Source organism: Microtetraspora malaysiensis (assembly GCF_001528665.1).
Classification (GTDB): Bacteria; Actinomycetota; Actinomycetes; order Streptosporangiales; family Streptosporangiaceae; genus Microtetraspora_A; species Microtetraspora_A malaysiensis.
Map to the genome: position 1 here is coordinate 261,557 of NZ_BBYJ01000017.1, position 111,133 is coordinate 372,689.

107 protein-coding genes, 1 tRNA gene and 2 pseudogenes (2 of these 110 cut by a window edge) are annotated in these 111,133 nt (G+C 70.5%); 64 read left to right on the forward strand and 46 right to left on the reverse strand.

Annotated features, from left to right (window positions below; genetic code table 11):
* The 9 genes from AWQ71_RS22825 to AWQ71_RS22865 form a co-directional block, all read left to right on the forward strand.
* A protein-coding gene (locus AWQ71_RS22825) for a sensor histidine kinase (protein ID WP_067136419.1) crosses the window boundary here: on the forward strand, positions 1-1,115 show its 3' portion. Its footprint begins 16 nt before the window's first position; only the last 1,115 of its 1,131 coding nucleotides appear in the window; its start codon lies off the left edge, out of view; it ends in the stop codon at positions 1,113-1,115.
* Positions 1,103-1,756, forward strand: a complete 654-nt coding sequence (locus tag AWQ71_RS22830; protein WP_067136421.1) for a response regulator — start codon at positions 1,103-1,105, stop codon at positions 1,754-1,756. Before AWQ71_RS22825 ends, AWQ71_RS22830 begins: the two co-directional genes overlap by 13 nt.
* A 179-nt stretch (positions 1,757-1,935) precedes the next feature.
* Positions 1,936-2,487: an RNA polymerase sigma factor gene (locus AWQ71_RS22835; protein ID WP_067136423.1), complete on the forward strand. Its 552-nt coding sequence runs from the start codon at positions 1,936-1,938 to the stop codon at positions 2,485-2,487.
* Complete coding sequence (locus AWQ71_RS22840) at positions 2,484-3,323, forward strand: hypothetical protein (protein WP_067136425.1); 840 nt, start codon at positions 2,484-2,486, stop codon at positions 3,321-3,323. The genes AWQ71_RS22835 and AWQ71_RS22840 overlap by 4 nt, the downstream gene beginning before the upstream one ends.
* Before the next feature lie 220 nt (positions 3,324-3,543).
* Positions 3,544-4,455: an ABC transporter ATP-binding protein gene (locus AWQ71_RS22845; protein WP_067136427.1), complete on the forward strand. Its 912-nt coding sequence runs from the start codon at positions 3,544-3,546 to the stop codon at positions 4,453-4,455.
* 12 nt (positions 4,456-4,467) lie between these two features.
* A complete protein-coding gene (locus AWQ71_RS22850) occupies positions 4,468-5,163 on the forward strand; it encodes an ABC transporter permease (RefSeq protein ID WP_067136429.1) in 696 nt (231 codons plus the stop codon).
* A gap of 7 nt (positions 5,164-5,170) precedes the next feature.
* Positions 5,171-6,334: a sensor histidine kinase gene (locus AWQ71_RS22855; protein WP_067136431.1), complete on the forward strand. Its 1,164-nt coding sequence runs from the start codon at positions 5,171-5,173 to the stop codon at positions 6,332-6,334.
* Positions 6,327-6,968 (forward strand): response regulator, encoded by a 642-nt coding sequence (locus tag AWQ71_RS22860; RefSeq protein WP_067136433.1) that lies wholly within the window; start codon positions 6,327-6,329, stop codon positions 6,966-6,968. Before AWQ71_RS22855 ends, AWQ71_RS22860 begins: the two co-directional genes overlap by 8 nt.
* A 288-nt stretch (positions 6,969-7,256) precedes the next feature.
* Positions 7,257-8,960: a tetratricopeptide repeat protein gene (locus AWQ71_RS22865; RefSeq protein WP_067136435.1), complete on the forward strand. Its 1,704-nt coding sequence runs from the start codon at positions 7,257-7,259 to the stop codon at positions 8,958-8,960.
* A 67-nt stretch (positions 8,961-9,027) separates the two neighbouring features.
* Here the strand turns inward: AWQ71_RS22865 and AWQ71_RS22870 are convergent, their stop codons facing one another.
* The 3 genes from AWQ71_RS22870 to AWQ71_RS22880 form a co-directional block, all read right to left on the reverse strand.
* Positions 9,028-10,086, reverse strand: coding sequence for a WxL protein peptidoglycan domain-containing protein (locus tag AWQ71_RS22870; RefSeq protein WP_067136437.1), 1,059 nt, complete (start codon positions 10,084-10,086; stop codon positions 9,028-9,030).
* 163 nt (positions 10,087-10,249) lie between these two features.
* The gene (locus AWQ71_RS22875; RefSeq protein WP_084259172.1) at positions 10,250-11,779 is read right to left on the reverse strand and encodes a purple acid phosphatase family protein; all 1,530 of its coding nucleotides are present in this window, start codon (positions 11,777-11,779) and stop codon (positions 10,250-10,252) included.
* A 116-nt stretch (positions 11,780-11,895) separates the two neighbouring features.
* Positions 11,896-13,107 (reverse strand): HupE/UreJ family protein, encoded by a 1,212-nt coding sequence (locus tag AWQ71_RS22880; protein WP_067136439.1) that lies wholly within the window; start codon positions 13,105-13,107, stop codon positions 11,896-11,898.
* Between the two features lie 174 nt (positions 13,108-13,281).
* Between AWQ71_RS22880 and AWQ71_RS22885 the strand changes: the two genes are divergently transcribed.
* Positions 13,282-13,953 (forward strand): type 1 periplasmic-binding domain-containing protein, encoded by a 672-nt coding sequence (locus AWQ71_RS22885; RefSeq protein ID WP_067136441.1) that lies wholly within the window; start codon positions 13,282-13,284, stop codon positions 13,951-13,953.
* 341 nt (positions 13,954-14,294) lie between these two features.
* Here the strand turns inward: AWQ71_RS22885 and AWQ71_RS40445 are convergent, their stop codons facing one another.
* From AWQ71_RS40445 to AWQ71_RS22895, 3 genes are all read right to left on the reverse strand, one after another.
* Entirely contained in the window at positions 14,295-15,941 is a 1,647-nt protein-coding gene (locus tag AWQ71_RS40445) for a serine/threonine protein kinase (protein ID WP_084259173.1), read from the reverse strand.
* Between the two features lie 234 nt (positions 15,942-16,175).
* Positions 16,176-16,820: a TetR/AcrR family transcriptional regulator gene (locus tag AWQ71_RS22890; RefSeq protein ID WP_067136447.1), complete on the reverse strand. Its 645-nt coding sequence runs from the start codon at positions 16,818-16,820 to the stop codon at positions 16,176-16,178.
* Positions 16,821-16,933: 113 nt separating this feature from the next.
* On the reverse strand, positions 16,934-18,256 hold the full coding sequence (locus AWQ71_RS22895) for a serine hydrolase domain-containing protein (protein WP_067136449.1): 1,323 nt from the start codon (positions 18,254-18,256) through the stop codon (positions 16,934-16,936).
* An 89-nt stretch (positions 18,257-18,345) separates the two neighbouring features.
* Here AWQ71_RS22895 and AWQ71_RS22900 point away from each other — a divergent pair.
* Positions 18,346-19,026, forward strand: a pseudogene (locus tag AWQ71_RS22900) (NAD(P)H-binding protein); the annotation flags it as partial.
* A gap of 83 nt (positions 19,027-19,109) precedes the next feature.
* Here AWQ71_RS22900 and AWQ71_RS22905 read toward each other — a convergent pair.
* A complete protein-coding gene (locus AWQ71_RS22905; protein WP_157570500.1) occupies positions 19,110-19,700 on the reverse strand; it encodes a hypothetical protein in 591 nt (196 codons plus the stop codon).
* Between the two features lie 217 nt (positions 19,701-19,917).
* Positions 19,918-20,250 carry an ArsR/SmtB family transcription factor gene (locus tag AWQ71_RS22910; RefSeq protein WP_067136453.1) on the reverse strand — a complete coding sequence of 111 codons (333 nt, stop codon included), beginning with the start codon at positions 20,248-20,250 and terminating at the stop codon, positions 19,918-19,920.
* Between the two features lie 115 nt (positions 20,251-20,365).
* Between AWQ71_RS22910 and AWQ71_RS22915 the strand changes: the two genes are divergently transcribed.
* Complete coding sequence (locus AWQ71_RS22915; protein WP_067136454.1) at positions 20,366-21,190, forward strand: arginase family protein; 825 nt, start codon at positions 20,366-20,368, stop codon at positions 21,188-21,190.
* Between the two features lie 21 nt (positions 21,191-21,211).
* On the opposite strand, the gene AWQ71_RS22920 is transcribed toward AWQ71_RS22915, so the two are convergent.
* Positions 21,212-22,495, reverse strand: a complete 1,284-nt coding sequence (locus AWQ71_RS22920; protein ID WP_067136455.1) for an acyltransferase family protein — start codon at positions 22,493-22,495, stop codon at positions 21,212-21,214.
* Positions 22,496-22,780: 285 nt separating this feature from the next.
* Here AWQ71_RS22920 and AWQ71_RS22925 point away from each other — a divergent pair, with 285 nt between their 5' ends.
* A complete protein-coding gene (locus AWQ71_RS22925; protein WP_067136456.1) occupies positions 22,781-24,637 on the forward strand; it encodes an asparagine synthase-related protein in 1,857 nt (618 codons plus the stop codon).
* 25 nt (positions 24,638-24,662) lie between these two features.
* Here the strand turns inward: AWQ71_RS22925 and AWQ71_RS22930 are convergent, their stop codons facing one another.
* Entirely contained in the window at positions 24,663-25,613 is a 951-nt protein-coding gene (locus AWQ71_RS22930) for an alpha/beta fold hydrolase (protein ID WP_067136458.1), read from the reverse strand.
* Positions 25,614-25,701: 88 nt separating this feature from the next.
* Here AWQ71_RS22930 and AWQ71_RS22935 point away from each other — a divergent pair, with 88 nt between their 5' ends.
* Entirely contained in the window at positions 25,702-26,307 is a 606-nt protein-coding gene (locus AWQ71_RS22935; protein ID WP_067136462.1) for a TetR/AcrR family transcriptional regulator, read from the forward strand.
* Positions 26,308-26,331: 24 nt separating this feature from the next.
* Here the strand turns inward: AWQ71_RS22935 and AWQ71_RS22940 are convergent, their stop codons facing one another.
* Positions 26,332-27,258 carry a GNAT family N-acetyltransferase gene (locus tag AWQ71_RS22940; RefSeq protein ID WP_067136465.1) on the reverse strand — a complete coding sequence of 309 codons (927 nt, stop codon included), beginning with the start codon at positions 27,256-27,258 and terminating at the stop codon, positions 26,332-26,334.
* 192 nt (positions 27,259-27,450) lie between these two features.
* Between AWQ71_RS22940 and AWQ71_RS22945 the strand changes: the two genes are divergently transcribed.
* The 4 genes from AWQ71_RS22945 (at position 27,451) to AWQ71_RS22960 (ending at position 31,383) form a co-directional block, all read left to right on the forward strand.
* The gene (locus tag AWQ71_RS22945) at positions 27,451-28,083 is read left to right on the forward strand and encodes a hypothetical protein (RefSeq protein ID WP_067136467.1); all 633 of its coding nucleotides are present in this window, start codon (positions 27,451-27,453) and stop codon (positions 28,081-28,083) included.
* Positions 28,084-28,198: 115 nt separating this feature from the next.
* The gene (locus tag AWQ71_RS22950) at positions 28,199-29,941 is read left to right on the forward strand and encodes a pyruvate dehydrogenase (protein ID WP_067136469.1); all 1,743 of its coding nucleotides are present in this window, start codon (positions 28,199-28,201) and stop codon (positions 29,939-29,941) included.
* 73 nt (positions 29,942-30,014) lie between these two features.
* Complete coding sequence (locus AWQ71_RS22955; protein ID WP_067136471.1) at positions 30,015-30,629, forward strand: ArsR/SmtB family transcription factor; 615 nt, start codon at positions 30,015-30,017, stop codon at positions 30,627-30,629.
* A 1-nt stretch (position 30,630) separates the two neighbouring features.
* The gene (locus AWQ71_RS22960; RefSeq protein ID WP_067136473.1) at positions 30,631-31,383 is read left to right on the forward strand and encodes an SRPBCC family protein; all 753 of its coding nucleotides are present in this window, start codon (positions 30,631-30,633) and stop codon (positions 31,381-31,383) included.
* Positions 31,384-31,389: 6 nt separating this feature from the next.
* On the opposite strand, the gene AWQ71_RS42745 is transcribed toward AWQ71_RS22960, so the two are convergent.
* Positions 31,390-31,719: a DUF427 domain-containing protein gene (locus tag AWQ71_RS42745; RefSeq protein WP_067136476.1), complete on the reverse strand. Its 330-nt coding sequence runs from the start codon at positions 31,717-31,719 to the stop codon at positions 31,390-31,392.
* A gap of 71 nt (positions 31,720-31,790) precedes the next feature.
* Positions 31,791-33,380, reverse strand: a complete 1,590-nt coding sequence (murJ, locus tag AWQ71_RS22970; protein ID WP_084259177.1) for a murein biosynthesis integral membrane protein MurJ — start codon at positions 33,378-33,380, stop codon at positions 31,791-31,793.
* Between the two features lie 138 nt (positions 33,381-33,518).
* On the opposite strand from murJ, the gene AWQ71_RS22975 reads away from it, so the two are divergent.
* Positions 33,519-33,971: a GNAT family N-acetyltransferase gene (locus AWQ71_RS22975; RefSeq protein WP_067136478.1), complete on the forward strand. Its 453-nt coding sequence runs from the start codon at positions 33,519-33,521 to the stop codon at positions 33,969-33,971.
* 143 nt (positions 33,972-34,114) lie between these two features.
* On the opposite strand, the gene AWQ71_RS22980 is transcribed toward AWQ71_RS22975, so the two are convergent.
* From AWQ71_RS22980 to AWQ71_RS22995, 4 genes are all read right to left on the reverse strand, one after another.
* Positions 34,115-35,068 carry a CU044_5270 family protein gene (locus tag AWQ71_RS22980; protein ID WP_067136480.1) on the reverse strand — a complete coding sequence of 318 codons (954 nt, stop codon included), beginning with the start codon at positions 35,066-35,068 and terminating at the stop codon, positions 34,115-34,117.
* The gene (locus AWQ71_RS22985) at positions 35,065-35,643 is read right to left on the reverse strand and encodes an RNA polymerase sigma factor (protein WP_067136482.1); all 579 of its coding nucleotides are present in this window, start codon (positions 35,641-35,643) and stop codon (positions 35,065-35,067) included. Before AWQ71_RS22985 ends, AWQ71_RS22980 begins: the two co-directional genes overlap by 4 nt.
* A 282-nt stretch (positions 35,644-35,925) precedes the next feature.
* Positions 35,926-36,768 (reverse strand): hypothetical protein, encoded by an 843-nt coding sequence (locus tag AWQ71_RS22990; protein ID WP_067136484.1) that lies wholly within the window; start codon positions 36,766-36,768, stop codon positions 35,926-35,928.
* Positions 36,765-37,622 (reverse strand): bestrophin-like domain, encoded by an 858-nt coding sequence (locus AWQ71_RS22995; RefSeq protein ID WP_067136486.1) that lies wholly within the window; start codon positions 37,620-37,622, stop codon positions 36,765-36,767. The genes AWQ71_RS22990 and AWQ71_RS22995 overlap by 4 nt, the downstream gene beginning before the upstream one ends.
* A 341-nt stretch (positions 37,623-37,963) precedes the next feature.
* Here AWQ71_RS22995 and AWQ71_RS23000 point away from each other — a divergent pair, with 341 nt between their 5' ends.
* Together AWQ71_RS23000 and aspS are read left to right on the forward strand one after the other, a co-directional pair.
* The gene (locus AWQ71_RS23000; protein ID WP_245658417.1) at positions 37,964-39,949 is read left to right on the forward strand and encodes an ABC1 kinase family protein; all 1,986 of its coding nucleotides are present in this window, start codon (positions 37,964-37,966) and stop codon (positions 39,947-39,949) included.
* 363 nt (positions 39,950-40,312) lie between these two features.
* Positions 40,313-41,647: an aspartate--tRNA(Asn) ligase gene (gene aspS, locus AWQ71_RS23005; protein WP_281196220.1), complete on the forward strand. Its 1,335-nt coding sequence runs from the start codon at positions 40,313-40,315 to the stop codon at positions 41,645-41,647.
* Between the two features lie 115 nt (positions 41,648-41,762).
* Here aspS and AWQ71_RS23010 read toward each other — a convergent pair whose 3' ends face one another.
* Positions 41,763-43,160 (reverse strand): LCP family protein, encoded by a 1,398-nt coding sequence (locus tag AWQ71_RS23010; protein ID WP_245658419.1) that lies wholly within the window; start codon positions 43,158-43,160, stop codon positions 41,763-41,765.
* A 402-nt stretch (positions 43,161-43,562) separates the two neighbouring features.
* On the opposite strand from AWQ71_RS23010, the gene AWQ71_RS23015 reads away from it, so the two are divergent.
* The 3 genes from AWQ71_RS23015 (at position 43,563) to AWQ71_RS23025 (ending at position 44,689) form a co-directional block, all read left to right on the forward strand.
* Complete coding sequence (locus AWQ71_RS23015; protein ID WP_067136490.1) at positions 43,563-43,880, forward strand: sec-independent translocase; 318 nt, start codon at positions 43,563-43,565, stop codon at positions 43,878-43,880.
* Positions 43,881-43,927: 47 nt separating this feature from the next.
* A complete protein-coding gene (gene tatA, locus AWQ71_RS23020) occupies positions 43,928-44,218 on the forward strand; it encodes a Sec-independent protein translocase subunit TatA (protein ID WP_067136491.1) in 291 nt (96 codons plus the stop codon).
* A 123-nt stretch (positions 44,219-44,341) separates the two neighbouring features.
* Positions 44,342-44,689, forward strand: coding sequence for an ArsR/SmtB family transcription factor (locus AWQ71_RS23025; protein ID WP_067136493.1), 348 nt, complete (start codon positions 44,342-44,344; stop codon positions 44,687-44,689).
* A 35-nt stretch (positions 44,690-44,724) separates the two neighbouring features.
* On the opposite strand, the gene AWQ71_RS23030 is transcribed toward AWQ71_RS23025, so the two are convergent.
* Together AWQ71_RS23030 and AWQ71_RS23035 are read right to left on the reverse strand one after the other, a co-directional pair.
* Positions 44,725-46,095, reverse strand: coding sequence for an LCP family protein (locus AWQ71_RS23030; RefSeq protein WP_218001915.1), 1,371 nt, complete (start codon positions 46,093-46,095; stop codon positions 44,725-44,727).
* Between the two features lie 431 nt (positions 46,096-46,526).
* Positions 46,527-46,889 (reverse strand): DUF4267 domain-containing protein, encoded by a 363-nt coding sequence (locus tag AWQ71_RS23035; RefSeq protein WP_067136495.1) that lies wholly within the window; start codon positions 46,887-46,889, stop codon positions 46,527-46,529.
* A gap of 88 nt (positions 46,890-46,977) precedes the next feature.
* Between AWQ71_RS23035 and AWQ71_RS23040 the strand changes: the two genes are divergently transcribed.
* Positions 46,978-47,562 carry a TetR/AcrR family transcriptional regulator gene (locus tag AWQ71_RS23040; RefSeq protein WP_067136497.1) on the forward strand — a complete coding sequence of 195 codons (585 nt, stop codon included), beginning with the start codon at positions 46,978-46,980 and terminating at the stop codon, positions 47,560-47,562.
* 18 nt (positions 47,563-47,580) lie between these two features.
* Here the strand turns inward: AWQ71_RS23040 and AWQ71_RS23045 are convergent, their stop codons facing one another.
* Positions 47,581-47,907 (reverse strand): rhodanese-like domain-containing protein, encoded by a 327-nt coding sequence (locus AWQ71_RS23045; RefSeq protein WP_067136499.1) that lies wholly within the window; start codon positions 47,905-47,907, stop codon positions 47,581-47,583.
* A gap of 35 nt (positions 47,908-47,942) precedes the next feature.
* Between AWQ71_RS23045 and AWQ71_RS23050 the strand changes: the two genes are divergently transcribed.
* Positions 47,943-48,560: a TetR/AcrR family transcriptional regulator gene (locus tag AWQ71_RS23050; protein ID WP_174550750.1), complete on the forward strand. Its 618-nt coding sequence runs from the start codon at positions 47,943-47,945 to the stop codon at positions 48,558-48,560.
* A 69-nt stretch (positions 48,561-48,629) separates the two neighbouring features.
* On the opposite strand, the gene AWQ71_RS23055 is transcribed toward AWQ71_RS23050, so the two are convergent.
* A complete protein-coding gene (locus AWQ71_RS23055; RefSeq protein ID WP_067136501.1) occupies positions 48,630-49,349 on the reverse strand; it encodes a MerR family transcriptional regulator in 720 nt (239 codons plus the stop codon).
* Positions 49,350-49,391: 42 nt separating this feature from the next.
* The gene (locus AWQ71_RS23060; RefSeq protein WP_218001916.1) at positions 49,392-50,807 is read right to left on the reverse strand and encodes a serine hydrolase domain-containing protein; all 1,416 of its coding nucleotides are present in this window, start codon (positions 50,805-50,807) and stop codon (positions 49,392-49,394) included.
* Positions 50,808-51,312: 505 nt separating this feature from the next.
* Here AWQ71_RS23060 and AWQ71_RS23065 point away from each other — a divergent pair.
* Both AWQ71_RS23065 and AWQ71_RS23070 read left to right on the forward strand, forming a co-directional pair.
* Complete coding sequence (locus AWQ71_RS23065; RefSeq protein ID WP_067136505.1) at positions 51,313-52,038, forward strand: hypothetical protein; 726 nt, start codon at positions 51,313-51,315, stop codon at positions 52,036-52,038.
* Positions 52,035-53,222: a S8 family serine peptidase gene (locus AWQ71_RS23070; RefSeq protein ID WP_067136507.1), complete on the forward strand. Its 1,188-nt coding sequence runs from the start codon at positions 52,035-52,037 to the stop codon at positions 53,220-53,222. The genes AWQ71_RS23065 and AWQ71_RS23070 overlap by 4 nt, the downstream gene beginning before the upstream one ends.
* Positions 53,223-53,232: 10 nt before the next feature.
* Here the strand turns inward: AWQ71_RS23070 and AWQ71_RS23075 are convergent, their stop codons facing one another.
* Positions 53,233-53,898 carry a helix-turn-helix domain-containing protein gene (locus AWQ71_RS23075; protein ID WP_157570502.1) on the reverse strand — a complete coding sequence of 222 codons (666 nt, stop codon included), beginning with the start codon at positions 53,896-53,898 and terminating at the stop codon, positions 53,233-53,235.
* An 85-nt stretch (positions 53,899-53,983) separates the two neighbouring features.
* Between AWQ71_RS23075 and AWQ71_RS23080 the strand changes: the two genes are divergently transcribed.
* The gene (locus tag AWQ71_RS23080; RefSeq protein WP_067136515.1) at positions 53,984-54,877 is read left to right on the forward strand and encodes an oxidoreductase; all 894 of its coding nucleotides are present in this window, start codon (positions 53,984-53,986) and stop codon (positions 54,875-54,877) included.
* A 109-nt stretch (positions 54,878-54,986) separates the two neighbouring features.
* Here AWQ71_RS23080 and AWQ71_RS23085 read toward each other — a convergent pair whose 3' ends face one another.
* From AWQ71_RS23085 to AWQ71_RS23100, 4 genes and pseudogenes are all read right to left on the reverse strand, one after another.
* Positions 54,987-55,514, reverse strand: a complete 528-nt coding sequence (locus AWQ71_RS23085; RefSeq protein WP_067136517.1) for a carboxymuconolactone decarboxylase family protein — start codon at positions 55,512-55,514, stop codon at positions 54,987-54,989.
* Positions 55,515-55,712: 198 nt separating this feature from the next.
* Positions 55,713-56,456, reverse strand: coding sequence for a DUF8832 domain-containing protein (locus AWQ71_RS23090; RefSeq protein WP_245658420.1), 744 nt, complete (start codon positions 56,454-56,456; stop codon positions 55,713-55,715).
* Positions 56,457-56,572: 116 nt separating this feature from the next.
* Positions 56,573-56,854, reverse strand: coding sequence for a metal-sensitive transcriptional regulator (locus AWQ71_RS23095; protein WP_067136840.1), 282 nt, complete (start codon positions 56,852-56,854; stop codon positions 56,573-56,575).
* 306 nt (positions 56,855-57,160) lie between these two features.
* Positions 57,161-57,664 (reverse strand): annotated as a pseudogene (locus AWQ71_RS23100) (GbsR/MarR family transcriptional regulator); the annotation flags it as partial.
* 224 nt (positions 57,665-57,888) lie between these two features.
* Between AWQ71_RS23100 and AWQ71_RS23105 the strand changes: the two are divergent.
* The 6 genes from AWQ71_RS23105 (at position 57,889) to AWQ71_RS23125 (ending at position 63,519) form a co-directional block, all read left to right on the forward strand.
* The gene (locus tag AWQ71_RS23105; RefSeq protein ID WP_067136519.1) at positions 57,889-58,551 is read left to right on the forward strand and encodes a DUF4097 family beta strand repeat-containing protein; all 663 of its coding nucleotides are present in this window, start codon (positions 57,889-57,891) and stop codon (positions 58,549-58,551) included.
* 148 nt (positions 58,552-58,699) lie between these two features.
* Positions 58,700-59,035: a serine hydrolase gene (locus AWQ71_RS23110; RefSeq protein WP_245658435.1), complete on the forward strand. Its 336-nt coding sequence runs from the start codon at positions 58,700-58,702 to the stop codon at positions 59,033-59,035.
* 936 nt (positions 59,036-59,971) lie between these two features.
* Positions 59,972-60,193, forward strand: coding sequence for a hypothetical protein (locus tag AWQ71_RS41850; protein WP_157570503.1), 222 nt, complete (start codon positions 59,972-59,974; stop codon positions 60,191-60,193).
* A gap of 515 nt (positions 60,194-60,708) precedes the next feature.
* The gene (locus tag AWQ71_RS23115; protein WP_067136523.1) at positions 60,709-61,581 is read left to right on the forward strand and encodes a DUF8832 domain-containing protein; all 873 of its coding nucleotides are present in this window, start codon (positions 60,709-60,711) and stop codon (positions 61,579-61,581) included.
* Between the two features lie 48 nt (positions 61,582-61,629).
* Positions 61,630-62,160 (forward strand): carboxymuconolactone decarboxylase family protein, encoded by a 531-nt coding sequence (locus tag AWQ71_RS23120; protein WP_067136525.1) that lies wholly within the window; start codon positions 61,630-61,632, stop codon positions 62,158-62,160.
* A gap of 84 nt (positions 62,161-62,244) precedes the next feature.
* Positions 62,245-63,519: an MFS transporter gene (locus AWQ71_RS23125; protein WP_067136527.1), complete on the forward strand. Its 1,275-nt coding sequence runs from the start codon at positions 62,245-62,247 to the stop codon at positions 63,517-63,519.
* A gap of 235 nt (positions 63,520-63,754) precedes the next feature.
* Here AWQ71_RS23125 and AWQ71_RS23130 read toward each other — a convergent pair.
* Together AWQ71_RS23130 and AWQ71_RS23135 are read right to left on the reverse strand one after the other, a co-directional pair.
* A tRNA-Pro gene (locus AWQ71_RS23130) sits at positions 63,755-63,828 on the reverse strand.
* Between the two features lie 82 nt (positions 63,829-63,910).
* The gene (locus AWQ71_RS23135) at positions 63,911-64,813 is read right to left on the reverse strand and encodes a metallophosphoesterase (RefSeq protein WP_067136529.1); all 903 of its coding nucleotides are present in this window, start codon (positions 64,811-64,813) and stop codon (positions 63,911-63,913) included.
* Positions 64,814-64,894: 81 nt separating this feature from the next.
* Here AWQ71_RS23135 and AWQ71_RS23140 point away from each other — a divergent pair, with 81 nt between their 5' ends.
* A complete protein-coding gene (locus AWQ71_RS23140) occupies positions 64,895-65,350 on the forward strand; it encodes a GatB/YqeY domain-containing protein (protein ID WP_067136841.1) in 456 nt (151 codons plus the stop codon).
* A 181-nt stretch (positions 65,351-65,531) separates the two neighbouring features.
* On the opposite strand, the gene AWQ71_RS23145 is transcribed toward AWQ71_RS23140, so the two are convergent.
* Entirely contained in the window at positions 65,532-67,784 is a 2,253-nt protein-coding gene (locus tag AWQ71_RS23145) for a transglycosylase domain-containing protein (RefSeq protein ID WP_067136531.1), read from the reverse strand.
* 258 nt (positions 67,785-68,042) lie between these two features.
* On the opposite strand from AWQ71_RS23145, the gene AWQ71_RS23150 reads away from it, so the two are divergent.
* Entirely contained in the window at positions 68,043-68,339 is a 297-nt protein-coding gene (locus AWQ71_RS23150; RefSeq protein ID WP_061253934.1) for a WhiB family transcriptional regulator, read from the forward strand.
* Between the two features lie 32 nt (positions 68,340-68,371).
* Here the strand turns inward: AWQ71_RS23150 and AWQ71_RS23155 are convergent, their stop codons facing one another.
* Positions 68,372-69,574, reverse strand: a complete 1,203-nt coding sequence (locus AWQ71_RS23155; RefSeq protein WP_067136533.1) for an ArsA family ATPase — start codon at positions 69,572-69,574, stop codon at positions 68,372-68,374.
* A gap of 73 nt (positions 69,575-69,647) precedes the next feature.
* Positions 69,648-70,652: an ATPase BagA gene (gene bagA, locus AWQ71_RS23160; protein WP_067136535.1), complete on the reverse strand. Its 1,005-nt coding sequence runs from the start codon at positions 70,650-70,652 to the stop codon at positions 69,648-69,650.
* Between the two features lie 233 nt (positions 70,653-70,885).
* Between bagA and AWQ71_RS23165 the strand changes: the two genes are divergently transcribed.
* The 5 genes from AWQ71_RS23165 (at position 70,886) to AWQ71_RS23180 (ending at position 74,349) form a co-directional block, all read left to right on the forward strand.
* The gene (locus AWQ71_RS23165) at positions 70,886-71,818 is read left to right on the forward strand and encodes a slipin family protein (RefSeq protein WP_245658421.1); all 933 of its coding nucleotides are present in this window, start codon (positions 70,886-70,888) and stop codon (positions 71,816-71,818) included.
* 56 nt (positions 71,819-71,874) lie between these two features.
* Positions 71,875-72,027: a Sp36 family protein gene (gene sp36 / locus AWQ71_RS41855; RefSeq protein ID WP_157529890.1), complete on the forward strand. Its 153-nt coding sequence runs from the start codon at positions 71,875-71,877 to the stop codon at positions 72,025-72,027.
* Positions 72,027-72,488, forward strand: coding sequence for a RidA family protein (locus AWQ71_RS23170; protein ID WP_067136539.1), 462 nt, complete (start codon positions 72,027-72,029; stop codon positions 72,486-72,488). The genes sp36 and AWQ71_RS23170 overlap by 1 nt, the downstream gene beginning before the upstream one ends.
* Positions 72,489-72,676: 188 nt before the next feature.
* Complete coding sequence (locus tag AWQ71_RS23175) at positions 72,677-73,525, forward strand: NUDIX hydrolase (protein WP_067136541.1); 849 nt, start codon at positions 72,677-72,679, stop codon at positions 73,523-73,525.
* Entirely contained in the window at positions 73,522-74,349 is an 828-nt protein-coding gene (locus AWQ71_RS23180; protein ID WP_067136543.1) for an MBL fold metallo-hydrolase, read from the forward strand. Before AWQ71_RS23175 ends, AWQ71_RS23180 begins: the two co-directional genes overlap by 4 nt.
* Here AWQ71_RS23180 and AWQ71_RS23185 read toward each other — a convergent pair.
* Entirely contained in the window at positions 74,346-75,026 is a 681-nt protein-coding gene (locus AWQ71_RS23185; RefSeq protein ID WP_067136545.1) for a Crp/Fnr family transcriptional regulator, read from the reverse strand. The two genes, AWQ71_RS23180 and AWQ71_RS23185, sit on opposite strands and share 4 nt — an antisense overlap.
* A gap of 82 nt (positions 75,027-75,108) precedes the next feature.
* On the opposite strand from AWQ71_RS23185, the gene nth reads away from it, so the two are divergent.
* Positions 75,109-75,828 carry an endonuclease III gene (nth, locus tag AWQ71_RS23190; RefSeq protein ID WP_067136547.1) on the forward strand — a complete coding sequence of 240 codons (720 nt, stop codon included), beginning with the start codon at positions 75,109-75,111 and terminating at the stop codon, positions 75,826-75,828.
* Positions 75,829-75,919: 91 nt separating this feature from the next.
* On the forward strand, positions 75,920-76,612 hold the full coding sequence (locus tag AWQ71_RS23195) for an NUDIX hydrolase (protein ID WP_067136550.1): 693 nt from the start codon (positions 75,920-75,922) through the stop codon (positions 76,610-76,612).
* A gap of 30 nt (positions 76,613-76,642) precedes the next feature.
* On the opposite strand, the gene AWQ71_RS23200 is transcribed toward AWQ71_RS23195, so the two are convergent.
* Positions 76,643-77,194 (reverse strand): HEAT repeat domain-containing protein, encoded by a 552-nt coding sequence (locus tag AWQ71_RS23200; RefSeq protein ID WP_067136552.1) that lies wholly within the window; start codon positions 77,192-77,194, stop codon positions 76,643-76,645.
* A gap of 72 nt (positions 77,195-77,266) precedes the next feature.
* Here AWQ71_RS23200 and AWQ71_RS23205 point away from each other — a divergent pair, with 72 nt between their 5' ends.
* Complete coding sequence (locus tag AWQ71_RS23205; protein WP_067136554.1) at positions 77,267-78,451, forward strand: MarP family serine protease; 1,185 nt, start codon at positions 77,267-77,269, stop codon at positions 78,449-78,451.
* Here AWQ71_RS23205 and AWQ71_RS40450 read toward each other — a convergent pair.
* From AWQ71_RS40450 to acs, 5 genes are all read right to left on the reverse strand, one after another.
* Complete coding sequence (locus AWQ71_RS40450) at positions 78,448-79,032, reverse strand: DUF309 domain-containing protein (protein WP_084259181.1); 585 nt, start codon at positions 79,030-79,032, stop codon at positions 78,448-78,450. The genes AWQ71_RS23205 and AWQ71_RS40450 overlap by 4 nt on opposite strands.
* 46 nt (positions 79,033-79,078) lie before the next feature.
* A complete protein-coding gene (locus AWQ71_RS23215) occupies positions 79,079-79,999 on the reverse strand; it encodes an alpha/beta fold hydrolase (protein ID WP_067136556.1) in 921 nt (306 codons plus the stop codon).
* Positions 79,989-80,504, reverse strand: coding sequence for a phage holin family protein (locus tag AWQ71_RS23220; protein ID WP_067136558.1), 516 nt, complete (start codon positions 80,502-80,504; stop codon positions 79,989-79,991). Before AWQ71_RS23220 ends, AWQ71_RS23215 begins: the two co-directional genes overlap by 11 nt.
* Before the next feature lie 25 nt (positions 80,505-80,529).
* Positions 80,530-81,690: a Na+/H+ antiporter NhaA gene (gene nhaA / locus AWQ71_RS23225; protein WP_245658422.1), complete on the reverse strand. Its 1,161-nt coding sequence runs from the start codon at positions 81,688-81,690 to the stop codon at positions 80,530-80,532.
* A 192-nt stretch (positions 81,691-81,882) separates the two neighbouring features.
* A complete protein-coding gene (gene acs / locus AWQ71_RS23230; protein WP_067136562.1) occupies positions 81,883-83,859 on the reverse strand; it encodes an acetate--CoA ligase in 1,977 nt (658 codons plus the stop codon).
* Between the two features lie 244 nt (positions 83,860-84,103).
* On the opposite strand from acs, the gene AWQ71_RS23235 reads away from it, so the two are divergent.
* From AWQ71_RS23235 to AWQ71_RS23265, 8 genes are all read left to right on the forward strand, one after another.
* A complete protein-coding gene (locus tag AWQ71_RS23235) occupies positions 84,104-84,880 on the forward strand; it encodes a Fic family protein (RefSeq protein WP_067136564.1) in 777 nt (258 codons plus the stop codon).
* An 876-nt stretch (positions 84,881-85,756) separates the two neighbouring features.
* Positions 85,757-86,797, forward strand: a complete 1,041-nt coding sequence (gene ssd, locus AWQ71_RS23240; protein WP_067136566.1) for a septum site-determining protein Ssd — start codon at positions 85,757-85,759, stop codon at positions 86,795-86,797.
* A gap of 98 nt (positions 86,798-86,895) precedes the next feature.
* Positions 86,896-88,047, forward strand: a complete 1,152-nt coding sequence (locus tag AWQ71_RS23245) for a TadA family conjugal transfer-associated ATPase (protein ID WP_067136843.1) — start codon at positions 86,896-86,898, stop codon at positions 88,045-88,047.
* Positions 88,035-88,742 carry a type II secretion system F family protein gene (locus tag AWQ71_RS23250; protein ID WP_067136568.1) on the forward strand — a complete coding sequence of 236 codons (708 nt, stop codon included), beginning with the start codon at positions 88,035-88,037 and terminating at the stop codon, positions 88,740-88,742. Before AWQ71_RS23245 ends, AWQ71_RS23250 begins: the two co-directional genes overlap by 13 nt.
* A gap of 106 nt (positions 88,743-88,848) precedes the next feature.
* Entirely contained in the window at positions 88,849-89,655 is an 807-nt protein-coding gene (locus AWQ71_RS23255) for a type II secretion system F family protein (protein WP_084259182.1), read from the forward strand.
* A gap of 616 nt (positions 89,656-90,271) precedes the next feature.
* Positions 90,272-90,772, forward strand: coding sequence for a DUF4244 domain-containing protein (locus AWQ71_RS44670; protein ID WP_369407213.1), 501 nt, complete (start codon positions 90,272-90,274; stop codon positions 90,770-90,772).
* A gap of 117 nt (positions 90,773-90,889) precedes the next feature.
* Entirely contained in the window at positions 90,890-91,270 is a 381-nt protein-coding gene (locus AWQ71_RS23260; protein ID WP_067136570.1) for a TadE family type IV pilus minor pilin, read from the forward strand.
* A gap of 185 nt (positions 91,271-91,455) precedes the next feature.
* Positions 91,456-91,842 carry an Rv3654c family TadE-like protein gene (locus tag AWQ71_RS23265; protein ID WP_157570504.1) on the forward strand — a complete coding sequence of 129 codons (387 nt, stop codon included), beginning with the start codon at positions 91,456-91,458 and terminating at the stop codon, positions 91,840-91,842.
* 156 nt (positions 91,843-91,998) lie between these two features.
* Here AWQ71_RS23265 and AWQ71_RS23270 read toward each other — a convergent pair whose 3' ends face one another.
* Positions 91,999-94,311 (reverse strand): DEAD/DEAH box helicase, encoded by a 2,313-nt coding sequence (locus AWQ71_RS23270; protein WP_084259183.1) that lies wholly within the window; start codon positions 94,309-94,311, stop codon positions 91,999-92,001.
* A gap of 175 nt (positions 94,312-94,486) precedes the next feature.
* Here AWQ71_RS23270 and AWQ71_RS23275 point away from each other — a divergent pair, with 175 nt between their 5' ends.
* From AWQ71_RS23275 to AWQ71_RS23295, 5 genes are all read left to right on the forward strand, one after another.
* Positions 94,487-94,837: an STAS domain-containing protein gene (locus AWQ71_RS23275; RefSeq protein WP_061253913.1), complete on the forward strand. Its 351-nt coding sequence runs from the start codon at positions 94,487-94,489 to the stop codon at positions 94,835-94,837.
* A gap of 16 nt (positions 94,838-94,853) precedes the next feature.
* On the forward strand, positions 94,854-95,282 hold the full coding sequence (locus tag AWQ71_RS23280) for an ATP-binding protein (protein ID WP_067136572.1): 429 nt from the start codon (positions 94,854-94,856) through the stop codon (positions 95,280-95,282).
* A 427-nt stretch (positions 95,283-95,709) separates the two neighbouring features.
* Entirely contained in the window at positions 95,710-98,058 is a 2,349-nt protein-coding gene (locus AWQ71_RS23285; RefSeq protein WP_067136574.1) for a sodium-translocating pyrophosphatase, read from the forward strand.
* Positions 98,059-98,246: 188 nt separating this feature from the next.
* Complete coding sequence (locus tag AWQ71_RS23290; protein WP_245658423.1) at positions 98,247-98,702, forward strand: SixA phosphatase family protein; 456 nt, start codon at positions 98,247-98,249, stop codon at positions 98,700-98,702.
* On the forward strand, positions 98,680-100,887 hold the full coding sequence (locus AWQ71_RS23295; RefSeq protein ID WP_067136578.1) for an FUSC family protein: 2,208 nt from the start codon (positions 98,680-98,682) through the stop codon (positions 100,885-100,887). The genes AWQ71_RS23290 and AWQ71_RS23295 overlap by 23 nt, the downstream gene beginning before the upstream one ends.
* Here AWQ71_RS23295 and serB read toward each other — a convergent pair.
* Positions 100,871-102,094: a phosphoserine phosphatase SerB gene (gene serB / locus AWQ71_RS23300; protein ID WP_067136580.1), complete on the reverse strand. Its 1,224-nt coding sequence runs from the start codon at positions 102,092-102,094 to the stop codon at positions 100,871-100,873. The genes AWQ71_RS23295 and serB overlap by 17 nt on opposite strands.
* 144 nt (positions 102,095-102,238) lie before the next feature.
* Between serB and AWQ71_RS23305 the strand changes: the two genes are divergently transcribed.
* On the forward strand, positions 102,239-102,970 hold the full coding sequence (locus AWQ71_RS23305; protein ID WP_067136582.1) for a GNAT family N-acetyltransferase: 732 nt from the start codon (positions 102,239-102,241) through the stop codon (positions 102,968-102,970).
* Positions 102,967-104,046 (forward strand): lysophospholipid acyltransferase family protein, encoded by a 1,080-nt coding sequence (locus AWQ71_RS23310; RefSeq protein WP_157570505.1) that lies wholly within the window; start codon positions 102,967-102,969, stop codon positions 104,044-104,046. The genes AWQ71_RS23305 and AWQ71_RS23310 overlap by 4 nt, the downstream gene beginning before the upstream one ends.
* Positions 104,047-104,306: 260 nt before the next feature.
* On the opposite strand, the gene AWQ71_RS23315 is transcribed toward AWQ71_RS23310, so the two are convergent.
* The 3 genes from AWQ71_RS23315 to AWQ71_RS23325 form a co-directional block, all read right to left on the reverse strand.
* The gene (locus AWQ71_RS23315; protein ID WP_067136586.1) at positions 104,307-104,870 is read right to left on the reverse strand and encodes a DUF11 domain-containing protein; all 564 of its coding nucleotides are present in this window, start codon (positions 104,868-104,870) and stop codon (positions 104,307-104,309) included.
* A gap of 169 nt (positions 104,871-105,039) precedes the next feature.
* Positions 105,040-106,044, reverse strand: a complete 1,005-nt coding sequence (locus tag AWQ71_RS23320; protein WP_067136588.1) for an S-adenosylmethionine:tRNA ribosyltransferase-isomerase — start codon at positions 106,042-106,044, stop codon at positions 105,040-105,042.
* Positions 106,041-106,715: an SDR family NAD(P)-dependent oxidoreductase gene (locus tag AWQ71_RS23325; RefSeq protein ID WP_067136596.1), complete on the reverse strand. Its 675-nt coding sequence runs from the start codon at positions 106,713-106,715 to the stop codon at positions 106,041-106,043. The genes AWQ71_RS23320 and AWQ71_RS23325 overlap by 4 nt, the downstream gene beginning before the upstream one ends.
* Positions 106,716-106,883: 168 nt before the next feature.
* On the opposite strand from AWQ71_RS23325, the gene AWQ71_RS23330 reads away from it, so the two are divergent.
* Positions 106,884-108,056 carry a GAF domain-containing sensor histidine kinase gene (locus AWQ71_RS23330; protein ID WP_084259184.1) on the forward strand — a complete coding sequence of 391 codons (1,173 nt, stop codon included), beginning with the start codon at positions 106,884-106,886 and terminating at the stop codon, positions 108,054-108,056.
* The gene (locus AWQ71_RS23335; RefSeq protein WP_067136598.1) at positions 108,053-108,682 is read left to right on the forward strand and encodes a response regulator; all 630 of its coding nucleotides are present in this window, start codon (positions 108,053-108,055) and stop codon (positions 108,680-108,682) included. The genes AWQ71_RS23330 and AWQ71_RS23335 overlap by 4 nt, the downstream gene beginning before the upstream one ends.
* Before the next feature lie 4 nt (positions 108,683-108,686).
* Here the strand turns inward: AWQ71_RS23335 and AWQ71_RS23340 are convergent, their stop codons facing one another.
* Positions 108,687-109,409, reverse strand: coding sequence for an Rv1486c family protein (locus AWQ71_RS23340; protein WP_067136600.1), 723 nt, complete (start codon positions 109,407-109,409; stop codon positions 108,687-108,689).
* Positions 109,410-109,478: 69 nt separating this feature from the next.
* On the opposite strand from AWQ71_RS23340, the gene AWQ71_RS23345 reads away from it, so the two are divergent.
* Positions 109,479-110,267 (forward strand): ABC transporter ATP-binding protein, encoded by a 789-nt coding sequence (locus AWQ71_RS23345; protein WP_067136602.1) that lies wholly within the window; start codon positions 109,479-109,481, stop codon positions 110,265-110,267.
* A gap of 238 nt (positions 110,268-110,505) precedes the next feature.
* Positions 110,506-111,133, forward strand: the 5' portion of a protein-coding gene (locus tag AWQ71_RS23350) for a sulfite exporter TauE/SafE family protein (protein WP_067136604.1). The gene runs 119 nt beyond the window's last position; only the first 628 of its 747 coding nucleotides appear in the window; it begins with the start codon at positions 110,506-110,508; its stop codon lies beyond the right edge, outside the window.

Genomic DNA, 111,133 nt, shown 5'->3' on the forward strand with positions numbered 1-111,133 from the left:
CCCCGTACGTGGTCGCGGTCGTCGGCGTGCTCCTCGGGATGGGCGCGCTGACCGCGGTGTCGCTGTGGGCCCAGGCCGGCCACCCCACCTGGGGGCTGGACGTCGCGGTCGCGGTGGCGAGCCTGGCCGCCGCGGTCGCCCAGCTGTGGTGGCCGACCTCCGGGGCCCTGGTCGCCACCCTCCTGGCCACGCTCTCCCCGGTGGCCACGCCGGCGGCATCGATGGGGGCGCTGCAGGTGGCCCAGCGCAGGCGCTTCCCGGTCGCGGCGGCGATGGCCGCCGCAGGCATGGCGGCACACGTGGTCCAGGGGCTGTGGCGACCTAACTCCGGCATCTCCCTCGGCTGGTGGCTGCTGCTGATCTGCGCCGCCTACGGCGCGCTCATCGGCTGGGGCGCGCTGGCCCGCTCCCGCCGCGCCCTGCTCATCTCTCTGCACGAACGCGCCCGCCGCGCCGAGGCCGAGCAGGGCAGGCAGGTCGCCGAGGCCCGCATGGCCGAACGCCGCCGACTCGCCAGTGAGATGCACGACGTGTTGGCCCACCGCCTGTCTCTGGTGGCCACGCACGCCGGGGCGCTGGAATACCGCCCCGACTCCTCTCCCGACAAGATCGCCCGCGCCGCCGGAGTGGTCCGCGCCGGTGTGCACCAGGCGCTGGAGGAGCTGCGCGAGGTGATCAACCTGCTGCACGAGCAGGACGACCAACCGGACGGGCTCGAACCCCGGCCGGGCCTGGCCGACCTGCCCGGCCTGATCGCCGACGCGCGGCAGGCGGGCCAGTCGGTAGGGCTGCGCGAGGAGGTCACCGAAGTCGACGCCCTGCCGGCGGCCGTGTCCTGGACCGCGTACCGCGTCGTACAGGAGGGGCTGACCAACGCCCGCAAGCACGCCCCGGGCCGGCAGGTCGAGGTGCTGCTGCGCGGCGCTCCCGGCATGTCCTTGCTGATCGACGTCCGCAACCCGCTGCCCCCGTCCGGTACGGCCCCCCTCGTGCCGGGCAGCGGGCTGGGCCTGGTCGGGCTCACCGAGCGGGTACGGCTGGCCGGCGGGCAACTGGATCATCACAGCACCGAAGGAGAGTTCCGGCTTCAGGCCCGGATACCATGGCCGGCGTGATCCGCGTGCTGCTGGTCGACGACGACGCCTTGGTGCGTGCCGGGCTGTCAATGATGCTTGACGGCGCCGCCGGCATCACCGTCGTCGCCGAGGCGGCCGACGGCCAGGAGGCCATCACCGCCACCGACGCCCACGCCCCCGACGTCGTCCTGATGGACCTGCGCATGCCCCGCGTGGACGGCATCACCGCCACCCGCCGGCTACGTGCCCGCGCCCGGCCGCCGGAGGTGATCGTGCTGACCACGTTCGACACCGACGAGAACGTCCTGCACGCGCTCCGCGCCGGTGCCGCCGGGTTCCTGCTCAAGGACACCTCGCCGCCCCAGATCGTGGAGGCGATCACCCGGGTGGCCGTGGGAGACCCGATCCTGTCCCCACGCATCACCCGGCGGTTGATGGACCGCACCGTCGCCCAGGCCGGGGCCTACGAGCGGGCCCGCGCCGCGCTGGCCGGCCTCACCCCGCGCGAGCACGAGGTGGCCCTGGCGATCGCCCGGGGCAGGACGAACGCCGACATCGCCACCGACCTTGCCATAGGCATCACGACGGTGAAGGCCCACGTCTCCAGCATCCTGATCAAGCTCGGCCTGGACAACCGCACCCAGATCGCGCTCCTCGCTCACGACGCAGGCCTCACCTGACCGGCGCCTGCCTGCGCTGGAATTGAACGACGGGATCCCCGTCGTTTTCGTGGGCGTCCCGCCTCCAGCCAAGGGCTGGATACGACGTCACTCGGTGCCACAGCTGATCGGCCCTGTCACGCCTGGAAACGTCCGGACACCTTCCTTCATGTGACATTCCGCATAGAAGGGACGACCACGTGGGCCCGCCAGACCCCAGGCGACGCTTCGAGGAGCTCTATACCGAGCAATACGCGGCTGTTTCCAGTTACGTCCGCCGGCGTGCCGACCATCCTGACGACATCGCCGACGTCATCGCCGAGACGTTCACGACCGCGTGGCGGCGGCTCGCCGACATACCCTCCGGCGACCGGGCCAGGCTCTGGCTGTACGGCGTGGCGAGGCGCACGCTGGCCAACCACCGTCGCGGCGAGTCCCGCAGGGCGGCCCTGACCGAACGCCTCCGTGAGGAACTCGCTGACTGGACCGACCCGCTGACGAGCCACGTGCCCGAGACGACGCGTGCGGCTTTCCTGCGGCTGTCCGCCGACGACAGGGAACTTCTGTCGCTCGTCGGCTGGGAGGGTCTCAGCAATGCCGAGATAGCGAAGGTCCTGGGGTGCTCGCGCATCGCCGTACGCCAGCGCCTGCACCGCGCTCGCAAGCGTCTGGCCGTCGAACTGGCCGTCGGCGACAGCGAACTCAACCGGTACGGCGCCCGCGCCGTCCATCTTGCCAAGGAGACCTTGTGAACACGCATGTCGACGACGTGGTCAGGTGTCTCGCCCCCGGCGCCGGCCCCGGCCTGACCGCGGGCGCCCGGGAGACGATGTACAAGATCATGGATGAGGAGCCGGCCCCCGCCGCCGTCCGCAGGAGACGGCGCCCGCTGCTCGCGTTGCCGATCGCCGCAGGAGTCCTCGCGGCGGCCCTGGCCGCCCCCGCCGTCTTCAGCCCCGCCCCCGCCTCGGCGCTGAGTATCAAGGCAGAAGGCGGCTACTACCTCATCGAAATCATGGACATGTTCGCCAAGCCGGAGGTGTACGAGAAGCAGCTGCGCGACGCCGGTCTCGACATCAAACTGCGGCTTCAGCCTGCCACGCCGAGCCTGGTCGCTTCCTCGCCGATCCTGGCCACCAGGACCGGGAATCCGGCCAAGCTGGGTGGGATCGAGGTCATCGACCGCCCCGGGGAGTGCGGCAAACCGTTCGGCTGCCCCCTCGGCATAAAGGTCCGCAGGGACTTCACCGGGTCGGCCGAGGTAGTCCTCGGCCGCGAGGCCCGTCCCGGCGAGGAGTACGCGGCGTTCACCGGCTTCGACTCGCCAGGCGAGCCCATGCACTGCGTGCCGTTCTACAACAAGTCCGTCAGCGAGGTGCGCGCCCTGCTGAAGGAACGCGGCCTGGACATTCAGGAGTTCGCGATAGACAGAGAACCGGAGACCAAGGCTTCGGTACCCGACTCGATGCACGTCACCGGTGGATTCCTGCGGATGGTCGGCAAGGTGGCGCTCACGGTCAGCGACGCGGAGCTGCCCGCCAAGACGGTGCGGACGCTGAACGAGAAGAACGGCTGCGCGGGCGGCTGAGCGGGCTTGGCAAGGCGTGGGCGGGCCTGTCGCGGGACCGGACGAGTGAGTCCGAGCTGATCAGTGGTTGTACGGCGAAGCGCCGGTCGAGGCCGTGGAAACACGGCACAGCCCCTCGGCGGCATCAACCGATCGGTTGATTTTCAGGTCAGCAGCATTCGTGGACGAGTATGGCCGGCAGATCGATTCGCCCCGGGCGCAGGCGAAAGATGCTTGAGCCATGGCAGTCATCGAAGTCACAGACCTCCGCAAAAGGTACGCGGACCTGACAGTTCTGGACGGGGTGTCGTTCTCCGTGGAGGAGGGCGAGATCTTCGGCATCCTCGGGCCGAACGGCACCGGCAAGACCACCACCGTGGAGTGCGTGGAGGGGCTGCGCCGGCCCGATGGCGGGTCGATCAAGGTGCTCGGGCTCGACCCGGTCAAGGACGGGCGCAAGTTGCGCGAGCAGATCGGGGTGCAGCTCCAGCACACGCAGTTGCCGGAGAACATCAAGGTGTGGGAGGCGCTCGACCTGTATGCCTCCTTTTATGCCAACCCGCGGAACTGGCGTGAGCTGCTGGAGGAGTGGGGGCTGGCGGACAAGCGCAATGCCCGTTTCGGGAAGTTGTCCGGCGGCCAGAAGCAGCGGCTGTTCATCGCGCTGGCGCTGGTGGGCAATCCGCGGGTGGCGTTCCTCGATGAGTTGACGGCGGGGCTCGACCCGCAGGCCCGCCGTACCACCTGGGAGCTGATCAAGCAGGTCCGGGCGAGCGGTGTGACGGTGGTGCTGGTCAGCCACTTCATGGACGAGGTGGAGGAGCTCTGCGACCGCGTCGCCGTCTTCGACCGCGGCACGATCGTCGCGATCGACACCCCGGCCGGACTGGTCGACGGGATCGACGCCGAGCACCAGATGCGGTTCACGCTGATGGCGGGGGACATGGTCGAGCTGGGTGGGCTGCCCGGGGTGACCGGCGTGACCAGGACGGGAAACCGGGTGGTCGTCACGGGCAGGGGTGATTTCGCCACGGCGGTCACCGCCGAGCTCGCCCGCCACCACGTCCTGGTCAGCGATCTGCGCATCGACAAGCGCACCCTCGACGACGCCTTCGTCGCCCTGACCGGCCGTTCGTTCGACTCGACCCACTAACGGAGAAGAACCATGACCAAGCTCGCCGTCGTCGAACTGAAGCTGCTGACCCGGGAACCCGGGGCGATCTTCTCGCTGCTGATCCCGCTGTTCATCCTGGTGGTCTTCGGCAGCTCGATCGAGCCGGGCGACACCGTGCTCCTGCCGATGGCGCTGGCGATCGCCGTGGGGCTCGTGGGCCTGTACATGCTGCCCACCACCATGGCCACCTATCGCGAGAGAGGCATTCTGCGCAGGCTCTCGACCACGCCGGTACGCCCGGGGAACCTGCTGGTGGTGCAGCTGATCCTGCAGCTCGTCCTCGCGCTGACCGCGTGCGGACTGCTGCTGGCCGTCGGGGGCACCGTCCTCGGCGCTCACCTGCCCACCGGGGTGCTGCCCGGGGTGCTGACCTTCCTGCTCGGCACGGCGGCGATGTTCGCGGTCGGCCTGCTCATCGCGGCCCTCGCTCCGAACGGCCGGGCCGCCAACGGCATCGGCGTCCTGCTGTACTTCCCGATGGCCTACCTCGCCGGACTTATGCAGCCGACGGATCAGATGCCCGATATCTTGGCCCGCATTGGGGAGTACACCCCTCTGGGCGCTTTCCGGCAGAGCCTGCGGGACGTCTGGGCGGGTGGCGCTCCCAGCCCTCTGCTGCTCGGTGTGATGGCCGCATACGCCGTGGTGATCAGCATCGCCGCGGCCAGGTTCTTCCGCTGGGAGTGAGTGAGGTATGACCGGGCGGCTCGACCGATGGGAGCAGCTGCTGGAGCGCCAGATGGCGGCGGCGCCGTACGTCTTGCTGATGATCTCCACGGTGCTCTCCCTGCTCACCGACGGCAGGTCGTGGGTCATGCTCGGCCTGGCCGCGCTCGCCGCCGCCTGGATCTGGCTGGTGCCACGAGGCGCGGTCTACGTGGCCGGGCTGGTGGTGCTGATCGGAGCTCTTTGCACGCAGGGGATGTGGTTCGCGGGCTTCTTCGGCTTCACCGGACACCTCCACTCCTGGCAGTACCTGAAGGGGAAGTGGCGGTTCGCCGCAGTGACCGCCACGGCGGCGATCAGCGTCGCGACCTACAACGGCGGGTTGCCCGATCCCACCCCGTCCGGAATCCTCACCTATCTGTTCTTCACCGGCGCCATCGTGGCCGGGGTCAGCCTGTTCAGCTTCGTCGGTGAGATCACGGCCGAGCGGAGCACCGAACGCAAGCAGATGGTGACGCAGCTCGAGGCGACCATGAGCGAGAACGCGGGACTGCACGCCCAGCTGCTGGTCCAGGCCCGCGAGGCGGGCGTTCTCGACGAACGGCAGCGCATGGCGGCGGAGATCCACGACACCCTCGCCCAGGGGCTGACCGGCATCATCACCCAGCTCCAGGCGGCGCAGCGGACCGAGGACTGGCGGCGTCATGTGGACAACGCGGTACGGCTGGCGCGGGAAAGCCTGGCCGAGGCCCGGCGCTCCGTACACGCGGTGGGGCCCGGACAGTTGGAGGCGGCGCCGCTGCACGAGGCACTGAGGGACGTCGTCACCCAGTGGGGTGAGCTCAACGGGGTACGTGCGGATTTCACCGTCACTGGTACGGTCCGTCCCATGCATCCGGAGGTCGAGGAGACGCTGCTCCGCACCGCGCAGGAGGCCCTGGCCAACGCGGCCAAGCACGCCGGTGCGTCCCGCGTCGGGCTGACCCTGTCGTACATGGAGGACGTGGTCACCCTGGACGTGCGCGACGACGGCGCCGGGTTCGACCCCGAGCGCGTCCGCGACAGCGGCGGCTTCGGCCTGACCTCGATGCGCAAGCGGGTGAGCCGCCTGGCGGGCACGCTGGAGATCGAGTCGGAACCCGGTGCCGGCACCGCGATCTCCGCGAGCGTTCCGGCGGTGGCACGTGGCTGAGACCCCGATCCGGCTGCTGATCGTCGACGACCATCCCATCGTCCGGGACGGCATCCGCGGCATGTTCGTCGGCGACCCGGACTTCGAGGTGCTCGGCGAGGCCGGAGACGGCGCCCAGGCCGTCGAACTCGCGCGGGCGCTGAACCCCGACGTGATCCTCATGGATCTCCGAATGCCCAGGATGGACGGTGTCTCGGCCATCAAAGAACTCGTCAGGCTGGGCATCGCGGCCCGCGTCCTCATCCTCACCACTTATGACACCGACAGGGACGTCCTGCCCGCCATCGAGGCCGGGGCCACCGGCTACCTCCTCAAGGACACCGGCCGCGACGAGCTCATCCGTGCCGTCCGTACGGCGGCGCGGGGTGAAGCCGTGCTGTCCCCGTCGGTCGCCACCCGCCTGCTCGGCCAGGTCCGCGCGCCCGCCGACCCGCTGAGCGCCCGGGAACTGGAGATCCTCCACCTCATCGCCGAGGGCGCCACCAACCGCGAAGCCGCCGCGCGCCTGTTCATCAGTGAAGCCACCGTGAAGAGCCACGTGCTGCACATCTACGCCAAGCTCGGTGTCAACGACCGGGCGGCCGCTGTCGCCGCCGCCTTCCGGCGCGGCCTGCTCACTCTCGACAACGGCTGACCAGGACAGTCGCAGGCGACAAAGGTCCTGAGCGTCTTGCGTTCTGCCCGCGCCGAGTACGGCCTAATTTGATCCCTAGATGTCTACATATTTCCGTTGTGCCGAATTATGCTCGGGCCAGTCCTGAAGTGGATCACACGGAGGTGCTTATGAGGAAGATGACCGTCCGTCGTAAGGGCGCGCTGCGCCTGCTGTCCGGTGCCCGCCGCCTCTGGATCGAGTGGTGCTGGTAGTTGCCGGCACGGCGGGCGCTCCCGGGCGCCCGCCCCTGCGGCGATCGGCCCAGCCGTGATCGATGTGCCCGAGGGCTACGACTGCCATCGCGACCACGGGCCGTACGCCGGGGTCGCGGCCTTTCTCGGCCGGATCGCCGCCGACCGTCCCCGTCTGGCGTCCGGTCACACGGTCGAGCTGTACGCCATCGCCCCCTGGCTCGACCCCGTGGCACGACCGGCGGCCGAGGAGGAGCCGATCCGGTTCCATCCCGCCCGGCGTACCGCCTGTCTGGCGTACGGCGCCGCCGAGTTCACAGCGGCCTGGGCGGGCACGCTCCGGCACCCGGTCACGGTGCGGTTCGACCACGTGGCCGACGCCGACGAGACCACCCGCGAACTGCTGGACGCGCTGACCCGCCGGATCGGATCGTCCCCGTTGCGCCTGGACCTGCGCGACGGCGGCGCCCGCGAGCCGGTGGCGGCCGACCCGACGCCGGAGGCGACACGCGCGGCCCTGGGCGACAGCCTGGCCCGCGGCTTCTACCACCACGCGGCCCGCGTCGCCTCGCGCGGGCGCGCCGCGGTGACGCCGGAGGGCGACCTGAGGCACTGGTGGGCGTTCACCACCGGCCTGGCCACCGCCTTGGCGGCGCTGGACCGCGCCGCCGAAGCTCTCGACCTCTACCGCGAGGCGCGCGCCGCCACCGACGACCCGAAGATCACCATGTCGGCCGCGTACGCCACCGCCATGCTGTACGCCAGGCACCTGCCGGCGGCCGAGCAGGACCCGGCGCGGGCGCGGCACTGGCTGGAACAGGCGCTTCATCTCGCCGCCGGACTGGACGACCCGCGGCAGCGGGTGCTGTCCACCGTCTTCTACGAGCAGGGCATCGCGCTGCTGGACAGCAGAGCGGGTGAGCCCGCCCGCGCGCTGCGGCTGATCGACGACGGGCTGGCCCGGCTGACGAAGGCGCTCGCCCCCGGCGAGCGTCCGCAGGACCTGGCTCGGTTACGCCACAACCGGGCGCAGGTGCATCTGGCCCTGGGCGATCCGGAACAGGCCCTGGCCGAGCTCGACACGGTGATCGCACACGACCCCGCCAACTGTGAGTACTACGTGGACCGGGCCGCTCTGCACCGGGCGGCGGGCCGGCCCCAGGCCGCGATCAAGGACTATGGCACCGCGATCCGCCTCGGACCGCACCTGCCCGAGGCGTACTACAACCGGGCCGTGCTCCAGCAGGAGCGGGGCCGGCCGGAGTCGGCGCGTGACGACCTGGAACGCGTACTCGCCATCGACCCCGGGCACCTCGACGCCCGGATCGCCCTGGTCAACCTGCACGTGGAGCGCGGCGCGTTCGACGCGGCCGAGGAAGGCGCGCGAGCCGGGCTGGCACTGGCTCCGCAGGAGCCCGCGCTGCTGTGCACCCTCGGGCTGATCCGCTCGGAGCGCGGCGGCCTCGCCGAAGCCGACGAGCTGCTCACCCGGGCCCTGGCCGGGGATCCGGAGTTGGTCGAGGCATGGACGAACCGGGCCGCCGTCCGGTTCGAACACGGTGACGTGGCCGCCGCCGTGGCCGACCTGGACCGCGCGGTGGCGCTGTCGGCCGCGCCCGTGCCCCGTTACAACCGGGGCACGGCACTGATGCGGTTGGCGCGATGGGACGAGGCCGCCCGCGATTTCGCCGACGCGCTCGCCCAGCCCGGCCTGGACCGGGCGCTGCGCCGTGACCTGCGCGCGGCACTGGCCCGCTGTCGTCGTGCCATGGCCGGCTGACTTCCCGCCGGTACGCCGTGCCGGGGCCGGGCGAGACGTCCGTACGACCTCGCCGGTCGCTCAACGGCTAGCGGTCTGAGGTCTCCCGCTCGCGAAGCGGCTGCTCGACGGCCTCCTGGGCGCGGAGCTTGGTCCGACGGCGTCGGGAGGCCAGAGCCGCGACGACGAGCCCGCAAAGGACGATGAGGGCAAGCAGCACCGCCCAGGGGATGGTCCAGGCGTGCGCGGTGCTCTCCACGTCGGCGAGCGGGGCGACCGAGCCCGCCGCGTCGGTGAGCAGCGGCATGAGGGTGACCGTCCCCGTCAGTCTCAGCGCGGGAACCACTCCGTGTACCGGTACGGAGACCTTCCAGGTGTCGCCCGGGAGCAACTCGGGCGAATCGTCGATGTGCCCCGCGTCCCCGGCCAAGCGCCCGAAGAGGCCGGACATGGACACCGTCTGCCGAGCGGTGAGGATGGCGTTGCCCGTGTTGTGGATCGTGTACGTGACGGTGGCGTCGCCCTTTCCCAGGGGGTTGGGCGTGCCCGAGTAGCGTACGCGCAGGTCCTCCACCGAGAGGCTCGGCTTGAGCTCTCCCCCCACGCGCAGGCGGATCCGGATGCCGAGACGCCGGTCCCCGTCGCTCCCGCCCGCATCGCCGTCCTGCGTCAGCGAGGTGACGATGCCACCCATGTATTCGCCGGGCGCGGCGCTGTCCGGAAGGGCGACGGTGAACGGCACCTCGACAGACTTGCCGGGCGGGACCGTCACGTCGGACCGGTCCGTGTGGACCCACGCACCCACCCCGGTCGGCTTCGCGTCCCTGGAGGCCAGATCGATCCGGCCCTGCTCGGTGGTGAACCCGTCAGCGGCGTACACGGCCAGGTGGAGCGGTGTCGTGCCGTGGTTGACGACCACGAGGCCGTCGTCCAACCGCCCGCCGGGGTCGAGGGTGTAGCGGTAGTTCGCCCGGCCGGACCCGAAGTCGTTGGAGGCCGTCCCGACCGCCCAGGAGACCTCGCCGTCCGCCGCCGCGGCAGGTGCCGTTCCCACACCGAGGACGCCGAGCACGGCGAGCAGCACCACGACGGTGGCCCGGGCGAGTGATCCGGCTGCTGTGGTCGTACGCGGGCTGGGCAGGTGCATCTGATGGTCCTCAGGCAGTTCTGGGAGCGGCGGGACGGACGGCATGCGATGGGTGGAGGACCGGTGGTGGGGCGGGCGCCCGAGGGTGCCCACCCCACGAGGTAGAGCGGGCCGGGTCAGCTCAGCGCGGTGAGCGTGCGGACCCGGCGCCACTCTCGGTCGGCTACTGAAGCCAGCCGGAGTCGGCCGCGGCCGACTTGTTCCCGTTGGCCTTGCCCTCGTTCGTGTGGATCACGACCTTGTCGACGCTGGAGCCGACCCCCGGAGCGGCGTCGGCGCCGTTGTTCGGGCCGCACCACTTCACCTGGCCGAGCTCCACCGCGGCGTTGGGGGCGGCGCAGGTGCTGCTGCGGACGTTCTCGACGACGAGCTTGTTGCCGCGCACCTGGACCCGCACGTAGGTGCGGACGTGCTCCTGGTTCTCGACCGAGTTGGCCCAGTGGCTCTTGGGGTTCAACGGGTCGGGACCGTAGTTCGGGTCCTTGCTCGGGTCCGGAGCGGTGATGTCGTAGTACTTCGAACCCGACGCGGAGTTCGCCGTCACGTAGATGACGCCGCCCGGGCCCTGGTGCACCTCGGCGGCGCCGGGCTGCTCGTCCTTGTTCGCCTTCTGGCCGTTCTTGATCACGTAGCTGCGGGAGTAGCTGTGGTCGTGACCCTGCAGGACCAGGTCGACGCCGAGGTTCGAGAACGCGGTCGGGAAGTCCTGACGGCGCTGCTTGTTGTCGGAGTCGTTGGCGTGGCTGGCCGGCGAGTAGATCGCGTGGTGGTAGATGAGCACCGTGTGCTTGGCGCCGGCGCCCTGCTCCTTGACGACCTTGGAGATGTAGCCGATGTGCGCGGCGTCGGCGTCGTTGGCGTAGGCGTTGCTGTTGATGTCGATGAACAGGACGTTCTTGTACTTGAACCAGTAGTTACCGCCCGACCGGGTCGTCGCGCTGCCGTTGTAGTACGGCGCGGAACGGTCGGTGTTCGGCGTCCAGAAGTGCTGCTCGTATGCCTTGCCGCCGACGTCGTGGTTACCGATGGTGGCGGCCCACGGGTACTGGCGCAGCTTGGCGGGGGCGAGGAATGCGTCCCACTGCGACTCGGTGTTGGCGGTCTCGACCTGGTCGCCGCCCGAGACCAGCAGCTCGGCCTTCGGGTTGGCGGCGAGGGCGACATCCAGGGTGTCGAGCCACCCGGCGCCGTCCTTCGCCGTGTTGCCGGACGAGCCGATCTGCGGGTCGCCGAAGAACAGGAAGTCGAGGTTGTTGCCGTTGAAGTCCTGGGTCGTGAAGGAGTGCGTCGGGGACCACTGGCCCTCGGCGCCGACACGGTAGGAGTACGAGGTGTTCTGCTTCAGGCCGTCGATCGTGGCGTGGGCGTTGTAGCCGCCGTTGACGCTGTTGGCGGCGACCGTGGCCGGGAAGCTGACGGCGCTGGCGGGGAACTCGCCCTTGACGAGCTTGGACGTCGGCACGACCTGGACCACCTGCGCGGTGCCGGTCGAGGAGTACCAGGACACGACGCGCTGCGTTTCGTTGGTGCCCACGCCGAGGACGATGCCGGTGAGCGTCGTGCTGTCGGCCTGGGCCGCGGACGCCAGGCCGCCGCCGAACACCGCGGTGACACCGATGGCCGCCGCGGTGGCGCCCATGGCCACCCGGCGCAGAACAGAGCCCGAGCCTCGCGGCCCGTTGTCGAGCTTCATGTGTTTCCATCCGTTTGGGGGAGTTAGGGAGATTTGCACGCTTTCGAAAAGCCGTGTCGTGGAGGTGAACGTGGGGTGGGCAGGCTGTTGCGCTTGCCGGAAGTTGTGACGTGATCTCAGATTTCGAGAACGCGTTGCACGAACCACACCAGGCCCATCACGGACACACCCGTCGCGATGGCGCCCGTCGCCCACAGCCCCGCGGCCGGTCGGCGGTGGCGCAGCAGGGCGAGCAGCGGGAAGACGACGATGATGATCGCCAGCTGGACGACCTCGATGCCCACGTTGAAGACGAGCAGCGACCACAGAAGCGTCCACGACCAGGCCTGGTCGATCCCCAGGGCCGCGGCGAAGCCGAGACCGTGCACGAGGCCGAAGCAGAAGACCACCGCGAGCCGGGACCAGCCCGCGCGGTCCAGGGCGAGGTGGCCGTGCCCGACCGTCTCGAGATCTGTGGCGTGCGACCGGCGTCGCCAGATCCGCCACAGATGCCAGCCCGCCACGACCGAGATCGAGAGGGCGATCACCGGCTCGACGACCGACCCGGGCACCTCCACGAGGCCGAGAGCGGCGAGGACGAAGGTCACCGAGTGGGCCAGTGTGAAGGTCGTCGCCGCCAGCACGATCTCGCGCAGGCGGCGTGATCCCGCGATGAGCGCCAGCAGGAACAGGATGTGGTCGATTCCGTCGAGCAGGTGCTCGGCTCCGAGCCGGAAGAACTGCCAGAACCGTTCGATCCAGGACTGCTGCGTGGAGAACGACCGATGCTGAGCGTCGAGGGCGGTGCTTCCGGACTGCAGGTCGAGGTCGTAGGTGACGATCGTCTTGCTGTCACGTACATAGCCCTCGGAACCCGGGAACAGTCCGCTGCGTACTTCGTGCGCTTCGGCGGACTCCGGGCACCGGTAGTCGAGGGCCAGCAGCGCGTACGGGACGCCCTCGCGTCGCCCGATCGTGAAGTCGCCGTCCCGGGCCGGGGCGCACGCGCCACCTCCGGCCGTGACGCCGAAGCGCTTGGTCACGTACGCGACGACCGAGTCGGCGTGGGTGTTGAGCGCGGCGGCCTGCTCCGCGGCGTCACCGGACTCGAACGCCGCGGTGCCAGCTCGGAAGAGCTGATCATTCTTCTCGTTGTCGGCGGCGGAGACGATGAGCAGGTCGTACTCCAGCTGGAGCTCGGTGCGGACGTGCCCGGCCTCGGTCGAGGTGAGGTCGGCGTACACGGTCGAGGTGAACCCGTGGGCGAGAGCGGGCGCGGCACTGAGCAGGACGGCCACGGCTACGGCGGCGATGATGGCACCGGCACGACGCCGTGCGGCGGGGGACATATGACTCCTTTTCTGGTTTGGTGTACGAAATCTGCTCGACTCAGATGAACGAGTGGCCTCTCGCACGCGAACTCGCGACGAACCAAACCCGGCGGAGGCAGCCTCAGCTCCGAAGGCCGCAAACAATGCGGTAGGAAGTATGCGCACTTCCCGCCATACCGGAGGACGATCCCTATGCGCCCTCGACTTCTGCCTGCCGGCACACTGGCCGCGGCAGTCGCGACCGCCCTACTGATCAGCGGATGCGGCTCCGGCGACGACTGGTCCCGGCCGCACGCGAAGCCCAGCGCCGTCGGCACCCCCGGCCCGGGGTTCTTCCCGGCCGCGTCGCCCGCCCCGGAAGCGACGATCACGCCACGACCCGGCTCGTGGAACGGGGTCCGCCCGTCGGAGGGCTACCGGGTGGTGCTGCTCACCGCGGGGGACGACCCCCAGACCAAAACACTGGTGAACGCCGTGACGGAGTGGGCCGAGGAGGAGAACGTCAGCCTCAAGACCCTCACGGCCACGGAGCCGGACCAGTTCATCCCGCGCATCAGCAGCGCGATCAAGATGAAACCCGACCTCATCATCAGCGCCGGCAACGACCTCATCGACCCCCTGGCCATGGTCAGTCCCAACCACCTCGACCAGCAGTTCCTCGTGGTCGGCGCCGAGCTGGCCGAGCCCACGGGGAACGTCACCGCCGCCGACTGGACCGGTGCGTCGTTCCGCGGCGAGGGGCTCGGCATGTCGTCGACGTACGATCCCGCCACCTTCACTCCCGAGCGTGCCGGGCGCGCCGTCCGGGCCGGCGCCGCGGCGGTGCTCAACGGCCTGACCGGCCTGGTGATCTGGATCGACTAGTGCCCCTCCCGCCAATTTTTGCCCCGTCGCGTCGCCCAGGGCGGCACCTCGCTGCGTTGACGCCCCACCCACGAAAAGTCCTCGCAGGCTCGGACTTTCCGCGGGGCCCGGGATTGTCGGCCGTAGGCTCCGCTACGGCCTCCTCCTCCGCCTTGCGATGCACCACCCTGGATCACCGCTCCGTCCGGGCAAACCTTGCCGGTCACGGCACTAGACCGGGCCGCCGCCGTCCGCCGCCTTGTGATCCGGGAACGGTTCGACCCTGGTCGTGGACGGCCGCGGCCACCGGGGCGCTCGGCGACATCCGTCGCCGCCTGAGCCCAGCGCCCCTCGCCTGGTGGTCAGGACGACATGCAGGTGTCCCCTTGCGCACGGACGTTCGGGTGGCCGGGGTAAGCCCACTGGCATACGTTCGTCATGGTGACCGGAGCTCCAGCAGAGCCATAAGTTCCACCAGACCCATAGGTTCCACCGGGGCCGTAAGTTGCACCAGAGCCATAAGTTCCACCAGGAACATAAGTTCCGCCAGAGCCATAGCACCAGTAGTTGCCCGTGCTGCCCACGGCGCCGATATATCCCTGACTCTGGCAGTAGGCGCTCACGTCGCTTTGCGACACGGTCCCGAGCACCCTCGGACCTGAAGGAGTCGGCTCTCGTCCGTTTGACGATGGCTGCTCCTGTCCGCTTGACGGCGATCGCCTTCCCGCGTCCGGTCGTGGCCGGTCCGCTGATGGTTGTGGCCGCTCCTTTGCCGGTGAGGACGGCTTCTGGGTTGGCTTCTGGGATGCCGAAGGCTTTGAGTCCGGCGCATCGTCTGAGCGTCGCGGGTTCTGCCGCTCCGCCTTGTCGACCTTCGGAACTTTCTGGCGCCGTGCAGACGGCGACTCGGTCTGGCCCGCCGTGGCGCCGGCCGGGCTGGGCGATGCCGGGGTACCGCCACCGGAGGGCGATGTGGAATGCAGCGCCTGTGATGCGGCGAAGTCCTCTGCTCCTTGACCGGGGGTGGCGACGAAGTAGGTGATGCCCAGGGCCGCGAGCAGCGGCAGGACCGCGGCACCGATCAGGACAAGGTGCCGGCGCTTGCCGTTCTCGGCCGGTGCTCTGTCGCTCCCATCTTGTCGGCGGGCGCCGTTGGCGGGCTCGCTGACCACAGAGTTTCCGGTTCGCCAGGCCGAACTGGGCAGGCCGCGTAAGCCATCCACGACCTCCGCCGCGGTCGGCCGCCGGGCCGGGTCCTTGGCCAGGCACGCGCGGACGATGGCGCCGAGCCGGCCGTCCAGTCCGTCCAGATTCGGCTGGTCGTGGAGGATCGACCGTATGATCGCGGGGATCGAGTCACCGCTGAAGGCCCTCTTCCCGGTGGCGGCGAAGACTATCGTCGCTCCCCAGGCGAACAGGTCGACCGCAGGTGCGATCTTGCCGCCCGAGAGTTGCTCGGGCGCCATGTAGCCAGGGCTGCCCACGACCTGGCTGGTGGTGACCGATCGGCTGATGTCCAGTGCCCGGGCGATCCCGAAGTCGATCACCACTGGGCCGTCCGGGCCGAGCAGGACGTTACCCGGCTTGAAATCCCGATGGACCACATCCGCCTGGTGGATCGCGGCCAGCGCCGTCGCCGTGTTGAGCGCCAGCCGTTCCAGCGCCGCCTCGCTACGTGGGCCCGTATTGAGCACCGACTCCTGCAGTGACGGCCCGTCCACGAATTCGCTGACGATGTAGGGCCGCTCGTTCACGAAACCGCTGTCGAGCACCTTTGCCGTGCAGAACAGGGCCACCCGCTTGGCGATTTCGACCTCGCTCAGAAAACGGGCCCTGGCCATCTTGTCGATGGCCAGGTGCGGGTGGAGCAGCTTTACCGCCACTCGCTGCCCCGGAACCGCGCTACCCACATAAACTGTGCCCTGACCGCCGACCCCGAGTCGGCCTTCAAGGCGGTACGGCCCCACCGCTTCCAAATCCGATGGCAGCAGAGCCATCCACTCGGGCACATGTCCTCCAGCGTCGAATGGGGGGATCTTGTCCACGGCCGCCCTCTGAACAGTGGCTATGCATGGTTCGGATCCAGAGAGGGCGCCGATTGAACAGGACGCCGCGCGAGCAAATAGACAATATCGTCTCTTTATGATTCGTGGCAGGGGAAATGCGTTGATTTCATCGCTTGGGTGGGTCCGAAATCGCGGATTCGCCGGACTTGCCCGGTAAGGCAGTCTTTGTCCCTCGGGTCAGGCGTGGCCCGTGCCGACACCGAAGGCGCCGCAGTCCCAGAGGGTGCGGACATGCGCGATCAGTTGAGGAGTCACGGCGCGCAGACCTTCACGGTCGTTCTCCGCGACCGGGACTGTGACCAGAGCGCTGGTGGCGGCGACGAGCATGCGGCAGGTCAGCAGGCCCTGATCGTCGATGACCCCCAGAGCATCGGCGTAGAAGGAGGTCATGAACTCGTTGAGCTCGCGCCGGTGGGCGACGGCTTCAGGGCCTGCGGCGTAGACCTCGACCAGGTAGATGCGGGTGTAAGGCCACTCCGCTTCGAGCGCTTCGAGGTAGACGGTGATGGCGCGCTCGTAGCCTTCCATCGGGTCGCCGCCCTTGTCGAAGGTCCCGATCGCGCCCATGACCTGTGCGAAGATCAGTTCACACGCATGGTCGAACGCGGCCATGAAGCAGTCGAGTTTGGAACCGAACAGCCGATAGAAGCTCAGGCGGGACACCCGGGCATGCTTGAGAACATCCTCAACGGATGTGGCGGCATACCCTTTCCGCGCCATGACCTCGGCCATCGCCCGGCAGAGGCGCTCGCGCTGCAGCCGATCCACCTCTTCCGGCGGCAACGCGTTCCGCCCTCGGGGCAACCGGTGCGAGCTCGACATCACATCCGCTCACTTTAAAGCAGCCGGACACCTTCCCCTGGAGTCCGGCCGCATCTGGGGAACACACCGAGTGCGCAGAAAGGGACGATATTTCTGCGGAGCGCGCCGGCGATTCAGCGGATCCGTCTGGCCGCCCTACCGCTCAGGTGCAGGAACGCGACCTCGCCCGCGTCGTCTCGAAGGAAGCGGCCGACGGCACGCCGCGGGTCGGGGGCGAGCGCGACGTCGTCACCGCCCTCGACCAGCGCGAGCGGTATGTCAGGCATGCCCTCCACGCCCGCGGCCACCAGTTCGGGGCGGAGCACGAACCGCGCGGTCAGCTGCTCGTCGACCTCGAAGGTCCACTGCCCCGCGTCGTAGCTGCCCGCGTACTCCGGCTCGGGTTCGCGCAGCGTCAGCCGTACGGCCCGCGGTGTGGCGCCGAGGAGGTGCTCCAGGCACCAGTCGGTCACCAGGTTGCCCAGCGCCTTGCCGGGGGCGGAATTGGTGAGCGTGGTGACGGCGAAGCCGTGCTCGGGCGCCAGGACGAACGAGGACAACTGGAGGTTGCCGATGTTGCCGCCGTGCGTGACCAGCCGCACGCCGGCCTGCTCGTCCAGCAGCCACGGCAGCCCGATGCCGGTCCACGGCACGCCGACCGGGACGTGCTCCCTCTGCATCAGCTCCCTGGTGGCGGCCCCGACCGGCTCGTCACCGCTCGCGCCCAGGTGGAAGGCGGCGTAGCGGAGCTGGTCGCGCACCGACGACACCAGCCCGCCCTCGGGCATGCTGTCGCGGAACAGTCCCCACATGTGCGCGACCTGCGGGCCGTCCTCTCGTACGGTGTGCCCGACGGCGTGCGGTCGCGTCGCCACCTCCCAGGGGAAGAAGAAGCTGGAGCTCATGCCCAGAGGTTCGAGCACGATCCGGCGGACCGCGTGCTCGTACGGCTCGCCGCACACGACCTCGATGACCCTGCCGAGCAGCCGGAACGCGGCGTTGTTGTACGAGGCGAGCGCGCCGGGCGGGAAGAGCTGGGGGAGCTGGTCGTAGGCGTCGATCGCAGCGGCCAGCGCGCCGGTGTCCCAGCTCTCGCCGTCGTCGATGTCGCCGAGGAATCCGCCGGTGTGGGTGAGCAGGTGCCGGATGGTCAGCTCGTCCGCGGCCCGCTCGTCGGAGAGCCGGAAGCCGGGCAGGTACTGCCGTACCCGCCCGTTCAGGTCGAGCCGGCCGCGTTCGACGAGGTGCATGGCCGCTGTCGCCGTGACCGTCTTGGTGGTCGACCCGATCTGGAACAGCGTGTCGCCCGTCACGGGGGCCGGCGCGTCGACGCTGGTGACGCCGGTGGTGAGGACGTGCTCCGCGCCGTCGAAGAGCACGCCGACGGCGGCGCCGGGGACCTGAAGGGATTTCGCCTCGCGGTCCAGCAGGCTCTGCAGGTGGGTGAGGTCAGCCATCCGTTCATCCTGCTGATGTTGAGAGCGCTGGACTTCGTCGGTCCGCACCATTTCCGCCGCGCTCTTCGTCCAGGAGTCCGGACGCCGTCGTCCGTGACCCCGCGCGGGCTCCGGAGGGCGTCCCGGTACGGCGGGGCGACTACGACGACTGGGCGAGCCTGCGGGCGGCGTTCGACGGAGCCGACCGGCTCCTGCTCAGCTCCTCGCCGGAACTCGACCCGGCCCGGAGGATCGCGTACCACTTGGCCGCTGTGGACGCCGCCGTCGAGGTGGGCGTCGGGGCCGTCGCCTACACCGGCTTCCTGGGCGCCGGCGCAGTCGCCACGGGCGTCACCGAGGCGCATCACGCCACAGAGAAGGCCGAACGCGACAGCGGCCTGCCGTACACGCTGCTACGGCACCCCTACTACGGTGACGCGTTCGTCCCGGAGCCGTCGGGCGGAGAGCTGACCGGCAGCACGGGGGGCCGGGGGCTGAACACCGCGTTTCGATCCGACCTGGCCGAGGCGGCGGCGAACGTGCTGACCACCGACGGCCACCACGGCCGGGCCTACGACTTCACCGGTCCCCTGTGGAGCTACCCCGAGCTGGCGGACGCGCTGGGCATGACGTACCGGGAGGTGCCCGACTCCGGGCCGGGACCAATGGCCTGGCTCAACGCCCAGGTGCGGGCGGGTGCGCTCGAATACCAGAGCGATGACCTCGAACGGGTGCTCGGCCGGCCCGCCGAGTCGATGATCGCCCGGCTGCGGAGCGCGCCGCGGGCCTGATCGCATGACGTATGAGGTCTTCGGCGCCGTCTCATGCTCCGCGTTCTCACACATAACCAGGGCCGGTTCTGAAGACGGGCGGTCTATCCGCACACCCCGGGGAGGTCGCACACCTTCTTCGCCATCTTCTTCGCGTCGCCGGCGAGCGCCTTCCTCAGTGCGCGATCGCCGAGGAGGCGGCCATGGCGATCGCCGCGGTCCGCGAAGTCGGAGTAGAAGAAGACGGCGCTTCCCCGCCGCGCCACCGCCCACATCGTGGGGGGCATGGATTTATCGATCTTCCCCTTCGCGTAGGCGTGGCCGGTGACGGACACGGCCTCGTCCCCGACCGACAACGGCGTGGCGGTGTACCGGTCCGAGCCACGCGAGCAGCGCTTCAGCTCGGCGCGTAGCTTGGCGAGGACCGCCTTGGCGGACGTGGCGTTCCGGTAGAGGACAAGCTGTTCGCCACTGACGGAGGGAGCGCTGGTCAGGTGTGTGATGGTACGCATCGCGACCCGGCCGTCGCGGGGCTTCCCCTTCGTGGGGCAGGGGTTGAGATCGAGCTGGAGGGACGGCTTGTCGCTGATCTTCCACCATTCCTCGTCATCCAACGGTGGTGGGATGACCTTCCTTGCCTTCGCCTCGGTCAGCAGGAACCCCTTGGGGATCTCGGCGGCGCTCGCGTGGGCCACGCCGGTTCCGCCCAGTACCGATCCGAACACCAATGCCGTCGCTATAACGTGTTTGATCACAACTGTGAGATGCGTGATCTTCCCGACAAGTTTGCTAGGACTGTGATCTTTTCCGCATTCCGAACAGGAAGCGGGTCTTCGCGTCGCCGGCGAGCGCCTTCCTCACGCCTGCCGCTGCCTCGGCATGAGAAGATTACGACACATCGTGATATGTCAATCAGATGGTGGCGTCGATCGCTCGCGCCAGCTGCGCCAGTCGCTCCTCGTCGCGCCGATAGTGAGTCCACTTGCCCACCCGGGTGGGCCGCACGAGTCCCGCCCGTTCGAGCGTGCTCATGTAGCTGGAGACGGTCGACTGCGCGAGGCCCGACCTCGCCTGGATATGCGTGACGCACACACCGACCGACTGACGGTCCGCGATCGGCGCGTGCTCGTCGAAGTGCGTGTCGGGATCCTTCAGCCACTGCATGATCTGCAAACGGGCAGGGTTGCCGAGGGCCTTGAACACCTCGATCAGATCACCCGGATCGAATCCCGCCGTCGCGGCCATACGCCACCCTTCCCGTCGGACATTCCGACACACCACGATATCTCGATATCGAATCCGCAGTGCTCTGACTGACGGTCACCCCCGTCGTGTGAACAGGCTCTGAAATGATCAGATCATGCTTCCGACCACGGTCATCCAGGTACCGCAGTGGCAGGGATCGGGCGTCACCGATGCTCGGCGCCTCGCACGCGGCTCCGCACTGCTCGCCTCTCTGGTGCAGGCCACCCGTATCGTCCAGGTATCCGTCCCTGACGCCGAGGGCGTCGAACGGGACGGCGTGCGTGCTCTGGACGTGCTGACCACCGTCGCCGCCCGGACCCGCGCCGCCCTTGAGAAAGCGGGTGCGGCCCCGGTGGTGACGGTCGGCGGCGACTGCGGAGTCGAGCTGGAGCCCGTGTCGGCCGCCCTGGGCCGGTACGGGGATGCGCTCGCCGTCGTCTGGTTCGACGCCCACGGCGACCTCAACACCCCCGCTTCCTCACCCTCGCACGCCTTCCACGGCATGGTCCTGCGCACCCTGCTGGGCGAGGGGCACCCCGATCTGGTTCCCGCACGAGCGCTCCGGCCCGAACAGGTGATTCTCGCGGGCGCCCGCGCGCTGGATCCGGCAGAGCTGGCTTATGTCGCCGACGCGAAGATCGCCTGGCATGCCGTCGCCGACCTGGCGTCCTCGCCCGACGCCCTGGTTGCGGCCGTGGCCGCGACCGGAGCAACGGCCGTCTACATCCACATCGATCTCGATGTCCTCGACCCGGGACGGTTCGGCTCGCTGAGCTGTCCCGAGGCCGGCGGCCTCACCATCGAGGCGTTGCGTGAGGCCGTGCGGGCGCTCACTGCCCGCTTCGTACCGGCGGGCCTGGGCATCACCGAGTACGCCCCGCACCGCGAGGAGGACCAGGCCGTCCTCGCCTCACTCGTACCGGCGCTTTTACACAGCTGATCATCCGGCCCGGCATGCTCTTCACCGCCCGTTCTGGAACCAGGCATCGCTGCGAAGGCCGAACAGGAAGCGGGCCGGGCGGGTGCGGCGCACCACCAGTTCGTACGCGGCGACCGTCAGGGCGAGCGAGGCCGCCACGATCGCGACGTACTTGACCGGCATCGCGGCGTCCCACCGGACCACGCCGTACGCGACGGCGACGAGGATCGGCTGGTGGAGGATGTACAGCGGCAGCACGGCGGCGGCCAGGTAGCCGTACAGCCGCCTGCCGCGGCCGGCCCGCGGCGGCGCCGGTTGCGGCCCTCCGGAGCCGCCCCCCGGTGCGGCCGAAGGAAGTGGGGACTCGGGGTTCCGCGCGGTGCGGCGGCGGTCGAGCAGGCCCAGGATCGCGACCAGGCAGCACCAGCCGGCCGCGCCGTACAGCGCGCGGACCGCGATCGCGAGCGCGGTCATGTCGGTGAAGGGATTCGCGCCGGGAGCGTCGCCGGCGATCAGGAAGCCCGGCATTCCGATCGCCAGCAGAACGAGCGCGGAGCCGAGCGCGGGACGGGCGTCCCGGCGCATCGCGACGCGGAACCGGTCGTCGGAGGCGAGCACGAACCCGTACAGGAAGAACAGCAGGTACGCCCAGCGGCTCCACCCGGCGAACGGCTCCTCCATGCCCGCCAGGGCGGTGATCAGCGCGATCGGGAGCGCCGGAAGCGCGAGGATCGCCCCGCGCGTCCGCACGGCGGCGGCCAGCCGTTCGCGGATCCGGCGGCCGGGCTCGCGCGGCAGCCAGCGGGCCAGCGGGGCGAGCAGGAGCGCGTACGCGAGCAGCATCACCACGAACCACAGATGGCCGGACTCGAAGTGCTCGCCCTGCACGATGAAGGGGAACTCCGACAGGTCCAGCCGTACGTCGAAGAAGCGTGGCAGGAAGCGCGGGTACGACTCCCGATAGGCGGGATCGGCCCGCAGCCGCAGCCACTGCGGCACCGGGAGGAGGGCGACGGTCGCGAAGACCAGGGGCACGCCGAGCCGCAGCAGCCGTTCCACCACGAACCCGGCGGGCCCGCGACGCCGGAGGGAGTGCCACGAACCGAGACCGGCGATGAGGAAGAGCATCGGCATCGCCCACACCACGGCCAGGCCCGCCACGACCGTGGTCGCCTCGGTGGTCTCGGCGTTCTTGACGTAGTAGGCGTTGCGTGTGTCGAACACCAGCGCCGCGTGGAAGAACACCAGCCCGACCACCACGAGTGCGCGGATGGTGTCCAGCTCCGGCCGCCGCGTCTGCGGCGGATCGGGGTGCGCCGTCGTCATCCTGCCTCCGCCGGGTCCGTGACAGCCGGGTAGCCGCCGTGCGTGACAGGGTCAGTTTGCTGCCATTTGCGGCACGCCGCCAGAACTCGGCGAGCGTGCCGGGACGCGGGTGCGGATCGGTTGTGACGCGTTCTCACCAACCTTTTCCTGACCGCCGGCGTCTCTTACGGGTATGCGATTCGCGATCTATCGGAACACAGTCATGGCCGGGCCCGGTCGTTCCCGGACACCGGTTCCCCTTCATCTCGACGGCGGTACGGGCCGCCGGGCGGCGGGGGTGGCACGTTGCGCGTTCATCTAGGCGTCGCGGCCAGGCGCGCCGGTGTCCCACTACCGCCCGCGGCCCTCACCGCGGCCCGCGAGGCCATAACGCGGGCCTTCCCGGTACCCGCCGAGACCGTCGTCGCGGGCGAATGGCAGTCCGCGCGCGGTGACATCTCGCTGCTCTCCTGGTCCAACGAACCAGAGGACCACGGTCTGCCGGTGATGCTGCGGCGTGACGGCCGGGTGGCGGGCGTCACGGGACATCTCGCCAGGCCACCGGACGCCGGCACGCTGCTCGCGGCCGCACGGCTGGGTGAGACGGCCGGCCGCACCGGCGGCTGCTTCTCGGTCCTGCGGGCCGGCGACGACGATCTGGCCGCGGCGACGGGCAGCACGGGAGCCTGCCCGATCTTCTACGCGGAAACTCCGGAGGTTCACGTCGTCGGCACCCGCGCCCTGCTGGTCCACCTGGTCGCGCAGGCCGCCCGGACCGGCTCGGCACGGCCCGAGGTCGTCTGGAACCTGCCGGCGCTTGAGTCGATGGTGCGGACGGGGTACTTCCTCTCCGACGAGACCCCGTTCGAGGGTGTGACGGCGCTGCCGCCCGGCGGCGAGATCAGGATCGCCGGGGGGCGCCGCATCGTCACCGTCGTCCCGCTGCCGGTGGCGCGTCCCATGCCGACGTCCCGGCGCGACATCCGCGCCCAGGTCGGCGAGCTGGCCGACGCGCTGCTCTCGTCGGTCGAGCCGCTGCTCGGCACGGCCGAGCCGGTACGGCTCTCGCTCACCGGAGGCCGGGACAGCCGGCTGCTCGCCGCCTTGCTGCACGGCGCCGGCATCCCCTTCGTCGCCACGACGAGCGGGAACGACGGCGACCCGGACGTGGAGCTCGCGCGGCGCGTCGCCGCGGCGCTGGGCGTCGAGCATCGCGTCCACCGGCCGAAACGGTCCCCGGACGGCGGGAGCGTCGTCGTCCCGCATCCGCTGGTTCGCGCGCACAACGTCCGGTACGCCTGCGAGGGCATGCTGTCGGCGTACGAGAACGTGCCGGGACCGGCGCGCTTCGATCCGGCGCCGCGCATGTCGGGGCACGGCGGGGAGATCCTGCGCGCCGGGTTCCTGCACAACCAGGAGGACCCCGGCCACAAGGCGGTCAGGCGCCGGATGGAGGGCTTCTACGCGAAGAACGCGGACCTGCTGACCGAGCGGGCCAGGGAGCACACCCGGGCGCTGGCCGCCCCGTGGCTGACCCGGTGCCACGAGAATCCGGCCGAGGCGCTCGACCACTTCTACGTCACGTATCGCGTGGGGCGGTGGCACGCCGCCTCGCGCGCCTCGCTGCTGCGCACGAGCCGGCCGATCCCGCCGTTCCTGGACAACCGTGTCGTCCGCACCGCGCTCAGCATGGACCCGCTGTGGCGGCGTTCCGAGGATGTCGTCCACCGGGTGATCGACCACTTCGCGCCGGAGCTGCGCGGCATCCCGATCGAGGGCAGGCCGTGGCGTTTCGAGGTGGAGCGTTCCGACCACGGCTTCGTGAACCGGATCCTGCGCCGGCGCGCACGGACCCGGCCTCCCGTCGCCGGCACGGCCGGGGGAGCGGGCGGCGGGAAGCCGTGGAACTGGCGGTTGACGCCCTCCGAGGAGCTGGCCGGCCTGCTGCGCGAGGGCGTCGCCGCCACGGGTGAGGCGCGGGTACGCGAGAGGCTGGCGAGTCTCGTCGAGGACGACGAGCTCGGCCGGATTCTCGCGATCCTCCCGCGGCGGCGGATGGACGTGGTCTGGAACCTGTACACGGTCGCGACCATGATGGCCGACGCGTTCTCGGACCCCTCGCCTCCCCGGCTCGCGCCGCTGCGGATCCCCCGTCCGGGCTGAGTACGGCTTTCGCCGGCCACGGCGGTCAGGCGTGGCCGGCGTCGTCCGCGTCAAGCTGGTCGATGAAGGCGAGGACCCGGGTGCCGACCCGCTCCGGGAACTCGCCGTTGAGGGCGTGGGAGGCGTCGGGCCACAGCTCGACGACCCCTTGGGCGAGCAGCCGGCGGGCGCGGTCTGCGGCCCGGTCCGGGTTGTGGATGATGCTGCGTCCGGCGATCACGGCGAGGGTCGGCACGTCGACCGCGGCGACCTGCTCGTCCGAGAAATACGTCGGCGGGGGCAGGAAGGAGGTGAACTCGCGCATCCCCGCGGAGATCAGGTCGGCGACCGGCTCGTCGCCGGAGAGGTCGGCTCCGCCGGAGATCCAGCTCAGCAGCCGCAGCCGCCACGACTCGGGGAGCGGTCCGATCGATCCCAGGGAGACGGCGACCGCCTTCCAGGTGATCCGGCCGAACAGGTTGGCGGGGTCGAGCAGGCTCAGGGAGGCGACCTTCTCCGGAGCGTGCCTGGCGAGCTGAAAGGCGGTCCACCCGCCGATCGACACCCCGAGCAGGTGCGTCCGGTCGAGGCCGAGCCCGGTCAGGAGTTCCGCGAACCACACGCCCTGGTCGGCCGAGCTCGCGAACGGCTTGCTCTGCACCGAGAGGCCGGGCTCGCCGAGCAGGTCGGCCGTGTAGACGGCGCGGCGCGAAGCGGTGAGACCGGCGAGGTTCGGCGCCCACATCGGGGTGGACGCGGTGCGTCCCGGCAGCAGGAGGAGCGGCCTTCCGGCGTCGGCGTCGTCGGCGCCGAAGCGGTAGACGCGCACGGTCCCGAAGCCGGTCGGCACGTCCTGGACCTGGTCGGGCGCCGGAAGGTCGGCCATGGCCCGGTCGTAGTTTCGCCGGTAGCGCGTGTAGGCCGGCGCGTCCGTGAAGTGTCCGAGGCGCCGTCGGTTGAACTCGGCTCCGATGTTGGGCCGCACGAGGTCGTTCACGTACGGGTCCTCCGTTCACCGTTGGCAGTACGATCGTATTGTATCAATATCACGATACGGTCGTATTGCGAAATAGGGAGGGTGGGCTGTGCCCAAGCAGGTCGATCACGCGGCTCGGCGGGAGGAGATCGCCCAGGCGGCGCTGCGGCTGTGCGCGCGAGACGGCCTGGCCGGAGTGACCATCGGGCAGGTCGCGCAGGAAGCCGGCATCTCCAAGGGGCTCGTGCAGCACTACTTCGCCGGGAAGGCCGATCTGCTGCGCGCCAGCGCCCACGTCCTGCGAGGAGAGATCGAGCGCCGCATGCGCGAGGCCGTCCGGGACGCCCGCGGCCCGGCGGACACGCTGCGGCGCGTGCTGATCGCGGTCGTAGAGCTGGGTGTGACCGCTCCGATCCCGCTGCTCGCCGGGCACGCGTTCCTGGCCAGGGCCGTCGCCGATCCGGAGATCCGCGACCTCTATCGCACCGGCGGCGACGCCGTCCATCGCGAGATCGTCGCGCTGCTGGCGGCCTCCGGTCCGGCCCCGGACGTCGACCCCGGCGCAGAGGCGCACGCGCTGCTCGGTCTCGCGCGCGGCCTCTCCGACGGGGTGCTGCTCGGAGACCTCGGCGTGGGTGACGCGGCCGCGATCGTCGACCACCACCTCCGCCGGATCCTGCCGGGGGCCGCGATCGGCTCTGATTCGTCCTCCTGACCGCGGCCTTTCAGGTGACGATCGTCAGGCGTCGTGCGGGCGGGCGCGGCGGAAGCCGTACGTCTCGTGTCGTCGGACGAACCCGAGCGAGGCGTACAGCCCGGCCGCGGCGGTGTTCTCGGCGTTGTGGTTGACGGTGACCGTGGTCATGCCGTCCGCCGCCATGTGTCGCATCGCGGACAGCATGGCGGCGCGGGCGAGGCCGCGGCGCTGGAAGTCGCGATGGGTGCCGACCGGCTCGAAGTGCCCGATCCCGTTCCGCTCGTCCGTCCAGTAGACCGTGAACGCGGCGATCCGCCCCTCGGGCGACTCGACGACGATCTCGCGGGCGGGGTCGTAGCCGGGCTTCGCCATGACCGCCGAGCGGTACAGGTCTCCCGTCCAGCTCTCCTCGAACGAGTTGTTGCGGGCCTCGGCGAGTCCGGCGGCGTCGTCCGGGCGGGCGCCGCGCACGACGAATCCCGCAGGGAGTCGGGGCTCGGCGATCGGGCCGTCCAGATCGCGCTCGTTGACGTGGTCCCAGACGCGGAAGCGGGTGAACCCGAGCCCGGTGAGGAGGTCGGCTCGCACGGTGTCGCAGTCGAAGAGGTCGGTCAGCACGAAGGGCTCGTCCTCGTCCATGAGGCGGCCCGTCGTCTCGTACGCGGTGTGGAGCATGTGTGACTCCGCCGCGGTCCCGCGCAGCGACGGCGCGGTGAACACGTCGAAGGCCGCCCCGAAGCGCAGGTTGATCGCGAGCCCGGCGACACCCCCGGCGTCCTCCCAGACGTGGACCAGCTCGCCGACCGGGCGTCGTCCGCGGAGGTTCTCGTAGATGCGGTGCGGCAGTTCGCCGATGTGGTCGTATCCGCAGCGGCCCGCCTCGGCGATCCAGCCGGCGAAGGTCCGCTGGAGAAGTGGCAGGTCCGCGTCGGCGTAGGGGCGCACGGTGAGGTCGCTGGCGATGGTCACCCGGCCATCATTCCGGGGCGGAACATCCCGCTGCATCCCGTTTTCCGGCGACCTGGCCCGGAGGGGATCGGGGCCATGCGGCACCCCTCAGATCAAATGGAGCGGGAGACTCGCTTGACATCATCGTTCTCTAAAGAGAGCATTGCTCTCGAAATAGAGCGACGCGCTAGCGATTCTCGATGGGAGCCGTCCATGTCCACCCTCAACTCATCCCGTGCTCGGCTGGGTGCCGGTTCTCTCGCTGTGGCCGGGGTGCTGTTCCTCCTCTATCCGGTGGTCCGGCCGTACTCGGACGAGACCACCCTGGCCGGGGCGCGGGCGATGGCCTCGTCGGCCTGGGTCGCGGCGCACCTGTTCGCGGCGGTCGGGTTCGTCCTGCTCACGCTGGGCCTGCTGGCGCTGCACCTCGTGCTCGACCGGCGCCCGTCGCTCACCGCCGTGGTGGTCACGTGGATCGGCGCGGGGCTGACGCTCCCGTACTACGGGGCCGAGGTGTTCGGCCTGAACGTCATCGCCGCCCGCGCCCTCAAGGAGCAGGACGCGTCCCTGCTCTCGCTCGCCGACGACTTCCGGTTCGGCCCCGCGGCGGTCACGATGTTCGGGGCCGGGCTCCTGCTGCTCGGCGTCGGCGTGGTCCTCGCGGCCGTCGCCGTGTGGCGTTCGGGCGTGCTCTCGCGGTGGAGCGCCGTTCCGCTGGCCGTCGGGTTCGCCCTCTTCCTCCCGCAGTTCTTCGGCCCGCCCGCGCTCCGGATGGCGCACGGCGCGCTGATCACCGTCGGCGCCCTGTGGGTGGCCGTGGAGCTGTGGCGGTCCCGCCGCGCCTGACCGCCGCGCCTGAGCGGGCGCCCGCCCCATCCGGAGGCGTCGCGGAGTGACTGCACGGTGCGACGCGGGGCAGGTAGGCGGTCAGGGACAGCGGACCGGTGAGGGGAGACCGTCCATGGCCAGGCAGACCATCGCCGAGCAGTTCGTCGACATCCTCGGCCAGGCGGGCGTACGGCGGATCTACGGTGTCGTCGGAGACAGCCTCAACCCGGTCATCGACGCCATCCGCCGGGCTCCCGGCATGGACTGGGTGCAGGTGCGGCACGAGGAGACGGCCGCCTTCGCGGCGGGCGCCGAGGCCCAGCTCACCGGAAACCTGGCGGCGTGCGCGGGCAGTTGCGGCCCGGGAAACCTGCACCTGATCAACGGTCTGTACGACGCGCACCGGAGCATGGCGCCGGTGGTGGCGCTCGCGGCGCAGATCCCGAGCAGCGAGATCGGCACGGCCTACTTCCAGGAGACGCATCCCGACCGGCTCTTCGCCGAGTGCAGCCACTACTCGGAGCTGATCTCGCACCCCTCGCAGATGCCCCGGGTGCTGCAGACGGCGATCCAGCACGCGGTGGGCCGTTCCGGTGTCTCCGTGGTCAGCCTGCCCGGTGACATCGCGGCCCTTGAGGCGCCGCAGCGGGCGGCCGAGCTGGCGCTGGTCACCCGCCGTCCCACCATCCGCCCGGCGGACGAGGAGATCGACGCGCTGGCCCGGATGGTCGACGACGCCCCGCGCGTGACGCTCTTCTGCGGTAGCGGCACGGCGGGTGCCCACGACGAGGTGATGGCCTTCGCGGAACGGGTGAAGGCGCCGGTCGGCCACGCCCTCCGCGGCAAGGAGTGGATCCAGTACGACAATCCGTACGACGTGGGCATGTCGGGGCTGCTCGGCTACGGAGCGGCGTACGACGCCATGCACGAGGCGGACCTGCTGATCCTGCTCGGCACGGATTTTCCGTACAACGCCTTTCTGCCGGATGACGTGCGCATCGTCCAGGTAGACGTGCGGCCGGAGCATCTGGGCCGCCGGTCCAAGCTGGACCTGGCGGTGTGGGGTGACGCTCGCGAGACGCTGCGGGCGCTGCTCCCGCGCGTGGCCGAGAAGGCCGACCGCAGGTTCCTGGACCGCATGCTGAAGAAGCACGCGGACGCGCTCACCGGCGTCGTGGACGCCTACACCCGCAACGTGGAGGGGCACGTGCCGATCCACCCGGAGTACGTGGCGTCCGTTCTCGACGAGGAGGCCGACGACGACGCCGTCTTCACCGTGGACACCGGCATGTGCAACGTCTGGGCGGCCCGCTACCTCACGCCGAACGGCCGCCGCCGGGTGATCGGCTCCTTCAGCCACGGCTCGATGGCCAACGCCTTGCCGCAGGCGTTCGGCGCCCAGTTCATCGACCGGGACCGCCAGGTCGTCTCGCTCTCCGGCGACGGCGGGTTCTCCATGCTGATGGGCGACTTCCTGTCGCTGGTCCAGTACGGTCTGCCGGTCAAGGTGGTGCTCTTCGACAACTCCGCGCTCAGCATGGTGGATCTGGAGATGATGGTCGCGGGCCTGCGGCCGTACGGCACGACGTATCCGCACACCGACTACGCCGCCATCGCGCGGGCGGCCGGGGCATACGGCGTGCGGGTCGAGGACCCGAAGCAGGTCAGGGACGCGCTGCGCGAGGCGTTCCGCCACGACGGGCCGGTCCTCGTGGACGTCGTCACCGATCCGAACGCCCTCTCCCTGCCGCCGCGCGTCACGGGGGAGCAGCTCGCGGGCTTCGCGCTGTCGGCCGGGAAGATGGTGCTGAACGGCGGTGTCGGGCGGATGGTCCAGATGGCCCGCGCCAACCTCCGCAACATCCCTCGTCCCTGACGCCCTGTGCCTGCCGCCTCCGACAACTCCCATCGCCTTGACAAGAAAAATTGTCGGTGACATCGTGGGGCGCATGTTGGAAGTCGCGGTGATCGAAGATCCGTCGGCGGCCGAGGTCTCACTGGATCCGGTGCGTGCCCGGCTGCTGGCCGAGCTGGCCGAGCCGGGGTCGGCCACGATGCTGGCCGCCCGGGTGGGCCTGCCCCGGCAGAAGGTGAACTACCACCTCAAGACGCTGGAGAAGCACGGGCTGGTCGAGCTCGTGGAGGAGCGCAGGAAGGGCAACGTCACCGAGCGGGTGCTGCGAGCCACGGCGGCGTCGTACGTGATCTCGCCGATCGCGCTCGCCAGCGTGCAGCCGGACCCCGCCCGCTCGCCCGACCGGCTGTCGGCGCGCTGGCTGCTCGCCCTGGCCTCCCGGCTGGTGGGCGATGTCGGCGCCCTCATCACCGGCGCGACCCGGGCCCGCAAGCGAATCGCGACGTTCGCGCTGGACGGCGAGGTACGGTTCGCCTCGGCGGCGGACCGCGCGGCGTTCGCGGAGGAGCTGGCGAACGCCGTCACCGCGCTGGTGTCGAAATATCACGATGAGACGGTCGAGGGCGGCCGCGACCACCGGGTGGTCGTCGCCGTGCATCCGAGCGTGAAGGCCGTGACCGAGCCCATGACGCAGACGAAGGAGTCCTGATATGCCGCACGAGTTCGAGGTGCGCGAGGAGATCGCCCTGGACGCCACTCCCGAGCAGGTGTGGGAGGCGATCGCCACCGGACCGGGAGTGGACTCCTGGTTCATGGGACGGAACACGATCGAGCCCCGGGAAGGAGGCCGGACGCGCCAGGAGATCATGGGCTTCCCGTCCGAGGCCACCGTCACCGCCTGGGAGCCCGGGAAGAAGTACGCCATCCGGACCGACGACAACCCCGACGGCACGTTCATGGCCATGGAGTACCTGATCGAGGGCCGCGGCGGAGGCAGCGCCGTGCTCCGGTTCGTGCACAGCGGCTTCCTCGGCGACGACTGGGAAGCGGAGTACGACGCCCTCAAGGTGGGCGACGGCATGTACCTCCGCAAGCTCGCCGCCTACCTCAGGCACTTCCCCGGCCGGACCTCCGCGTACAACGTCTTCGCCGTCGGACCCCAGGTGGCGGACAAGGACCGGGTCTGGTCGGCGTTCGCGGGCGTGCTCGGCCTGACCGGCACGGAGGTCGCCGAGGGCGCTCCGGGACGGCTCACCGTCGAAGGCCTCGCCCCGGTCGACGGGGTCGTCGAGTTCGCCCGGCGGCCCGGCTACCTGGGCCTCCGTACGGACGAGGGCCTCTACATGCTGATCCACGGCTACCAGGACGCGGTCGTCGTCGAGCACCACGACTTCTCCGGAAGCGCGGACGGGGCGCGCCTCGACGAGGTCTGGCAGTCCTGGCTCAACCGGTCCTTCGCCTGACCGGGGTCAGCCGGACACCACCGCGACGTCATAGAAGCAGAAGTGGTCCTTGATCTGGGCGACGTCCGGCTTCGGGTCCGGATACGCCCAGACCAGGTCCTCCGCGTCCGGGCGTGACCAATAGGACGCCGTGCCCTTGAACGGGCAGTAGGTGTGGTTCTCCGACGGCGTCAGGAGGTCGATGCGCACGTCCTCCGGCGGCAGGTAGTAGCGGACGGGCAGCCCCGTCTCGCGGAGCAGGAGCGGGCGGCGGCTCTCGGCGAGGAGTACGCCGTCCCGCTCGACGCGTACGTGCTGGGTGCCCTGCTCGATCGTGATGCGGTGTCCCTCCGACACGGTGCCTCCTCGCTCGTTCCACAGCTGCTCTCTTCGCTGACAGCACCGCGATGCGCGGAAATAGTCCCCGATCAGGCGGGGCGGAGCGCGGAGAGGAGGATGCGGAGCTCGCCGACTCGGAGCAACCGCGCCGCGATGGGATAGAGCACGGTGGCGGCGGCACCGGCGGTGAGCAGGGCGACGAGAGATCCGCTCCATCCCGTCCCGATGGCGGGGGCGAGGGCGCGGGTGACCGCGATCGCGGCGAAGCCGGCGCCCACCGCGGCGATCGACGTGCGCGTGTGGGTGGAGAGCAGCCGGTGCCCGTCGACGCGTCCGAGCCGCGCCCGCAGGATGACCGCCGCGGTGAGGAGGCCGACGGTGCTGGCCAGCGCGTACCCGGCGGCGAGACCGACGAGCATGGCGGGTCCGGGGACGAGGGCCGAGGCGGCCCAGGCGGAGGCGGCCGTGACGGCGGACACGAGGACGCCGATCAGCGCCGGCGTGCGGGTGTCCTCCAGGGCGTAGAAGCCGCGGATCAGGATCTGGTAACCGCAGAAGGGTACGAGCGCGAGCCCGTACGCGGACAGGACGGAGCCGGTCAGCGCGACCGCCGACGGCGTCGCGCTCCCGTGCCCGAACAGCACGGTGGCGATGTGCGGGCCGAGGGCGATCAGGAGCGCGGCCACCGGCAGCAGCGCGACGCCGGACAGGCGCAGGCTCTGGGAGAGTTCGGCGGTGACCTGTTCGAGGTCGCGCCGCGCGGCGGCCTGACTCATCCTGGGCAACACTCCGGTGATGAGCGACACCGTGATGATCGCGTACGGCAGCTGGAACAGCGTGTACGCGTTGGCGTAGACGCCGGTGGCCCCGGCGCCGACGGTCGTGGCGAGCCGGCCGACGAACAGCAGGGCCGCCTGGCTCGCGACGACGGCGACGACCGTCCACCCGGCCATGCCCACGATGTGCCGGAGCCCGACACCGCGGACATCCATCCGCAGCCGGGGCCGGAAGCCCGCCCGCCGTCCGGCGTGGACAAGCAGCAGCATCTGCGCGGCGACGCCCGCGGTCGTGCCGACGGACAGCAGCAACGTCTGCGCCGGGGTCAGCTCCTCGATGCGGTGGCCGCCCCCGAGGGCCAGGTACGCGACGGCGGCGGCGATGACCATGACGTTGTTGGCCACCGGGGCCCACATGGGGGCGGCCATGCGTCCCCGGGTGTTGAGGACGGCGGCAAGGGCCGCGCCCGCGCCGTAGAAGAGCACCTGCGGCAGGAAGAAGCGGGTGAAGGTGATCGTGAGCTGCCGCTGCTCCGGGGTGTAGCCGGGCGCGCACAGGTCGACGATCTGCGGGGCGAACACCATCGTGACCGCGACGGTGACACCCAGGGCGTAGACGATCAGCGAGAGCAGCCGCTGGGCGAACGCCTCGTCGCTGTGCCGTACGAGGAGGGGAACCAGAACGCCGGCGAGGGCGCCGCCCAGCACCAGGTCGTAGATGGAGTTGGGCAGGGTGTTGGCCGTGGTGTACGCGTCGAGCAGCCGCGATCCGAGCCCGAGCGCCGTGACCAGGGCGAGTGTGCGGCCGAACCCGGTCACCCGGGAGACCAGCGTGGCCAGGGCCATCGCCCGTCCCGCCTTGGCGAGCCGCGGCTGCGGGTGCCCGTCCTGTGGTTCGTCCATCGGCTGTCCCTCCTGCGGCCGGCCGGTGCGGCCGGGGTCGGCCAAGAGCAGTAGAGCACGCGGTACCGGAGTGCGCTGAGCGTTTCGCGGTGATTGGTGCAACCTGTCCGCCTCCGGGCGGGGTGGCATGATCGACGGATGCGTAAGGTTCAAGCCGCGGACGTGGCGGCTGTAAGACGGTTGGTCCTCGACGCCTACCAGCCGTGGGCGGAGGTCATCGGCAGGCCGCCGATGCCGATGGAGGCGGACTACGAGGCCCTCGTCGCCGAAGGGCGGGTGCACGTGCGGGACGCGCCCGACGGGATCGAGGGGCTCATCGTGCTGATCCCGGAGGACGGCGTGCTGCTCGTCGACAACGTCGCCGTCCGGCCCGACCGGCAGGGCAGGGGAGTCGGCCGGAGCCTGCTGGCCTTCGCCGAGGAGGAGGCGCGGCGGCTCGGGCTTCCCGCGCTGCGCCTCATCACGAACGTCAAGATGACGCCGAACATCGCCCTGTACGCGTCACTCGGCTACGCGGAGACCGGCCGCGACGAGCTGGACGGCCGCTTCGTCGTGCGGATGCGCAAGGAACTCCCCGGCTGGGGCGCGTAGCGGATTGTGAGCAATCTGCGGGATTCGCCTGGATGGCGAGGTCGGATCCGTTAGGCCGCCCTGCGTGATGCGAGTCCCCGGCTGCTGGATCACGGCAGGCAGGCGGGCCGGTGCGGTCCGCCTGTCGTCCGGTGAGCGCAGGCTCAGAAGCAGCTTGTCCGCTTCAGGGACGTGGACCAGGCCGGGAGTACGTCGGTGATCCGCAGACGGGTGATGGACCAGAGTTCGCGCCCGTGCCCCGGCACGAGTTCCTGGCCGCCCAGCAGGACGTAGGAGGTCTTGTCGAAGATGAGGGATTCGCGGGAGATAGAACCCCCGGGGCCGAGGTTGTCCACCCGGGTCACTGCGATGCCCGATTTGCCGGTGGCGTCCTTGAGCTCTTCCGTCTCGATGCCCGGCAGGGTTGCGGCGATCTTGAAGATGGCCGCCTGCAACTTGGGCGGGACCGGGGTGCCGAGGGTGCTGACGACGCCATTCCAGGTCTGGGTCGCGGCGTCCTTGTTGGCGACGCTCTCGTTACCGCGTTCGGCCAGCTTGCGCCGGAGCTGCTCCTGGTCGGCCGGCCACCCACGGAAGTCGGCGTAGGTCACGTAGGCGCGGCCGGGGCACCGGGTCAGGAGTTCCTTGTACTCGTTGCCCCGGGGGATGGACTTCGCCGGCTTGTGCCAGAGGACTCCTGGGCGGGAGCCGTCGACGGACTCCCAGACCTCGCCATTTATGTGACGCGGACCGACGTTGCGAACCCCCTTCTCGGCGCGCGACTCCGCGATCCACTCATAGTGGAAGTACTGGTCGTCGCGGGGTTCCGGCCACGGGGTGGCGGTCGCGGCCTCGGCCGCCAGCCTCAGGACCTCGGCGGCGCTCGCGGGCGCGGAGGGGTTGAACGTCTGAACGGTGATCACTCCTACGGTCATCGCCGCGACCAGGCTGCCTGCGAGCATCAGACGCCGCAGGCCGATCGCCCGGGCCCGGGGCCGCCGCTTCGTGCGGGCTTCGGCCAGGAGTGCGGTACGGGCGGGGGCGAGGCGGTCCGCCGTGGGGTGCGGATTGTCGGCGAACAGGTCGCGGAGTTCGGTCAGGTCGGTCAGTTCGTTCATGAGGCCTGCTCCATCGTGGGGTCGGTGCTGCCGAGGGCGTTGCGGACGATGGCCCGCGCGCGGTTGAGGCGGGAACGGACTGTTCCGATCGGGATGGACAGGGCGTCGGCGACCTCCTCGTAGGTGAGGTCGGCCCAGGCCACGAGTAAGAGGACGTCGCGGTCGCGGGCCTTCAGTGAGGCGAGCGCCTGGGCGAGAGGGCGGCGTACGGCATGCGCGCTCGCCCGCTCAAGAGCTTGTTCCGCGGCGTCGTCGGCGTCGGGAAGCACGCCCATTTTCGAGTACGCCTTATAGCGGTGTAGCTCGGCGCGCTGATGCCGGCGGATGAAGTTGGTCGTGATGCCGTACAACCAGGGGAGGGCCTCCGGGCGGGCGGTGTCGTAGTCGCGGCGCTGCCTGAACGCGGCGAGGAATGTCTCGGAGACGACGTCGTCGACCGTGTCGTCGCCGAGCCGGCGGGCCACATAACGGTGGATGTGTCCTGCGTGCCTGTCGAACAGCAAGGCGAAATCCTCGGGATCTCGCCACGACCGTTCGATCAGGGCGGCGTCAGACAGGGTCGTGCTGAGGGGCATGTGGCCGGGCCTTCCAAAGGAAGTAGTGTCGCCCGTCTTTCACACGAGTCAGGAAACGAGTTCACGGAACACGGAACGCTGCCGACCGCCCGGCAGGCTCGGGTGAAGGCGTCCTGGCCCCGGCAAGGTCGTCGGTGGACCAGCCACGAAAGACCTGCACCGGGCCCGTCCGGGGCGTCGCGAGCCTGCTCAACGCGCTCACCCGGTTGGCCTTCGCCTACCTGCTCCCCATCGACGCCGCTCCGGTGGACATGCAGGCGTGTGGGCCGGTCGGGGTGCCGCTTACCGGGCTCCGGCGAACGCCAGCCCCGCGGCGGAGGCGATCACCGTGGCGAGCACGACCATGACGAGGATCGTGCCGAGCGGGTTCCGGCGCCGGCTGGGATGCCCGGCGGCTTGGCGGGCCCGCTTCCGCTGGACGGTCACCACCGGCGAGGGCGACGGGCGGTGCTTCACCACGGGGCGCGCGGGCGGCCTCGGCTGCTCCGGACGCGGAGTGGCCCGTACGGGAGGCGGGGGAGGCGGAGCCGGTGTCTCCGTCGGCGGGGGCGGTACGACCGGCGGCGTCGGAGGAAGCGGGGGCGGTACGACCGGCGGCGTCGGAGGAAGCGGTGGCGGCGTTTCCTGCGGTGGCTCAGGCGGCGTCGGTTCCGGTTCCGGTTCCGGTGGCGGTGCCGGTGTCGGGGGCTGGGGCGCGGAGCACTGGGAGCCGCAGCCGCAGGGATAGGTCCCTATCCCGACCCCCAGCCCCAGCTCGATCACGGTGTGCAGCTCGACGCAGATCCCCAGCTCCACCCCGAGCGCCGGTCCGTCCGCGCCGGGGTCGGCCGCTCCCAGGTGTGCTCCGGCGCGGGCGGAGAGCCCGACGTCGGCCGCGCCCACGTCGGCCCTGGCCTGCGCGGAGGCCTCGACTCCCGTGTCGGCATCGGTGGAGAGCCCGACGTCGGCCCCGCCAACGTCCGCGTGCAGGCGGGCGGCGGCCGCGGACGCGGGGTCGGCGAGGACGGACGATCCGACGAACGCGGAGCCCGCGAGCACGGAGGCCGCCACCGCCGATGCCGCCAGGGCGTGCGTCGCCGCTCCGGTCGCGTTGCGGATGCCCGCCCGGCCGTGCCGCCCCCTCATCGGCCCTGAGGGGTCAGCGCGGCCCGGGGCGTCTGCGGGATCTCGGTTGTCGGACGCTTCCCCGACTTTTCCGACTTCTGCGGAGTCTCCGGGATCTGGGGGATCCGCTGGATCTCCTGGGCCGCCGCGCGCAGCGCTTCCGGCTTGACCGCGAGACCGCCGCTGAAGACGTGCGAGATGTCCCAGGCCTGGTACGTGCCGAGCCCGAGCAGGGCCGCCATCGTCACCAGCGGGACGAGCGCCATGCCGCGCGGACGCGCCCCCGCCATGAAGGGGAAGAGGATGACGACGATCCCGGTCACGATCGACAGGGCCAGAACCCCCGCGGGCGGCGTGGCCTTGGCGTCCGCCGCCCGCTGCTGGCGGGTGGCCGACAGGTCGGCGAGCCCGTCGAGCACCGCGTTCTTGGCGTCATGGGCGTCGTCCCCGGTGACCTTGAGGCCCGTGACGTGGGCGCGCAGCCCGTTGAGCAGCGCCCCGCCCTCCGGGCTGAGCTCCCCCTGGGCCATGATCGGCCACTCCTCGTCCACCACGAACCCGACGTAGTCGCGCAGCCGTGACTGGATCTCGGCCGCGGCCGGAGCGGGCAGGGCCGTCGAGGCCCAGTATGTCTGCACCACCGCCTCGCCCTCGGCGTAGGTGTTCTGGCGGGCGGCGTCGGCCGTCGTCCACGGGACGATGATCGCGATGGCGAAGACCAGCAGGAAGAGGGCGGACAGCATCGCGCCCGCGTGGCCGGCGGAGGGGCCGCCGGGATCCCGGTCGTCGGCGCCCCGGTCGAGCTTCCGGAAGAGGAAGGCGGCCAGCGCCACGACGCCGACCGCCGCCGCCACGGCGAGTACGCAGACCATCATGACGCTCTCCCATTGCCGAGGGATGACAGAGAGGTCCCGCCGCTTTGCCGATCGCGGGCCGTGTCATGACTATCACAATGGGTAAGGTTCCGGGCGCTGCTGGATGCAAGGCGGCGAGAAGGGATTCCAGGAAATATCGGGGCCCGCTCCCCGCCCAATGGATCGCCGTAGGGAGGGGCAGGGTCTCACCCGCGCGGCGGATGTCGGAGCCGCCATCATGGGGCCTCCGCGTCGCCGTTCCGGTCCCTCAGGCGGACGACAAAGATGACAAGGGCGACAAGGGCGGCAAGGACGGCAAGGACGACAAGGACGACGGCGCGAGCGTGGGAGGATCGCGAGCCGTGCCCCCTCACACTGACGCGGCGATGAGCCCTCCCCTCGCTCTGAGCCTCTCGTTCGCCACCGTTGTGATGCTGGTCCTGCTGGCCGTGGCGGCCAGACGGCTCCTGGGTGTCACGTTCGGTGCCTTCCGCACGGCCGTCGCCGCGGTTCTGGCGTTCGTCCTGACCGGCCCGATGCTGTCTCCGGTCATGGCGCAGTTCCAGAGCACCGGGACGGGGAGCGATTCGGGGTTCGGCGCGCTGTGGGTGCTCGTACTCGTGGTCATGTGCATCGTGCTGTTGCCCATGGTCATCCTGGTGGTCGCCGAGGCGCTCGTGCCGTCGGGCTCCGTCCCCGGGCCGATCGAGGTCGCCCGTTCGCTGCGCGGCCGGATCTCCAGGGCGCGCCGCTACTCGCAGATCACCCGCATCGCGTTCCGGCACGGCCTGGGGCCGTACCTGCGCGGGCGGGGCGACCGGCTCGACGACCGGGGCGGCAGGGTACGGCTCGCCCGGGCGCTGCGCGGCGCCCTCGACGACGGCGGCGTCACCTTCGTGAAGCTCGGCCAGGTGCTCTCCACCCGCCGCGACCTGCTCCCCGCCGAGTTCGTCGAGGAGCTGGGCACGCTGCAGGACCGCGCCGCCCCCGCGCCGTGGGAGCAGGTCGAGCAGGTCCTCGTGGCCGAGCTCGGCGGGCCCGTCGACGAGGTCTTCGCCGAGTTCGACCGCAGTCCGCTGGCGTCCGCGTCCATCGCGCAGGCCTACGCCGCCCGGCTGCGTACGGGCGAGAGCGTGGTGGTCAAGGTTCAGCGCCCGGCCATCCGGGCGGTCGTCGCCCGTGACCTCGACATCGTGGCCCGGCTGGCCCGCACCCTGGAGGCCAGGACGCGCTGGGGCCGCGCGCTCGGACTGCGCGTCCTGGCCGACGGGTTCGCGGCCGCCATCCGGGAGGAGCTCGACTTCAGGGTCGAGGCGGGGAACATGGCCGCCGTCGCGGCCTCCGGCGGCGGCACCGTCACCTACCCGTCCCCGTACGCGGAGCTGTGCACGGAGCGCGTCCTCGTCATGGAGCGCCTCGTGGGCGAGCCGCTGTCCGGCGCCATCGAGCGCGGCCATGAGCAGGGTCACGAGCTGGCCCGCACGCTGCTCGGCTGCCTGCTGCGGCAGGTCCTGGTCGAGGGCGTCTTCCACGCCGACCCGCATCCCGGCAACATCATGCTGCTCCGCGACGGCACGCTCGGCCTGCTCGACTTCGGCTCCGTCGGCCGCCTGGACGCGTCCGTACGGGCCGCGCTGCAGCGGTTCCTGGTCGCGATGAACCGCCAGGACCCGCTCGGCGTCACCGACGCGCTGCTGGAGGTCGTCCCCAGGCCGGAGGAGATCGACGAGGCGGCTCTGGAGCGGGCGATGGGCCAGTTCATGGCCAGGCATCTCGCGCCGGGCGGGGCGAGCGTGGTGATGTTCACCAACCTGTTCAAGATCGTCACGGAGTACGGCCTGGCCGTGCCGCCCGAGGTCGCGGCCGTCTTCCGGGCGCTGGCCACACTCGAAGGCACCCTCGTCGCCCTCGCACCCGGGTTCGACCTCATCGAGGAGGCCCGCGCCTTCGCCGGGCGGCACCTGGCGGAGCAGCTCAACGCGACGTCACTGAAGGACGAGGTGACCCACGAGCTCGCCACCCTGCTGCCGATGCTGCGGCGGCTGCCCCGGCGGGTCGAGCGGATCGCGAGCGCCGCGGAGCACGGGCGTTTCAGCATGAACGTGCGGCTGCTCGCCGACGAGCGGGACCGCCGGTTCATCACCGGGTTGCTGCACCAGGTCGTGCTCACGGTGCTGGGGGCCACGGCGGGCATCATGGGCGTCGTCCTGCTCGGGACGGACGGAGGTCCTCAGGTGCTACCGAGGGTGATCAGCCTGTACGAGCTCATCGGGTTCAACCTGCTCGTCATCAGCGCGATCCTGGCGCTTCGGGTCCTCGTCGGCGTGTTCCGCCGGGACGGGCTCTGACCGTCCCGGCTCGGCTCCGCGCCGCCGCGTGAAGATTATCTACGGCGGAAGATCGGACGAATCACGCTTGCACGTGGGAGAACGCGCACGTAATCTTCCGGCAACGCGTTGACGGAGACGAGTAGTCACCGAACCGGACAGGTAGGAGAGAGCCGCCGGAAGCTGCGAAGGCGGACCTGTCCCCGGGAACGAAGACCCTCCTGAGCGCGGGGAGGAACGGCGCCCACGCCCAATGCCCCGCCGGCCGGCCCCCGTCATCGGGCCGTCGAGGCCGCCGTGTCACGGCGGTGAAAGTGCGGTGGCACCGCGAGTTCCCTTCTCGCCCGCACTCCCAAGGGATCACCACTCACTGATCAGAGGTTTGTGTTGATCTCCACGTCCGCAACAGTTCCCGCCTCCTGCCGTGTCCTGGCGGCGGAGCTTCCTCATCACGTCGGCCGGCGGGTGACCGTCCAGGGATGGCTCCACCGCAGGCGGGTCCTGAAATCCGTGGCCTTCCTCATCCTGCGCGACCGCTCCGGCCTGGCCCAGGTCGTGGTGGCCGAGCCCGACGCCCTGAGCGCCGTCGGCGACCACCCCGAGGAGACCGTCCTGCAGGTCACCGGGACGGTGACCGCCAACGCCCAGGCGCCCGGCGGAGCCGAGGTGACCTCGCCTGAGGTGGTCGCTCTGTCGGGCCCCGCGGTGGCCCCGCCGTTCGACCTCTATCGCCCCACGGTGCCGGCGACGTTGCCGACCGTCCTCGACCACGCGCCGGTCGCCCTGCGGCATCCACGGCTGCGGGCGCCCCACGCCATCTCCGCGGCGTCGGTGGCGGGGTTCCGTACGGCGCTGGACGCGCTCGGCTTCACCGAGATCCACACGCCGAAGGTGGTGGCCTCGGCGACCGAGTCGGGGGCCAACGTCTTCGCCATCGACTGGTTCGGCACCCGCGCCTATCTGGCCCAGTCGCCGCAGTTCTTCAAGCAGGCCATGGTCGGCGTCTTCGAGCGTGTCTACGAGATCGGCCCCGTCTTCCGGGCCGAGCCGCACGACACCGCGCGGCACCTGGCCCAGTACACCTCGCTGGACGCCGAGCTCGGCTTCATCACCGACCATCGCGAGGTGATGGCGGTGCTGCGCGAGGTTCTCGCCGGGATGACAGCCGCCGTCGCGGACCGGGCGGGCGAGGCGTGCGCCCTGTTGGACGTCACGATGCCCGAGGTCCCGCGCCAGATCCCGGAGATCCACTTCGCCGAGGCCCAGGAACTTCTCGCCGAGCACACCGGCGAGGACCCCCGGGGCGAGCCGGACCTGGCCCCGGCCCACGAACGCTGGCTGTCAGAGTGGGCGCTGCGTGAGCACGGCAGCGAGTTCCTGTTCGTCACCGGCTACCCGATGGTCAAGCGGCCCTTCTACACCCACCCCGAGCCCGGCAGGCCGGAGCATTCCAACAGCTTCGACCTGCTCTTCCGCGGTCTGGAGCTGGTGACCGGCGGCCAGCGCCTGCACCGCTACCAGGACTACCTCGCGGCCCTGGCGGCGCGCGGAGAGTCGCCCGAGCCGTACGCCGGATACCTGGCCGCCTTCCGGCACGGCATGCCGCCGCACGGCGGCTTCGCCATCGGCCTGGAACGGTGGACCACCCGGCTGACCGAGGCCGACAACATCCGCCGCGCCACCCTGTTCCCGCGTGACCTTCACCGGCTGACCCCGTGACGAGGGCGTGCGGCCCGTCCCTCGGGACGGGCCGCACCTGTCGCAGGTGACGACGCATGAGCCGAGGCGGTGCGATCGAGGCGGACGTTCAGGCCACGGGCGGGCGCTTCACCATTCACGCCGCGCAGGAGTCCTGAGTGGCGTCGAAGCCGGTCAGCTCCTCCGAGTCGCTGACCCGCATGGGTTTCAACCCCTGCCAGTCGTCACCGATGGTCAGGATCAGCCGGGACGTCGTCCCGGCTGAAACCAGCTGGGGCTTGCCCTTCTTCAGATCCCTGGCCAGGGTCGGGACGCGGGACTCGCCGTTGGGCGAGTACAGGATCGTCGTTTTCGGGTACGGACCGCTCCCCGGGCGGATCTTGGATATGTGGTAGCCCCGCTGTTCCAGTGCGGCGGCCACCTGGGTGGCGAGCGAGGCCTTACCGGCGCTGTGGCGGATTTCGATCTGCACCCGAGAACGCGCCGTCTTGATCTGGCCGCTGCGCAGTTTCGAGTTCTTCGTGCTCTTGTCCTGCGCGACCAGCTGGAAGAGCGTGCGCGCCTGCGGCTGAACCCATTCCACCCGCCCCGGCTGCTTGACCGAATACCGCCATGGGACGGTGATGAAGCGGATCTCGCCCGCGCTCAGTCCCTGTGCGCTGTCGGCCAGGTTCTTCATCACGCCCGGAGTCAGGTCGGGGTCGGTGGTGACGGACTTGGTGGCGGCGTCCAGGAAGTCGTACAGCTTGGTCGGACTGGTCAGCGTCTCGCCGCTCATCACCTTTTTGATCATGGAGGCGACGAACATCTGCTGCCGCTGGATCCGGCCGATGTCCGAGCCGTCGCCGAGGCTGTACCGGGCGCGTACGTAACCGAGCGCCTGCTCGCCCTTCAGCGTCTGGCGGCCGGCCGGCAGGTGGAGGAGGGCCTTCTTGTCGTCGATCGGCTGGGGCACGCAGATCTCGACCCCGCCGATGGCGTTGACCATGCCCTTGAACCCGATGAAGTCGACTTTCACGAAGTGGTCGATATGAATGCCGGTCAGCGTCTCGATGGTCTTCCAGGTGCAGGCTATCCCGCCGAAGTTGAACGACTCGTTGATCATGCCGGTGTGCGGGGCCTGGCCGGTGAGGTTCTTCGACGGGTCCGCGCGGCAGGCGGGAAGCCGGACCAACGAGTCGCGGGGGAAGCTGATGATCAGGGCGTTGTCCCGGTTGGGTGACACGTGGGCGAGCATGATCGTGTCCGTACGCTCGCCTTCAATGCGGCGGCCGTACTTGGCGTTCTTGCCGTCACGCTGATCGGAGCCGACGATCAGCACGTTCATCGCCTTGGTGGGGGCCTTGGGCGGGCGAGTCTCGCCGAGGTCCTGCGGGGCCACCTCGATGTGCCGGACGTTTCGGGAGAGCTTGGCGTAGGCGGTCGCGACGACGCCCACCGCCACGAGCGGCAGGGCCAGACCGAGCACGATCAGCCAGCGGAGCCGACGCCGCCATCGGCTGCGCGGCGGCGGTTCGGTATCCGCGCTGTTCACACGTCGCTCCGAGGGACGGGGGCCACGACATCGACCGTGACCGGAACTTGCCATTTGTTAGGGGAAAGGCCTGCTGTGCGAGTCCGCGTTCTATGTCCGGGATTGCCGCACTGCTCAGGCCATGGGCAATCTTGGCGTCACTTGCGCAATTCTGCAAGTGATGGGGTGTTGGTGACCCCTCGGCTCATCAGGCCGGCGCGGCGCCTTCTTCGGTTGACCGGCCCCCTGGCTCCCTGGATCGGGCCGGCGATCGGCGGCGGGGTGGACACCGGCGTGGTGGGGATACGTGTGCCGCGATAGCCTGTGTCTCACTTGCTCGATTGCGCAAATGATCGACGGAGGGTGACATTTGCATCCTTGCGTAACTATCCTGTCGATGGCGGCTCTCGGTCAGGAGCTCTGATGTTCGGGCTGGACATAACGAAGGTCGTGGCTCTCGCGGTCGTGGCTCTGCTCGTCTTCGGCCCGGAGCGGCTGCCCAAGGTCGCGGCGGAGGCGGGGCGGGCGCTTCGTCAGCTCCGGCAGTTGGTGGAGAACGCCCGTGCGGGACTCGGCCCCGAGTTCGCCCACCTCGACGTCACGGAACTGCACCCGAAGACCCTGGCGCGTAAATACCTGTTGGAGGAAGCGGGCGAGAGCCCGATGCCGGCGCCGACCGCGGTGGAGAACCGTGAGCTGGCGTGGGGGGAGATCCCTCCCTATGACCCCGAGTGCACCTGAGGTGCTGATCGCCATCCCGGCGATGGCATGAAGAGAAGGAGAAGGTGATGGGCGGACTGAGCCCCATGCACTGGATGATCGTGGCCATCGCCGCGGTGCTGTTGTTCGGCGCGAAGAAGCTGCCCGACACCGCTCGCTCTGTCGGGAAGTCGCTGCGCATCTTCAAGAACGAAGTGACCCGGTCCGACCAGGAGGAGCCGCAGGCTCCGCCCGCGTTGCCGTCCGTCGAGGAGCAGGCCCGCCAGCTCGAACAGCAGGCCGCCGCACTGCGTGCTCAGGCGGCAGCCGACGCGAAAGACAAGCCGGTCGACGCGAAAGACAAGCCGGCCGCTTCCTGACCCTCGAGCGTGTGCCTCGATCGGCGTGGCCGGGTCTCGCGCCGGCGCGCCGGGCGCTGATCGTGCCGGGCGAAGCGGGGAGACGAGGTCGGGTCACGCCATTACTCGGGGAGGAAGAGCTCGATGACAGCGGCTGGGATCGACGATCCGCCGGCCGCGGTGCTGGCCGAGGCCGCGGCCGCGTTCGGGTTGCTGTCCTCGCCTCCGCGCCTGCACATCGTCTGGGTGCTGGCCCAGGGGGAGTGTGATGTCACCTCGCTGGCAGAACGCGTCGGCAGCGCGCTGCCTGCCGTGAGTCAGCACCTGGCGAAGCTCAAACTCGCGGGCCTGGTCCGCTCACGCAGGGAGGGCCGCCGCGTCGTCTACCTGATCGACGACCTGGACGTCGTCGTGATGGTGCGGGAGCTGATCGGTTGCCTGACCCCGCGGGTGACCGAGCCGGGAGAGCGCCTCCGAGGCATGGGAGCCTGAGGCGCCGGACGGCGGCGGATTCGGTGCGGGCACGGTCATCCGTACGACAGGTCCGCACACGGGTCGTCGTCCGCTGAGCGGGCCTTGGAACTGAACGCGGTCGGGGTCGGCGTGGGCTGCGCGTAATCGGAACCCAGGATCACCGTGATGCCCGGCGTGGAACCCGACTCGAGTTTGGCGCCCGGGACGGCCCGGGCGACGACCTTGGCCTGATCCTGAGCGTCCGGGCCGTACGTGACGACAGAGGATGTGTAGTTCTGAGAGGCGGCGGTGCCGACCGATGTGACGGTGAAGCCGGCCGACTTCAGCTTGGCGGCGGCCCGGGCGCCCAGGCCGTTGACGGTGGTGCCGTTGTAGAGGGCCAGGCGGATGCCCGCACCTGACACCGGGCGGGTCGGCTTGGGCGAGGAAGTGGCCGTACTGCTCGCCTTGCCGCTGGCGTCGGCGCCGTCCAGAGTACGGTCGGCCCTGAGCGCGGCCCACAACTGGTCGGCGTCGGGCTGGACGATGGCGACGCGAGCGCCCTGATAGCGCCACGGCACGGTGATGAACTTGGTGTTGTGCAGGTCGATGTCCTTCAGCCCGAGAGCGAAGGACAGCAGTTTGTCGGCCGAGCCCAGTCCGGGGTCGACCGTGATGGCGGAGGCGGCGGCCTCGGCCAACGGCAGCAGCGTTGTGGGGTTGAGGCCTTGAGCCTTGACCTTCTTCACCAGGCTGGAGATGAAGGCCTGCTGGCGCTTGATGCGCCCGATGTCTGATCCGTCGCCGATGCCGTGCCGGATGCGGACGTAGTCCAGGGCCTTCTTCCCGGAGACGGTCTGCTGGCCCTTGGGGAACAGCAGCGCGCCCTTCGATCCGCGGTTGGGGTTGAGGTCACCCTGGTAGACGTCGTTGGGCAGGCAGACTCGGACGCCGCCGACCGCTGCGGTGATCTTGGAGAACCCGGCGAAGTCGACCACGATCGTGTGGTCGACGCGCAGGCCGGTCATTTTCTCCACGGTGTTCTGACTGCAGGCGGGGTTCCCCTTCGCCGTGAGGCCGACGGTGAACGCGGCGTTGAACATCACACCGCTCTGCGGTGCCGTCCATGTGCCGTTGGGCAGCCGGCAGCGCGGGATGTCGACCAGCGTGTCACGCGGTATCGACACGGCCACGGCGTGCTTGCCGTCACGGTAGACGTGCACGAGCAGGGCGGTGTCGGAGCGGCCGACGTCCCCGGTGCCTCCACCCAACTTGCTGTTGCCGCCCGAGCGTGAGTCCGAGCCGAGAATGAGGATGTTCTGCCCGCCGACGTTCGCCGCGGGCCGCTCGCTGTTGATGCCGTCGGCGGCGAAGGTGTTGATGTCGGCGTTCAGCCGCGCATACAGCGATCCTCCCGCGGCCGCGATCACCACAGCGAGAGTCACCGCCACAGGTACGATGACCGGCGCTCGCTTCGACCGGCGTCGACGCCTGGTCGTGCCGCGAGGGCGATCCCTCAGCGGTGTGCTTGCTGTAGGCATGCCCGCTCCCGCACCATCGTTGTATGGTTGCGCAATATAGCAATCATTGAGACGTCGAGGCGTCGGGGCTGGTTCATGCGAACAGGGAGTCAGTTCAGGCTTGCCGCCCTTTTGCTGTGGGCGCTGGTTTGGTCACTCAACGTGTACGAGTGGATCGTGCGTGTTTGAATCGGCGTACGCCTGCCCGCCGGGAAGCGATCCGTCCCTTGACTCTTCGTGAATCGGAGTGGCGGGAGGTGGCCCACGGCCTCTTCTGTGCCGTGGCGCCGGCGGGCGAGAGCGTCTCCGCCGTCGAGGGCGTCGACCGGTTCCGTCGTGCGCCTCGTGGCTCCTTTTCAGGCGGCGAACAGCAGGGCGGCGCTGATCAGGACGATGACGGCGGTGGCGAAATGGATGCCGAAGGCGACGGCCTTGGAGCCTCCGCTGCGCAGCACGATCAGGGTGTCGCCGAGCGGGTTCAGCGCGACGACGAGCATGAACCAGGCTGCCGCGTATGTCCCCGCGAAGGCGAGCAGGGCCAGGCCGAGGACGCCGTAGCTGAAGTCGCGCACGCCCTTGATGGTCAGGTAGGCGTTCGGCTTGGCCGGCACGCCGTACCCGGTGGCCGCGGCCTCGGGCTGCAACAGGAACCGGGCGCCGATGAACATGACCAGCAGGTTGAGCAGGATGGCCAGGCCGTACGCGATGGGGGTGAGCATGAGTTCCTCCGGAAACTAGCGTTGCTAGGTGCAAGATCGACGCTAGCATAGCGAGGGCAAGCAACGCTAGCGATGCTAGGATCGGAGTATGTCGATACAGACCCGACGAGAGCGGGAGCGAGCGGAGCGGGAGCGGCTGATCGTCAGAGCGGCCCGAGAGTTGGCTGAGGCCGAAGGCTGGGAGGCGGTGACGATCCGGCGGCTGGCCGAGCGCGTCGAATACAGCCAGCCGGTGCTCTACAGCCACTTCGCGGGTAAGGACGCGATCATGGCGGCGGTCGCGGTCGAGGGGTGCGCCGATCTGGCCGTCGAGATGCGGACCGCCCGCACGTCGGCGAGCGGCCCGGAGCAGGCGCTCGCCGACGTCGCCGCGGCCTATGCCGCGTTCGCCGAGCGGCGGCCGGCGATCTATGACGTGATCTTCAATCAGGCGGTGGACCTGCCGTTCGCCACGCCCGAGGCGCCGGAAGCCCTGCATGCCGCCTTCGACGAGCTGCGCCAGGTCGTCCGGCCCATCGCCGGAGACGACGAGGTGGATCTGCTCGCCGAGGTGTTGTGGAGCGGGCTGCACGGGATCATGACGCTGACACGCGGCGGAAGGCTCCCACGCGAGTACCACGAACGCCGGCTGGCCCTGCTGCTCCGCCGGTTCGCGGGTTGGACGCGACCCTAGGCCGAGTTGGGCACGACCCTAGGCCGACTCGGTGGGCAGACCGGCCTCGACCCAGTCCTGGATGCCCTCCCGGTACTTGCGGACGTCGGTGTAGCCGAGCGCGGTGAGTCGATCGGCGACCTGGCCGCTGTTCGGGCAGGCCGGGTTGGAGCAGTACGTGACGATCGCGGCGTCGCGGTCTGGCAACAGTGCCGCCGCCCGGGCGTCCACCTCGGTGGGGGTCAGGGGGAGGGCGTTGGGCAGGTGCTGCTTGGCGTAGTACTCGCCGCCCAGTGCGTCGATGACGGTCACCGTGCCGGCGTCGATCGCGGCCTGGAGTTCGTCGCGGGTGATGAGCGCGGTCATGGCATTCCTTTCGCGAAATGGACTATAGTCCGGTTATGTCTCGCGACGATAGCGGACCGCGGTCCGGTTCTGCAATCCCACTGGAGCTGCTCCGCACCCCGCCGCCCAAGGAGCGCGCCGACGCCGCGCGCAACCGGGCCGCCGTCCTGGAGGCGGCCGAACGGCTGTTCGCCGAGCACGGGGTGGCCGCCGTCTCCATGGATCAGATCGCCGCGGCGGCCGGGGTCGGCAAGGGCACCCTGTTCCGCCGCTTCGGTGACAAGTCGGGCCTGGCCGTCGCGCTGCTCGACGCACGGGAGCGGGTGCTGCAGGAGGCGATCCTGCACGGCCCGCCGCCGCTGGGCCCCGGCGCGCCGCCCGCCGAGCGGCTCACCGCGTTCGTCGACGCCTACCTCGACTACCTGCTGAAACACCTGGACCTGGTGCGGGTGTCGGAGACCGCGGCGCCCGGCGCCCGGTACCGGATCGGGGCCTACCGCTTCTGGCACCGGCATGTGGCGATCCTGCTGGACGGCGTACCCGACCCGGACCACGCCGCGCACGCCCTGCTCGCCGCACTGGCGGCCGAGCACGTGAGCGCGCTGCTGCCCGAACTCGGCGAAAAGCGCATCCGGGCCGGGCTGCGCCGCCTCGCCGAGAGGTGTCAGGACTGAATGAGCCGGCCGGTCGGTCTCTGCTCGGTCCCGTACGCCCTCCCTACCGAGCGGCACGCGAAATCGAAGCTAGCCCTTCATAAGTTGGGCGAGGCGGTCCCAAGCCGGGGATGAGGCTCCGGGCTGCGACTGCGCCGCCAACCGGGCGATGGCCGGGTTGTGGACGGGGCGGGTCTCGGATCGGCTGTGATGACTGGCGAACCAGGTCCGGGTACGGTCCGCGAGGGCGGGGAGGCGGGGATCGTCCGGCGACCAGTCGTAGGCGGCGTCATGTTCGAGGTAGAGGGCGCGGAACTCGGGATCGGCGATGAGCTCGCGTTTTTCGGCGATCCACACGGAGGCGTCCTCGGGTGAGGCTGTTTGCATGAGGATCCAGCCGTCGCGTTCCAGGTGCGTCTGGCGCTCGCTCACGCCGAGTTCGCGCAAATCGTCGAGATAGTCGGCGACTTCCGGGGAAACGAAGAGCCGGTCGCCGCCGCGCAGCTGGGCGAGTTGATCGCGGGTTCGCCGCAGCTGCGCGATGCGGTCGTGGAGATTGTGGTCGATCTCGGTGATGGCTGCTGTGAGCGTGTCCTGGTCGGCGTCAAGAAGGTCTTTGATGCGGGTCAGTGGCACGCCCGCGTTGGCCAGGGTCCTGATCTTGACGAGGTCGACGGCGTCTTTGGCGGTGTAGCGCCGGTAGCCGGACGAGTCGCGGCCGGGCTCGGCCAGCAGACCGCGCTCGTGATAGTGGCGGACGGCTTTGGTGGTCACGCCGGCGTAGTCCGCGAGCTGGCCAATCGTGATCATGCTGGGCATCCTTCCACTCGGTGGTCAGGTCGTTCGGAACGGTCAGGCCCGTCGGGTCAGGCGGCCGCCGCCGTTGCGGAAGCGCGCTTGGCCGTCGCGGACGTCGTGGTAGGAGACGAGCAGCAGCCGCAGGTATCCGTCGAACGTTTCCTGTGGGTATCCGGCGGGCGCGAAAAGGCCGGGCCGGATCGGCACGTAGCGCTGCGGCGGGGCGGAGGTCATGCCGCCGGCGAACTCGGTGAAGATCCGCTTCTGCCATTCGTCCGCCGGTTCATAGGTCGTCCGCTCCTCAAGCTGACCGTCGACGATGCTGACGTCGATGCGGAGCTGATTGGAGCGGTACGTGCCCACGTATGGGGTGAGGTCGACGTCCTGCTCCATTTCGGTGACCAGAGTGGGGATCCGGACGTCGAGATGCTCACTCAGGAGCCGCTGCAGGATCTGGTCCTGCAGCATGATCGCCCCAGGGGTATTGCCGAAGGCGGCGAAGACCAGGTCGTGTTCGGGCACGACACACAGGATGGACACGCCGCCGGGAGACGCGCCCGACATGGCGAGGACAGTCGTGTCGCCGAACGGGTACCGCACCCAGCCGAGGCCCATCGGCGGCACGTTCGGGGTCGCCATGTCGTGCGAGACCTGCTGCATCAGGGCGGTTGACTCGGCCGACAGGACGCGCGCGCCGGACGGGGACACACCGCCCGCGAGGTGGGTGCGTCCGAAGGCGAGCAGGTCGGCGATGGTGCCGATCGGCGTGCCGCCGGCCGGCCCCCAGGTGTCGGGCAGCGTGAACATGCCTGTGGGCTTGGCCGCCATGGTCTCGGGGTCGAGGAAGTGGCCGACGGCCGTGCTGCGCAGGATGGCCTGCTCGGCTGAGGTGCTGGACTCCCTCATGCCGACGGGGGCGTAGACATCGCGTTCGAGCAGGTCGGGGAAGGGCATGCCGGTCACCACTTCCAGCAGGCGGCCCGCGACGATCATGCCGCCGTTGGAGTAGCTGAGCTGCTCGCCGGGTTCGAACAGGGCGCCACAGTTGCTCGCGAGGCCGTTGACGTAGGTCTTCAGGGCGTCGCGGCCCTTGGCGTCGGGGAAGAACAGGTCCGCGTCGATGCCGTTGGTGTGGGAGATCAGGTGGCGGATCAGGATCTTGCCCGCCGCGCCCGGCGCGATCAGGGCGAATTCGGGAAGGTGCTTCACCACCGGGGTGTCGAGGTCCAGCAGCCCGCGGTCGACCTGCTGCAGGACCAGCGTGGTGGTCAGGACCTTGGTGACCGAGCCGAAGAGGAATCCGGTGTCGTCGCGCATCGGTGCGCCGGTGGCGACGTTCGCGGTGCCGTGGGCGACGACGATCTGCTCGCCGGCGTGGTAGACGCCGGCGACGAACCCGGGGACGTTGCAGTAGGTGGCGGCCTGCTCGCGGATCTGGGCTTCGACGGTGCGCAGCGCGTTGTCGTTCATGCAGGCCATCGTCGGACCTTGCCCCTGGGGCAAGGTCAAACCCGGAACGAAGGAAATCGGTGCGCTCCTTAGTGGGCGCCGGCCGTCGATCACGAAAATGACGGTCGAAAATGTGGCCATCGGTGATGGGGAGGAAGGTGACTATAGTGCCGAATGTGATGATCGGGGCAGGGGGTGTATTCGGCGTGCGCCGGTACCGCTCCACGTCCCGGTCGGGGGCCGAGCGTTGTAGACGTGAGCGGCCTCGCCATACGGCACGCACAACCGGAGAGGTATGGCATACCCACCGTCCCCGAACCGCCCGCCCGCGTACCCGCCGAACCCCGGGCAGCCTCCGTACACCCCCTCCTATCCACCACCCGGCCCCAGCCAGGCGCCCGGGATGTACCAACCGCCAGGAACGTACCAATCTTCTGGGCCACCGCAGCCGGGGATGTACCAGCCGCACCCTCCGGGGCCACCGCCGGGCGGTGACGAGAGGCCGCGGCGCGGTGCGGGGCGGATAGTGGGCGGGATCCTGGCGGCCGGAGTCGGACTCCTCGTCCTGCTGGGCGGCGGCGGTGTGCTCGCCCACGCGGTCTCGAACAGCCGGCAGGAGATCCCCAACAAGGCGTACAGGGAGAACCTGTGGCGCAACGTGCCCGTAGAGTCGCTGCTCCCCGCCGAGATCGGCCTGCAGGGTCCGGAGAAGAAGCTGGGCGACCCGAGCGGCGAGCGTGGTTGGAGGCGGGTCGCGGTCTCGCCGGAGACCTCGTGCGACAAGACGCTGTCCGGGAAGCTCGCCGAGATGGCGGCGAAGAGCGGCTGCGTGGCGGCCGTGCGTGCCACCTACCTGGACATTACGGGCGGCACCGCGGCGACGATCGCCATCGTCACGTTCAAGGAGGAGAAGGCCAAGAGCGATGCGGTCGATCTCATGGGCCAGCTGCCTGGAGAACGGCCGGACCACGCGGTACACGCCCTCGCCGCTCCCGGAACGAAGTGGAACGACGGCGCACGGGCCGGAAACGGGGGATATCCGGTGATGGACCTGGACGCACACTCCATCGCGGTGGTCACGGCCGGGCCCGCGGACGGCCGGACGGCCGGACGGCTTCCGCAACCCTGGGGGCGCAAGGCGGACAGCCAGCGGCAGGACCGATCACCCTGGGGCGAAACCGCCAATGGACTGGCGGCGACGGTGGCGTGGCGGCTGAGCGACCTGATCTCCAAAGCGGGAGCGCGACGATGATCCGCAAACGCGCGGGCCTGCTCGCTCCTCTGCTCCCCCCTCTCCTCCTCCTCGTCGCCGGTACGGCGTCGCCCGCGACGGCGGCTGCGGCACCGCATTGGGAAATCGCGGCCATGCGCCTGCCCGAGGCACAAAGGGTCGCGCAGGGCGATGGCGTCACGGTCGCCGTCCTCGACTCCGGTGTCATGGCCGGGCATCCCGCGCTCAAGGGGCGGGTGACCACGGGCCCCGACTTCATCGGCGGCGGAGCCCGTCCCGGCATGGCGTACTGGGGAGCGCACGGGACCTCGATGGCGTCCGATGTGCTGACCGTGGCTCCCCGGGCGCGCGTCCTGTCGGTGCGCGTCATCTACGACCATGATGATCCCGCGCGCAAGGCCGCGAAGGAGCTCAAGCGGGACGCGCAGAGCCGCAAGGCCGGCCAGTCGGTGGCCAGGGGCATCAGGTACGCCGTGGACAAGGGAGCCAAGGTCATCTCGATGTCCCTCGGCACCGACGAGTGGGCGATCTTCTCGGGTTACGAGAAGGGCACGGCCGCCGCGGTGAACTATGCGATCGCCAAGGGCGTGGTCCTCCTGGCCAGTTCGGGCAACGGCGGTTCGACCGACATCCTGGACGCCGACGCGAACAACGCCGTGTCCTATCCCGCCGCCTATCCCGGGGTGATCGGCGTGGCGGCGTCGGGGCCGGACGGTGGTCGCGCCGAGTTCTCGCAGGTGCACTCCTACACCGCGATCGCGGCCCCGGGCGTGGATATCTACAGCGCCCAGAACACCGGCGGCTACCGCATGGTCGCCGGCACGTCCCCGGCGTGCGCCAATGCCGCCGGGGTGGCGGCGTTGATGCTGTCGCGGAATCCGGCGCTCAGCCCCGGCCAGGTGCGGGACATCCTGACGCGGACCGCCACGCATCCGGCCGGCGGCTGGAACGTCTTGGTGGGCTACGGGCAGGTGAACGCGGCGGCGGCGGTCGCCGCCGCCGGGGCGGCGGGGAAGTCCGCCGTCCGGGCCGTGCCGTACAAGGGGGAGAAGTACTTCGGGCACGGGCCGGCCGACTCGCCGATCACGCATCCACCCATCGATTCCGAATATCTGATCATCGGTGGCACCGGTGCCGGGATCGGGCTGCTCCTCCTGGTCGGGGCCTTTCTGCTGCTGCGCCGGCCACGCGCCGGGAAGACCTGACCCGGGCCGGTTACCCGGTGAGGCCGAGCTCGCCCGCGCGCACCCCGGCCTGGAACCGGGAATCGGCCTCCAGCGTGGCCATGAGCTCGGCGACGCGTCTCCGGTAGGTGCGCAACGAGAGGCCGAGCTGTCTCGCCGCGCTCTCGTCGGTGTATCCCGCACCGAGAGCACGGAGGACGGCCCGGCTGCCGGCGTCGAGGTGCGGCACGTCACCGCGGAGATAGGCGGCCAGATCGGTGGCGGTCTCCCAGGCCGCACGGAACAGGGAGTACACCCCGTCGACCAGGACGGGCGAGGTGGTCACGGTGAACTCGCGCATGCCCGGCGCCCCGCGTCCGGCGAGGATCATCACCCGGCGGTCGATGATGATCGTCTCGTGTGGCAGCGGTGCGGAGCTGATCCGCACCCGCGCGCCCCTGGCCGCGACCTCGCGGAGGTGCGACCGTGCGGCCTCGTCGGCCAGGGCGACCGGGCTGACGAGCTTGTCGACCGTGATGCCGGACGTGTCCGCCCCGCGCATCCGCCGGCCGATCGCCTGGCGCGCCTCAGGCTGGGACCACGTGTCGAGATCGCGGGCCGCGCACACGAACTCGCGCTGAGTACCGGCGAACAGGTGGCCGGCCCGGGCGATGAGTTCCGCGTCACCGTGGACGGTGATGACCTGATCGGCTGTCACCCGCCCATTATGGCCGCCTCTGGGGCGATGGCAGCTTGTTGCCATCGCGTTGGCCCGCCCTCTCATCTGCGCGAGGCTGACTCGCATGACGACGAACACGCACCCAGACTCGGTATCCCCGGCCGCGCTCACCGGTGAATTCCTTCTCGGCGGAGACCTTCCGGTCCGCCGGCTCGGCTTCGGCGCCATGCGGCTCCCGACCGGCACCTTCCAGGGACCCGCTCGCGACCCCGAGACGGGCATCGCCGTACTGCGCCGCGCGGTCGAGCTCGGGGTGAACCACATCGATACGGCGTGGTTCTACCGAAGGCCGGGGGTGGTGGCGAACGAGCTGATCCGCATGGCGCTCGCCCCCTATGGAGACGACCTCGTGGTCGCGACGAAGGTCGGGCCGTTGCTCGACTCCAGCGGCGTTCCGAGCGGCGAGGCGGGCCCGGCCCAGTTGCGCGGCCTGGTGGAGGACAACCTGCGCAGTCTCGGCGTCGACCGGCTCGACCTCGTGTACCTGCGGGTCGGCGGCATGAGCGGCCCGGGCGGCGAGTCGATCTCCGGCCGGTTCGCGGCGCTCGCCGAACTGCGTGAAGAGGGGCTGATCCGGCACCTGGGCGTCAGCAACGTCGACACCGCGCAGCTGGCCGAGGCGCGGGCGATCGCTCCGGTGGCGGCCGTGCAGAACAGCTTCCACGTACAGGATCGGGGCGACGCCGAGCTGCTGGCGCAGTGTGAGAAGGACGGGATCGCCTTCGTGCCCTTCTTCCCGCTCGGCGGCGGACACCGTCCGATCGACGCGACCGCGATGGCGGCGGTCACGGCCCGGCATGGGGCGTCGACCGCCCAGGTCGCGCTCGCGTGGCTGCTGGCGAGCTCGCCCGTGATGCTGGCCATCCCCGGCACGGGTTCTCTCGGCCACCTGGAGGAGAACATGGACGCCGGACGCATCCGCCTGACAGCGGACGACTTCACCGCGCTCGGAGGTTGAGCGCCCAACCGGCGTTCGCCGGAGCTTCTGGTTCCGAGGTTCGACCGTACGGCGGAGCTCAGGGCTGAGCTTCGGCCCTGAGCTCTCATCCGGCGCGGCGTTCGACGTTCTATGCGGGCTGCTCCGCGGGCTCCAAGCCCGCCAAGAGGTTGAAGGCGCCGGTCAGGAGATTGAGAGTGACGATGCCCACGATCTCCGCTATGACGCGATCGCTCCAGCCGAGGCTCCGCAGCTCCGCGACGTCCTCATCGGTGATCGACGACGGCTCGGCCAGCACGCGTACGGCCAGGGCGATGAGCGCCGCCTCCCTGGCGTCGGTGGACGTACCCTGCCTGGCCAGGGCGATGTCGGCCTCGCTGAGTCCCGCCGCGCGCCCGGCCTCGGTGTGCGCCTGGCGGCAGAGGCCGCATCCGATCCATTCCTGCACGGCAAGCGAGATCTTCTCGCTGAGCGCCCGAGGCAGCTTGACGCGCTTCATCGCGCGCGAGAAGTCCAGGTATCCCTGCAGCAGTGCGGGCGAGTGAGCCATGGTGGACACCATCTCGCCCACGCTGCCCCTCCTGCCGATGATGTCATTCAACAGTTCTCTGGACTTTTCGGGCGCATCTGCGGGATCCAGCGGGGTCAGACGTCGCATGTCTCCTCCTCAATGTCTTTTTACCCTACCCCCCTAGGGTATTTAGGAGGTAGTGGTGAGACGGCACACGCCGTCCATCTTGTTGGGCCTGTGCTCGACGCGGTTGGCGCACGAGGCGCAGGTCATGCCGCCGGTGGAGAGTTCGGCCGCGATCCGCCGTCATCGGTGACCGAGGCCATCGGCGTTCTCACTTCTCGTTCAGTGGTGGTGGTGCCCGCTCGGCGCGGCAGTCCGCGGGGTGGCGGGCCGCTCACCGGCGTTGAGGGTGAAGTCGGCGGTACGGACCTTGCCCTCGTGCTGGAAGTCCAGGAACAGGCGGTAGTCGCCGGTGCTGGGCACTTCGGCGTAGAAGACGATCTCGGGGCCTGCCGTGGTCCTGCCGTCGCCGGGTTCGCCGTCGGGGTGGACGTGCAGGTAGGCCAGGTCCTCGGCGCGCAGGGCCACCAGGTGGCCGTAGGCGCCGAGGTAGGGCTGCAGGTCGGTGACCGGGCGGCCGTCCTTGGCGACCTTCAGCGTGAGCCGGCTCGCCTGCCCGAGCGCCAGTTCGCCGTCAAGGGTGACCGTGTATCCGTCCACCGTCGCCGTACGGCTGGCCTCGGGCAGGGGTTTGGGATCGTAGTCGCCCGCCGCGGACAGGTCGGCGCCCAGCGTCAGGGACGCACCGCCTGTCGGTGCGACGTCGGCGAAGGCCCGGTAGGCCCCCGCCTCCGGCAGCGTCAGCTTGACCGACCAGACGCCGTCGGGCGCCATCTCGGGGTGCAGGTGCTGGAAGCTGCCCAGATCGCGGGAGACCACGATGAAGTGGAGCTTCTTCTCATGCTGGACCTGGTAATCGGTGACGGGCCGGCCGTCGGGGCCGCTCACGGTGAAGTGGAAGTCGGTCGGCTCGCCCGGTTCGATCGTCGTGGTGAGCGGGTTGAGGGTGTAACCGTTCTCAGACACTTGGTGCCCCCCGGGGGTATCGTTCATCTCTACTGGCTTGCGTGCTCGTTGTGGGCCGCGCTCGCAGTGGACGCCGCCACGGCGCGGTGCTCATGTCAATCTCTCCTTCGATCCGATCAGGATCGAACGAGTCGGGCGATGGCGTCCGAGGCCTCTTTGACCTGCGCGTCGGCCTCGGGACCACCCTTGAGCGTGGCCTCGGCCACACAGTGGGCCAGATGCTCTTCGAGCAGTGACAGGGAGAACGACTTCAGCGCACTGGTCGCCGCCGACACCTGAGTCAGGATGTCGCTGCAGTACTTGTCGTCTTCGACCATCCTCTGCAGGCCGCGGACCTGCCCTTCGATACGGCGCAACCGCATCGCGTGATCACGCTTGGCGCCGGTGTGTCCGACCATGTCCTGCCCTCCCATCGGGCTCGTCGCAACCAAAGACACCATACCCCCCTATGGTATCTCGATGGCAAGTGGTGGATCTCCGGATATTTCGCGACAGCGGGCAGGGGGTGAACGCAGAAGGCCGGTTCCGATGATCGGAACCGGCCTCTCGGCTGGCGCTGCGATCTCTGTAGCGACCTGAGCGCGCAATTATTTCGGATCACGAAGGATATGGCGCTGCCGGAGAGTTCGTGGGGTACGAACGTGACTTCGGGGTTGCCGGCGAGCGCGGCAAGGACAGGGAAGGACAGCATGGCCGGCTTCGTCTCATGCTGTGGCCGTCGGGGCGGGTGTCGGTCCGTGATCCGAACTCGGCTTGGTGGTGCCGTCCGAGGTTGTTCCGGTTTTGGTGTAGAGGACCTCGCGGGCCTGCTCCGCGGCGCGGATGAGGCCCTCGCTGACGAAGTCGAGGAAGCGGGCGACGTTCTCCAGGCGGGTGGCGGCGGGGGTGCCGGGGCCGAGGATGCCGACGCCTTGGCGTGCGGCCTCGACGACTTGGTCGTTGGACCGGGCGCTGCGGATCATGGACTGGTACCAGAGGTCGTCGTCGACGACGTAGCGCTCGCGGCGGCGTTCGTCGCGTTCTCGGCGGATGAGGTCCATGCTCTCGAGGAACGTGATCGCTTTGGAGATGGATGCCGGGCTGACCTGGAGGCGCTGGGCGAGTTCGGAGGCGGTGAGGCTGCCGGTGTCGAGGGTGTAGAGGCAGGCCAGCACTCGGGCCATCATCTTGGGCAGGCCCGAGGTCATGAAGACGGTGGTGGGTGTCTCATGGCGCTGTTCGGTGTTCCCTGATGGCTTCCACCATAGCGTTCAGTTTCAATGCATTGCAATGATCGAGCGGTGGTCATTGCGTTAACCGAGAAGACCGTTGCAACAGTTTTCCGGCATCTGCCTGCATGGATGCTGATTCGGCGCAACGTTGATGTTGCACAACTTTGGAAAGCAACGTAGCGTTTGTGATGTCGGAAACACCGCAGCACAAGGAGCACACGATGCAGAAGTTCGCCACCCCCGCCCCGATCTCCGCCGTCCTGGACATCCCCGCCGGACGCGTCCAGTTCATCGCCGCCGACCGGGCCGACACCACCGTCGAGGTCCTGCCCGCCAGCCCCTCCAAGGGCCGTGATGTGAAGGCGGCCGAGCAGACCACGGTCGAATACGCCGACGGCGTCCTGCGGATCGAGACCTCGATGAAGCACCAGTACCTCGGCCCGACTGGGGCCATCGAGGTGACGGTCAAGCTGCCCGCCGGCTCCCGCATCGAGGCCAAGACGGCCAGCGCCGAACTCCGGACCGTCGGCCGCCTCGGCGACGTCGCCTTCGAAGGCGCATACCGCCAGATCAAGATCGATGAGACCGCAACCCTCCGCCTCACCGCGACCGACGGCGACGTCGAGGTCGGCCGCCTGGGCGGTCCCGCGGAGATCAGCACCGCAAGGGGCGACATCCGGATCGCCGAGGCCATGGGCGGCAAGGTCGTGCTCCGCACGCAGTCCGGCGACATTTCGGTCGGCGCCGCCGCGGGCGTCTCGGCTTCCCTGGACGCCGGCACCACCCACGGCCGTATCACCAACGCCCTCAAGAACGATGGCACCGCCGAACTCGAGATCCACGCCACCACCTCCAACGGCGACATCACCGCCCGCAGCCTCTAGCTCCCAGTCGACCCGCAGTGTCCGGGGCTGAGCACCACTTGCATCGACCGTCCGCACTACGCGCCCACGGGGTCATGCCCGGCCGGCTACGTCCGCCGCAGGTCAGCGGCGGCGTCAGAACGGCAACAGCCCCGGCGGCGAACGGATCCTGTCCCGGCTCGCCGTCGAGCTGATGACCACCCACCGCCTGACGCCCGAGCAGACGGCCGCCCGAACCGCCATGGCCCGCGACAACGTCCATGTGTCCTTCGGCCAAGGGCAGCACGGCGGCTGGGGCTTCGGGATGGCGGTGCGCACCTACCGCGGCGACTACGCCTCCAACGGCCAGTTCGGCTGGGACGGCGGAACCGGCACCTCGACCTACGCCGACCCGGACAAGCAGCTCACCGGAATCCTGCTCACCCAGGTCGGGATGTCCACCCCGGATTCGGCGCGGCTCATCCACGACTTCTGGACCACCCTCTACCAGGCGATCGACGACTGACACCGAGCCCGCGCCCGGTGAGGGTGCGATCCGCTCGGGCGGCCCCGCCTCGTACCCGATCTGAAAGAGTTGCGGGCCGCCAGCGTCTCGTGCCAACTCCCGGTGGACACGCGATGATCCGTAGCCCGCACCGGATGAAGGGCGCTTGCATGGGGCGCACGCGGTCCTCATCGTCTCCCTGGTCCCCGTAACTCTCGTGGCTGTCGGTGCGGCGCGCGAGATCCTAGGAATCGCCCCGTTGGACGCCGAGGTCCACATGCTTCGGCCATCGGCCCACAGCTCTGAAGCGTGGTCGTCGAACCGGTCGACGAGCCTGATGCCCCGGCCAGCCCCCGCAAGCCGATTTCAGAATTGCCGCCGAATTGGCGCATTATTCACGTTATCGGAAAAATGTGACCTCGGACCGCTTGAATGCGTATCCGATGTGGCCGTCGGATGTGGGGAAGAATGGATCCGGCGCCGAGGTGAGAAATAATGCATCCGTGACATTCGCTCAGGCGGCGACCCAGGACAGCGTCGTCGAGGTGCTGACTGCCGAATGGTCATTGATCCTCGCGTGAGCGGATTCCGATTTGCGAATTATGAGAGGGCGCCATGCGGATCAGATCTGTCCCGTCCAACCTTTTCGGCCGCGTCGGTTTTGCCGCTGTCGGGATGGCCGTGCTCCTCGCCGGCTGCGATCACGGTGGAGCGCCGACTCAGCGTGGCGGCGCCGTGTCGAGCGGCCTGACATCGACCCCCAGCCCATCCCCGGTCTCCCCCAGCCCATCCCCGGTCTCCCTTAGTCCGCCTCGGGTCTCCCCAAGTCGGCCTGTGGCATCCCATAGGACCGACCTTGCGGCGTGTGCGAAGGCGGACTGTGAAGTAGAGGTCCGGCCTGGTGATCGGCTGAAGATCGACAGTCGGTTCGGCGTAAATACGATCACCATCAAATCCGTGAGCGCTGATGAGGTCAGGCTTCGAATCGACGGCACATCGGGCGGGCTGAGCGTCCAAGGAGAGAGCACCAGCGTCCAAGGGTCCTGCACCAACGGGCGCTGTCGTGATGAGGGAGAAATGTCACTGACCACAGGCACGCCAGGCCGCATCAACAAAATCCGGCTGCGTCTGGTGAAAGCGGACTTCTCTCGTGCTGTTCTGGTACTCACGCCGGAATAGACGCCAGAGGAAGGCGAGGCTCAGTTCAGACCGACGGTCAAATGACGGTCAAACGATCAAGGGCCTGGCCGCTGTCTCCGGCGATCAGGCCCTTGGCCTGCAGCTCTCGGGTCGGGGCGGCGGGATTTGAACCCACGGCCTCTGTCAACGGATGAGCTTCGGGTACCAGCCTCGCCTGCGCGGATGATATTTGCCCTGGTCAGGGGCGTGGTCTCGATGAGGTTTGCGCGGTGTGGCGAGGGTTCGGGGAGCGGGTCGGCTCCCAGATGGCTCCCAGGAGTAGTCAGAGCGTCGTTCCTCTCGCTCGTGTCGGTGCCTCCGCCGACCGGTCCGGCGTGACGGCCGTACCCCGGCGTCACGGGGGCATCGTGGCGACTGCGCGTGACCCACTCCTCTCAAGCCCCTCGCGAGATTTCGTCCATGGGGACTCCACATATACCCCTAGGGGGTATATGGTTCTGATCGTCGCCCGAACGGGCGGCGCCAGCAGACGCATCAGAGCCCAGGGAGTTGTCATGACGAACCACGCCGGCCACGACCACACGACCCACGGTAACCACGCTGACCACGCCGCCCACGCCGCCCACGGCGGAGCCCGGCCCGGTGGGCTGTCGGTCTCCGAGAGTGGATACACCCTTGAGCTCGACGCGACGATCCTCGGCGCGGGCCCGCAGGCGATCACCTTCCGCGTAACCGGCCCCGACGGCCGGTCCGTGACCGAGTTCGTGCCCGAGCACGAGAAGGAACTGCACTTCATCGCCGTACGGCGGGACACGGCCGGGTTCCAGCACGTGCACCCGGTGAGGGACGAGAAGGGCGTCTGGACCACCGAGCTAACGCTGGAGCCGGGCGACTGGAGGTTCTTCACCGACATCCACCCGGCGGGCCACACCGGAACCCTGACGCTGGGCGCCGACGTCGCGGTCGCCGGCGCCTACGACCCGCGCCCGCTCCCGGAGGCCGCCGGGATCGCACAGATCGGCGACTACACCGTCACGCTCGACGGCGGGCTCCGGCCGGGCGAGGCGAGCGAACTGACCCTCACCGTCAGCCGGAACGGCCACCCCGTCACCGATCTCCAGCCCTACCTGGCCGCCTACGGACACCTGGTGGCCCTGCGCGTCGGCGACCTGGGCTACCTCCACGTCCACCCGGAGGGCGCCCCCGGCGACGGCACCACCGCACCGGGACCCGAGATCTCCTTCATGGCCGTCGCACCCTCGGCCGGCACCTACCGCCTGTACCTGGACTTCCAGCACGACGGCATCGTGCGGACCGCCGAGTTCACGGTGCACACGACCGCGACCGCGCCCCGGCCGAACGCCGCACCCGAACACGGCAGCCACCACCACGGCCACCAGCACCACAGCGCCCACGCACACCACTGATGGCGCGAGCGCACACCCCCGCCCCCTCCAACGGAAGGAGCACAAGGAATGCCCCGCCTCTCCACCCTCACGCCCGATACGGCGGTCGGCGCCTCGCGCGACCTCCTCGCCGACCTGGTCTCCCGCCATGGCCGGATCGGCGACCTGGTCTCCACGATGGCCCACTCGCCGGCCGTACCGGGCGGCTACCTCCAGCTCAGCCGGGCCATGGGCCGCGCCAAACTCGACCGCGGAATCAGCGAACGGATCTCGAACGCCGTCCAGGTACAGCAGGGCTGCGGGCTCTGCCTCGACGCCCACCTTGGCGCCGCCCGCGCCCGGGGAGCGGACGAGGAAGAGATCGAGCGCGCCCGCACCGGCACCTCGGCCGATCCCGCGATCGCGGCGATCACCGCCCTCGCCCTCCAGATCTACCGCGAACCGACGTCGATCACCGACGAACAGATCACCGCCCTGCGCGCGCACGGCTGCAGCGACCGCGCGATCGCCGATGTCGTCGGCGTCGGCGCACTGAACATCCTCACCGGCGTCTTCAACCTCCTCGCCGGCCTCACAGCGGGGAGCGACACCGGTGCGTAGCGAAAACACCCCTGCCTGTACTCGCGGGGCACGGTCTCCGCCCCGGGGCCGCGCCCCGCCGCATGGACACGGAAGGAACCTGTCATGCGACTGTTCGCCATCCGCGACTACCGCCACCTGTTCGGCGCCCAGGTCATCGCCCTCTTCGGCACCGGGCTGACCACAGTGGCCCTCGGGCTGCTCGCCTACGACCTCGCCGGCCCCCGTGCCGGGACGGTCCTCGGCACCGCCCTGACCATCAAGATGGTCATGTACGTGGCCATCGCCCCTCTGGCCGCCGCGTACATCGACCGGCTCCCCAGAAGAGCCCTCCTCGTCCTCCTCGACGTGATCCGCGGCGTGGTGGTCCTCGCACTGCCGCTGGTCAGCGAGGTCTGGCACGTCTACGTCCTGATCGGCCTGCTCCAGGCCGGTTCGGCAGCGTTCACCCCGACGTTCCAGGCGGTCATCCCCGACATCGTCACCGACGAGTCCGCCTACACGCGTGCGCTGTCCGCCTCCCAGGTCGCCTCCACCATGGAGAGCCTGCTCAGCCCCGTGCTGGCCGCCGTCGCCCTGACGTTCATGACCTTCGACCGCCTGTTCCTGGGCACCTCCGCCGGATTCCTCGTCTCCGCCCTGCTCGTCCTGTCGACCCGCATCCCCGACGCCCGCCCCAGCATCCACACCAAGGCCTGGGACAAGGCGGCAGCAGGCATCAGGACCTTCCTCACCACGCCGCGGCTGCGCGGCATCATGGCGCTCAACCTCGTGGTCGCGGCCGCAGGCTCGATCGTCGTCGTCAACACCGTCAACTACGTCCGTGACGACCTCGGAGGCTCGCAGTCGGACGTCGCCTGGATGCTCGCCGCCTCCGGCACCGGAACCCTTCTGGCCGCCCTCGTGCTGCCCCGCCTACTCGACCGGATCGCCGCCCGCACCGTCATGATGACCGGCGCCGGCGTACTGGTCGGCGGCACGACGGCCGCGGTCACGCTCGTCGCGGCCGGCCTCACCACCTGGACGGGTACGGCGATCACCTGGACCGTGATGGGCGTGGGCATGGCGCTGATCATCACCCCGACCGGCAAGGTCCTGCGCGCCTCCGCCGGACGGAACGCGATTCCCGAGGTGTTCGCGGCCCAGTTCTCCCTGTCGCACTTGGCCTGGCTGATCACCTACCCCATCGCGGGATGGCTCGGCACGACCGTCGGCTTCACCCTCGCCTGGTCCGTCCTCGCGGCCATCGCCGGGGTGGGAGCGGCCGGAGCCCTTCTTCTGTGGCCGCGCCACGACGGCCAAGGAGCCATCACTGCACCCGCGATGCCCGCCGGACACGCACCCAGCGAGGACCGATCCACCCTGGCCAAGGCCGCGTGAAGCGTCGGTTCAGAGAGGGGAACGGCTTGCCGGGGAACCCGGCGGGGGTACCGTCGGTCTACGTGGCCGGACGCCTGAGGCCATCAACGCCCCGCGCGAGACCCTGCCCCGAGAGTGGTTCCACTGGGAGCGGCCTCGGTTGGAAGATCCGTGCCCTCTGAAGCCGTAGTCACTCAGATAATGCAGAAGGCCGGTTCCGAAGATCGGAACCGGCCTCTCAGCTGGTACTTCTGGGTCGGGGTGGCGGGATTTGAACCCACGGCCTCTTCGTCCCGAACGAAGCGCGCTGCCAAGCTGCGCTACACCCCGGTGCTTACAGAGCTTGCGCCCTGCTTGCCTCGGAAAGTCTAGCGGACTTTGGTCGTGCTTGTGTCATCCGCTGATTCGGTGATCAGGAAGTGGTCCGCCGGGGGACGAGCGTGAGGAGCGTCGCCTCCGGCGGGCAGGCGAACCGGACCGGCGCGTACGGTGAGGTGCCGAGGCCGGCGGACACGTGCAGCCACGCGGCCTCGTGCCGGCTCAGGCCCTTCACCCGGGCCCGGTCGATGCCGCAGTTCGTCACCAGGGCGCCGTAGAAGGGGATGCAGAGCTGGCCGCCGTGGGTGTGGCCGGCGAGCAGGAGCTGGTAGCCGTCGGCGGCGAACCGCGACATGTTGCGCGGTTCGGGGGAGTGCATGACGCCCAGCCGAAGGTCGGCGTCGTCGGGGGAGGGACCGGAGATCAGGTCGTACCGGTCACGGTCGATGTGCGAGTCGTGGATGCCGCCGACGTGCACGTCCAGATCGCCCACCTTGAGGCGCGCGGTCGTGTTGTTCATGTCCAGCCATCCGGCCGCGGTCATCGCGGCCCCCAACTCGTCCCAGGGGAGGTTCGGGATGGTCTGCCGGGCATCGTTCTTGGACGTACGCCAGAGGTACCTGGCGGGGTTCTTGGGGCGCGGCGCGTAAAGGTCGTTGGACCCATACACGAACATGCCGGGCCGGTCGAGCAGGGGCTCGACGGCGCGCATGTAGGCCGGGACCGCGTCGGGGTGGGCGAGGGTGTCGCCGGTGTTCACCACCAGGTCGGGCTGGAGGGACGCTAGTGAGCGCACCCAGTCGATCAGCCGGGACCGCCGCGGGGTGAGGTGCAGGTCGGAGATCTGCAGGATCCGGACCGGCCGTTGCCCTGGAGCGAGTACGGGGACGTCGAAGCGCCGTAGCCGGAACCAGTTGCGTTCCAGGACGGACGCGTAGCCGAGACCCGCCACGCCGAGGCCGAGCAGGGACAAGGGCACCGTGACAGCTTTCCTCACAGTGCCATCATGCCCGACCCGGGCCACGGCTCAGGGATAACGAGGCGAGAACCGATCCGCCGAGGCGGCAAGATGGACCCCATGAGTGCGTTGAAGGACAAGCTGAAGGCCGATCTCTCGGCCTCGATGAAGGCCCGCGACGAGGTACGCCTCCGGACCATCCGCATGGCCCTGGCCGCCATCAACGTCGAGGAGGTGGCGGGCAAGGAGGCTCGCGAGCTCTCGGATGAGGAGATCCTCAAGGTTCTCACCCGCGAGGCGAAGAAGCGTCGCGAGGCGTCCGAGGCCTTCGCGAACGCCGGACGGGCCGCCCAGGCGCAGGCCGAGCTGGACGAGCAGGCCGTTCTTGAGGAGTACCTGCCCGCGCAGCTTTCCGACGACGAGCTGAACCGCCTGGTGGACGAGGCGATCGCGGAGAGCGGCGCCGAGGGGCCCAAGGCGATGGGGCAGGTCATGAAGGTCCTCAACCCGAAGATCGCGGGTCGTGCAGAAGGTGGCCGAGTCGCCCAGGCGGTACGCGCCCGTCTCGCCGGCTGATCCGGCCGCCCGCCGAAGCACCCGTGCTCGGAGCGCGAAGCGAGCAAGGAGCGGGCTGAGGCCGCCCGCTGGGCCGGCCCGCTGACTCAAGCCATCCGAACCGGGATGTAGGGGCCGTAGACGCGTCGCGGGCCGGCGGTGGCGACCGCCGGCCCGCGAACCACCGCCTCAGGCGGCCGGGTCAGTTGCCGAGGATGATCGGGTCGTCGCCGCCGTTGTTCCAGCGGCCGAACCCGCCTCGGCCGTTGCCACGATCTCCACCGTTGCCGCGGTCTCCGCCGTTGCCACGGTCGCCACGGTCGCCACGGTCGCCGCCGTGATCGTCACGCTCCGGACGGCGCGGCGCGCACTGGCTGGTGCACCCGCCGAACCGCGACATATCGGGCGAGGTGAACGACGAGGCCGAGACGCCCTTGAGCGCCCCCAGCATGGTGTCCTTCCAGATCGGCCCCGGGATGGTGGCGCCGAACACCGAGCCGTAGGCACGCCCGCCCATGACCTGGCCGCTCAGCGGGTAGCGGACCGGGCCGCGGGGGTCGCCGAGGCTGACCGCTCCGGCGAGGTCCGGGGTGTATCCGGCGAACCAGACGGTGCGCGACTGGTCGCCGGTACCGGTCTTGCCGGCCGCGTCGCGGCCGATGCCGCCGACGCCGCGCATGGTGCCGTTGGTGAACACGCCCTTCAGGATGTAGCTGGTCGCGTCGGCGATCTCCGGCTCCACGGCCTGCTTGCAGTCCGGCTTGAACGCGGTGGCCTTGCCGAACCGGTCGACGATCTCGGTGATCGCCATCGGCGCGCAGGCCTTGCCGCGCGCGCCGAGCGTCGCGTACGCGGACGCCACGGTCACCGGGTCCATCTCGTTGAAGCCGAGGGTGAAGGTCTGGAACTCGCGCAGCTTCTGGCCGTCGGCCCGCTTGATGCCGAAGTCCTTGGCCGTCTTGACGACGTCGCAGAGGCCGACCTTCCGCTCCAACGTCATGAAGAAGGTGTTGACGGAGCCCCAGGTGCCGGTCTTCAGCGTCTCGAACCCGCCGTTGCCGCCCTCGGAGTTGTGCTGGACGGCGCTCGGGTCGCCGACGTTCTCACCCTTGCAGTTCTTGAAGTCGGAGTACCCGTTGGCCTGGAACGTGCCGCCGACGCTGAATCCGTCGTCGATCTTCATGCCCTCCTTGAGGGCGGTGACCAGGGTGAACATCTTGAACGTCGAACCGGCCTGGAAGCCGGTGCCGCCGCCGTGCAGGGCGTCGGCGACCACGTTGAACGACATCTCGTTCTTCTTGGGGTTGGTGCCGAACTTCCGGCTCGCCGCCATCGCCCGGATCGCGCCGGTGCCCGGCTCGATGAGCGCCTCGGACGCCACCGGCTTGTCGGACGCGTGGACGTACTTCTTGATCGCCTTCTCGGCGGCCTTCTGCATGTCGCGGTTGAGCGTCGTCTTGATGGTCAGGCCGCCCCGGTTCAGGAACTCCCGCCGGGCCTTCTCGGTCTTGCCGAACTGCTTGTCGTGCAGGATCTCGTTCTGCACGTACAGGCAGAAGTACGGGAACTCGCTCTCCTCGCACCCGCCGGGGATGGGCTTGTCCTTGAAGCCGAGCTTCTTGGACTTGGACTTGGTGGCCTCAGCCTTGGTGATGATCTTCAGCTCGGCCATGCGGTCGAGCACGGTGTTGCGCCGCGAGACGAGGCGGTCGCGGTATGCCTTGCCCAGGTTCGGGTCGGTGTTGTTCGGGTTCTGCACGGCTCCGGCCAGTGTGGCGGCCTGCACGAGGTCGAGTTCGGAGGCGTGCTTTCCGAAGAACCGCTTGGAGGCCGCCTCGATCCCGTAGGATCCGGCACCGAAGTACGCGATGTTGAGATACCTGTTGAGGATCTCGTCCTTCGTGTACTTCTTCTCGATGGCCATCGCGTAGCGGATCTCGTTGAGTTTGCGCGAGAACGTCGGCGCGAGCGCCGCGGCCTTGTCCGCGTCGGTCTCGGCCCTGTTGAAGATGACCTGCTTGACGTACTGCTGAGTGATCGAGGAGCCGCCCTGCGTGACGCCCCCCGTGGTGAGGTTCTTGACGAGGGCACGGCTCGTGCCCTCAAGATCGAGCGCTCCATGCTCGTAGAAGCGGAAGTCCTCGATGGCGACGATGGCCTTCCGCATAATCGGTGCGATCTTGTCCAGCGGGACGGATTCGCGGTTCTGGAAATAGAACTGCGCGATCTGCTTGCCGCCCGCGTCGAGCAGAGTGGTCTTCTCGGGAAGCGGAGGTTCGTCGAGTTCCTCCGGCCCGATGTTCAGCTCTTCCTTGACGGATTTCACCGTGATGCCCGCACCGCCGACAGCCGGTAGCGCGATGGCCGCCGCCAGCACCCCCGCCGCGCCCGCGGCGACGAACAGCCGCAGGACGGTACCGAGCGCCGTTGCCTGAGCTTTGCCTTTAGCTTGCACGTTACCAAGGGTACGCGTGTTGCGGCACTTGCTCGATACCGGAGGTGCCGACTTTACTGTCGGCCCTGACCGGCAGGACTAGTCATTCCCGGCCACATGGCCTGACATGACCATCCGGGAAATTGGTCCGCCCGGGTCTGTCGAACAGATCGTCATCTTGCGTACGTTCTCCTCTGCGGCAATGCAACCAGGAGGCTCGACGCCCGCGCCCGTCGGCCGAAATGACGACTGACCACCTTAAGGGGAGTGGGGTCGAACATGTGGATCACGGATTGGACCTCCCGTGCCGCCTGTCGAGGTGCGGATCCTGACGCGCTTTTCGTGCAGGGCGCCGCGCAGAACCGGGCGAAGCTGATCTGCCGGGGATGCCCGGTCCGTACCGAATGCCTCGCCGATGCGCTGGACAACCGCATCGAGTTCGGGGTGTGGGGCGGCATGACAGAGCGGGAACGCCGCGCGCTGCTGAGGCGCCGGCCCGATGTGAACTCCTGGCGCGACTTGCTGGAGTCGGCCAAGGAAGAGTACGAGCGGACCAACGAGCTCATCGCGGGATAAGCCGAGGGTCCGCCCCCTCCCTCCTCACTCGCTCATGAGGCGAGGAGCTCTCCGATCTCGCGCAGCCCGTCCAGATCGTGGACGTCCTCGGCCATCGCCGGGACGTGGGCGATCGGCACGGTCGGGTGCGCCGACGTGAAGTGTTCCTGCTCACGCTGCTCGCGGGCGGCGAGCTGCATCCGTCCCGCGTGCAGGCGCAGGACGGCGGCGGCCAGATCGTGCTCGCCACGGGACTCCAGATCCTCCGCCGCCGCGGTGCTCCGGGCGGCGGAGAGGGCGGCAGCGGGCGAGCGGTGCATCCGGTTGATCACGAGCCCGGCCAGGGGCATCCGCTCCTCGGCCAGCCGCTCGACGAAGTAGGACGCTTCGCGGATCGCGTCACGCTCCGGCGTGGCGACGATCACGAAGGCCGTCCCCGGCGCCTGGAGCAGCTTGTACGTCTGCTCCGCGCGCTGCCGGAAGCCGCCGAACACCGCGTCGAGGGCCGAGACGAACATCTGGAGGTCCTTGAGCACCTGGGCGCCCAGCACCTTGGTCAGTGCGCCGGCGACGATGCCGAAACCGGCGTTGAGCAGCTTGAAGGCACTCCTGCCGCCGGCCTTGGCCGGGGCCATGAGGATGCGGATCAGCCGCCCGTCGAGGAACCGGCCGAGCCGTTCCGGCGCGTCGAGGAAGTCGAGCGCGGACCGGGACGGGGGCGTGTCGACGATGATCAGGTCCCAGTCGCCGGAGCGGCGGAGCTGCCCCAGCTTCTCCATCGCCATGTACTCCTGCGTGCCGGAGAAGCTCGACGACAACGACTGATAAAAGGGATTTGTCAGGATCTGACGGGCGCGCTCGGGGTCGGCGTGCGCTTCGATGATCTCGTCGAAGGTCCGCTTCATGTCGAGCATCATGGCGTGCAGCTCGCCCCGGGAGCCGTCCGGCGAGCCACCCCGGGAGCCCGTGGAAGCCTGGGAGCCGTCGTGACCGCTCTTGGCGCCGTCCGGGGAGCGGACGCCCTTGACCAGGCGGGGGATGTTGTCCAGCTCGGTCAGCCCCATGGCCTGGGCCAGCCGCTTCGCCGGGTCGACGGTCAGCACGACCACCGACCGGCCCCGCTCGGCCGCGCGCAGCCCGAGGGCCGCGGCCGTGGTCGTCTTGCCCACGCCGCCGGAGCCGCAGCACACGATGATGCGCGTGTTCTCGTCGTCGAGGATCGCGTCGATGTCCAGAGCGGGCGCCGTCTTGGTCACAACTCAGCCTTTCCACGTCGGGGCGCGCCGGGCCGGGGCCGACCGGCGGCCGCTCGTGCCGTACGGGGGCGGGTCATGCCGCGCCCTGCGCGCGGATGGCCTCCGCGAGCTCGTACAGCCCGGCCAGGTCGGCGCCGTCGGCGAGCAGCGGCAGCTCGTAGCGCGGCGTGCCCGCCTTGGCCAGGGTGGCCCGTTCCCGCTTCTCCAGGCGGGTCCGGTGGGCGTGGTCGACGACCTCCTGGGCGAGGGCCTGGGCGATCGCCGTCGCGTCGTCGGAACCTCCGGCGAGACCGGCCGCCTTGAGCCCCAGCGCGAGCTCGGCGTGGTCGAGCCGGTTCTTCACCGCCGCGTCCAGCACGTCCTTCGGCAGGTCGACCGGGCGGACCATGTTGATGAAGATGCCGCCGACCGGAAGCCCGGCCTCGTGCAGCTCGGCGATGCCGTCCAGCGTCTCCTGGACCGGCATCTCCTCCAGCAGCGAGACGAAGTGCACCGCCGTCTCGGGCGAGGCGACGACCCCGCGCACCAGGTCGGCGTGGTTCTTGACGGGGCCGACGCGGGCGAGCCCGGCGACCTCCTGGGTGACGTTGAGGAACCGGGTGATCCGTCCGGTCGGCGGCGCGTCCATCACCACCGCGTCGTAGACGCGTCGGCCGGACCCGTCGCGACGGCGTACGGCCTCGCTGGTCTTGCCGGTGACGAGGACGTCGCGCAGGCCGGGGGCGATGGTGGTGGCGAAGTCGACGACGCCCATCCGGGTGAGCGCCTTGCCCATCCGCTTGAGGCCGTAGAACATCTCGAGGTAGTCGAGCATGGCCGCTTCGGGGTCGATCGCCAGGGCGTACACGTCGCCGCCACCGGGTGCGACGGCGATCTTGCGCTCCTCGTACGGCAGCGGCGGCAGGTCGAAGATCTGGGCGATGCCCTGCCTGCCCTCGATCTCGACGAGCAGCACCTTGCGGCCGCCCGCCGCGAGGGCCAGGGCCAGGGCGGCGGCGACGGTGGTCTTGCCCGTGCCGCCCTTTCCGGTGACGACGTGCAGGCGCACGCCGTCCCAATCGGTGTCCCGAGAGCTCACGGCTCCTCCTCGCCAGGGGGCGTGGAAATGGCGTCGGAGACGCCGCCGCGCCGGGTTGTTCGCTCGCTCCGCTCGCTCACGGGTTGAAGGCTACCCAAAGGTCACATGTCGATTTCGCGGAGGCTGTCCCTTGTGAACCCTTGCGATACGACGTGTGCGTCGATTGGCTTGGGGGCGGACGTCATGGCTTTTACACAATGGTGTGGAAAGGGGTAGCGAGCGTGGAGTCGGTCGTGTTCGCGCTTGTTCTGTTATTGGCGATCTTCGTGCTGGTCGTGCTGGCACGCAGCATCCGGGTCGTGCAGCAATTCGAGACCGGCATCGTCTTCCGTCTCGGGCGCATCCAGTCGAACGTCCGAGGGCCGGGAGTTCACCTGGTCGCTCCGGTGATCGACCGGTTGCAGAAGGTCAACATGCAGATCGTGACGATGGGCATCCCCGCCCAGGAGGGGATCACCCGTGACAACGTCTCGGTCCGGGTGGACGCCGTCGTCTACTTCCGGGTCATCGACCCGATCAAGGCCGTCGTCAACGTGCAGAACTATCTCTTCGCGGTGTCGCAGGTCGCCCAGACCTCGCTGCGGTCGTTCATCGGCCAGTCGGAGCTGGACCAGCTCCTGGCCGACCGCGACGAGCTGAACTCCCGGCTCAAGAGTGTGATCGACGAGCCGACCGAGGGGCCCTGGGGCGTCAGGATCGAGCGGGTCGAGATCAAGGACGTGGCGCTCCCCGAGGGCATGAAGCGGTCGATGTCCCGCCAGGCCGAGGCCGAGCGTGAGCGCCGCGCCCGCATCATCACCGCCGACGGCGAGTTCCAGGCGTCCAAGCGGCTGGCCGCCGCCGCCAAGGAGATGTCGTCCGACCCGGCCGCCCTGCAGCTGCGCCTGCTGCAGACCGTGGTGGAGGTCGCCGCGGAGAAGAACAGCACCCTCGTCATGCCGCTGCCCGTCGAGATGCTGCGCTTCTTCGACCGGATGGCTCCGGACGCGCCCAAGTCCGGCGCGGCGCCGGAGGAGCCCGAGCCGGCGGAGGATGTCGTCGAGGAGGTGCCCGCGATCGAGCCCCAGACCGTCGTTCCCGGCCTGTCCGGCCTTCCCGGTGCGACGGATGGGGTGGACCGCGCTCCGACCGTCCAGAGCCCAGTCTGGGACCGCGACACCCACTGACTCGTGGGCGATCGGCCCCCCGGGCGCGGCGGATGAACCGTCGCTAACCTGGCCCCATGACCAAGTGGGAATACGTCACCGTGCCGTTGCTGACGCACGCGACGAAACAGATTCTGGACAACTGGGGAGAGGATGGCTGGGAGCTGGTCTCCGTCATCCCGGGTCCGAACCCTGAGCAGCTTGTCGCCTACATGAAGCGGGAGAAGTGATGACCACCCCTGAGCAGCGCATCGCCGATCTGGGCCTGACCCTGCCCGAGGTGGTGGCTCCGCTCGCCGCCTACGTGCCGGTCGTACGCACCGGTGACTACGTCTACACCTCCGGCCAGCTTCCGATGGTCGGCGGCAAGCTGGCCGTCACCGGCAAGGTCGGGGCCGAGGTCTCCGCCGAGGAGGCCGCGGCGCAGGCGCGGATCTGCGCGCTGAACGCCCTGGCCGCGGTGAAGTCCGTGGTCGGCGACCTGTCGAACGTCGTCCGGATCGTGAAGGTTGTCGCCTTCGTGGCGAGCGCTCCCGGCTTCACCGGCCAGCCGCAGGTGGCCAACGGCGCCAGCGAGCTGCTCGGGGAGATCCTCGGGGAGGCCGGCAAGCACGCGCGCAGCGCCGTCGGCGTGGCGGTCCTCCCGATGGACGCCCCGGTTGAGGTCGAGCTGATCGCCGAGGTCCGCTGACCCTCCTCGTACGCGGTGTGATCACGCGCGGGGCGTCCGCCCGAGGGCGCGCTCCTCGCGTGATCGCCGCCGGGGCCGCGGTGCGGTCCGGCATCTCGCGAGCGGGGACGTGACACCCTGCCGGATATACCCGGCATTTCCGTACGCGTCATGATGGGTCACCAGAGGCGCTACCGCGTGGAGGATGTATGGCGATCCCGCTTCCGGGAGAGATCGGGCAACGGGCGCGGGACGTCCTCGCGGGACGCGTCCCCGTGGTGCCCGCGAGGGACGCGGCCACCGTGGTGGTGCTCCGCGACGGCCCCCTTGAGGTCTATCTCCTGCGCAGGAAGGCGACGATGGCGTTCGCCGCGGGCGCGTACGTCTTTCCGGGCGGCTCGGTGGACCCCCGGGACGCCGACCACGCCGTCGCCTGGGCGGGCCCCTCGCCCCGCGAGTGGGGCGCGGTCTTCGGCGCGGACGAGCGGACCGCGCGCGGGCTGGTGTGCGCCGCCGTACGGGAGACCTTCGAGGAGTCCGGCGTGCTGCTGGCCGGGCCCAGCGCGACCACGATCGTGGCGGACACCACCGGCGACGACTGGGAGGCCGACCGCCTCGCCTTGATCGCCCATGAGCTCTCGTTCGCGGAGTTCCTCGACCGGCGGGGCCTCGTGCTGCGCTCCGACCTCCTGCGGCCATGGGCGCACTGGATCACGCCCGAGATCGAGACCAAGCGGTTCGACACCCGGTTCTTCGTGGCCGCGCTCCCGCCGGGTCAGCGTACGCGCGACGTCGGGGGAGAGGCGGACATGGTCGCCTGGATGCCGCCCGCCGCCGCCCTGGACCGGGCCGCGGCCGGGGAGATCATGCTCATGCCGCCGACATTCAGCACGTTGGCCGAAATGTCCGAGTTTGAGGCGGTCGGCGACGTACTGCGCGCGGATCGCGTGATCACCACCATCCAGCCGTCGGCCGCCGAGGTGGACGGCGAGATGGTCCTGATCGTCCCCGATGCCGGTCAGCTCGCCGGGCAGGGCGACGGAGGCGGGGGCCGATGAGCGGCATCCGGATCCCGGTAGAGGGCACCCCGGGCGCTTCGGGCGCTCGGGACGGCTCGGACATCGACGGCTCCGGTACGGCGCACGCCACCGCCCTGCTGGCCCCGAACCCCTCGCCGATGACGCTGGACGGCACGAACACCTGGGTCGTCGGGCGGGCGGAGACCGTGATCGTGGTGGACCCGGGGCCGGACCACGACGGGCACCTGCGGCGGGTGGCCGGCCACCTCGACGGCCGCCGGGTGGCGGCCGTGCTGCTCACCCACGGTCACGACGATCACAGCGGAGGCGCGCTGCGGTTCGCCGAGATGGTGAACGCGCCGGTCCGGGCACTCGACCCGCGCCACCGGCTGGGCGACGAGGGGCTGGGCGACGGCGACGTCATCGATCTCGACGGACTGGAGATCCGGGTGGTCGGGACCCCGGGGCACTCCTCCGACTCGCTCTGCTTCTGGCTGCCGGAGGACCGGGCGATGCTGACCGGCGACACGATCCTGGGCCGGGGGACGACGGTGATCGCGCCGGACGGAGACCTGGCCGACTACCTGCGCAGCCTGGACCGCCTGCGGGTGGGGGCCGAGATCCTCAACGCGGAGGCGCTGCTGCCCGGCCACGGCCCGGTCCTGGCCGACCCCGTGGGAGTCCTGGACGAGTACATCGCCCATCGGCGGCAGCGGCTGGACCAGATCCGCCAGGCCATCCGGGACGGGGCCAAGGACGCCCGGCAGATCGTCGAGATCGTCTACGCGGAGGTGGACCCGGCGCTGTGGCCCGCCGCCGAGATGTCGGTGGCGGCCCAGCTCGCGTACCTTAAGGCGCTCTAGCGGGAGCGGTTGTAGAGCCGCTCCATGTCCAGGATCACCACGGCCTTGGCCTCGATGCGCAGCCACCCGCGCTGGGCGAAGTCGGCCAGCGCCTTGTTGACCGTCTCGCGGGAGGCGCCGACGAGCTGGGCCAGCTCCTCCTGGGTGAGATCGTGGTGGACCCGCAGGCCGTCCTCGATCTTGCGCCCGAAGCGGTCGGCGAGGTCGAGCAGCTGCTTGGCCACCCGTCCCGGTACGTCCGTGAAGACCAGGTCGGCCAGCACGTCGTTGGTACGGCGCAGCCGCTGCGCGAGGGCGCGCAGCAGGTGCAGGGCCACCTCGGGCCGGCCGGTCAGCCAGGGCCGCAGGTCGTCGTGGCCCAGCCCCGCCAGCCGCACGTCGGTCAGGGCGATGGCGGAAGCCGTACGGGGGCGGGGGTCGAACAGCGAGAGCTCGCCGAACATCTCGCCCGGGCCCAGCACGCTGAGCAGGTTCTCCCTGCCGTCGGGTGCGGTGCGGGCCAGTTTGATCTTTCCTTCCAGCACCACGTAGAGCCGGTCGCCGGTCTGGTTCTCGCTGAACAGGGTCTGTCCCTTGGACAACTCGACCTCGGTGACGCTGGTCCGCAGTGCCGCGGCGCCCTCACGGTCGAGCGCGGAGAACAGCGGCGCCTTGCTCAGTACGTCTTCGGTGCTCACGGTGCCTCCTTGCAATGGTCGCGCTCGATCGTTGGCGCCGTGCAAGCCATTGTGACCTACACCATCCGCGTACTCTTACGGGGTGTCCCGCAAAGTCCAGACGGCTGGGGAGTCCCGGCTCGCTCTCGTTCGCCGCGCGCGGCGGATCAACAGAATCCTGGCGGAAACCTATCCTGACGCCCATTGCGAACTCGACTTCGCCAACCCCCTCGAACTGCTGGTCGCCACGATCCTCTCGGCGCAGTGTACGGACAAAAGGGTAAATATGGTTACTCCGGTGCTTTTCGCGAAGTATCGGACACCCGCCGACTACGCCGCGGCCGACCGGACACAGCTCGAAGAGATGATCAGATCCACCGGGTTCTTCCGGGCCAAGGCCAACAGCGTCATCGGCATGGCACAGGCGGTCTGCGACCGCCATCACGGCGAGGTGCCGGGCACACTCAAGGAACTCGTCGCCCTCCCCGGAGTGGGCCGCAAGACCGCCAACGTCGTGCTCGGCAACGCGTTCGACGTCCCCGGCATCACCGTGGACACCCACTTCGGACGGCTGGCCCGGCGCTTCGCGTGGACCACCGAGACCGACCCCGTCAAGATCGAGCACGAGGTCGGCGACCTGATCCCCAAGTCCCAGTGGACGATGCTCTCGCACCGCCTGATCTGGCACGGCCGCCGCATCTGCCACGCCCGCAGGCCCGCCTGCGGCGCCTGCCCGGTCGCCGCCCTGTGCCCCGCGTACGGCACCGGCCCGACCGACGCGGCGGAGGCGGCCAAGCTCGTGAAGGAAGGCCCCTTTTCCTGAGGCCGCCGAGCGGACGGCGATCGGCGGGAAGTTCGGCCGCCGCTCCGCGGTTGTACGGCTTGCGCGGCTCGACCTGCATTCGGAGGAGACCTTGGTTCCCGGCTGGCTGACGGACCTGGCGGCGGAAGCCGTGCGGAACCCCGTACCCGAGGTGCTGCGGCCCCCCGGCGACGGTGCCGGGCGGCCGGCCGCGGTGCTCCTGCTGTTCGGGGAGGGGCCGTCGGGACCGGACATCCTGCTCATCCAGCGCAGCTCCAACGGCCGCAGGCACGCCGGCCAGCCTGCCTTCCCCGGCGGCGGTGTGGACCCGGGCGACAACGGGCCCGTGGGCGCCGCGCTGCGGGAAGCCCAGGAGGAGACCGGGCTCGACCCGAGCGGCGTGGAGACCATCGCCACCATGCCCGAGCTGTACGTCTGGCGCAGCCACAACCGGGTGACCCCGGTCCTGGCGTGGTGGCACACGCCGTCCGCCGTCCACGCGGCCTCGCCGGACGAGGTCGAGTCCGTGGAGCGCATCCCGATCGCCGAGCTGGTGGATCCCGCGAACCGGCTGCGGCTGCGCTACCCGAGGGGCCGGGCCACGCCGGAGGAGGACGCGTCCCGCAGGTACGCGGGGGAGCCGGAGGGCGCGCCCGCGTTCCGGGCGCGCGGCCTGCTGGTCTGGGGCTTCACCGCGGGGATACTCGACCAGGTGCTCGCCATGTCGGGCTTCGAGCAGCCCTGGGACCGTTCACGCGTCGAGGATCTGCCGCCCGACGTGCTGAGGCTCGCCTCACGCGGCTAGGCCCTCAGACCGGGCCCTCAGACCGAGCCCTCAGAGCGGGCGGGGGTCGGCGCCTTCGGAGGAGGACGAGCCGAGGTGGCCGACGAGGCTCATGCCCAGCGTGGCCCAGTCCGCGACGTCGTCGTCCGGGTCGCTCGCCAGCAGACGCAGCGCCGTGAGCCCGGCCGGGTCCGGCGGGTTCCCTATCACGTTGGGCAGCGCGTACGCGGCGCCGTACCGGACGGAGTGCTCCGGGTGGGAGGCCAGCTCGATCACCGAGGGCAGCGCCCGCGCGTCGCGCAGGTGGCCGAAGGCGATCAGCACCGAGTAAAGCACGCGCGGATCCAGCTCGCTGGCCGCGAGATAGCGCAGGATGGGGAGCGTCTTGTCGGCGAAGGGCCGGTCGCGGCCGAGCTCACCGAGGATGTCCACCCCGAGGACGCGCTCCGCGGTCGTGTTCCCGGCGCACAGGCGCCGGGCCAGCGTGAAGGTCTCCAGGTCGCCGCGCTCCTGAAGTACGGCTATCGCCTGCCAGCGGACCGCGCCGTCCGGGTCTCCGTCGGCCAGCGCGATCTGGATCAATTCCTCGATCGGTCCCCCCATGACGTCACGATATCGAGCTGGGGTGAAAGAAGGTGTGCACGATGACGGGCGTGGCTGGATACCGTTGAATCTGTGCGCGGCGATCTCCTCGACCTCATTCTGATAGGCCTGGTTGTGGCCTTCGCCGTTTCCGGCTACCGGCAGGGCTTCATCATCGGGGCGTTCAGCTTCGTCGGGTTCATCGGCGGCGCCGTGCTCGGGATGTTCATCGCGCCCCCGATCGCCGGGGCGATCGTGAACGGCGACACCGAGCGCGCCCTGCTCGCCATCGTGATCGTCTTCCTCGCCGCGACCATCGGCCAGTTCGCGTCGTCCACCGTCGGCGCCGTGGTGCGCAGCCACGTGACGTGGGAGCCCGCCCGCCTGGTCGACGCCTTCGGCGGCTCGCTGGCCAGCGGGCTCTCGGTGCTGCTCATCGCCTGGCTGCTCGGCTCGCTGATCGTCTCCATGGGCTTCCCCCTGCCCAAGGAGCAGATCAACGGCTCGGTCGTCTGGCAGGCGGTGGACGAGGCCATCCCGAACGGCGTACGCGCCCTGCAGAAGCCGTTCCGCGACTTCGTCGACTCCTCCGAGTGGCCCGAGGTGATCACGTCCATCGGCGGGCAGAACGTGCCCCCGCCGGACGAGGGCGTGCTCAGGGGCAGCCCCGGGCTGACCCGCGCGCGCCGGGCCATCGTCAAGATCCAGGGCACCGCGCCGACCTGCCGCAAGCGCATCGAGGGCACCGGCTTCGTCTACTCCCGCAACCGCGTGATGACCAACGCCCACGTCGTCGCCGGGGTCAGCCAGGAGTTGCGGGTCACCGACTCCGGAGGGTCCCAGCACAACGCCCGGGTGGTGCTCTACAACCCCGACCGCGACATCGCCGTGCTCTACGTGCCCGGGCTGAACGTGACGCCGCTGCGCTTCGACTACACCGCGAGGAGCCGCGACGACGCGATCATCGCGGGCTACCCGAAGGGCCACGGGTTCACCCCGCTCGCCGCCCGGATCCGGATCAAGCAGCCCGCCGAGTCGTACGACATCTACAACCGGCACAAGGTCGAGCGCGAGGTCTACGCCATCCGCGGCGTCGTGCAGCCGGGCAACTCCGGCGGCCCGCTGCTCAGCCCCGAGGGCCGGGTCTACGGCGTCATCTTCGCCGCCGCGACCGACCAGGCCGAGACGGGGTACGCCCTCACCGCCGACGAGGTCCGTCCCGACGCCGACGGCGGCAGCGTCGCGTTCGCCCCCGCCAATACCCAGGAGTGCGACTAGCGCTCCTTCGGACGTTCGTGAGGCTCGACGCCGAAGGCGGACAGCAGAGCGGCGATGGAGTCCTCACTGTCGCCAGGGGCGGCGTCAACCCGACGCAGCAGGTGGGGGAGGATCTCGCCGATCGCCGTCCCCGCGTCGGTCTCCTGCGTGCGGATCCCGCGTACGATCCGGCCCGCCGCGCCGGCCACGCCGTCCAGGTCCAGTCCGTACGGCGGCGCGCCCGGCGGGAGGGAGCGGCCGTAGGCGAGGGCACGGGCCGAGCCGCGGGAGAGCAGGGCGGCGGCCCCCGAGAGGTTGCCGCGCTGGAGATGGGTGAGGCCCACGCAGATCTGGGCGAGCCCCTGCCACAGTTCCCGCTCGCCGCCGGGGCCGGTCTTCCAGCGGGCTTCGAGGACCTCGTGCGCGTGGAACGGCCGCCCGTCGGCCAGCAGCCGCGCGGCGTCGGCCAGCGCCTCCTCGGCGTCCGGCGCGTAGTCGTCGGGGACCCGGGGCACGCCCTGAGCGCCGTGGGGCAGCGGCCTGCCGTACTCGTCGCGGGGGCGGGCGTTGCGGGGGCGGCCCGCCTCGTCACGGTCGCGCATGATCCCTCCAGATCGCTCGATGTCGGAGAGCGGCCGTCGTGGGGCGTTAGCGGTCCGGCTCCGGGTCGGCGAGCCAGGCGACCAACTCGGCGTCGAACTCCTCGGGACACTCCTCGTGCGGGAAGTGCCCGGCTCCTTCGAGCATGCGCCAGCGGTAGGGCGCGGCGACGAAGCGGCTGGACCCCTGGGCCGTACGCGGCAGGACACAGGAGTCGAGCGCGCCGTGGAGCTGGAGCGTCGGCGCCTCGATCTCCGCGCGCATCTGGCGGGCGTAGCGCAGGCCGTCCGGCCGGAACTGCGACCGGAAGAACCAGCGGTGGTACTCAAGCGCGCAGTGCGCGACGCCGGGGATGCCGAACGCCTCGCGGTAGGTCAGAGCGTCCTCCTCCGACGGCCACTCCGGCCCCGACCACTCGTCAAGCAGCCGCCCGACGAGCGCGCCGCCGTCGGCGGTGAGCCGGCGTTCGGGCAGCGCGGGCAACTGGAAGCCGAGGGTGTGGCCGCTGGCCCTGAGCTGCCCCAGCGGGTCGGTGAGCAGCGACGCCCGCAGCCGCAGCGGGTGCGGCGCCGAGACCGGGACCAGCCGGCGGACCACCTTGGGATCGAACGCCGCCATGGTCCAGGCCAGCAGCCCGCCCCAGTCGTGGCCGACGACGATGGCGCCGGTCTCGCCCAGCGCGCGGACCAGCCCGGCGCCGTCCATCGCCAGGTTCGGCAGGTCGTAGCCGCGCGGCGGCTTGTCGCTCGCGCCGTACCCGCGCAGATCGACCGCGACCGCGCGGTAGCCGGCCGCGGGCAGCGACACGAGCTGGTGCCGCCAGGTCCACCAGAACTGGGGGAACCCGTGCAACAGCAGCACCAGCGGGCCGTCACCCGCCTCCACCACGTGGAACCGGGTGCCTCCTGCGTGCACGGTGCGATGCGTCCAGGGCCCCTCGATCTGGACGAAAGCCTCGTCAGTCGCCATGGTCCGATGACTCGCTCACCGTCTCGCGGTGCGCGCCGACCTGCCCGGCCGTCGGGCCGGTGTACGCCTTGCGCGGCGGGGCGGTCTCGGGGAACAGGCTGGACGTCTCCGCCTCGGCCTCGGCCGCCTCGCCGCCCTCGCCGCCGCCCTTGAGGCTCTTGATGGAGCGGGTCGTCCGGCGCATGCGGGTCAGGCCCTTCAGCCGGCGGTAGCCGACGAAGACCAGCCCGGCCGCCACCACCAGATAGAACACCGTGACGATGACGAACGCGAGCCACTGGGACAGCCCGGCCGCCACCAGGGCGTACGCGATGGCGAACGAGGCGAGGATCAGACACAGGTGGGCGATGAAGGCCGCGGCGGCGAACAGCCCGGTGGCCATCCCCACCCGCTTGGCGTCGAACTTCAGCTCGGCCTTCGCCAGCTCGATCTCCGAGCGGACGAGTGTCGAGATGTGCGTGCTCGCCTGGGCGACGAGCGCGCCGAGCGATTCGTCCTCGGGCATCAGCGTTCTCCTATTCTGCGAACCATCAAACATCATCCCGTGCCCGCTTGCGCACGCGGACGTGCAGGAGGATCGCGGCCAGCACGGACGCGATGAAACTCGCGACCAGCACCGCCGTCGTGATCTTCTCCATGCCGGGATAGGCGCGGTCGCCGATCAGCAGCGCGACCGTGAAACCGATCCCGGCGAGTACGGACACGGCCGCGAGGTCGCGCCAGTACAGGTCCTCGCTGATCCTCGCGAAGCCCAGCCGGACCGACAACCAGGCGCCTCCGAACACACCGAGGAACTTGCCCACGACCAGCCCGATGATGACGCCGAGCGTGATCTTCTCGGTGAAGACCGCGCCGAGCGACTGCGGGTCCAGCCGGACCCCGGCGGCGAAGAAGGCGAACACGGGAACCGCGAAACCGGCCGAGATCGGCCGGATGAAATGGTCGGCGCGCTCGGCGGGCGAGCTCTTCTCGTCCGCGTCCGCGCGCACGCGGGTGAGCAGGCCGCAGATCACGCCGGCGACGGTGGCGTGCACGCCGCTCTCGTGTACCAGCACCCAGGCGGTCACGCCGAGCGCGATGAAGATCAGGGGGTTGCGCACCCGCTTCCACTGGAGCAGCCCGAACAGGGCGAGGACGGCGGTCGCGGCGAGCAGCGGCGTGAAATGCACCTGGTCGCTGTAGAAGAGGGCGATGACGGTGATCGCCCCGAGGTCGTCCACCACGGCGAGGGTGAGCAGGAAGGCACGCAGCGCGTTCGGCATCGCGGGGGCGGCCACGGCGAGGATCGCCAAGGCGAACGCGATGTCGGTCGCGGTCGGGATCGCCCAGCCTCGCGCGGCGCCGTCCACGCCCGAACTCACCACGAGGTAGAGGACCGCGGGAATGATCATCCCGGCGATCGCGGCGACGATCGGCAGGACCGCGTCCCGGACGTTGGACAGCTTCCCGTGGACGAACTCCTCCTTCACCTCCAGGCCGGCGACGAAGAAGAAGACGGCGAGCAGGCCGTCGGAGGCCCACTGGTAGAGCGAGAGGCCGAGCGGACCCGGCACGGTCTCCCGGAGCGCCTGGTAGGAGTCCGACCACGCCGAGTTGGCCCAGATGAGCGCGGCCACGGTCGCGGCCAGCATGATGACGCCGCCGATCGTCTCGGTCCTGAGCGCCTCCGCGAGTTGCCGGGCGTACTTCACCCTCGGCCGGACAGGCCGGATTTCGGCAGCGCGACGCAATGATCCCCCTCGGTGAACCGGTACGTCGTGGGCGGTTCCCGCGACGGCCGACCAGACTTCCCGGCACACCTGCCGCCAAGGCTACCTATGTCCTGGCATGTAAACGGGCGCGGGTGTTCGCCGAGAACACCCGCGCCCGCCCGGAAATCCCGGTCAGTCCTCGCTCTTCGCGCTCGGCAGCTGCTCGGAGATGAGATTCATCACGGAGCTGTCGGTCAGCGTCGTGACGTCGCCGAGGGAGCGGTTCTCCGCGACATCGCGGAGCAGTCGTCGCATGATCTTGCCGGAGCGGGTCTTGGGCAGCTCGGGCACGATGAGGATCTGCCGCGGCTTGGCGATCGGGCCGAGCGTCTTGGCCACGTGGGTGCGCAGCTCGGCCGCGATGTCGTCGTTCTCCTCCGCGCTGCCGCGCAGGATGACGAACGACACGATCGCCTGGCCGGTCACCGGGTCGGTCGCGCCCACGACCGCCGCCTCCGCGACCTTCGGGTGGCTGACCAGAGCGCTCTCGACCTCGGTGGTCGAGATGTTGTGGCCGGAGACGAGCATGACGTCGTCCACGCGGCCGAGCAGCCAGACGTCGCCGTCGTCGTCGCGCTTGGCGCCGTCACCGGCGAAGTACATCCCGTCGAAGCGCGACCAGTAGGTGTCGATGTAGCGCTGGTCGTCGCCCCAGACGGTGCGGAGCATCGACGGCCACGGCTCGCGGACCACGAGGAAGCCGCCGCCGCCGTTCGGGACCGAGTTGCCCTGGTCGTCGACGACGTCGGCGACGATGCCCGGCAGGGGACGCATGGCCGCGCCGGGCTTGGCCGAGGTCACGCCCGGGAGCGGGCTGACCATGATGGCGCCGGTCTCCGTCTGCCACCAGGTGTCCACCACGGGGCAGCGGTCGCCGCCGATGTGCGTGCGGTACCAGACGTACGCCTCGGGGTTGATCGGCTCGCCGACCGAGCCGAGGACGCGCAGGGACGACATGTCGAACTTGGCCGGGATGTCGTCACCCCACTTCATGAACGTCCGGATCGCCGTCGGCGCGGTGTAGAGGATCGTCACGCCGTACTTCTGGACGACCTCCCAGTAGCGGCCCCGGTGCGGGGTGTCCGGGGTGCCCTCGTAGAGGACGCTCGTCGCGCCGTTGGCCAGCGGGCCGTACACGATGTAGGAGTGGCCGGTGACCCAGCCGATGTCGGCGGTGCACCAGTAGACGTCGGTATCCGGCTTGAGGTCGAAGACGGCGTGGTGCGTCCAGGACGCCTGGGTGAGATAGCCGCCGCTGGTGTGCAGGATGCCCTTGGGCTTACCGGTGGTGCCGCTCGTATACAGGATGTACAGCGGGTCCTCGGCGTCGTGCGGCACGGCCGTGTGCTGGTCGGACTGCCGCTCGACGAGGTCGTGCCACCACACGTCCTTGTCCGTCGTCGCGACCTCCTGGCCGGTCCTGCGGACGACCACGACGTGCTCGATTTCGGGGCACTCGCGGACCGCCTCGTCCACCGTGGGCTTGAGCGCGCTCGGCGCGCCGCGGCGGAAGCCGCCGTCCGCGGTGATGACCACCTTGGCGTCCGCGTCGTGGATGCGGCTCGTCAGCGCGCTCGCGGAGAAGCCACCGAAGACCACCGAGTGGATCGCGCCGATGCGGGCGCAGGCGAGCAGCGAGATCGGCAGCTCGGGGATCATCGGCATGTAGATGGCGACGCGGTCGCCCTTGCGCACGCCGAGCTCCTCAAGCGCGTTGGCCGCCTTGCAGACCTCGCGCTGGAGGTCGGCGTACGTGATGGTGCGGCTGTCGCCCTCCGGCTCGCCCTCCCAGTAGTAGGCGACCTTGTCGCCGCGGCCAGCCTCCACGTGGCGGTCGACACAGTTATAGGCCACGTTGAGCTTGCCGCCCACGAACCACTTGGCGAAGGGAGGGTTCCATTCGAGCGTGTTGGTCCAGCGCTCAGCCCAGGTCAGCCGCTCGGCCGCGCGCTCCCAGAAGCCCAGCCGGTCCTCCGCCGCCTCGTCGTAATCGGCCGCGGTGACGTTCGCGGACGCTGCCAGGTCGGCCGGTGGTGCGAACCGGCGAGTCTCGGTCAGCAGGTTCGACAGCGTCTCCTGAGTCTCGTGACCAGGGGTTTCGGAGGTCACAACGTACTCCTTCGCATGGCGGTCATGATTGTCGCGTCCCACTTCACCAGTCCGGAAGCGCCCAGGACAAGAGGTCTAGACAGGTCCGTACCGACAGGGCCTTGGTTGGCTGAAGAGGGCCATTCACCTGTTATCTGGATACCTGATGAAACACAGTGGAATGCGATAGGGGGTGCCGGTTTGTGCGTTCAGCGGCGGGACCTCCTCGTTGAATGACGCCTACTCGCCGGTATGGTCGGTTCCCGTGAGCGACCCATTGGCAGTCATCGCCGAACTTCCGGGAGTGCCGGAGGCCGTACAGGAGGCGCGCGAGGCGGTCGACCGGCTTTACGGTCACCGCGTGCTCCGGCGGCGCAGCCCCGAGGTCTCGGCCGAATCGGCGCTGCGTGGCGCGCGCGCGTCGGCCGCGCTCGAAGGCGCCGACGTGCCGCTGGAGAAGCTGCGCGCGGGAGAGGCGACCGATGCCACCGTCCAGGGCGCGCTCCGTGTCTCCGCCGAACTGGGACGGCTCGGCAAGACCTGGCGTACCGCTCCGCGCCAGGTGCTGGCCCGGCTGCACGCCCTCGCCGCGGCCGGTCTGACCGCCGATCCGGGACGTCCGAGAACCGAGCCGACGTCCATCGACCCCATGGGCCTCGGCCCCGCCCCCGACCCCGAGGAGACCGGCGTGCGGATGGCCGCACTGGCGGACCTCGTCGCCGGCGGCAGTGGCGCGCCCGCGCTCGTCCTCGCCGCGATCGTGCACGCGGAACTGGTCGTGCTGCGGCCGTTCGGGGTGGCGGACGGGGTCGTGGCCCGCGCCGCCGAGCGGCTGACCCTGGTCGAGCACGGGCTCGATCCCAAGTCGCTCACCGCCGTGGAGGTCGGGCACGTCGATCTCGGAGGCGCGTACGTGGAGGCGTTGCGGGCCTACCAGACCGGCACCGCCGCGGGGGTCGGCGCCTGGGTGCGGCACTGCGCTTCGGCCGTGGTTCTCGGCGCGAGGGAGACGACCGCCATCTGCGAGGCCCTGTCCCGCTGACACGTTTCCCTTGCTGGGGCAGCCCTTCGTCGGGAAGCCGCTGGCATCCGCGGGCTGCGGAGGTCCCCCAGCCACCGGGCGAACCGGGTTAAAGAGGTCCGAAAACGACAGCAGACGGCGTCCCTGGGAGGGGACGCCGTCGCCAGTACGTCGCACCGGGTTACCAAGCGTGCACCTGTATTTGTCGGGGCGGGACAAGCCCATCCCGACACGCCTCCCGCGGCTGGTCGCGCGTGGGTACCCGGCGGCCGTACCCGGGCACTAGGCCCGTCTTCACCTTTCTACGTCGGATTTCCGTACATGGGAACCCCTCGGGCCAAGACCTTTACCGACGATCGCGAACGGACACGAGGGGATGCGCGGATGCGCTCTTGCCCTTAGGGATATTGGATCGTTACATACGTTTTTGATCACATTGTGTGATCGTTTTAGGTCGCGAATTGACAACGGCTGTGGAGAGACAGGGGGCATCGAGGGAAAGAAACCCGCCGAATCGGGCGATTGGTGCTCGACGCGGCTGCCGAGATCGGGCAGCATACGGTGGTGACTCTCATTACACAGAGTTGACCTGCCGGTGGGGCGCGCTTGGCGACTCCCTTGCCAGGCCATGGGCAACTGTTGAAAGCTTTCTTCCGAATACGGGTCCGGCCTACCCCCCCAGTGCCGGACCGGTAGGCGACCCCCGCTCTCCCCCCCGGCGGGGGTCGCCCCTTTTGGTGTCGATCTCGCCCAGACCTGCCGCGTGAACGGCCGGCGTGGCCGCGCCCGCTCTCCTTCGAGTCCACAGGGGACGAGTTATCCCCAGAACGCCGTTCGGTGAGGCTGGGGGTGGTGCCGTACTCGCAAGGTGGTCTTCCTGCCAGGAGGGAGACTGCCATGCACCGGCCGCTGGCCATCACAGACGATCAGGAACTCCTCGACGACCTCCTCCGCATCGCCGCGGCGGCCGGAGTCGAGCTCGATGTCGCGCACGCCGCGGCGCACGCCCGGCCGTACTGGAGCGGCGCGCCGCTGGTCCTCGTCGGCGGCGACCTGGCGGACGCGCTCGCCGCCACCGGCCCGCCCCGGCGGCCGGACGTGCTGCTGGTGACACGCGGTTCGGACGATCCGTCGATGTGGCGGCGATGCGTCGCCGTCGGCGCGCGGGCGGTGGTCGAGCTGCCCCAGGCCGAACGGCTCCTGGTCGACGAGCTGGGCGAGGCGGTCGAGCCCGTGAGCAGAGCGGGCACTGTCATGTGCGTCTCGAGTGGCGGAGGCGGCGCCGGCGCGACCGTCCTGGCGGCGTCATTGGCCCTGACGGCCTCACGGCGCGGGCTTCGAACCCTCCTGGTGGACGCCGATCCGCTGGGCGGCGGCATCGACGTGGTCCTCGGCGAGGAAGAGGCGACCGGAGCCCGCTGGCCGGACATCGCGGGCAGAGAGGGGCGGGTCAGCTTCGCGGCGCTTCAGGACGCGCTGCCCACCTTCGGCGAGCTGACCGTGCTGTCCTGGCATCGCGGGGAGCCCGCCGCCGTCCCGGCCCAGGCCATGCGGGCCGTGCTCGACGCCGCCCGGCGCGGCTGCGACCTGGTCGTCACCGATCTGCCGCGCCACCTGGGCGGCGCCGAGACGGAGGCGCTGTCCCGGGCCGCTGCCACGCTGGTCGTCGTCCGTTCCGACGTACGCGGCGTGCTCGCCGCCGGGCAGGTCCTGGCGCAGCTCCGCCGCCACACCGCGGACCTCCGGCTGGTGGTGCGCCCCGGCGCCCTCGCCCCCGAGGTCGTCGCGGCCTCTCTCGGCGTGCCGGAGGTCGGCGTGCTGCCGGATCAGCGGGGCCTCGCCCACGCGCTCGACCGGGGCGCGCCGCCCCCGCTGGGCCGTACGCCCCTGGGCCGGCTCTGCTCGGACCTGCTCGACACCCTGGTGGAGGCATCGTGAGCGCGCGTGCCGGGCAGACGGTTCCGTACGGCTCGACGCAGACGGCGGCGACACGGCCGGCCGAGCCGCGGGGGGTGAGCGAGCCGCCGTCCGATCCCATGGTCGCCCCGGATCTCGTCGAGGCGGTGCGGGTCCGGCTCGCCCGTTCAGGACTGGAGCCGACCGCGGCCAGGGTGGCGGCCGCACTCAGAGCTGAGCGAGCGGTGCTCGGAGACGCCGAGGTGCTGGCCATCGCACGCACCCTGCGCGCCGATCTCATCGGCGCGGGGCCGCTCGAAGGGCTCCTCGCCGAGCCGGATGTCACCGACGTGCTGGTCAACGGGGCGCGAGAGGTGTGGATCGACGACGGTCGGGGGCTGCGGCGCACCTCCGTCACCTTTTCCGGCGACGAGGAGGTCCGTCGCCTCGCCCAGCGGCTCGCCGCGGCGGCCGGTCGCCGACTGGACGACGCCAGCCCGTACGTGGACGCCAGGCTGGCCGGCGGTGTCCGGCTGCACGCCGTGCTCCCTCCGATCGCGCCGGACGGCCCCTGCATGTCGCTTCGGCTCCCGTCGCGCCGCACGTTCACGCTTGAGGAACTCGTCCCCGGCATCGGGGCGGCGGTGCTGCGCGAGATCCTGGCCGCGCGGCTCGCCTTCCTCGTCTCGGGAGGCACCGGCACGGGCAAGACCACCCTGCTTTCGGCCATGCTGTCTCTCGCCGACCCGGGCGAGCGGCTCCTGCTCGTCGAGGACTCCGCCGAGCTGCGACCTCGGCATCCTCATGTCGTACGCCTGGAAACCCGGCCGCCCAACCTCGAAGGCGCGGGCGGCGTGATCCTCCGTGATCTCGTACGGCAGGCGCTCCGCATGCGGCCGGATCGTCTGGTGGTCGGAGAGGTGCGGGGAGCCGAGGTCGTGGATCTCCTGGCCGCGCTCAACACGGGGCATGAGGGCGGATGCGGGACGCTCCACGCGAACGCGGCGACGGATGTGCCGGCCCGGTTGGAGGCTCTCGCCTGCGCGGCCGGGCTGTCCAGGGAGGCGGTGCACAGCCAGCTCGCGGCCGCGCTCGACGTGGTCGTCCATCTCGTCCGCGATCCCGGATCCGGACAACGTAGGGTCGCCGAGATCTGCGTCCTGGAGCGCGACGCCTCCGGCCTGGTGACCGCCGTTCCCGCCCTGACCTTCGGCTCCGACGGCAGTGTGGCGTCCGGTGCCGCGGCTCCGGGGCTCGCGGCCCGATGCCCGGGGCTCTCATGGGCGTCGTAACCGTGCTGGCCGCGGTGCTCGCCGTATGGGTCTGGACCGGCTCGGGCACGGGCGCTGTTCGTCTGGCCGGGCTTGTCGGTGCCGATCGTCCGGCCCCGAGACGCCTGCCCGCCCTGTTCGACCGGCCCCGTCCAGATCGCCAGGCCGCGGCCTGGCGCGCGCTCTCCATCGAGCTCTGCCAGGGCGTCGTGGCCGAACTCGCCGCCGGCGGCACGCCAGGCGAAGCGCTGTCGCGCGCCGTCGCCGCGCTCACCCCTCCGGACGCGGCCGCGCTCAGACCGGTGGCCGCGGTCGCCAGAGACGGGGGCGACGTCGCCGCCGCTCTGCTCCGTGTCGTCCCACCCAGAGGAGGCGAGGGCCTCGTACGGCTCGCCGCCTGCTGGCGGGTCAGCGTCGCCACCGGCGGTGGCCTGGCCGCGCTTGTGGAGCGCCTCGGCGGGTCGTTGCGCGAGGCGGAGGCCCACAGGCAGGACCTTGACGCCCAACTGGCCGGTCCCCGGGCCACCGCTCGCCTCCTCGCCGTCCTGCCCGCGCTCGGCCTGCTGATGGCCGCCGGGCTCGGCATGAGCCCCTTGACATTTCTCCTCAGCGAGCCGGCCGGGATCGGATGCCTCGTCACCGGGCTCGTCCTGGACGGCGTCGGCGTGTGGTGGACCAACCGGCTCGTCGCCCGCGCGGCAGAGGCGTCCCCATGACTGCGCGGATTACGGCGTCTCTCACGTCGCATCGGCCTTCTCCCCCAAATCGAGGTGGACGTTTCCCAAGGCGGAGAAGAGGCGACTACGAGGCGGGAGTAGGCACATGGCGACGTTGATCGCCGTCGCCTTCGCCGCGCTCGCCGTGATCGCATGGCCTGCGCGCGTCCCTCCCTCCGACAGGTTGCGGGCGATCGCGACCGGGGAGACGAGGCGAAGAAACGACGGCGGAGAGACCGGAGAGTTCGGATCACCCCTGGGATCGATCCGCGCTGAGGCGGGAGCGGAAGGCGATACGAAGGCCGTCTCCGCGAGCCGGCTTCGCGGGCTGGCGATCGCCGTTCCGGCGGGCGTGGTCGCGTTCTTCATGTTCGGTGGAGCTCCCGGCATGGTCGCCGGCGTTCTGGCCGCCGGGGGCGCATGGGTGATCGCGCGCAGGCGTGAGTCGGCCGATGTCCGCCGTCGTCGTGAACGTATGGCGGCAGACCTCCCGTTCGCGGTGGACCTCATGGTGGCGTGCCTGCGCGCCGGGCAGCCGGTGATCGGAGCGGTGGACGCGGTAGCGGAAGCCCTCGGCGGACCGTTGGGAGAGCGGCTCTCCTGGGTGGCCGGTCAGATGCGGCTCGGCGCGGAGCCGGGGGCGGCGTGGGGCGCTCTCGCCCAGGACCCGTCGCTCGCGCCGCTCGCCCGGGCGATGATCAGGGCCGTCCGGCGCGGGGCTCCGGTCGCCGAGGTGCTCACCAGGCTGGCGGATGACGCGCGCCAGGCGGCCCGTGCGTCCTCGTCGGCGGCTGCGCGCAAGGCGGGGGTCCAGGCGGTCGCTCCGCTGGGGCTGTGCTTCCTGCCCGCGTTCGTCCTTCTCGGGATCATCCCCGTGGTCGCCGGGCTCGCCGCCCAGGTCCTTGTGCCATAGCCGGCACAGGGGCTCCACCAGACAGACCTCGGGCTCTACCAATAGACCTCGGGCTCTGCCGGCAAAAGGCCAATCGGGCGCCGCGCTCCGTCCTTTCCCCGCACGTGCGGACATCACATGGGTTGCCGGTTTCCTGAGATCTGGATACCGCACCCGTTTCCCTGCAAGCTGGACGCTGCACCCGTTGCCTGTCCGTCCTACGTACATCGGGCCCCGTTCGGACGGCCTTCGCGTATGCGTTACATGCGACGACAATGCGGACTGGTATCAAGGTCACTTACGTCGCCGGACGGCGGCGTCTCCGTGGGCGCCTCGGACAAGTGCGGAGCCGGTCGGCGATGGCGGTGGTGAGGCGTTGGCCAGCAGGTTTGATCTCTGTGGACAGCTCTCCGCACCTGTGGATAACCATTGACCCTCGGAAAAGATCGTCATAGTCGCGCGATCGAAGATGTGGCGGTAGACGCGCCTCCTATTAACAGGAGCGGTGTTTTCCACAGTTATCCACGGCGTCGCGCCTTATCCACAGAACCGCGTTCGGCCGCGGGGAAACCCCGCCTGTTGGCAGAACCTTGGGACATCCACGGAAGGTCCGTGGCGGGTCCGATCAGGGGGATCGATGGGCATGTGGATCGGCAAATTCGGCGAAACCGCGGGGCCGCTACGCCAGGCGTTCCGGACAGTTCTCCGAGGCGCGGTGCGGCCGTCTCAGCCGCCGACGACGGACGAACATGGGTCGATTCCCGGACCGGCGACGACGTGTCGGCGAGATGCGCAGCGTCGTGCGGTTTCGGCGCGCCCCGGAACCGATCGGCCGGCTGTGGAAACGGCTGTTCCGGTCGCGAAGCATCGGCTGGGAAAGAAAAGGCGCCCACGTAATGCCACGCGCGCCGTATCCGCGTTGATCGGCGCGGTGCGGGCCCGTGCCCGATCCACCGCCGTCCAATGGACCTTGATCGCTCGCACAAGAGCCGAGGCCGGCATGTCGACCGCTGAATACGCGGTGGGCACCATCGCCGCCTGCGCGTTCGCCGGTCTTCTCTTCAAGATTGTCACCAGTGGTGAAGTCAGAAGCATGCTGACCGCTCTGATCCAAAAGGCTCTCAAGCTGGCCGGGTGACGCATGGGCGCGGGTGTTGGGGCCGTGAAGGGCGAAAGCGCGCGCGTCGGGCTGTGGCATCCGCGCTTCCGGCCGATGCGGCGAGGAGATCGGGGTTCCGTCACGGCCGAAGCCGCGGTGGGACTCCCAGCCCTGGTCGCCGTCCTCGGCGCCGCGCTGTGGGCGGTGGCTCTGGTCGGTGCTCACCTGGCGTGTGTGGACGCGGCGCGGGCGGGGGCCAGGGCGCTGGCCCGGGGTGAACCCGTCGCCGAGGTGCGCGCCGCGGCGGCGCTCTCGGCGCCACCGGGCGCGGAGATCGTCATCTCGATGACCGGCGAGATGGCGCGAGTGACGATCTCGGCCCAGGTCCGGCCGACCTGGGGACGGATGCTTCCGCCCGTCCGCATCGAGGCGTCGGCCAGCGCCGCCGTCGAGCCCGGCGTCGTCGACCTTTCCACCGGTGGTGAAGCAGTCGGTGGGTGGGCGGAGGCGCGAGAGAGGGAGGCCGGGCACCGGTAGAGCAGCGGGTGAGAGACGGGAGGTCGGGCGCCGGTGGCCGGCGGACGGTCAGGCGTGGTCGGCACAGCCGGAAGAGCAGCGGGTGGTGAGGGAGGGGAGGTCGGAAAGACGGTGGGCAAGACGTGAGATCGGGGGCGGGAGACGCGGGTGGGCGAGCGGCCAGGCGGGGAGGCCCGGAGCCGGCCGTGGGCGGCGCGGCAGGGGTGGCCGGGCGCGATCAGAGGGAGAGAGGGGCGGCCACGATCTGGATGGTCACGCTCATGGCGGTGGTGTGGATCGTCGCGCTGGTCGTCCTTCAGACGGGCGCGGCGAGGGTGGCACGCCACCGTGCGCAGAGCGCGGCGGATCTCAGCGCGCTGGCGGCGGCCGCGCAGGCCCTCTCCAGCCCTCAGAACGCTTGTGCACGCGCCAGAGCGGTGGCGGTGGCGAACGGCGCGCGCATGGACGCCTGCGACCTTTCCGAGGGCGTTGTGCGCGTCTCCGCGTCCGTTCCGGTGCCCCGAGTCCTGCCCCTGCTCGGCAGCGCCACCGCGACGGCTCGGGCCCGCGCCGGACCCGTAACCGCCCCCTGAGTGCCGGGGAAAGGGCCCGCCGGGAGCACATGCCGGAGGTCGCGGGGTGCGGTCAGATCCAGGAGGCGATGGTGCTCACTCACCAGCGGCGGCCAGGCACCGAGTCTGCCCCGACAGCAGAGCCGGTGGCTCCCATCAGAGAGCTGCCGGCTCCCATCAGGAGGTGAGGAGGATGTCGAGCAGGCGGAGCGCGCCGGCCTTGTCGAGCGGCTCGTTGCCGTTGCCGCACTTGGGGGACTGGATGCACGACGGGCAGCCTTGCTCGCATTCACAGGAGGCGATGGCCTCGCGGGTCGCGGAAAGCCAGTCGGTGGCGCGGGCGAAGCCGCGCTCGGCGAAGCCCGCGCCGCCGTCGTGGCCGTCGTAGACGAAGACGGTGAGGAGGCCGGTGTCCTGGTGAATCGGGGTGGATACGCCGCCGATGTCCCATCGATCACATGTGGCGAAAAGGGGGAGCAGACCGATGGAGGCGTGTTCGGCGGCATGGGCGGCGCCGCCGAGATCCACCGGCTTGCCCTCCGCGGCCGTCATCAAGGGCGCGAGCGCGGAGTCGGGCAGGGTCCACCAGACCGCCCGGGTGTGCAGAGTCCGGGGCGGCAGGTCGAGCGGCTCCTCGCCGAGGGACTCGCCGGTCTGGGTGCGCCGCTTGATGTACGACACGACCTGCTGGGTCACCTCCACCGAGCCGAAGTGCAGCTCACCCGGGCCGAAGGGGCGGGTCCGGAGCGACTCGGCCACCCGGATGTCGGTGATGTCCCGGGCATAGGTGGCGTAGTCGGGGTCGGCCGCCGTGACCAGGGCGACATCGCCGTCGAGATCGAGCAGGTCCACGACGAACGTCTCCCCCTGATGGAGGTAGACCGCTCCGGGGTGGACGGACATGTGGGCGGAGGGCTCGTCCACGGTGCCGAGGAGCCGCCCGGTGTCGGCCTCCACCACCTGGATCGGGGCCCCGCCCGCGCCGCGGATGTCGGCCAGGTCGCAGGCGCGGTCCCGGCTGGTCCAGAACCAGCCGGTGGCGCGCTTGCGCAGCATCCCGCGCTCCACGAGGTCGTCCAGGACGTCCGCCGCGGCGGGGCCGAAGGTCTCCAGATCCGGCTCGGTCAAGGGGATCTCCGCGGCGGCCGCGCACAGGTGGGGCGCCAGCACGTACGGATTGTCCGGATCGAGGACGATCGCCTCCACCGGACGGCCGAACAGCGCCTCCGGGTGGTGGACGAGGTAGGTGTCCAGAGGGTCGTCCCGGGCGATGAGCACGGCGAGGGCGTCCTGTCCCGCCCGCCCGGCCCGCCCCGCCTGCTGCCACAAGGAGGCGCGGGTGCCCGGCCACCCCGCGATGAGGACGGCGTCCAGTCCGGACACGTCGACGCCGAGCTCCAGGGCGTTGGTGGTGGCCAGGCCCATCAGCTCTCCGGAGCGCAGCGCCTTCTCCAGTTCTCGCCTGTCCTCGGCGAGGAAGCCCGCGCGGTAGGCCGCCACCTGGGCCGGCAGCTCGGGGGAGACCTCCTCCAGGTTCCTGCGGGCGGCGAGCGCGATCGTCTCGGCGCCGCGCCGGGACCGGACGAAGGCCAGCGTCCGCACCCCTTCGACGACGAGGTCGGAGAGCAGATCGGCGGTCTCCGCGGCGGCCGTCCGGCGGATCGGGGCGCCGTTCTCGCCCCGCAGGTCGGTCAGGGGCGGCTCCCAGAGGGCGAAGGTCGCGGAACCCCGGGGGGAGGCGTCCACGGTCACCTCGGCCATTTCCAGGCCCGTCAGCCGGCTTCCGGCGACGGCCGGGTCGCCCGCCGTGGCGGAGGCCAGCAGGAAGGTCGGGCTGGAGCCGTACTTGGCGCAGACCCGGCGCAGCCGGCGCAGGATCTGGGCGACATGCGAGCCGAAGACGCCGCGGTAGCCGTGACATTCGTCGACGATCACCAGGCGCAGCCGCCGCCAGAACGAGGACCACCGGGCGTGGCCGGGGAGCATCGACCGGTGCAGCATGTCGGGGTTCGTCAGGACGTAGTTGGCGTGCCGCCGCACCCAGAGACGCTCGTCGGCGGGCGTGTCACCGTCGTAGGTGGCCGCCCTCACCTGGGCCAGCCGCAGCGCCCTGATCGCGCGGAGCTGGTCGGCGGCGAGCGCCTTGGTGGGGGTGAGATAGAGCACCGTGCCGCCCTCCAGGACGTGGGCGACGGCCGGAAGCAGGTACGCCAGGGACTTTCCCGATGCGGTGCCAGTGGCAATGATCACGTTTTGGCCACGTCGGACGTGCTCGGCGGCGTCGAGCTGGTGCTGCCAAAGGCCCGTTATGCCGTGGTTCTCCAAGTGGCTCACCAGCACGTCAGGGGCCCATTCAGGCCATCTGGCCCGGCCCGCCTGACGTGCTGGAACGTGCTCGACATGGGTGACCCGCCCGCTGCGCGACGGCGCCGAGAGCAGCCGTGCCAGGAGAGGGCCGGTCCGACGTGAAGGTGAGGTAGACGAAGTCACTGGTTTCCACTATGGCATCTGTGGGGAGAGTCGCTCGGAGTCGGGATTTCGTATAGACACGGAGTCATAGCGTGGTTGAATGCCGCGCGTCGGGGTCGTTCTTCTGGGGCTTTCCGAGCTACCAGGATGCACGACCTCATCCGAGGACCTACGCATGCAAGGCGCTGGAGGATCTGTGGATCTGAAGTTGGACCACCATTCCGAGGACAACCTCACCATCGTCGATGTCGAAGGTGAGATCGACGTCTACACCGCGCCCAGGCTGCGTGAGCTGCTGATCGACCTGGTCAACAAGGGCAACTTCCACCTGCTTGTGAACATGGAGAAGGTGGACTTCCTCGACTCGACCGGCCTCGGCGTGCTGGTCGGCGGCCTCAAGCGGGTGCGGGCGCACGACGGCTCTCTGGAGCTCGTCTGCACGCAGGAGCGCATCCTGAAGATCTTCCGGATCACCGGCCTCACCAAGGTCTTCGGGATCTACGCCTCGGTGGACGAGGCCAAGGAAGCCCACGGCCGAGACAAGTGACGGCCGAGGAGCCAGCATGGCCACCGTCGAGCTGACGTTCAGCGCTCTCCCGGCCCATGTGCGTACGGCGCGGCTGGTCGCGACGGCCATCGCCCGGCGCACCGGCGTGTCGGAGGCGCTGCTGGACGAGGTGCGGCTCGCTGTCGGAGAGGCGTGCTCGCGGGCAGTGGAGGCGCATCGCGTCCATTGCCCGGGAGAGCCGATCGTCATCGAGTTGCGCGACGACTCGGGACGCTTCGAGGTGACCGTCACCGACGTCGCCCCGAGCGAGGACCTCCAGCAACCCGTGATCCCCGCGGACGGCGCTCTCGTGCCCGAGATGCCCGGCCTTGGGATCGCGGTCATCGCGGGCCTGGCAGACGACGTCGAGGTGTCATCCGGAGCCAAGGGCATGCGCATCCGCATGAGCTGGCCCGCGTCGCCCAACGGCGTAGCCGCAGTCTGATTCGTAGCCGCAGTCTGATTCGAGATCGAGTGCCTCCCTGCAGGGGGCGGCGCTCGATCTTTTTGTATTGCTCACCATCCCCGATATGCGGTCATCCGAAACGCTCGATTCGGGCCCGCCGTTACATTGACCGCATAGGGTCAAGCAAGCGGCTTAAGCAGGCAAAGATCACGCTGGTGCGAAACGTCATCGCGATTGACAGTCGAAAGGGCCTTCATATCCGACGCCCCGCTGCGTAGACTCCCGGCACCGGCCAAGGTATTGCGGATGCAACCGGAAGCGGCACTGCCAACCACCCGGAAGGCGCCGCTCGGCCCGCCGAAACCTTTACAGCAGCGCCGCCCGGGACATACGAGTCGGCGTGGATAGCAGCGCATTTCTTTGTTGTTCGCGCGGACTCCAGAACCCGTCTGGCCGAGGAGGACGGATGTCTGCCTATCTTGCCGCTGACGAAGGCGCAGCGGTATCCCTGAACGGATCCCATCTCACTCTTGTCGTCGTGGTCGCCGCGGTGGCCCTGATCGCTCTCGCTGTCGCGGGTGGTCTCGTCCGCGAGGTGCTCTCAGCGGGGCAGGGCACCGAGCGAATGCAAAACATCTCTCGGGCCGTGCAGCAAGGTGCCGCCGCGTATCTCACGCGGCAGTTCCGTACGCTGGCCCTCTTCGTCGTCATCATTCCCTTCCTGTTGTTCCTGTTGCCATCGTCCTCGACCGGCGTGGCCGTGGGGCGGTCCCTGTTCTTCGTGGTGGGCGCGGTGTTCTCCGCGCTGACCGGTTTCACCGGCATGTGGCTCGCCGTACGCGGCAACGTCCGCGTCGCCGCCGCCGCCCGGGGCGCGCAGGCGGGCGGCGAGGGCATCACGCCGGGCGAGAAGGCCGCGATGCGGATCGCCTTCCGCACCGGCGGCGTGGCGGGCATGTTCACGGTGGGCCTCGGCCTTCTCGGCGCGGCGATCGTCGTGCTCATCTACAAGAACGACGCGCCCAGCGTCCTTGAGGGCTTCGGCTTCGGCGCCGCGCTGCTCGCCATGTTCATGCGTGTCGGCGGCGGCATCTTCACCAAGGCCGCCGACGTCGGCGCCGACCTGGTCGGCAAGGTGGAGCAGGGCATCCCGGAGGACGACCCCCGCAACGCGGCCACCATCGCCGACAACGTGGGCGACAACGTCGGCGACTGCGCCGGCATGGCGGCCGACCTGTTCGAGTCGTACGCGGTCATGCTGGTCGCCAGCCTGATCCTGGGCAAGGCCGCCTTCGGCACCGAGGGCCTGGTGTTCCCGCTGATCGTCCCGATGATCGGCGTCATCACGGCGATCATCGGCATCTTCACCACCGCGCCGCGCTCGGGCGACCGCAACGGGATGGCCGCGATCAACCGCGGCTTCTTCATCTCCGCGGGCATCTCCGCGGTGCTGGTGGCGGTTGCCGCCTTCGCGTATCTGCCTGCGAGCTTCTCCGAGCTGAACGGCGTGAGCAAGGAGATCGCGGCTCTCGGCTCCGACCCGCGCCTGATCGCCATCGGCGCCGTGCTGATCGGTCTGGTGCTCGCCAGCGCGATCCAGATTCTCACCGGCTACTTCACAGAGACCAACCGGCGTCCGGTGAAGGAGATCGGGGAGAGCTCGCTGACCGGCGCGGCGACCGTCATCCTGTCCGGCATCTCGGTCGGCCTGGAGTCCGCCGTCTATTCCGCGCTCCTCATCGGCGGCGCCGTCTACGGCGCGTTCCTGCTCGGCTTCGGGAACGTGACCGTGGCGCTGTTCGCGGTCGCGCTCGCCGGCACCGGCCTGCTGACCACGGTCGGCGTGATCGTCTCCATGGACACGTTCGGTCCGGTCTCCGACAACGCCCAGGGCATCGCGGAGATGTCCGGCGACGTCGAGGGTGAGGGCGCCCGCGTGCTCACCTCTCTCGACGCGGTCGGCAACACCACCAAGGCGATCACCAAGGGCATCGCCATCGCGACCGCCGTACTGGCCGCGACGGCGCTGTTCGGGTCTTTCCGTACGGCCGTCGAGGACCAGCTCGCCAAGGCCAGCCAGGGCGTCAAGGAGGCGCTGGGGTCGTTCGCGAACTTCAGCCTCTCGGTCGACTCGCCGAACACGCTGGTCGGCCTGATCATCGGCGCCGCGGTCGTGTTCCTGTTCTCCGGCCTGGCGATCATGGCGGTCGGCCGGGCGGCCGGACGCGTCGTCTTCGAGGTGCGCGAGCAGTTCCGCACCAAGCCCGGGATCATGGACGGCACCGAGCAGCCCGACTACGGCCGCGTGGTGGACATCTGCACCCGCGACTCCCTGCGCGAGCTGGCCACGCCCGGCCTGCTCGCCGTCATGACGCCCATCGCCGTCGGCTTCGCCTTCGGGTACGCGCCACTCGGGGCCTACCTGGCGGGCGCGATCGCCGCCGGCACCCTGATGGCGGTGTTCCTGGCGAACTCCGGTGGCGCCTGGGACAACGCCAAGAAGCTGGTCGAGGACGGCCACCACGGCGGCAAGGGGTCGCAGGCCCACGAGGCGACCGTCATCGGCGACACCGTCGGCGACCCGTTCAAGGACACCGCGGGCCCCGCGATCAACCCGCTGATCAAGGTGATGAACCTGGTGGCGCTGCTGATCGCCCCGGCGGTCGTGGCCTACGCCGACAACGTCGCGCTGCGTGTCGGCGTCACGGTCGTCGCCCTCGCGGTGGTCGTGGTCGCGATCGTGGTGTCCAAGCGCCGCTCGGGCGGCATCACCTCCAACAACGAGGAGCGCGCCCCGGAGATCGTGGCGAGCTGAGACAACCGTCCCCGAGGGCCTTCCGCGAGCGCGGGGGCCCTCGGCCTTTTTCCGGCGCATCTAGACTCAGGAGTCATGGACAAGCCATCCGGCGGGCGTACCCTCCTGCTGATCCTGCTCGGAATGCTCGCGATGTTCGCGGTGATCATCGCGCTCGCCGTCTGGGCGTCCAGATGAACGGCGCTCCGATGAAGACGCTGATCGTCGTACGGCACGCGACGGCCGCGCAGGTGCCCGGCCTGGCCGACCGCGAGCGTCCGCTCACCGACCAGGGGAAGCACGACGCCCGCCAGGCGGGCGATCTCATCCGGCCGCTGCGACCGGAGCTCGTCCTCTGCTCGCCCTCGGTCCGCACCAGGCAGACCGCGGACCTGCTCGGGGTCGACGCGCCGATCGAGATCGAGCACGACATCTACGAGGCGTACGCCGACGAGCTGCTCGACCTGCTGCGCCGTACCGGACCCGAGGTCGAGACGCTGGTGCTCGTCGGTCACAACCCGGGCGTTCACGAGCTCGTGCTCATGCTCACCGGGGACGGGGACGCGGGTTTTCCTCCCGGGGCGTACGCCGTGATCGGGCTGCACGGCGGCTGGCAGGATCTCGACCCGGGGACCGGCGTTCTTGTCCGGGCGCACCGCCCTTAGACGCTGGGCAGGCCGGGCCGCCCGGGCGCTGAGGGTCGAGGACCCCCGCCTGGCGCTCGGGATCGGCGTGGTCGGCGGCGCCTGCGTGGCCGTCCCGCTGATCGTCGGGCTCCTCGTGGGCCATCCCGGCGGAGGTGCGGTGATCAGCACCGGCGCGTGGCTGGTCGCGGTCAGGGGCGCGCGCGATCCCGGAGGCATCCGGATGGCCCGGCTCCTCGGCGCCACCTTCGCGCTGGCGGTCGGCACCCTGCTCGGCATCGTGCTGGTCGGCAGGAACGAGTGGTTGCTCGTCCTGGTCACCCCGGCCCTCGCCGCGCTGGGCATCGTGGTGCCGATGGTGGGCCCGACGGCGGCGCTCGCGCTGCTGCTGACCGCGGCCAACCCGCTGCCCGTCGATCCGATCCCGCACCTGGGGCTGATGCTCCTCGGGGGACTGCTGGCCACGGTGCTGCTGCCCCTGCCGTGGCCGTGGCGGGCCACCCGGCCCCTGCCGATCGTCCTGTCGGGGACCGCCGCGTGCCTGGCCGAACTGGTGGACGCGGCCGCCGACGTGAGCCTCGACCGGGACGCCTGGGACGAGCGGCGGCGCGCGGCCACGGCGGCCCTGGAGAAGGCCAGAAAGGCCCGCGCGCGGCGGCGCTGGCAGCGGCGCTCCCCACAGGCGGAGGCGGTGGTGGCCGCGTTCCGGCGGGTGCTGTACGAGGCGGTGACGCTGCGGGGCCTGTGCACCACGCTCTACCGCCAACTCCCGGACGTGGACGAGCACGTGGGCGTCTCGTCGCTCACCGCGATGCTCGCCCGGTCGCTGCGCTCGATGTCGCAGGCGCTCGCCCGCCCCGAGACCGGCCTGGAGCTCCCGGTCGGGATCGACTCGTTCAAGGAGCGGGTGGACGCGCTGCGGGGCGAGCGGCCGAAGGGCGAGCGCGAGCTGCTGGTCCTCGTGATGCTCCGCCAGGTGGAGAACTGCGCCGAACGGCTGACCGCGGCGGTGGAGAAGGCGGCCGGGCCCGCGCTCGAACTGTCGTCGCCGCGGCTGGCCCTGCCGCAGCTCGGCGCGCCGGTCACGCCCGAGGTGCGCTACCGGCTGGCCCTCGACGACCCGGGGTTCCGGCACGCGCTGCGGGTCGCGCTCGGCACGCTGATCGCGATGTTGATCATCGTGTTCGTCAAACCGGCCTACCCGCACTGGCTCGCGATCACCGTGCTGGTGACGATCCAGCCGACGTACGGGGAGACGATCGCGAAGGCGGGCGGGCGCACGCTCGGGACGGCGATCGGCGGCAGCGTCGCGGCCCTGATCCTGCTGGTCGCGCCGCACCGCTGGCCGCTGGCGATCCTGATCACGGTCGCGGCGTTCCTGGCGTTCAGCATGGCGGGCGCCCGGTTCGCGTACTGGATCATGTTCCTCAACATGTTCGTGCTCCTGCTCATCGACTTCCAGGTGCCGCAGCGGCCGCAGCTCGCGGGAGCACGGGTGGGGCTGACCTTCCTCGGCGGCGTCATCGCGCTGGCCTGCACCCGCCTGCTGTGGCCGCGCGGCGAGACGGCCCGGCTGGCCGACCGCGTGGCGCGGTTGCTGCGGACGCACGGCGCCGTCTCGCGGACGCTGGCCCAGGTGAGCCGGGGCGAGCTGCCGCAGGAGAAGGCCGAGGAGGCCATCAGGAAGGCGTCACGCGCCGCGGATGCGGTGTCGCGGGCTCTCGACTACATCGCGCATGAGCCGGGCGTCACGGCGCCGGAGGAGGTCGCGGAGGCGGTGGCGCTCGCGCAGCGGGTCCGCGACGACCTGATCGCGGTCACCTCGGTGCTGCGGGGAGAGCGGGCCGACGCCGGGCCCGCCCCCGAGATCCTGGACGCCGTCGCCGACCGGCTGGAGGACGCCGCCACGGCCGTGGAGGCCCGCGAGCCGTACGAACCGGGCAGTGAGGTGGAGGGCGCGCTGGCCGACTTCGGCGGCTGGCTGGGCACGCTGGCCGAGCGCCGCTTGGAGGAGCTGGACGCGGCGCCGGCCGACAAGGCGACCAAGGTGCGGCGGACGCTGCTGCAGGCGGCGGCGGTCCGCCACGCGATGCGCTCGCTCAACGCGGAGTCGGCGCGGCTGTGCGAACGCGCCGCCGCCGCGTTCGCCGCGGACGGCGCCGAGGCAGCCGGACGCGGCCGCTCGCCGGTCACCGATAAGGAGTGACGACCCCGTCCTCGGCGTCCGCGGCCTCGACCTCCTCGCGTGAGATGCCGAGCAGGTAGAGGATCGAGTCCAGGTACGGCACGTTGACGGCGGTGTCGGCCGCCTGTCGCACGATCGGCTTGGCGTTGAAGGCGATGCCGATGCCCGCCGCGGCGATCATGTCGAGGTCGTTGGCGCCGTCGCCGATCGCGACGGTCTGGCTGATCGGGATGCCCGCCTGCGCGGCGAACCGCTCCAGGGCGCGGGCCTTGCCGGGGCGGTCCACGATCTCGCCCACCACCCGGCCGGTCAGCCTGCCGTCGACCACCTCCAGCGTGTTGGCCGCGGAGTAGTCGATGCCGAGCTCCTTGACCAGACTGTCGGTGATCTGCGTGAACCCGCCGCTGACGATCGCGAAGCGGTAGTCGAGGCGCTTCAGCGTACGGACGAGCGTGCGCGCGCCGGGCGTGTAGACGACCTCCTTCGCGACCTGCTCGAAGATCTCCTCGGGCAGCCCCTCAAGCAGGGCCACCCGCCGGGTCAGCGACTCGGCGAAGTCGAGCTCGCCGCGCATGGCCTCCTCGGTCACCCGGGCCACCTCGTCGAGGCATCCCGCGTGCCTGGCCAGCAGCTCGATCACCTCGGCCTGGATGAGCGTCGAGTCGACGTCCATCACGATGAGCCGCTTGGCCCGCCGATGCAGACCGGAGCGCTGGACGGCCACGTCCACCTGCTGGAGCGCGGCCTCGGCGGCCAGCTCGGCCCGCATCGCCATCGGGTCGGCCCCGGACACCGCGAGTTCGATGCACGTGACGGGGTAGCTCGACAGCCGCTCGATGCGGTCGATGTTGGCCCCGCACGCGGCGATCCTGCCGCTGATCCCGGCCATGGCGGCCGGGGTGAGCGGGGCGCCGAGCACGGTGACGTGCAGGCGGCCGCGGCGCCGCTTCTCCTTGGAGACGGTGCCGGTGGCGATCTCCAGCTCCATGTCGAGGTCGGAGGCGACCTGCTCGACGGCGGTCCACAGCCCGCCAAGCGTGCCACCGGTGCCGGTCGGCGGCCCGCCCGCGTAGGCGACGAGCACTCCGAGGGTGAGCCGGCCGCGGATGACGACCTGCTCGACGTCCGCGACGGTCACGGGAAACCCGGCCAGCACGGTGAACAGACGCGAGGTGACTCCCGGCCGATCCGGACCGGTGAGTGTGATCAGGAGCGTGCGCTGGTTCATCGCCGCCAACGCTACTTGGCCCCGGTGCGTGGTCGCGCATGGGGTTCACCATGCGGACGCCTGACTGCCTCCATCGGGAGGCGCGGCGGTCATTTCGGCATGTCGTGATGGTGGTGAGACGCTTTGAGGGAAGGACGCGCGCCCATGACGATCTCTCTCGACACCGGTCGCTACACGGTCGGCATGGCCATGACCCCCGCAGACCTGCAGGCCGCGCAGCGGCTGCGGTACCGCGTGTTCGCCGAGGAGATGGGGGCCAGGCTGGACACGCCGGTCTCCGGCCTCGACGTGGACGGCTTCGACGCCTACTGCGACCACCTGGTCGTCCGTGACGGGCGCGAGGTGGTCGGGACGTACCGGCTGCTGCCGCCGGGCCGGGCGGACCGGCTGTACTCGGACTCGGAGTTCGATCTCGGCGCGCTCGCCGGGATCAGGCGCGAGCTGGTCGAGGTCGGGCGCACCTGCGTTCACCCGGATCACCGCGAGGGCACGGTCGTCGGACTGCTCTGGGCGGGGATCGCGCGGTACATGGTCGAGGGCGGCTTCCGGTGGCTCGGCGGTTGCTGCTCGATCCCCCTTGATGACGGGGGCGTGACGGCGGCGCGGGTCGCCGCATGTGTGCCTCTCGGCCCGGAGGAGTACCGGGTCCGGCCGCGCCACGCGTGGCGTCCGGCCCGGCGCGCGGGGGCGCAGGCGGTGCCGTCCGGGCGCTTCGTGCCGCCCACGCTGCTGCGCGGATATCTCCGCCTGGGCGCGTGGGTGTGCGGCGCGCCGGCGCACGACCCGGACTTCGGCGCCGCGGACTTCTTCGTGCTCCTGTCCATGGACCGGATGGACGGGCGCTACCTCCGTCACTTCCTCGGGGGCGGGCGGTGACCGCGACCGCGATGATCCCGCTGCCGCCGCGTACGGCCGAGGCTCCGGCGGCGGACGCCGGGGGCGTCCCGTGGTTGCGGCCGAGCCCGTGCCTCCCCGACGCGTGTGTGGAGCCCCCGGTCGCCGTCGCGGGCCCGGTCCGTCGCGTCCTGCGCCTCGCCGTCGCGGCGCTGGTGGTGCTCGCCGGGCTCCCGCTCTCCGTCGTCGCCCGCGCGGTGGGTACGGCGCGCAGGGGCCGCATCGTGGCGATGTGGACGCGCACCCTGCTCCGCGCCCTCGGCGTACGGCTGGACGTGCGGACCGGGTTCGCGTTCGTGGCCGGGTCGCCTCCGTATCCGGCGCTGGAGAGCGCGGGAGGCGGCGAGGAGGCCGGGCGGGCATCCGGAGCCCGGGACGGCCGCGGGACGCTGGTCGTGGCCAACCACGTCTCGTGGCTGGACCCGCTTGTCGTGGCGGCGACGGTGCGCGCACGCCCCCTGGCCAAGCGCGAGATCGGCGCGTGGCCGGTGATCCGCACGCTCGCGGCGGGGGCGGGCGCGCTGTTCATCGACAGGGAGCGGCTCTCGGCGCTGCCGGAGGCGCTGGGAAGCGTCGCGGGGGCGCTGCGCACGGGCGACACCGTCGTCGCGTTCCCCGAGGGGACGACCTGGTGCGGGCGCGGCATGGGCGAGTTCCGTCCGGCGGTGTTCCAGGCGGCGCTCGACGCGGACGCGGCGGTGCGGCCGGTGACGCTGCGCTACCGGGAGGGCGACGCGACGTCCACCCGGGCCTGCTACGTGGGGGAGGACTCCCTCCTCGCGTCCGTGCTCCGCGTGGTGGCCACGCGCCGCCTGGTGGTCGAGGTGACGCGGTTCCCCGAGGTACGGCTCGCGGGGGCCGGAAGACGGCGCGCGCAGCGTCTGGCCCTCGCCAGACTCGCCGAGGCGTACGTGCGGACCGGGATGGCGGACGCGCCGGAACGCCATGTCGTGGCGCGACGTGAAACGGGCTCCCGGCCCGTCCTGGAACGGCGTCCGAGGGCGGCCGGCGAGGAGGCCCCCGCGGTGTTCGGATCGGCGTATCCGGGACGCGCCTGACGGCGGCGGAAGATCAGGGCGGGGGCCGGCCGGCCGGACGGAGGCGTCGCGTCGGGGAGGGCGGCTGGGGCGGCGGAGCCTCCGACCGGCGTTCCGGGAACCACCCGGGTGGAGGACGACGCCGCGAGGCGTCGTCCGGGAAAGCACCCGCGGGCCGGGACGGCCCGCGGAAAAGACCTGCGGAAAAAACCTAGCGGGGTGTCCACGAACCTTGGCCGGGTCGGGTCCTTCGATCCCGGTGAACGGTTATGGACAGCGCGCTAGCGGACGACCGCGGTCTTGACCTTCTTGGTGTAGATCCAGCCCTTGATGCCGAGCTCCTTCAGGCGCTTCTTGTCGAGGTCCTCGGCGCCGTGCGGAACGTCGAAGTTGATCGCGCCGACCGCGCCCACCTGGGCGCCGCGCGCGGTCTTCTTGAGGCGGAACTGGATGGAGAGCCAGTCGCTCTCGTCCACCTCAAGGACGTGCGGGGTCCAGCACCAGAACTCGCTGCCCTCCCAGTCGCACTCGGTGCCCTTGGGACCGTTCCAGTAGAGCTTCTTCTTGGTGTCCACACCCTTGGGCAGGGTGCCGCCGATCCAGTAGTAGTCCGCGTCGTACGGACCGGTGTTGGTCGCGGTGAAGGTGTACTTGACCAGGCCGCCGGGCTTGGCCTTCTTGGTGTACTTGACGTTCGAGATCTTGAAGACGCTGAACGGGTCGCTGGCCGTGGTGGCGGCGGTCGTCGCCGCCGTGGCCCCGGCCGGCGCCGCGGCGAGCAGCGTGGTGCCCGCGAGCGGGGCGACCAGCGCGAGCATGGCGATCTTGGCGATCGGCTGACGCATGTGTTTTGTCTCCCAGAGAGGACTAAGGGGGGAAGAAGGAAAAGGCCCCCCAGTAAACGCTCAGGTTGTATCACCCGGGAGATCACCGGTAAAGATCTTTTTTATGAAAGTTTTACTGCTTCTCCGGTTTGGCGGGGAAATGTCGTGATCTGTCGGATTCTTTGACCGGCTAAAGGATGAGGTGCGTGTCGCCGAACTCGTGCCAGAGGTAGCCGCCGTCCAGCGCCGCCTGATAGGAGCGCGACAGCAGCTCGCGCCCGGCGACGGCGGACAGCATCATCAGATGGCTGGAGCGCGGCTCGTGCAGTCCGGTGATCAGCCCGTCCACCGCCCGTACGCCTTCGGAGGGTGTCACGACGTGCGACGTCCACCCCTCCGCCGCCTCCACCACACCGGTCCGCGCCGCGCTCTCCAGGGCGCGCACCACCGTGGTGCCCACGGCGACGACCCGTCCGCCGCCCTCGCGGGTCAGGTTCACCAGCCGGGCGGTGGACTCGGTCACCCGGAAGCGCTCGGGATAGGGAGGCTCGTCCTTCTCCGGCGACGCCACGCCGGTGTGCAGCGTGACCGGCGCGACCACGACGCCACGCGCGACCAGGGCGGTGACCAGCTCGGCGGTGAAGGGACGGCCCGCGCTCGGCATCTCGGCGCTGCCCGGCGTGACGCCGAACACCGTCTGATAGTGGTCCAGCGGCCAGTCCCGCTCCACGTACGAGTAGCGGATCGGCACGCCGTGTTTGCGCAGGTAGCCCGGCACGTCGCGGTCCAGTTCCGCCCGCCACAGACGGGGCGTCTCCCGGCGCAGCAGCCGCAGCGTGGCCTGCCCGGGCAGGGGAAGCCACTCTCCCGGCGACCCGCCCGTGTAGGGCACGGTCCCGCGCTCCGTGCGACTGCGCAGCTCGACCAGCCACTCCCCGCCGGGCAGCTCGCCGGAGAAGTGCACCGCCAGGCGGTCGAGCCGCACCGCCGCCGCCGTGGTCGCCGAGTTGTTCACCACGAGGAGGTCGCCCGGCGCGAGGATCCCCGGCAGATCCCGGAACGCCCGATGCGCGATCTCCCCGGTGTCTTTGCGCGAGACGAGCATCCGCACACCGTCCCGCCCGAGGCCGCGCGCCTCCGGCGGCTCGTGTGCCTCCAGTACGGCGGGCAGCGTGAAGTCGACGGCCGGGCTCATTCCAGCGCGTCCCTCGTGAACCGGCCGCTGGCCGGGCGGGCGGCGACGAGGCGCAGCAGCGCGGGGGCGACGGTCTCCGGCTCGGGGGCGGCGGCCGCTTCCTCGGCGCCGACCGCGTCGGCGAGCATCCGCGTACGCATCTCACCGGGATCGACCCACCAGATTGCGACGTCCGGCTCCTCGACGGCCAGTACGTTCGAGACCTGGTCGAGCGCGGCCTTCGTCGCGCCATAGCCGCCCCAGCCCTCGTACGGCTCGACGGCCGCGTCGGAGGAGATGTTCAGCACCGCTCCACCTGATTGGCGGAGGGCGGGCAGCGTGGCCTGGATCAGCGCGAGCGGCGCGATCACGTTGGTCTCGAACAGGTCGCGCAGCCCGTCGAGCGGATATCCGGCCAGTGTGGGAAGCGGCGTCGGCCCCAGCCCGCTCGCGTTGTTCACCAGGAGATCGAGCCGGGGTGCGGCTTCCGCGAGGCGGGCCCGGTGGGCGGGGTCGGCCACGTCGCCCGCGATGGCCGCCACGTCGGCGGAGGTGTCGAGGTCGAAGGCGGCGGAGTGGAGGTCCTCCTCGCTCCGGGCGGTGAGGGTGAGGGCCCAGCCTTCCGCGGCGAGCGCCCGGGCGAGCGCCAGCCCGAGGCCGCGGGAGGCGCCGGTGATGAGTGCGTGCTTCATGCCGCTGACGCTAGAAACCGGGCGGTCGTCGCACATCGGGCGAGAGGCCCCGCTCCGCCTCGGCAGTTGGCCCTAGGACCGTTGTCCAACCCGCCCAGGACGCGCGGGCGGGCCGTCACGTGAGCGGGCGGGCGCGGCGATGCCGCAAGCCCCCCATATGGTGGGGGCGTGCCCGAGCGAACACCTCAACCGCCCCCGGTCGGCGAGTGCGACGCCCCCGCGCGCGACGCCGTCCTGCACGCGGTCAGCTCGGCCGTGCTCGCGGTCACCCGTCACCTGTCGGTGCGCGAGGTGCTGCAGGTTATCGTTCGGTCGGCGAGCCGGCTGCTCGACGCGCGCTACGCCGCGCTCGGCGTCCCCGATGACCAGGGCGCGTTCGCCGAGTTCGTCGCCGAGGGCATCTCCGAGGAGGAATGGGAGGCCATCGGCCCCACTCCGCGCCAGCACGGGATGCTCGGCGCGATGCTGCGCGACGGCGATCCGGTCCGGCTGGCCGACATCCGCCGGGATCCCCGGTTCGAGTGGTGGCCGCGGGCGCATCCCGTGCTCAAGGACTTCCTCGGCGTGCCCATCCGGGACGGCGACCAGGTCCTCGGCATCATCTTCCTCTCCAACAAGCGGACGCCGGGCGGGTTCACCGCCGCCGACGAGGGCCTGCTCACCATGTTCGCGGCACACGCCGCCATCGCCATCATCAACGCCCGGCTGTACGAGCGGGGGCGCGAGCTGACCGTGATCGAGGAGCGCACCCGTATGGCGCACGAGCTCCACGACGCGGTGTCGCAGAAGCTCTTCTCGCTGCGGCTGACCGCGCAGGCGGCCGGGTCGCTGCTGGAGACCGATCCCGGCCGGGCCGCCCGGGAGATCGATCAGGTCCAGCGCCTGGCGGGTGAGGCCCTGGCCGAGCTGCGCGCGGTGATCGTCGAGTTGCGCCCGGCCGAGCTGGACCGGCACGGCCTGGTCGAGACCCTGCGCAAGCACGTCCACCTGCTCGACCGGCTGCATCCGGTGTCGGCCCGGTTCACCTTCGACGGCGACCCGTCCGCCGCCAGAGCCGACGTCATGGCCGAGGTGACGGTGCTGCGGGTGGCGCAGGAAGCCCTGCACAACGCGGTACGGCACGCCGAGGCCGCCCACGTCGACGTACGGCTCTCGCGCCGCGACGGCGCGCTGGTCCTGGAGGTCGGCGACGACGGGAAGGGATTCGAACCGGACGCCGACCCGGTCAAGGGGCTCGGTCTGGCCTCGATGCGCGACCGCGCGGAGAACGCCCGGGGATCGCTGGAGGTGGTGTCCGCGCCCGGGGCGGGCACCACGGTACGGCTGGTGGTGCCCGCATGATCCACGTCCTGATCGCCGACGACCATCCCGTCGTCCGCCAGGGTCTGCGCACCTTCCTGGAGATCCAGGAGGACCTGGCCGTGGTGGGCGAGGCCGCCGACGGCGCGGAGGCGGTCGCGCTGACCGAGTCGCTGCGGCCGGACATCCTGCTCCTCGACCTCAAGATGCCCGTGCTCGACGGCCTGGGCGCGCTGACCCGGCTCGGCTCCGCCGGCGCCCTCGGCACCAGGGTGATCGTGTTGACCTCGGTCAGCGACCGCGCGGACGTCGCGCCCGCGATGCGGGCCGGCGCGGCCGGATTCCTGTACAAGGACGTCGATCCCACCGCCCTCGTCCAGGCCATCCGGGCGGTCCACGGGGGGCAGGTGCTGCTCGCGCCCGAGGCGGCCGAGGCCATGATCTCCGGCGACGACCGCCCCGCGGCCGACGCCGGCGCGGCCCTGACGGAGCGGGAGCGCGAGGTGCTGCGGCTGATCGCCGGAGGCCGGTCCAATCGCGAGATCGCCAGAGAGCTGCTCGTCGCGGAGAAGACCGTGAAGACCCACGTCTCCAACGTCCTGATGAAGCTCGGCGTGCAAGACCGCACCCAGGCCGCCCTCTACGCGGTACGGCATGGCCTCGGCTGAGGGGTCAGCCCTGCGGCTGCCCCTCCACGATGGCGTGGTGGGCGGCGACCCGTGCCCGCCGTACGGCCCGGTCCAGCTCGCGCAGGGCCTCGCCGCGTGCGGCGAGCTGGCCGGAGGTCAGGCCGCGCTCCCCGGCGAGGCGGAGCGCCTCGGACAGCCGCGCGGCGAGCGCGCCCACCCGGTGGGCCCGTCCCGGATAGCCCGGGGCGAGCGTCTCGTGGGCGTCCCTCAGGCTTGGCGCGCCGGGGGCGGGCCCCGCCACGCCACGCAGGGCGTCGGTGGCGGCGCGCATCGCGCCGGTGAGCGCCTGCTCGGCCTCCGCCAGCGACGGTACGTAGGGCTCGCTGTCCGCCGACTCGACGGCCGTCCAGCGCACCCCGGCATACGAGGAGCCGCGCCGGTCCGGTGCGGGCACCAGGCCGAGGCGACGGCCGCGCAGCACGGCGATCACGGCCTGGCCGGCGTCGATGGCGCTCATGTTGAACGCGGGCGGCCCGGCCAGCCCGAGCGGGTCGCCGGGCACCGGCAGGGCCAATCGGAACGAACCGAGCCCTTCGGAGCGGAGCTCGGCGAGGAACGCGCGGAGCGTCGACTCCCGCGGCCCGTCGGCCACGACCTGGGGGCCGCCGGCCCGCTCGACGTGGTCCACGGCCTCGTCCAGCCCGACGTGCCCGCCCAGCCAGGCGTTCCCCCACGAGACGAGGACGGCTGAGATCGGTGAATCCATGCGCACCCGATCCACGATATGCCGACCGGCTGCAATAGTTTTATCTGAGTAACCACAGGAGGGGGCCACATGGGCGGTCAGGTGCTGCGGCTGCGGGATGTCACGGTTCGCAGGGACGGCGCCGCGCTGTTGCGCGCCATCGACTGGTCCGTCCGCGAGGACGAGCGCTGGGTCGTCATCGGCCCCAACGGAGCGGGCAAGACCACGTTGCTGCAGGTGGCTGCGGCGCTGCTCTTCCCCGCCGAGGGAGCGGTCGAGATCCTCGGCGAGCGGCTCGGCCAGGCCGACGTCTTCGACCTGCGCCCCCGGATCGGCCTCGCCAGCTCGGCGCTGGCCGAGCGGGTGCCGCCGGACGAGAAGGTCATCGACCTGGTGCTGACCGCTTCCTACGCCATCCTCGGCCGGTGGAACGAGGAGTACGACTCCCACGACGTCACCCGCGCGGTCGAGCTCATCGACCAGCTCGGCTGCGCCCACCTGATCAGGCGGCGCTTCGGCACCCTCTCCGAGGGAGAACGCAAGCGGGTGCAGATCGCCCGCGCCCTGATGCCGGACCCCGAGCTGCTGCTGCTCGACGAGCCCGCCGCCGGGCTCGACGTGGCCGGGCGCGAGGACCTCGTCCGCCGTCTCGGCGGGCTGGCTCGCGACCCCAAGGCGCCGACGATGGTCCTGGTCACCCATCACGTCGAGGAGATCCCGAGCGGATTCACCCACGTGATGCTGCTGCGCCACGGCTCCGTGGTCGCCCAGGGGCCGGTGGAGTCGGTGATGACCGGGGACAACCTGTCCCGCACGTTCGGCGTGCCGCTGCGGCTTGAGCGCGGGTCCGGCGACCGCTGGTACGCCCGCCCGTTCTGACCGGCACGACCGACCGTCCGTTCTGACCGGCACGGCCGACCGTCCGTTCTGACCGGCACGGGCGGCCGCCAGGGCCGGGCTGATCGACGTCGTCGCCGACCGGCCGCCTTCCCGCGCGGCCGGTCGGCGGACGGAGGTTGTGCCTCCCGGCCGGCGGTCGGCCTCGCCGTACCCCGGCTGGACAATCGCGGCGGACCTCCATCTACCATCGGGCGATAGCCGTTCGAGGGAGCAGGACTTGACGCCGTTGGAGGCGGTCGCGGTCTTCGCGGCCGGGGTCGGGGCCGGTGGCATCAACGTGGTCGTCGGATCGGGCTCGCTCATCACGTTTCCCACGTTGCTGGCGGTCGGCCTGCCTCCCGTCGTGGCGAACGTCTCCAACAACATCGGGATGGTCCCCGGCGGCGTGACCGGCGTGCTGGGCTACCGGCCCGAGCTCACCGGCCAGCGTTCCCGGCTGCTGCGGCTCGGCGTGGCGTCCGTCATCGGCTCGCTCATCGGCGCGGTGCTGCTGCTCCGGCTGCCCGAGACGGTCTTCAAGTTCATCGTCCCCGTTCTGATCGGGGCTGCCTGCGTGCTGGTCGTCGTGCAGCCGAAGCTCAACGGCTGGCTGGCCGGACGGCGTACGCACCCGCACGGCGGCCCCTGGCTGTGGCTGACCGTGCTCGGCGCCGGCATCTACGGCGGATATTTCGGCGCTGCCCAGGGCGTCGTGCTGATCGGCCTGCTCGGGATCTTCCTCGACGAGGAACTGCAACGGATCAACGCGGCGAAGAACTTCCTGTCGCTGCTGGTCAACCTGACGGCCGCGATCCTGTTCTCCCTGGTCACGCAGGTGGACTGGCTCGCCGCGCTCCTGGTCGCGC

Excerpts from the sequence above, each read along its gene's own strand:
- AWQ71_RS23340 (WP_067136600.1), bottom strand. The coding sequence starts at position 109,409 with ATGGATTCACCGATCTCAGCCGTCCTCGTCTCGTGGGGGAACGCCTGG.
- AWQ71_RS22910 (WP_067136453.1), bottom strand. The coding sequence starts at position 20,250 with ATGGCCGCGACGGCGGGATTCGATCCGGGTGATCTGATCGAGGTGTTC.
- AWQ71_RS23105 (WP_067136519.1), top strand. The coding sequence starts at position 57,889 with ATGCAGAAGTTCGCCACCCCCGCCCCGATCTCCGCCGTCCTGGACATC.
- murJ (WP_084259177.1), bottom strand. The coding sequence starts at position 33,380 with ATGGACGAACCACAGGACGGGCACCCGCAGCCGCGGCTCGCCAAGGCG.
- AWQ71_RS23060 (WP_218001916.1), bottom strand. The coding sequence starts at position 50,807 with ATGAACGACAACGCGCTGCGCACCGTCGAAGCCCAGATCCGCGAGCAG.
- AWQ71_RS23120 (WP_067136525.1), top strand. The coding sequence starts at position 61,630 with ATGCCCCGCCTCTCCACCCTCACGCCCGATACGGCGGTCGGCGCCTCG.
- AWQ71_RS23085 (WP_067136517.1), bottom strand. The coding sequence starts at position 55,514 with ATGCGACGTCTGACCCCGCTGGATCCCGCAGATGCGCCCGAAAAGTCC.
- AWQ71_RS23285 (WP_067136574.1), top strand. The coding sequence starts at position 95,710 with ATGTCTGCCTATCTTGCCGCTGACGAAGGCGCAGCGGTATCCCTGAAC.
- AWQ71_RS23320 (WP_067136588.1), bottom strand. The coding sequence starts at position 106,044 with ATGAGCCCGGCCGTCGACTTCACGCTGCCCGCCGTACTGGAGGCACAC.
- AWQ71_RS23305 (WP_067136582.1), top strand. The coding sequence starts at position 102,239 with ATGACGATCTCTCTCGACACCGGTCGCTACACGGTCGGCATGGCCATG.
- AWQ71_RS23180 (WP_067136543.1), top strand. The coding sequence starts at position 73,522 with ATGAGCGGCATCCGGATCCCGGTAGAGGGCACCCCGGGCGCTTCGGGC.
- AWQ71_RS22895 (WP_067136449.1), bottom strand. The coding sequence starts at position 18,256 with ATGGCTGACCTCACCCACCTGCAGAGCCTGCTGGACCGCGAGGCGAAA.
- ssd (WP_067136566.1), top strand. The coding sequence starts at position 85,757 with ATGCACCGGCCGCTGGCCATCACAGACGATCAGGAACTCCTCGACGAC.
- AWQ71_RS23115 (WP_067136523.1), top strand. The coding sequence starts at position 60,709 with ATGACGAACCACGCCGGCCACGACCACACGACCCACGGTAACCACGCT.
- AWQ71_RS23335 (WP_067136598.1), top strand. The coding sequence starts at position 108,053 with ATGATCCACGTCCTGATCGCCGACGACCATCCCGTCGTCCGCCAGGGT.
- AWQ71_RS22995 (WP_067136486.1), bottom strand. The coding sequence starts at position 37,622 with ATGATGGTCTGCGTACTCGCCGTGGCGGCGGCGGTCGGCGTCGTGGCG.
- AWQ71_RS22955 (WP_067136471.1), top strand. The coding sequence starts at position 30,015 with ATGTTGGAAGTCGCGGTGATCGAAGATCCGTCGGCGGCCGAGGTCTCA.
- AWQ71_RS23080 (WP_067136515.1), top strand. The coding sequence starts at position 53,984 with ATGACGACGAACACGCACCCAGACTCGGTATCCCCGGCCGCGCTCACC.
- AWQ71_RS40450 (WP_084259181.1), bottom strand. The coding sequence starts at position 79,032 with ATGCGCGACCGTGACGAGGCGGGCCGCCCCCGCAACGCCCGCCCCCGC.
- AWQ71_RS22990 (WP_067136484.1), bottom strand. The coding sequence starts at position 36,768 with ATGAGGGGGCGGCACGGCCGGGCGGGCATCCGCAACGCGACCGGAGCG.
- AWQ71_RS23055 (WP_067136501.1), bottom strand. The coding sequence starts at position 49,349 with ATGATCACGATTGGCCAGCTCGCGGACTACGCCGGCGTGACCACCAAA.
- AWQ71_RS23175 (WP_067136541.1), top strand. The coding sequence starts at position 72,677 with ATGGCGATCCCGCTTCCGGGAGAGATCGGGCAACGGGCGCGGGACGTC.
- tatA (WP_067136491.1), top strand. The coding sequence starts at position 43,928 with ATGGGCGGACTGAGCCCCATGCACTGGATGATCGTGGCCATCGCCGCG.
- AWQ71_RS22845 (WP_067136427.1), top strand. The coding sequence starts at position 3,544 with ATGGCAGTCATCGAAGTCACAGACCTCCGCAAAAGGTACGCGGACCTG.
- AWQ71_RS23125 (WP_067136527.1), top strand. The coding sequence starts at position 62,245 with ATGCGACTGTTCGCCATCCGCGACTACCGCCACCTGTTCGGCGCCCAG.
- AWQ71_RS22875 (WP_084259172.1), bottom strand. The coding sequence starts at position 11,779 with ATGAAGCTCGACAACGGGCCGCGAGGCTCGGGCTCTGTTCTGCGCCGG.
- sp36 (WP_157529890.1), top strand. The coding sequence starts at position 71,875 with ATGACCAAGTGGGAATACGTCACCGTGCCGTTGCTGACGCACGCGACG.
- AWQ71_RS22960 (WP_067136473.1), top strand. The coding sequence starts at position 30,631 with ATGCCGCACGAGTTCGAGGTGCGCGAGGAGATCGCCCTGGACGCCACT.
- AWQ71_RS23245 (WP_067136843.1), top strand. The coding sequence starts at position 86,896 with ATGGTCGCCCCGGATCTCGTCGAGGCGGTGCGGGTCCGGCTCGCCCGT.
- AWQ71_RS23015 (WP_067136490.1), top strand. The coding sequence starts at position 43,563 with ATGTTCGGGCTGGACATAACGAAGGTCGTGGCTCTCGCGGTCGTGGCT.
- AWQ71_RS23250 (WP_067136568.1), top strand. The coding sequence starts at position 88,035 with ATGGGCGTCGTAACCGTGCTGGCCGCGGTGCTCGCCGTATGGGTCTGG.
- AWQ71_RS23325 (WP_067136596.1), bottom strand. The coding sequence starts at position 106,715 with ATGAAGCACGCACTCATCACCGGCGCCTCCCGCGGCCTCGGGCTGGCG.
- AWQ71_RS23035 (WP_067136495.1), bottom strand. The coding sequence starts at position 46,889 with ATGCTCACCCCCATCGCGTACGGCCTGGCCATCCTGCTCAACCTGCTG.
- AWQ71_RS23255 (WP_084259182.1), top strand. The coding sequence starts at position 88,849 with ATGGCGACGTTGATCGCCGTCGCCTTCGCCGCGCTCGCCGTGATCGCA.
- AWQ71_RS22980 (WP_067136480.1), bottom strand. The coding sequence starts at position 35,068 with ATGAACGAACTGACCGACCTGACCGAACTCCGCGACCTGTTCGCCGAC.
- AWQ71_RS23290 (WP_245658423.1), top strand. The coding sequence starts at position 98,247 with ATGAAGACGCTGATCGTCGTACGGCACGCGACGGCCGCGCAGGTGCCC.
- AWQ71_RS23200 (WP_067136552.1), bottom strand. The coding sequence starts at position 77,194 with ATGGGGGGACCGATCGAGGAATTGATCCAGATCGCGCTGGCCGACGGA.
- AWQ71_RS22830 (WP_067136421.1), top strand. The coding sequence starts at position 1,103 with ATGGCCGGCGTGATCCGCGTGCTGCTGGTCGACGACGACGCCTTGGTG.
- AWQ71_RS22975 (WP_067136478.1), top strand. The coding sequence starts at position 33,519 with ATGCGTAAGGTTCAAGCCGCGGACGTGGCGGCTGTAAGACGGTTGGTC.
- AWQ71_RS22945 (WP_067136467.1), top strand. The coding sequence starts at position 27,451 with ATGTCCACCCTCAACTCATCCCGTGCTCGGCTGGGTGCCGGTTCTCTC.
- AWQ71_RS44670 (WP_369407213.1), top strand. The coding sequence starts at position 90,272 with ATGGGCATGTGGATCGGCAAATTCGGCGAAACCGCGGGGCCGCTACGC.
- AWQ71_RS23345 (WP_067136602.1), top strand. The coding sequence starts at position 109,479 with ATGGGCGGTCAGGTGCTGCGGCTGCGGGATGTCACGGTTCGCAGGGAC.
- AWQ71_RS23025 (WP_067136493.1), top strand. The coding sequence starts at position 44,342 with ATGACAGCGGCTGGGATCGACGATCCGCCGGCCGCGGTGCTGGCCGAG.
- AWQ71_RS23040 (WP_067136497.1), top strand. The coding sequence starts at position 46,978 with ATGTCGATACAGACCCGACGAGAGCGGGAGCGAGCGGAGCGGGAGCGG.
- AWQ71_RS23140 (WP_067136841.1), top strand. The coding sequence starts at position 64,895 with ATGAGTGCGTTGAAGGACAAGCTGAAGGCCGATCTCTCGGCCTCGATG.
- AWQ71_RS22850 (WP_067136429.1), top strand. The coding sequence starts at position 4,468 with ATGACCAAGCTCGCCGTCGTCGAACTGAAGCTGCTGACCCGGGAACCC.
- AWQ71_RS23220 (WP_067136558.1), bottom strand. The coding sequence starts at position 80,504 with ATGCCCGAGGACGAATCGCTCGGCGCGCTCGTCGCCCAGGCGAGCACG.
- AWQ71_RS23095 (WP_067136840.1), bottom strand. The coding sequence starts at position 56,854 with ATGGTCGGACACACCGGCGCCAAGCGTGATCACGCGATGCGGTTGCGC.
- AWQ71_RS22885 (WP_067136441.1), top strand. The coding sequence starts at position 13,282 with ATGCGCCCTCGACTTCTGCCTGCCGGCACACTGGCCGCGGCAGTCGCG.
- AWQ71_RS22920 (WP_067136455.1), bottom strand. The coding sequence starts at position 22,495 with ATGACGACGGCGCACCCCGATCCGCCGCAGACGCGGCGGCCGGAGCTG.
- AWQ71_RS23045 (WP_067136499.1), bottom strand. The coding sequence starts at position 47,907 with ATGACCGCGCTCATCACCCGCGACGAACTCCAGGCCGCGATCGACGCC.
- AWQ71_RS23215 (WP_067136556.1), bottom strand. The coding sequence starts at position 79,999 with ATGGCGACTGACGAGGCTTTCGTCCAGATCGAGGGGCCCTGGACGCAT.
- AWQ71_RS23170 (WP_067136539.1), top strand. The coding sequence starts at position 72,027 with ATGACCACCCCTGAGCAGCGCATCGCCGATCTGGGCCTGACCCTGCCC.
- AWQ71_RS23150 (WP_061253934.1), top strand. The coding sequence starts at position 68,043 with ATGTGGATCACGGATTGGACCTCCCGTGCCGCCTGTCGAGGTGCGGAT.
- AWQ71_RS22950 (WP_067136469.1), top strand. The coding sequence starts at position 28,199 with ATGGCCAGGCAGACCATCGCCGAGCAGTTCGTCGACATCCTCGGCCAG.
- AWQ71_RS22870 (WP_067136437.1), bottom strand. The coding sequence starts at position 10,086 with ATGCACCTGCCCAGCCCGCGTACGACCACAGCAGCCGGATCACTCGCC.
- AWQ71_RS22890 (WP_067136447.1), bottom strand. The coding sequence starts at position 16,820 with ATGTCGAGCTCGCACCGGTTGCCCCGAGGGCGGAACGCGTTGCCGCCG.
- AWQ71_RS23070 (WP_067136507.1), top strand. The coding sequence starts at position 52,035 with ATGATCCGCAAACGCGCGGGCCTGCTCGCTCCTCTGCTCCCCCCTCTC.
- AWQ71_RS22915 (WP_067136454.1), top strand. The coding sequence starts at position 20,366 with ATGCTTCCGACCACGGTCATCCAGGTACCGCAGTGGCAGGGATCGGGC.
- AWQ71_RS23315 (WP_067136586.1), bottom strand. The coding sequence starts at position 104,870 with ATGCGTCAGCCGATCGCCAAGATCGCCATGCTCGCGCTGGTCGCCCCG.
- AWQ71_RS23280 (WP_067136572.1), top strand. The coding sequence starts at position 94,854 with ATGGCCACCGTCGAGCTGACGTTCAGCGCTCTCCCGGCCCATGTGCGT.
- AWQ71_RS23050 (WP_174550750.1), top strand. The coding sequence starts at position 47,943 with ATGTCTCGCGACGATAGCGGACCGCGGTCCGGTTCTGCAATCCCACTG.
- AWQ71_RS22855 (WP_067136431.1), top strand. The coding sequence starts at position 5,171 with ATGACCGGGCGGCTCGACCGATGGGAGCAGCTGCTGGAGCGCCAGATG.
- serB (WP_067136580.1), bottom strand. The coding sequence starts at position 102,094 with ATGAACCAGCGCACGCTCCTGATCACACTCACCGGTCCGGATCGGCCG.
- AWQ71_RS22985 (WP_067136482.1), bottom strand. The coding sequence starts at position 35,643 with ATGCCCCTCAGCACGACCCTGTCTGACGCCGCCCTGATCGAACGGTCG.
- AWQ71_RS22880 (WP_067136439.1), bottom strand. The coding sequence starts at position 13,107 with ATGTCCCCCGCCGCACGGCGTCGTGCCGGTGCCATCATCGCCGCCGTA.